Source organism: Chryseobacterium sp. SC28, assembly GCF_003932955.1.
Taxonomy (GTDB): Bacteria; Bacteroidota; Bacteroidia; order Flavobacteriales; family Weeksellaceae; genus Epilithonimonas.
In genome coordinates this window covers 55117-162181 of record NZ_QOVY01000004.1, presented here as the reverse complement: position 1 = coordinate 162181, position 107065 = coordinate 55117, and the positions used below count along the sequence as shown (strand labels likewise).

The 107065-nt window shown below is 40.1% G+C and carries 100 protein-coding genes, 1 tRNA gene and 1 riboswitch (1 of these 102 cut by a window edge); of the genes, 51 read left to right on the top strand and 50 right to left on the bottom strand.

Annotated elements, in window-relative coordinates; translation table 11 throughout:
- The first annotated feature begins 219 nt into the window (after positions 1-219).
- The 8 genes from DTW91_RS04300 to DTW91_RS04270 all read left to right on the top strand — a co-directional run bounded on the left by DTW91_RS04300 (position 220) and on the right by DTW91_RS04270 (position 10732).
- A complete protein-coding gene (locus tag DTW91_RS04300; protein WP_125202183.1) occupies positions 220-2487 on the top strand; it encodes a hypothetical protein in 2268 nt (755 codons plus the stop codon).
- 12 nt (positions 2488-2499) lie between these two features.
- Positions 2500-6096 carry a DUF6443 domain-containing protein gene (locus DTW91_RS04295; protein WP_125202182.1) on the top strand — a complete coding sequence of 1199 codons (3597 nt, stop codon included), beginning with the start codon at positions 2500-2502 and terminating at the stop codon, positions 6094-6096.
- 435 nt (positions 6097-6531) lie between these two features.
- Entirely contained in the window at positions 6532-7611 is a 1080-nt protein-coding gene (locus DTW91_RS04290; RefSeq protein WP_125202181.1) for a DUF3238 domain-containing protein, read from the top strand.
- A gap of 392 nt (positions 7612-8003) precedes the next feature.
- Positions 8004-9131, top strand: a complete 1128-nt coding sequence (locus DTW91_RS04285) for an RHS repeat domain-containing protein (RefSeq protein ID WP_125202180.1) — start codon at positions 8004-8006, stop codon at positions 9129-9131.
- Between the two features lie 2 nt (positions 9132-9133).
- The gene (locus DTW91_RS04280) at positions 9134-9517 is read left to right on the top strand and encodes a hypothetical protein (RefSeq protein ID WP_125202179.1); all 384 of its coding nucleotides are present in this window, start codon (positions 9134-9136) and stop codon (positions 9515-9517) included.
- 147 nt (positions 9518-9664) lie between these two features.
- On the top strand, positions 9665-9790 hold the full coding sequence (locus DTW91_RS13050) for a transposase (protein ID WP_410493722.1): 126 nt from the start codon (positions 9665-9667) through the stop codon (positions 9788-9790).
- A 6-nt stretch (positions 9791-9796) separates the two neighbouring features.
- Positions 9797-10321, top strand: coding sequence for a hypothetical protein (locus tag DTW91_RS04275; protein ID WP_125202178.1), 525 nt, complete (start codon positions 9797-9799; stop codon positions 10319-10321).
- A gap of 117 nt (positions 10322-10438) precedes the next feature.
- Positions 10439-10732 carry a GNAT family N-acetyltransferase gene (locus tag DTW91_RS04270; protein WP_125202177.1) on the top strand — a complete coding sequence of 98 codons (294 nt, stop codon included), beginning with the start codon at positions 10439-10441 and terminating at the stop codon, positions 10730-10732.
- A 154-nt stretch (positions 10733-10886) separates the two neighbouring features.
- On the opposite strand, the gene rho is transcribed toward DTW91_RS04270, so the two are convergent.
- Positions 10887-12644 (bottom strand): transcription termination factor Rho, encoded by a 1758-nt coding sequence (rho, locus tag DTW91_RS04265; protein WP_125202176.1) that lies wholly within the window; start codon positions 12642-12644, stop codon positions 10887-10889.
- Between the two features lie 174 nt (positions 12645-12818).
- On the opposite strand from rho, the gene DTW91_RS04260 reads away from it, so the two are divergent.
- The gene (locus DTW91_RS04260) at positions 12819-13208 is read left to right on the top strand and encodes a DUF4293 family protein (RefSeq protein WP_125202175.1); all 390 of its coding nucleotides are present in this window, start codon (positions 12819-12821) and stop codon (positions 13206-13208) included.
- A 216-nt stretch (positions 13209-13424) separates the two neighbouring features.
- Positions 13425-15263, top strand: a complete 1839-nt coding sequence (locus DTW91_RS04255) for an ABC transporter ATP-binding protein (protein WP_125202174.1) — start codon at positions 13425-13427, stop codon at positions 15261-15263.
- A gap of 172 nt (positions 15264-15435) precedes the next feature.
- On the opposite strand, the gene DTW91_RS04250 is transcribed toward DTW91_RS04255, so the two are convergent.
- The 6 genes from DTW91_RS04250 to DTW91_RS04225 all read right to left on the bottom strand — a co-directional run bounded on the left by DTW91_RS04250 (position 15436) and on the right by DTW91_RS04225 (position 21361).
- Positions 15436-16209 (bottom strand): succinate dehydrogenase/fumarate reductase iron-sulfur subunit, encoded by a 774-nt coding sequence (locus DTW91_RS04250; protein WP_125202173.1) that lies wholly within the window; start codon positions 16207-16209, stop codon positions 15436-15438.
- A gap of 28 nt (positions 16210-16237) precedes the next feature.
- Complete coding sequence (locus DTW91_RS04245; RefSeq protein ID WP_125202172.1) at positions 16238-16816, bottom strand: hypothetical protein; 579 nt, start codon at positions 16814-16816, stop codon at positions 16238-16240.
- Between the two features lies 1 nt (position 16817).
- On the bottom strand, positions 16818-18827 hold the full coding sequence (locus tag DTW91_RS04240) for a fumarate reductase/succinate dehydrogenase flavoprotein subunit (protein ID WP_410493721.1): 2010 nt from the start codon (positions 18825-18827) through the stop codon (positions 16818-16820).
- A 9-nt stretch (positions 18828-18836) separates the two neighbouring features.
- Positions 18837-19496 (bottom strand): succinate dehydrogenase cytochrome b subunit, encoded by a 660-nt coding sequence (locus DTW91_RS04235; protein ID WP_125202170.1) that lies wholly within the window; start codon positions 19494-19496, stop codon positions 18837-18839.
- A gap of 217 nt (positions 19497-19713) precedes the next feature.
- Positions 19714-20529: a 3-methyl-2-oxobutanoate hydroxymethyltransferase gene (gene panB, locus DTW91_RS04230; RefSeq protein ID WP_125202169.1), complete on the bottom strand. Its 816-nt coding sequence runs from the start codon at positions 20527-20529 to the stop codon at positions 19714-19716.
- Positions 20530-20647: 118 nt separating this feature from the next.
- Positions 20648-21361 (bottom strand): Crp/Fnr family transcriptional regulator, encoded by a 714-nt coding sequence (locus DTW91_RS04225; RefSeq protein WP_125202168.1) that lies wholly within the window; start codon positions 21359-21361, stop codon positions 20648-20650.
- 94 nt (positions 21362-21455) lie between these two features.
- On the opposite strand from DTW91_RS04225, the gene DTW91_RS04220 reads away from it, so the two are divergent.
- The 4 genes from DTW91_RS04220 to aroQ all read left to right on the top strand — a co-directional run bounded on the left by DTW91_RS04220 (position 21456) and on the right by aroQ (position 24825).
- A complete protein-coding gene (locus DTW91_RS04220) occupies positions 21456-23828 on the top strand; it encodes a heavy metal translocating P-type ATPase (RefSeq protein WP_125202167.1) in 2373 nt (790 codons plus the stop codon).
- A gap of 190 nt (positions 23829-24018) precedes the next feature.
- Positions 24019-24273 carry a 30S ribosomal protein S20 gene (gene rpsT / locus DTW91_RS04215; protein WP_125202166.1) on the top strand — a complete coding sequence of 85 codons (255 nt, stop codon included), beginning with the start codon at positions 24019-24021 and terminating at the stop codon, positions 24271-24273.
- 12 nt (positions 24274-24285) lie between these two features.
- A tRNA-Glu gene (locus DTW91_RS04210) sits at positions 24286-24357 on the top strand.
- 60 nt (positions 24358-24417) lie between these two features.
- Complete coding sequence (gene aroQ / locus DTW91_RS04205; RefSeq protein WP_125202165.1) at positions 24418-24825, top strand: type II 3-dehydroquinate dehydratase; 408 nt, start codon at positions 24418-24420, stop codon at positions 24823-24825.
- A gap of 28 nt (positions 24826-24853) precedes the next feature.
- Here the strand turns inward: aroQ and DTW91_RS04200 are convergent, their stop codons facing one another.
- The 4 genes from DTW91_RS04200 to DTW91_RS04185 all read right to left on the bottom strand — a co-directional run bounded on the left by DTW91_RS04200 (position 24854) and on the right by DTW91_RS04185 (position 27765).
- Positions 24854-25351, bottom strand: a complete 498-nt coding sequence (locus DTW91_RS04200) for a hypothetical protein (protein WP_125202164.1) — start codon at positions 25349-25351, stop codon at positions 24854-24856.
- Positions 25314-26699: a DUF4173 domain-containing protein gene (locus DTW91_RS04195; protein WP_125202163.1), complete on the bottom strand. Its 1386-nt coding sequence runs from the start codon at positions 26697-26699 to the stop codon at positions 25314-25316. The genes DTW91_RS04200 and DTW91_RS04195 overlap by 38 nt, the downstream gene beginning before the upstream one ends.
- Positions 26700-26781: 82 nt before the next feature.
- Positions 26782-27072, bottom strand: a complete 291-nt coding sequence (locus DTW91_RS04190; RefSeq protein WP_125202162.1) for a winged helix-turn-helix domain-containing protein — start codon at positions 27070-27072, stop codon at positions 26782-26784.
- A gap of 75 nt (positions 27073-27147) precedes the next feature.
- Positions 27148-27765, bottom strand: coding sequence for a hypothetical protein (locus DTW91_RS04185; protein ID WP_125202161.1), 618 nt, complete (start codon positions 27763-27765; stop codon positions 27148-27150).
- 91 nt (positions 27766-27856) lie between these two features.
- Between DTW91_RS04185 and DTW91_RS12675 the strand changes: the two genes are divergently transcribed.
- The gene (locus DTW91_RS12675) at positions 27857-28033 is read left to right on the top strand and encodes a hypothetical protein (RefSeq protein WP_185144738.1); all 177 of its coding nucleotides are present in this window, start codon (positions 27857-27859) and stop codon (positions 28031-28033) included.
- Between the two features lie 7 nt (positions 28034-28040).
- Here DTW91_RS12675 and DTW91_RS04180 read toward each other — a convergent pair whose 3' ends face one another.
- Together DTW91_RS04180 and DTW91_RS04175 are read right to left on the bottom strand one after the other, a co-directional pair.
- Entirely contained in the window at positions 28041-28454 is a 414-nt protein-coding gene (locus DTW91_RS04180; protein ID WP_125202160.1) for a PaaI family thioesterase, read from the bottom strand.
- Between the two features lie 71 nt (positions 28455-28525).
- A complete protein-coding gene (locus DTW91_RS04175; RefSeq protein ID WP_125202159.1) occupies positions 28526-29323 on the bottom strand; it encodes an enoyl-CoA hydratase/isomerase family protein in 798 nt (265 codons plus the stop codon).
- A 360-nt stretch (positions 29324-29683) separates the two neighbouring features.
- Between DTW91_RS04175 and clpB the strand changes: the two genes are divergently transcribed.
- From clpB to DTW91_RS04155, 4 genes are all read left to right on the top strand, one after another.
- On the top strand, positions 29684-32275 hold the full coding sequence (gene clpB, locus DTW91_RS04170; protein WP_125202158.1) for an ATP-dependent chaperone ClpB: 2592 nt from the start codon (positions 29684-29686) through the stop codon (positions 32273-32275).
- A 524-nt stretch (positions 32276-32799) separates the two neighbouring features.
- Positions 32800-35778, top strand: coding sequence for a SusC/RagA family TonB-linked outer membrane protein (locus DTW91_RS04165; protein WP_125202157.1), 2979 nt, complete (start codon positions 32800-32802; stop codon positions 35776-35778).
- Positions 35779-35826: 48 nt separating this feature from the next.
- Positions 35827-37239, top strand: coding sequence for a SusD/RagB family nutrient-binding outer membrane lipoprotein (locus DTW91_RS04160; RefSeq protein ID WP_228412645.1), 1413 nt, complete (start codon positions 35827-35829; stop codon positions 37237-37239).
- A 14-nt stretch (positions 37240-37253) separates the two neighbouring features.
- Positions 37254-38840: a calcineurin-like phosphoesterase C-terminal domain-containing protein gene (locus tag DTW91_RS04155; protein WP_125202155.1), complete on the top strand. Its 1587-nt coding sequence runs from the start codon at positions 37254-37256 to the stop codon at positions 38838-38840.
- 193 nt (positions 38841-39033) lie between these two features.
- Here DTW91_RS04155 and DTW91_RS04150 read toward each other — a convergent pair whose 3' ends face one another.
- Genes DTW91_RS04150 through DTW91_RS04135 form a run of 4 tightly spaced genes read right to left on the bottom strand, consistent with a single transcriptional unit; the run spans position 39034 to position 42093 of the window.
- Positions 39034-40458 carry a bifunctional metallophosphatase/5'-nucleotidase gene (locus DTW91_RS04150; protein ID WP_125202154.1) on the bottom strand — a complete coding sequence of 475 codons (1425 nt, stop codon included), beginning with the start codon at positions 40456-40458 and terminating at the stop codon, positions 39034-39036.
- A gap of 13 nt (positions 40459-40471) precedes the next feature.
- Positions 40472-40924, bottom strand: coding sequence for a DsrE family protein (locus tag DTW91_RS04145; RefSeq protein WP_125202153.1), 453 nt, complete (start codon positions 40922-40924; stop codon positions 40472-40474).
- Between the two features lie 3 nt (positions 40925-40927).
- On the bottom strand, positions 40928-41530 hold the full coding sequence (locus DTW91_RS04140; RefSeq protein ID WP_125202152.1) for a TlpA family protein disulfide reductase: 603 nt from the start codon (positions 41528-41530) through the stop codon (positions 40928-40930).
- Positions 41531-41544: 14 nt separating this feature from the next.
- Positions 41545-42093 (bottom strand): TlpA family protein disulfide reductase, encoded by a 549-nt coding sequence (locus DTW91_RS04135; RefSeq protein WP_185144737.1) that lies wholly within the window; start codon positions 42091-42093, stop codon positions 41545-41547.
- 258 nt (positions 42094-42351) lie between these two features.
- Here DTW91_RS04135 and DTW91_RS12670 point away from each other — a divergent pair, with 258 nt between their 5' ends.
- Entirely contained in the window at positions 42352-42618 is a 267-nt protein-coding gene (locus DTW91_RS12670) for a hypothetical protein (protein WP_125202150.1), read from the top strand.
- A 167-nt stretch (positions 42619-42785) separates the two neighbouring features.
- On the opposite strand, the gene DTW91_RS04125 is transcribed toward DTW91_RS12670, so the two are convergent.
- The 21 genes from DTW91_RS04125 to DTW91_RS04030 all read right to left on the bottom strand — a co-directional run bounded on the left by DTW91_RS04125 (position 42786) and on the right by DTW91_RS04030 (position 60328).
- Positions 42786-43964, bottom strand: coding sequence for a cation:proton antiporter (locus DTW91_RS04125; protein WP_125202149.1), 1179 nt, complete (start codon positions 43962-43964; stop codon positions 42786-42788).
- 60 nt (positions 43965-44024) lie between these two features.
- Positions 44025-44483, bottom strand: a complete 459-nt coding sequence (locus tag DTW91_RS04120; RefSeq protein ID WP_125202148.1) for an Hsp20/alpha crystallin family protein — start codon at positions 44481-44483, stop codon at positions 44025-44027.
- Positions 44484-44745: 262 nt separating this feature from the next.
- Entirely contained in the window at positions 44746-45042 is a 297-nt protein-coding gene (trxA, locus tag DTW91_RS04115) for a thioredoxin (protein WP_125202147.1), read from the bottom strand.
- A 6-nt stretch (positions 45043-45048) separates the two neighbouring features.
- Positions 45049-45282 carry a hypothetical protein gene (locus DTW91_RS04110; RefSeq protein WP_125202146.1) on the bottom strand — a complete coding sequence of 78 codons (234 nt, stop codon included), beginning with the start codon at positions 45280-45282 and terminating at the stop codon, positions 45049-45051.
- Between the two features lie 11 nt (positions 45283-45293).
- On the bottom strand, positions 45294-46685 hold the full coding sequence (locus tag DTW91_RS04105; protein ID WP_125202145.1) for an MBL fold metallo-hydrolase: 1392 nt from the start codon (positions 46683-46685) through the stop codon (positions 45294-45296).
- Between the two features lie 76 nt (positions 46686-46761).
- Positions 46762-47379: a class I SAM-dependent methyltransferase gene (locus DTW91_RS04100; RefSeq protein ID WP_125202144.1), complete on the bottom strand. Its 618-nt coding sequence runs from the start codon at positions 47377-47379 to the stop codon at positions 46762-46764.
- Positions 47380-47392: 13 nt separating this feature from the next.
- A complete protein-coding gene (locus tag DTW91_RS04095) occupies positions 47393-48193 on the bottom strand; it encodes a sulfite exporter TauE/SafE family protein (protein WP_125202185.1) in 801 nt (266 codons plus the stop codon).
- A 204-nt stretch (positions 48194-48397) separates the two neighbouring features.
- Positions 48398-48550 (bottom strand): hypothetical protein, encoded by a 153-nt coding sequence (locus DTW91_RS12665; protein ID WP_185144736.1) that lies wholly within the window; start codon positions 48548-48550, stop codon positions 48398-48400.
- Positions 48551-48578: 28 nt separating this feature from the next.
- A complete protein-coding gene (locus DTW91_RS04090; protein ID WP_125202143.1) occupies positions 48579-50039 on the bottom strand; it encodes an NAD(P)/FAD-dependent oxidoreductase in 1461 nt (486 codons plus the stop codon).
- Between the two features lie 80 nt (positions 50040-50119).
- Positions 50120-50464, bottom strand: coding sequence for a NifB/NifX family molybdenum-iron cluster-binding protein (locus tag DTW91_RS04085; RefSeq protein WP_125202142.1), 345 nt, complete (start codon positions 50462-50464; stop codon positions 50120-50122).
- A gap of 139 nt (positions 50465-50603) precedes the next feature.
- Positions 50604-51050 (bottom strand): cytochrome ubiquinol oxidase subunit I, encoded by a 447-nt coding sequence (locus DTW91_RS04080; RefSeq protein WP_125202141.1) that lies wholly within the window; start codon positions 51048-51050, stop codon positions 50604-50606.
- A 15-nt stretch (positions 51051-51065) separates the two neighbouring features.
- A complete protein-coding gene (locus DTW91_RS13045) occupies positions 51066-51314 on the bottom strand; it encodes a DUF4492 domain-containing protein (protein ID WP_125202140.1) in 249 nt (82 codons plus the stop codon).
- Between the two features lie 83 nt (positions 51315-51397).
- A complete protein-coding gene (locus tag DTW91_RS04070; RefSeq protein ID WP_125202139.1) occupies positions 51398-52273 on the bottom strand; it encodes an AraC family transcriptional regulator in 876 nt (291 codons plus the stop codon).
- Between the two features lie 78 nt (positions 52274-52351).
- The gene (locus DTW91_RS04065) at positions 52352-52558 is read right to left on the bottom strand and encodes a DUF2892 domain-containing protein (RefSeq protein WP_125202138.1); all 207 of its coding nucleotides are present in this window, start codon (positions 52556-52558) and stop codon (positions 52352-52354) included.
- 10 nt (positions 52559-52568) lie between these two features.
- Positions 52569-52868: a hypothetical protein gene (locus DTW91_RS04060; RefSeq protein ID WP_125202137.1), complete on the bottom strand. Its 300-nt coding sequence runs from the start codon at positions 52866-52868 to the stop codon at positions 52569-52571.
- A 28-nt stretch (positions 52869-52896) separates the two neighbouring features.
- Positions 52897-56127, bottom strand: coding sequence for an efflux RND transporter permease subunit (locus tag DTW91_RS04055; protein ID WP_125202136.1), 3231 nt, complete (start codon positions 56125-56127; stop codon positions 52897-52899).
- Positions 56128-56220: 93 nt separating this feature from the next.
- Positions 56221-57309: an efflux RND transporter periplasmic adaptor subunit gene (locus DTW91_RS04050; RefSeq protein ID WP_125202135.1), complete on the bottom strand. Its 1089-nt coding sequence runs from the start codon at positions 57307-57309 to the stop codon at positions 56221-56223.
- Positions 57310-57437: 128 nt separating this feature from the next.
- Complete coding sequence (locus DTW91_RS04045) at positions 57438-58745, bottom strand: TolC family protein (RefSeq protein ID WP_125202134.1); 1308 nt, start codon at positions 58743-58745, stop codon at positions 57438-57440.
- 156 nt (positions 58746-58901) lie between these two features.
- Positions 58902-59336, bottom strand: coding sequence for an OsmC family protein (locus DTW91_RS04040; protein ID WP_125202133.1), 435 nt, complete (start codon positions 59334-59336; stop codon positions 58902-58904).
- 4 nt (positions 59337-59340) lie between these two features.
- Positions 59341-59652, bottom strand: coding sequence for a rhodanese-like domain-containing protein (locus DTW91_RS04035; protein WP_125202132.1), 312 nt, complete (start codon positions 59650-59652; stop codon positions 59341-59343).
- A 67-nt stretch (positions 59653-59719) separates the two neighbouring features.
- On the bottom strand, positions 59720-60328 hold the full coding sequence (locus DTW91_RS04030) for a Crp/Fnr family transcriptional regulator (RefSeq protein ID WP_125202131.1): 609 nt from the start codon (positions 60326-60328) through the stop codon (positions 59720-59722).
- Between the two features lie 203 nt (positions 60329-60531).
- Here DTW91_RS04030 and DTW91_RS04025 point away from each other — a divergent pair, with 203 nt between their 5' ends.
- The gene (locus DTW91_RS04025) at positions 60532-62679 is read left to right on the top strand and encodes an endonuclease MutS2 (RefSeq protein ID WP_125202130.1); all 2148 of its coding nucleotides are present in this window, start codon (positions 60532-60534) and stop codon (positions 62677-62679) included.
- Positions 62680-62715: 36 nt separating this feature from the next.
- On the opposite strand, the gene DTW91_RS04020 is transcribed toward DTW91_RS04025, so the two are convergent.
- The 3 genes from DTW91_RS04020 to DTW91_RS04010 form a co-directional block, all read right to left on the bottom strand.
- Positions 62716-63093: a hypothetical protein gene (locus DTW91_RS04020; protein WP_125202129.1), complete on the bottom strand. Its 378-nt coding sequence runs from the start codon at positions 63091-63093 to the stop codon at positions 62716-62718.
- 72 nt (positions 63094-63165) lie between these two features.
- Positions 63166-63864: an SAM-dependent methyltransferase gene (locus DTW91_RS04015; protein WP_125202128.1), complete on the bottom strand. Its 699-nt coding sequence runs from the start codon at positions 63862-63864 to the stop codon at positions 63166-63168.
- A gap of 61 nt (positions 63865-63925) precedes the next feature.
- Complete coding sequence (locus DTW91_RS04010; RefSeq protein WP_125202127.1) at positions 63926-65203, bottom strand: dicarboxylate/amino acid:cation symporter; 1278 nt, start codon at positions 65201-65203, stop codon at positions 63926-63928.
- Between the two features lie 296 nt (positions 65204-65499).
- On the opposite strand from DTW91_RS04010, the gene DTW91_RS04005 reads away from it, so the two are divergent.
- Genes DTW91_RS04005 through arsB form a run of 5 tightly spaced genes read left to right on the top strand, consistent with a single transcriptional unit; the run spans position 65500 to position 68636 of the window.
- Positions 65500-65823 carry an ArsR/SmtB family transcription factor gene (locus tag DTW91_RS04005; RefSeq protein WP_125202126.1) on the top strand — a complete coding sequence of 108 codons (324 nt, stop codon included), beginning with the start codon at positions 65500-65502 and terminating at the stop codon, positions 65821-65823.
- 38 nt (positions 65824-65861) lie between these two features.
- Positions 65862-66335, top strand: a complete 474-nt coding sequence (locus tag DTW91_RS04000; protein WP_125202125.1) for a DUF6428 family protein — start codon at positions 65862-65864, stop codon at positions 66333-66335.
- A gap of 13 nt (positions 66336-66348) precedes the next feature.
- Positions 66349-66969, top strand: coding sequence for a class I SAM-dependent methyltransferase (locus tag DTW91_RS03995; protein ID WP_125202124.1), 621 nt, complete (start codon positions 66349-66351; stop codon positions 66967-66969).
- Positions 66970-66979: 10 nt separating this feature from the next.
- Positions 66980-67591 (top strand): protein-tyrosine-phosphatase, encoded by a 612-nt coding sequence (locus tag DTW91_RS03990; RefSeq protein ID WP_125202123.1) that lies wholly within the window; start codon positions 66980-66982, stop codon positions 67589-67591.
- A gap of 4 nt (positions 67592-67595) precedes the next feature.
- On the top strand, positions 67596-68636 hold the full coding sequence (arsB, locus tag DTW91_RS03985) for an ACR3 family arsenite efflux transporter (RefSeq protein WP_125202122.1): 1041 nt from the start codon (positions 67596-67598) through the stop codon (positions 68634-68636).
- 77 nt (positions 68637-68713) lie between these two features.
- Here the strand turns inward: arsB and dnaA are convergent, their stop codons facing one another.
- Positions 68714-70168, bottom strand: a complete 1455-nt coding sequence (gene dnaA, locus DTW91_RS03980) for a chromosomal replication initiator protein DnaA (protein ID WP_125202121.1) — start codon at positions 70166-70168, stop codon at positions 68714-68716.
- Between the two features lie 135 nt (positions 70169-70303).
- Here dnaA and DTW91_RS03975 point away from each other — a divergent pair, with 135 nt between their 5' ends.
- The 13 genes from DTW91_RS03975 to DTW91_RS03915 all read left to right on the top strand — a co-directional run bounded on the left by DTW91_RS03975 (position 70304) and on the right by DTW91_RS03915 (position 83602).
- The gene (locus DTW91_RS03975; RefSeq protein WP_125202120.1) at positions 70304-70720 is read left to right on the top strand and encodes an acyl-CoA thioesterase; all 417 of its coding nucleotides are present in this window, start codon (positions 70304-70306) and stop codon (positions 70718-70720) included.
- Positions 70721-70781: 61 nt separating this feature from the next.
- A complete protein-coding gene (locus tag DTW91_RS03970; RefSeq protein WP_125202119.1) occupies positions 70782-71300 on the top strand; it encodes a hypothetical protein in 519 nt (172 codons plus the stop codon).
- 10 nt (positions 71301-71310) lie between these two features.
- Entirely contained in the window at positions 71311-73071 is a 1761-nt protein-coding gene (locus DTW91_RS03965; RefSeq protein WP_125202118.1) for a discoidin domain-containing protein, read from the top strand.
- Between the two features lie 230 nt (positions 73072-73301).
- The gene (locus DTW91_RS03960; protein WP_125202117.1) at positions 73302-74426 is read left to right on the top strand and encodes an alpha/beta hydrolase; all 1125 of its coding nucleotides are present in this window, start codon (positions 73302-73304) and stop codon (positions 74424-74426) included.
- 87 nt (positions 74427-74513) lie between these two features.
- Entirely contained in the window at positions 74514-74693 is a 180-nt protein-coding gene (locus DTW91_RS03955) for a hypothetical protein (protein ID WP_125202116.1), read from the top strand.
- Between the two features lie 122 nt (positions 74694-74815).
- On the top strand, positions 74816-76222 hold the full coding sequence (locus tag DTW91_RS03950; protein ID WP_125202115.1) for a leucyl aminopeptidase family protein: 1407 nt from the start codon (positions 74816-74818) through the stop codon (positions 76220-76222).
- Positions 76223-76328: 106 nt separating this feature from the next.
- Positions 76329-77534: an acetyl-CoA carboxylase biotin carboxylase subunit family protein gene (locus DTW91_RS03945; protein WP_125202114.1), complete on the top strand. Its 1206-nt coding sequence runs from the start codon at positions 76329-76331 to the stop codon at positions 77532-77534.
- A gap of 65 nt (positions 77535-77599) precedes the next feature.
- Entirely contained in the window at positions 77600-78313 is a 714-nt protein-coding gene (locus DTW91_RS03940) for an alpha/beta fold hydrolase (protein ID WP_125202113.1), read from the top strand.
- Between the two features lie 113 nt (positions 78314-78426).
- Entirely contained in the window at positions 78427-79377 is a 951-nt protein-coding gene (locus DTW91_RS03935) for a RimK family alpha-L-glutamate ligase (protein WP_125202112.1), read from the top strand.
- Positions 79378-79464: 87 nt separating this feature from the next.
- Positions 79465-80568 carry a carboxylate-amine ligase gene (locus DTW91_RS03930; protein ID WP_125202111.1) on the top strand — a complete coding sequence of 368 codons (1104 nt, stop codon included), beginning with the start codon at positions 79465-79467 and terminating at the stop codon, positions 80566-80568.
- A 65-nt stretch (positions 80569-80633) separates the two neighbouring features.
- Positions 80634-81476: a type 1 glutamine amidotransferase gene (locus DTW91_RS03925; protein ID WP_228412644.1), complete on the top strand. Its 843-nt coding sequence runs from the start codon at positions 80634-80636 to the stop codon at positions 81474-81476.
- Between the two features lie 63 nt (positions 81477-81539).
- Positions 81540-82721 carry a hypothetical protein gene (locus tag DTW91_RS03920; protein ID WP_125202110.1) on the top strand — a complete coding sequence of 394 codons (1182 nt, stop codon included), beginning with the start codon at positions 81540-81542 and terminating at the stop codon, positions 82719-82721.
- A gap of 176 nt (positions 82722-82897) precedes the next feature.
- On the top strand, positions 82898-83602 hold the full coding sequence (locus DTW91_RS03915; protein ID WP_125202109.1) for a DUF421 domain-containing protein: 705 nt from the start codon (positions 82898-82900) through the stop codon (positions 83600-83602).
- Here the strand turns inward: DTW91_RS03915 and DTW91_RS03910 are convergent.
- On the bottom strand, positions 83599-84252 hold the full coding sequence (locus DTW91_RS03910; RefSeq protein WP_125202108.1) for an HAD family hydrolase: 654 nt from the start codon (positions 84250-84252) through the stop codon (positions 83599-83601). The two genes, DTW91_RS03915 and DTW91_RS03910, sit on opposite strands and share 4 nt — an antisense overlap.
- Positions 84253-84419: 167 nt before the next feature.
- Positions 84420-85433: a WD40/YVTN/BNR-like repeat-containing protein gene (locus tag DTW91_RS03905; protein ID WP_125202107.1), complete on the bottom strand. Its 1014-nt coding sequence runs from the start codon at positions 85431-85433 to the stop codon at positions 84420-84422.
- A gap of 235 nt (positions 85434-85668) precedes the next feature.
- Here DTW91_RS03905 and rpoN point away from each other — a divergent pair, with 235 nt between their 5' ends.
- From rpoN to DTW91_RS03885, 4 genes are all read left to right on the top strand, one after another.
- Positions 85669-87135, top strand: a complete 1467-nt coding sequence (rpoN, locus tag DTW91_RS03900) for an RNA polymerase factor sigma-54 (protein ID WP_125202106.1) — start codon at positions 85669-85671, stop codon at positions 87133-87135.
- A 180-nt stretch (positions 87136-87315) separates the two neighbouring features.
- Positions 87316-88008, top strand: a complete 693-nt coding sequence (locus DTW91_RS03895) for an RluA family pseudouridine synthase (protein WP_125202105.1) — start codon at positions 87316-87318, stop codon at positions 88006-88008.
- A gap of 226 nt (positions 88009-88234) precedes the next feature.
- A complete protein-coding gene (locus DTW91_RS03890; protein WP_228412643.1) occupies positions 88235-88786 on the top strand; it encodes an RNA polymerase sigma factor in 552 nt (183 codons plus the stop codon).
- 13 nt (positions 88787-88799) lie between these two features.
- Positions 88800-89171 carry a hypothetical protein gene (locus DTW91_RS03885; protein WP_125202103.1) on the top strand — a complete coding sequence of 124 codons (372 nt, stop codon included), beginning with the start codon at positions 88800-88802 and terminating at the stop codon, positions 89169-89171.
- Positions 89172-89296: 125 nt separating this feature from the next.
- On the opposite strand, the gene DTW91_RS03880 is transcribed toward DTW91_RS03885, so the two are convergent.
- Positions 89297-91567, bottom strand: coding sequence for an aconitate hydratase (locus tag DTW91_RS03880; protein WP_125202102.1), 2271 nt, complete (start codon positions 91565-91567; stop codon positions 89297-89299).
- Positions 91568-92051: 484 nt separating this feature from the next.
- On the opposite strand from DTW91_RS03880, the gene DTW91_RS03875 reads away from it, so the two are divergent.
- The 8 genes from DTW91_RS03875 (at position 92052) to DTW91_RS03840 (ending at position 99920) form a co-directional block, all read left to right on the top strand.
- The gene (locus DTW91_RS03875) at positions 92052-92474 is read left to right on the top strand and encodes a DUF2752 domain-containing protein (protein ID WP_125202101.1); all 423 of its coding nucleotides are present in this window, start codon (positions 92052-92054) and stop codon (positions 92472-92474) included.
- An 11-nt stretch (positions 92475-92485) separates the two neighbouring features.
- The gene (locus DTW91_RS03870) at positions 92486-93154 is read left to right on the top strand and encodes a WG repeat-containing protein (RefSeq protein WP_185144734.1); all 669 of its coding nucleotides are present in this window, start codon (positions 92486-92488) and stop codon (positions 93152-93154) included.
- Positions 93155-93180: 26 nt separating this feature from the next.
- Positions 93181-93271: riboswitch (TPP riboswitch) on the top strand.
- 96 nt (positions 93272-93367) lie between these two features.
- On the top strand, positions 93368-95470 hold the full coding sequence (locus DTW91_RS03865) for a TonB-dependent receptor (protein ID WP_125202099.1): 2103 nt from the start codon (positions 93368-93370) through the stop codon (positions 95468-95470).
- A 161-nt stretch (positions 95471-95631) separates the two neighbouring features.
- Positions 95632-96300, top strand: coding sequence for a T9SS type A sorting domain-containing protein (locus tag DTW91_RS03860; protein ID WP_125202098.1), 669 nt, complete (start codon positions 95632-95634; stop codon positions 96298-96300).
- A 93-nt stretch (positions 96301-96393) separates the two neighbouring features.
- Positions 96394-97068, top strand: a complete 675-nt coding sequence (locus DTW91_RS03855) for a hypothetical protein (RefSeq protein ID WP_125202097.1) — start codon at positions 96394-96396, stop codon at positions 97066-97068.
- Positions 97043-97561, top strand: a complete 519-nt coding sequence (locus tag DTW91_RS03850) for an acyl-CoA thioesterase (protein WP_125202096.1) — start codon at positions 97043-97045, stop codon at positions 97559-97561. The genes DTW91_RS03855 and DTW91_RS03850 overlap by 26 nt, the downstream gene beginning before the upstream one ends.
- Positions 97562-97628: 67 nt before the next feature.
- Positions 97629-98576: a 2-hydroxyacid dehydrogenase gene (locus DTW91_RS03845; protein WP_125202095.1), complete on the top strand. Its 948-nt coding sequence runs from the start codon at positions 97629-97631 to the stop codon at positions 98574-98576.
- A 90-nt stretch (positions 98577-98666) separates the two neighbouring features.
- Positions 98667-99920 carry a serine hydrolase domain-containing protein gene (locus tag DTW91_RS03840; protein ID WP_125202094.1) on the top strand — a complete coding sequence of 418 codons (1254 nt, stop codon included), beginning with the start codon at positions 98667-98669 and terminating at the stop codon, positions 99918-99920.
- A 62-nt stretch (positions 99921-99982) separates the two neighbouring features.
- Here the strand turns inward: DTW91_RS03840 and DTW91_RS03835 are convergent, their stop codons facing one another.
- From DTW91_RS03835 to DTW91_RS03815, 5 genes are all read right to left on the bottom strand, one after another.
- Positions 99983-100438: a YciI family protein gene (locus DTW91_RS03835; protein ID WP_125202093.1), complete on the bottom strand. Its 456-nt coding sequence runs from the start codon at positions 100436-100438 to the stop codon at positions 99983-99985.
- A gap of 59 nt (positions 100439-100497) precedes the next feature.
- Complete coding sequence (locus tag DTW91_RS03830) at positions 100498-101703, bottom strand: NAD(P)/FAD-dependent oxidoreductase (protein ID WP_125202092.1); 1206 nt, start codon at positions 101701-101703, stop codon at positions 100498-100500.
- Between the two features lie 74 nt (positions 101704-101777).
- Complete coding sequence (locus DTW91_RS03825) at positions 101778-102392, bottom strand: hypothetical protein (RefSeq protein WP_185144733.1); 615 nt, start codon at positions 102390-102392, stop codon at positions 101778-101780.
- A gap of 242 nt (positions 102393-102634) precedes the next feature.
- On the bottom strand, positions 102635-105982 hold the full coding sequence (locus DTW91_RS03820; RefSeq protein WP_125202091.1) for a methylmalonyl-CoA mutase family protein: 3348 nt from the start codon (positions 105980-105982) through the stop codon (positions 102635-102637).
- 109 nt (positions 105983-106091) lie between these two features.
- Positions 106092-107065, bottom strand: partial view of a T9SS type A sorting domain-containing protein gene (locus tag DTW91_RS03815; RefSeq protein ID WP_125202090.1) — the 3' portion only. It continues 664 nt past the right edge of the window; only the last 974 of its 1638 coding nucleotides appear in the window; its start codon lies off the right edge, out of view; the stop codon is at positions 106092-106094.

The window sequence follows — 107065 nt, the reverse complement described above, 5'->3', positions numbered from 1 at the left end:
TTACCTCCAAAATCACATCTTTTACAATGATTCAATATCTCAATTTCTTTGTTTTCAAAAGAAGTTTGAACAAAATTAAAATGAATTTATTCTAAATGCACAACAGGTTATAATAATATAATTAGCAAAAAAGTTATATTTAATTATGATTACTATCAATCTATAAATAAGGGATCTAACACTTACTCAGAATCCATTAAAAGACCATTCTTATCTAAATTGGAATTTGAAGATGTAAATGATTCGATCATAAATGATTACAGGTTTGAGTATTATAATCCTGATCAAATGCCACATCGTTTATCATTCTCTCAGGATCTTTTAGGATACTACAACGGTTCAAACAATTCAAATTTTATATTCAATTCATTAAAAGATTATAATATTTTGCCGGATTATACTACAGTAAAACAGACGCCTGAAGAATTTAATAATTTTATACATAGTGTAACTGGAAATAGAAGACCCAACATTAATTATGCTACTAATGGATCGCTAAAGAAAATCATTTATCCAACAAAGGGCTATACATTATTTGAGTATGACGGAAATAGAACAGATATGAGAGAGACTGTTTATCCACCATATGACACAAGTTTAAGTATTCAGATTTTACCTGATATAAATAGTGCAATGAATCCTGTAACATACGTTAATAATGTAACTGTTCCTTTCGACCAGAATTTTTATATAACAGGTTATAATAATAGTAAAGAAAATATTGATCCTGATTCAGAAATTTGTCAACTAGATGCAATACATGATAAAAGTGCTATTAGTATAAATGAAGGCAGTCAACCTCTAACTATTTATACTGTTTCTGATATTGGAAATATATCCGAAAGTACCGGTAAGACATTCGCAATAGGAAACGAATATTTCTTTAATACAAATTCTCAGGTAAGAATGTATGCAAAACTTCAGGCTAATAAATCATATAACATCCGGTTGTCCAACAGAAAATGTATGACCAGTATTGTGAATTTTGCCTATTATAATAGTTTGCCATATGCAGGTGATTATATAGAAGCTGGAGGACTGAGAGTTAAAACTATCATAAACAAAGATTCTAATGACAATCAGATCAGTAAGAAAAGTTATGATTATGTAGATGGCTCTTATATTAATGGTAAACCATTATCAGTGCTTGACAAAAAGGATATTGAAGTGCAGATGTTGAGTGAGTCTGGTCTCAGCGTAGCGGATGTCGCATATACAAAAGACTATACGATGACTTCCGGAACACGAAATAGCCTTAAAAATTCATTAGGCGAATTCTATGCATACAGTAAAGTGAATGAATATGATTATGACAATAACAATGTAAGCAAAGGGAGAACAGAACACTTTTTTGATATTTATCAAATAGCCCCGCCCATCGCGATTCAGAATTATGATACATCATCAGGGAATTTTATAGAAATGGTTTCTAGTATTAATGAATCCAAGACAGTTTTCTTTAATAATCTAGATAAAATTAAGTCAATTTCCTACAATTATGGCTTAAACCAAAATTATTTAAATGAAAGGCACAATGCTTTTACTGCAAAAAAGACGCTTGAGATAAGATGTACCTCTTACGGAAGTTTTAACAACTCGACAGCATGTGGGGAAGGCGATGGTACTGGAGGAATTCATATCCCAGCAGATGATCGATGGTGGTCAATAATGAAGTCTTACAAAGGTGAAATTTGGGAAACATTAAATTCAAAATCTACGATAGATTATATGAGTGGCGTTCCCTTAACCACCACGACAGAATATTTCTACACCAACCCAGCACATTATCAATTAACAAGTCAGAAAACCACTTTTCCAGACAGCAGCGATCAGACAACAGATTACAGTTATGCCCACGAAAAGGGAAAGCAATTAATGATTGCTGCTAATATGGTAGGTATCCCATTAGTAACCGAAACCAAGAAAAACGGTAAGACCATTTCCAAAACAGAAACCATTTATCCCGATGTTTTACCCGATACCCAGACAGGAAATCTCTTAGTTCCAAAATCCGTATCATCGCTTGATCTGGTCACAGGAAACCTCTCTATTGAGGTTACTTACAATCAATACGACACCAAAGGCAACCTCCAGCAATACACCACCAAGTCAGGCGTTCCGACAGCAATCATCTGGGGCTACAACCAGACCCAGCCGATAGCTAAAATTGAAGGCGCAACTTACGCACAAGTCAGTTCCTTAGCAACAGCAACAACAGATATTATTACAGCCTCCGACTCCGATGCCTCAGCAGGAGTAAACAATGATGAGAGCACTTTTCTGGCCGTTTTGGATACATTCAGAAATGCATTATCTGGCTATCAGGTGACAACTTTCACTTATGATCCATTGATTGGTGTTAGAAGCATCACCCCACCATCAGGAATCCGTGAGGTCTATATTTATGATACAGCCAACAGGCTGCAAGAAATAAGGGACGTCAACGGAAACATCCTAAAATCCTACGAATACCACTATAAACCATAAAAACACAAATAAATGAGAAAACACATACTACCCATCGGTTTACTGTGTATAGCGGTAAACGGTTTTTCACAAACCATTCCAAGCTCTACGGAGAATTATGTATATACCAAAACCTATCTTGCTAAAGGTTCAGATACTATTCAAAAACCCGCTATGGAAACCATACAGTATTTCGATGGATTGGGAAGACCAAAACAGGTTTTGAATGTCAAAGCATCTCCTTTAGGCAATGATGTCGTTACTCCAATTATCTATGATGGATTTGGAAGACAAGTTCAGGATTATGTTCCTTTGCCACAATCCGGAAGTTCCAATGGGGCAATCTATCAGCAGAATCCCCAATCTGATCCTCCGGTTTCCAATCCCATATATCCCACTTTGTATCCATCGGAGACTATATTTTACTCAAAAAAAGTTTTGGAAGCATCTCCATTGGACAGAATCCAGCAACAGGTACAAGTGGGGAATGCCTGGAGCAGCAAGCCTGTAACCTTCGGCTATGAAACCAATACCGCCATAGAAGTCAAAAAATTTGTGACTACAACCACTTGGCCTAATAACGCCACCAGTTCTGTGCTCTCACAGACCACAAACTACGGCGCTGCCCAGCTCTACAAGAACACAGTGACCGATGAAGATGGCAATACTAGCATTGAGTTCAAAAACGGAGAAGGACAAACCCTTTTGGTAAAAAAAAATGACGGCACAAAAGATTCTGATACTTATTATGTGTACAATGAATACAATCAGTTAGCATTTGTAATCCAGCCGGAGGCTGCTGCAAAAACAATACTTTCCCAAACAGATTTGGACGAATTATGCTACCAATACCGATACGATGGACGAAATAGGTTGGTAGAGAAAAAAATCCCCGGCAAAGGCTGGGAGTATATGGTCTATGATAAAGCAGACCGATTAATCCTTTCCCAGGATGCCAACCTGAGGTTGCAGGACAAATGGCTCTTCACTAAATACGACACCTTCGGGAGAGTCATCTATACCGGAACCATCCCCGGCGGCGACAGGCTTAGTATGCAGAATCAGATCAATAATCTGGTGATTACGGAATCTCCAGACAGCACGGGCTTTGGAAAAAGCGGGATTACCGTTTATTATACCAATGGTTATTTCACTTCTATAGACAGCATCCTGTCTGTCAATTATTATGATACCTACCCCACAGGCACACCGCCAATCCCTGCAAGCATCCTTTCGCAGCCGGTATTGGCGCAAACGGGAAACCTCAGCACAAAAAGCCTTCCTACGGCTTCCTTTGTAAAGAATATAGAGGATGACAAATGGACGAAGAACTACACCTTCTACGATCAGAAAGGAAGACCCATAGGCGCGTATAGCTATAACCATCTGGGAGGCTTCACAAAAAGTGAAAGCCTGCTGGACTTTACAGGCGTTCCCCAAAAAACAATGACCTACCACAGCAGGAATAATCCAAATGTTATTACCGCTACCATTGAGGAAAACTTCACTTATGACAATCAAAACCGCCTTACAAAGCATACGCACAAAGTAAACACCGATGCCCCCGTGACACTTGCCAAAAATAAGTACAACGAGATCGGACAACTTACAGAAAAAGAAGTGGGAGGTGATCAGAATGGCAATAATCCGTTGCAGATAGTTAATTACAAGTACAACATCCGGGGCTGGCTGACGGGCATCAACAGCGGAGATATAGCCTACAATGCAGCAGACGAATCTTATGTTCTGAACAACGGAAAGCTGTTCGGGTATAATATCCGCTACAACGATCCCGAAAACCCTTCCCTGGGCGCTGCAAGATACAACGGCAATATTGCGGAAACAGACTGGATCTCAAGAGATGTGTCCCTGAAACGATACGGATATCAATATGACAGGCTGAACAGATTACTAAGAGGTAACTATCAAGATCCCGGAACCACATTGCCGGAAAGCCATCTCAATGATGAAATATTAACTTATGACCTCAACGGAAATATCAAAACCCTCAATCGCTTTACCAAAGGAAAAGTTACTGCCAACCAAATAGACGGACTTGTGTACCATTATGCCAATTCTGATGGCAGCAACCGTTTGATTTCGATTGACGATACGAAAAACAATATTTCCGGCTACGAAGGCGGCGGACAAGAGATGACCTACGATGCAAACGGTAACACCACAGCAATGCCGGATAAGAAAATCTCTGCGATTACTTACAATTTCCTGAACCTGCCAAAGCAAATCAACCAGAATGCCAACGTTACGAATTACTATTACAGGGCAGACGGTGTGAAAGTTAAAAAGAAATTTGTACTCACCAACTCATCAGGAACAAAAATCATCAATACCGAGTATCTGGACGGCTTCCAGTACTCCACGCCTAACACGGAACCGATAAGGAGTTCATTGGAAGAGCCGGATGACACCACAATAGCAGTAGCCAGTGCAGGCGAGCAAGAAGCCTTCTCAGCGGATATGGATAGAGCGATTATAGTAGCTCCGGGAGATACGCAAGCAGACAATATGATCCTTTCATTCTTCCCGACGGCAGAAGGTTTTTATGATTATGAAAATAAACGGTATATTTACCAGTACAAAGACCACCTTGGAAATGTTCGGGTATCTTATGTAAAAAGCAGCGCAGGCGATCTTGAAATAAGGGACAGAAATGATTACTATCCTTTTGGGATGAGTTTTCTGAAGAATGACGGCAATGTTTCTGTGTACGACCCGATGGCGATTCCTTATAATTACAAGTACAACGGTAAGGAGTTGCAGGAAACAGGGATGTATGATTATGGGGCGAGATTTTATATGCCGGATATCGGGAGATGGAATACAATTGACAAGTTAAGTGAGAAATATTTTTCTACTAGTACTTATACTTATGTTCTTAACCGTCCTACAGTTGCAGTTGACCCTGATGGAAAAAGAGTTTATTTTATTGGAGGTGCAGGAAACGATCAGGACGGTTGGAATTATATCAACCGTTGGGCAATAGCTTTTGCACAAAATGGCATAACCGATTTTTGGAGAGTGAATGCTTCCGCAGGAAAAAATGCCGATGTTGCGTTTACTGCAAATTTTAGAAATACAGGTTACGAGCAAGTAATGAGATCTCCAAATTCTGGTTATATGATTGGAGGATTGGCTCCTTCTATGGTTGCTACCAATGAGCAACGTCCTGTTCAGGATGATATGATTGATGCTACTGTTAGTATGTATCAACAACAATTAAAAGACAATCCTTTAAAAGAAGGAGAGCAATTTAATTTAGTTGGCTATTCTTACGGAAGTGTTTTACAGGCACAATCGGCATTAAGATTGGCAGATTCGGGACAGGTTATTGATAATTTGGTCTTAATAGGAAGTCCGATTTCTGACAAGTCTGATTTAATGAAGCAGTTGCAGGGAAACAAGAATATTAAAAATGTTACCCGTTATGATTTAAAAGGAGATTTGATTAGTAATCCAAAAGATATTTTACAATTTCTTAAAGGTGGTAAAGATGCAATTGTGCAAGGAGATGACGCACACCATTTTGATGCGGCAAGACCTGGAAACCAAGCCGATAAATTAATGCAAACAATAGTACAATGGCTACAACAACAAGGAGTAAAAAATTAAAAACACTCAATATAATAGTCTTTATACTGTGTTTGTTTCCCATAATATTAGTTAATACAATATCACGGGGGAACTTTATAGCAGGTCCAGTTTCTACATTTTTATTCGCTATTTTACTTTTTATTCAAGTGATTTTAATTTTAGTATCTATGAATAAAAGTGTCAGATTTATGACAATAGTTTTGTGTATAAATTTAGCAATATTGATTTTTATGTATTGGATACTTTATGGCTACATTTTTAATATGACATAAATATTTAAGGTATCCCCCTACTGGCGCGAGCGTCTCGCTCGTGCCGGTAGATAAAAAGAATCCGTCTCACAACTGAGGCGGATTTTATTTGGATATTAATGCAGGAATTTGTATATTTATATCTGATAATCAGATAGTTGTGTAATCCAAGGCAGGCGAGCAAGAAGCCTTCTCAGCGGATATGGATAGAGCGATTATAGTAGCTCCGGGAGATACGCAAGCAGACAATATGATTCTTTCTTTCTTCCCGACGGCAGAAGGATTTTATGATTATGAGAATAAATGTTATATTTACCAGTACAAAGACCACCTTGGAAATGTTCGGGTATCTTATGTAAAAAGCAGCGCAGGCGATCTTAAAATAAGGGACAGAAATGATTACTATCCTTTTGGGATGAGCTTTCTGACAAATAATGGCAATGTTTCTGTGTACGACCCGATGGCGATCCCTTACAACTACAAGTATCAGTCACAGGAATTGCAGGAGACGGGCTTCTACTCCTTCAAATGGAGAAATTATATGCCCGATGTAGGAAGGTTCTTTAATGTTGATCCGCTCAGTGAAAAATACAACACTTGGACTCCTTATGCTTTTAGTGGAAATAGAGTTATTGATGCAAGGGAGTTAGAAGGTTTAGAACCTTATATTGTTACAGGACGTGCTTTCATTCCACAAAAAACTCTTTCTAATCCAAAACCATTTACAGATACTAAATCTTTTGCAGGGGATAATAGAAACTCTTACAATGTAAATTCAACTTCTTATAGAACCGAACAAAAAGTCAGAGTTGATTTTGACAATAACAAAGTTACTCTTTTAAATAATAAAGCAAGTAGTTCTACTGGTTTTGACAAAAACGGCAAAGCAATAGAACACTCCGAATCAGCAAAAGCAGGACCAACTCCAACTTATACTCCTGGAACAATAAAAGACGGCTCAACGAGAATCCATATGGAAGTTGATGCATCTAATAAATTAGTTAGTGGAGCTCCTGCTATAAACTATGATGTAAATGTTACTATAACTCAACAGGAAAATGGTTCGCTTAATTACAGTATTGAGGGTAAAACTGATGGATTTCCTGCGTATGAATTTTTTATTACAGACGAAAAGACAAATAACTCCTATTTGATTTATGGCAGTAGTCCTACTGTAACAGGAGATAGCCCAACAGCTTTATTCCCACCAATGGAGAAAACCGTAGATAAAGCAGGCAATAGTGCATTTATGAAACCAACCGATGAAAAAAAATTCAAATAAATAATGAAGAAGAATTTAATATTAAAAGTTTTAGGATTATTCTACTTTGCAGTCGGAATGGTTTTACACATAAATATGATGTTAGAGAAATCTTGGCCAACTTATTTTTTCATTCTAATTTGCGTATTAGGAGTATTGTTAATAATAATATCTTTTCTTGCAAAAAATTTATCTTGGAAAATACAAGGAATTATAGGTTTACTATCTATCTTTATATTTTTACTCTTATTGTTTATTTAAACAAATCAAATAAATTACAAGGAATCCGTCTCACAACTGAGGCGGATTTTATTTGGTTATTAGAAATTCGCATATTTATATCTGATAATCACATAGTTGTGTAATCCAAGGTAGGCGAGCAAGAAGCCTTCTCAGCGAATTTGGATAGAGCGATGATAGTAGCTCCGGGAGATACACAAGCAGACAATATTTTTCTTTCATTCTTCCCGACGGCAGAAGGCTATTACGATTACGAAAACATGCGCTATATTTACCAGTACAAAGACCACCTTGGAAATGTTCGGGTATCTTATGTAAGTAACAGCGCAGGCGCTCTTGAAATAAGGGACAGAAACGATTATTATCCTTTCGGGATGAGTTTTTTAAAGAGTAATCAGGTAACATTGTATGATCCGATGGCGATCCCGTATAATTATAAGTACAACGGCAAGGAATTGCAGGAGACGGGAATGTATGACTTTGGAGCGAGATTTTATATGCCGGATATTGGAAGATGGGGAGTAGTGGATCCAGCCGCAGAATATTTCCCATATATTACACCTTATTCTTACGTTGTTAATGACCCAATCGGATATGTTGATAATGATGGAGAAATGCCTGGACCTGTAGGAGCTATAATAGGTATTTTCTCTGATTATATAATGCAGGTTGGTGTCAACTATTTTTTAGATGGAAAAGATTTCAGAACCTCTTTAACAGATGTTAGCGGTTGGTCACTAGCTGTTTCTGGTGTTTCAGGTTTTGCAACAGGAGGAATAAGCGCATTAACCAAAGCTGCTACAAGCGGTATAGGAAAACAAGCCTTAGTAAAAACTATAGATTTTGGTGTAGATGTTTTAGTAAGTACCGTTGAAAGTGCTGCTACGAATCAATTGGAAACAGGAGAATTTGACATTTGGAAATCATTTACTGGTGGTTTGCTTGAAGCTGGTATAGGTAAATTTATACCATTAAAATATGTAGATAAGCTTGAGAGTAAACTCGCTCGGAAGATGAATATTAGCGCAGAGAAGATGACCCGTTATAAAAATAGAATGCAGAATGATGCCAATAGAAGCCGAAGCACAAGAGCTAGAAATAACAGGAAATATGCTGAAAACAAAAAAGCCTATGAAAATTACACAAAAGCTCATGCTGGTGTAAAAATTGTAAATGATGCATATAAATCTGGAGGAGCTGAAGCCTTACAGAATATTGATTTATTCAAAAAAACGCCAGAAGAAACTAAAAAACCAACAGTTACAGTCGGTGAATTAAAAGGAGAAACAATAAGAGAATAATTATGTATAAGAATCAATATATTATAACAATTTGTGCAGTATTAGGTTTTTTGTATACTTTGTTTTTCTATTATCAAGACTCAAAATTAGAAAATCCCAGTATGCTGAAATCACATACAATTATTGAGCAAGGATGTAGAAATTCTAAGGGTAGTTCTTCAGTTCATATTAAATATAATAAGAAAATATATTATATAAGATTGGCAAATAAAGAATGTTTAAAATATCCTATAGGAACCGAAATACAACTTAGCTACAACGAACAATTTGATTATTTTTATAAGCCGGATGGATTAAAAAGAGATAAAAGAAGGCTTTTAATAATCGGTGTAATTTTTATTTTATCTATTATTCCTTGGAAAAAGATTATAAAAATAAAATCCTGATAGGGTTGTAAACACAAAAACCTCGCAAAATGCGAGGTTTTTGTGTTTTATAGTGTGGCTACATTTTTATTAAAGTATAGCGATTTACTTGTGTAATCTTCCCCAAAAACAGGAACGAAAATAAATATAGTTTTTAAATTTGGGAATATGAAAAACAGCAAGTTTACAGAAGTTCAGATTATCAGGATTTTGTCTGAACAGAATCAGGGAAAAACAGTGAACGAGATTTGCCGGGAATGTAATCTTCCCTCACTTATGCACATTCAAAAGTAGAGTTTTTTGTTAATAATTGATTGTTGTTGTTGTAAAAATTTTGTTGGAGTTTGGGTCGCAGCATACAATTACTTTTACAGGGCAGACGGCGTAAAAGTTAAAAAGAAATTCGTCCTCAGCAACGCCTCGGGTACGACCACCATCAATACCGAATATCTGGACGGCTTCCAGTATTCTACCCCGAACACAGATCCGATACGCCAAGCTCTGGAAGAGCCGGATGATGAAACAATGTCCGCATCCAAGGCAGGCGAGGAAGAAGCCTTCTCTTGGGATGAGGATAGGGAAATCGCCCTTGTCGATACAGGAAACCCGCCTTTGGAAGACAATATAATCCTTTCCTTCTTCCCGACCGCAGAAGGTTATTACGATTATGAGAATTTTCGTTACATTTACCAGTACAAAGACCACTTGGGAAACGTGAGAGTAAGTTATGTAAAGAACAGCGCAGGCGCTCTTGAAATAAAGGACAGAAACGATTATTATCCTTTCGGGATGAGCTTTTTGAAACCTTTTGGGCAGGTTTTGTAATCTTCCCATTCTTAGTAACACTCAAAAGCAGAAGTTTTTATAAAAAAAAATCCTTACGAATAATTTGAAAGTTGGAATAATTTTAGCTATAAATTCTTTTATAAAAACAAGCTCATTATGGATCTTTGCTTTGAAAATCACAAGTCCGGAAACGGCGGCTACATCTCTTTGAAAAATGAGGTGGAGGAAATTGGACGGCTTACTTACACCATTGTTCCTGAACTGAAAAAATTGATTGTAAGTTACGTGATGGTTTTCCCTAAGTTTGAAGGGAAGGGTTTCGGAAAAAAGCTCGTGGAGAAATCGGTAGAGTTCGCACGGAAAAACGGATGGACAATCAAAGCACGCTGCTCCTACGCCCATTCTGTCCTCAGCAGAAAAAAAGATGTTGAAGATGTATTTGTTTCTTAAGTCTGCAAAAACGTAATAAGTACAATGTACAGAGTACGATGTACAATATAAATGTCATTACCAAAAAAATTCCGAATCATTCGCGATTCGGAATTTTTATATTTTAAAGTAAATTGTACTCTTTACATTATACATTGTACATTTTACATTGCATTTACCTATTCATAGACATCAGGAATTCCTCATTGTTTCGGGTGCCTTGGATTTGTTTCTGTACAAATTCCATCGCTTCCAGCGGATTCATATCCGACAGATATTTTCTCATAATCCACATCCGCTGCATCGTAGCCTCGTCCAACAGAAGATCGTCTCTTCGTGTGCTGGATGAAACCAAATCGATTGCGGGATAAATACGTTTGTTGGCAATTTTTCTGTCCAATTGCAATTCCATATTTCCCGTTCCCTTGAATTCTTCAAAAATAACTTCGTCCATTTTGGAACCTGTATCGATCAACGCGGTTGCGATGATGGTGAGCGATCCGCCATTTTCGATTTTTCTGGCCGCTCCGAAGAATCGTTTCGGTTTGTGAAGCGCATTGGCATCCACACCGCCGGAAAGGATTTTCCCGGATGCCGGTGTCACGGTGTTATAAGCTCTTGCCAATCGGGTGATGGAGTCCAAAAGAATCACAACATCGTGACCGCATTCTACCATCCGTTGTGCTTTGGAGAGTACCAGATTGGCGACTTTCACGTGCTTATCGGCGGCTTCGTCAAAGGTGGAGGCAATGACTTCTGCATTGACACTTCGCTGCATATCCGTCACTTCCTCCGGACGTTCGTCTATGAGAAGTACCATCATATAAGCTTCCGGATGGTTGGCGGAGATCGCGTTGGCAATATCTTTGAGCAAAATTGTTTTACCCGTTTTTGGTTGAGCCACGATCATCGCTCTTTGGCCTTTCCCGATTGGTGCAAAAAGATCGACAATTCTGGTAGAAAGTGTGGAACCTTTCCCTGCGAGATTAAATTTTTCCTGAGGAAATAGCGGCGTCAAGTATTCGAAAGCTACGCGATCTTTGATAAAAGCCAAATCCCGACCGTTAACCTCCGTTGGTTTCAATAGAGAGAAATATTTTTCCCCTTCTTTTGGCAATCGTACGGAACCTTTCACGGTGTCGCCGGTTTTCAAACCATAATTTCTGATCTGGTTGGTAGAGACGTACACATCATCCGGAGAAGAGATATAACTGAAATCCGAAGAACGCAGGAATCCGTAATTGTCGGGCAGGATTTCCAAAACGCCTTCTATGGTAATCAATCCATCAAAGTTGAATTCCTTTTTTGGGGAATTGTCCTGTTGGCTTTCGGATATTTCTTTTTGATTGTTTTGTTGGGAAGCGTTTGGGTTTTGTGTTTTTTGCTGACCTCTGTTGTTGGTCTTTTGCTGCTGACGGTTGTTGTGCTGCTGTCTTTGCTGGGGGATTGGTTCCGCCGGTTTGTCGTCAGCTGTGGGAGCGGGTTCTGGCGTGGCTGCCGTTTCCGTAATGGTATTGGCGAGCACGGTTTCCTGATTTTCGGAGGCCGTAGATCTTGCTCTTTTCGGCTTTCTCTTTGGCTGCGGCAGATTGGTGTTTGTGGCGTTCTCGGTTGCCGCTGTATCGGCCGCCGCGGGGAGTGCTTCTGAGGCCGGGAGCTCCGCTTCTTGCCGAGGTTTTTCTGCCGGTTTTCTGCCTCGTTTTTTAGCAGGTACAGCTTTTTCCTCAGAATTTTCTTCTATTGTGTTATTCATATTTTCCTGATTGGCGTTTAGATAATCTTTAATGATTTTTGGGTTGGAAGCCTGATAGTCCAGAATGGCGAAAACCGTTTCTTCCGGGGAGCTTTTCTTTGCCAAATTGACGCCTAAATCTTTAGAAAGTTTGGTCAATTCCTCATCGGATTTGGACCGTAGCGTTTCAATATTAAACATATAATGCGTAAAAAAGTAAATTTATTTTGTAAAAGATAAGAATGAAAACCAGGCGGTTATCATTTTTAATAGGTAATTACAATGCAAATCTACATTAATTTTTGAATTGAGCAAAAATTATTTTATTTTTGCAGACAATTTGTTCCCTTTCTAAGAAAGAGATTAATCGAAAAAATGTTACAAAGAATACAGACAATCTGGATGTTGTTGGCAGTTTTGGGTGCGTTGTTCCTCAATCTTAGCGCTCAGGATTTTGATATTATAGGAGGAAAAGTGACGATTAATATTGCGACCGTCTTGTTAATCATTTTAGGATTGCTAAGTATTTTCAGTTTCAAAAACCGCAAAAGGCAGATTTTGCTGAATAACATCGGCATATTTATAAACGCTTTGTTGATTGGTTTTTTGATTTTTTGGCTACAAAATTTATCCGGAGGAATCAGATTTCCTGAGAAGGGTATTGAGCCGGTTTTCTCGGTAATCGCGATGATATGTTTGCTGTTGGCAAATGTGTATATCAAGAAAGATGAGAGGCTCGTAAAATCTGTGGACAGACTTCGATAAAACCTTCGACGATTTTTTTGAGTAAGAACAGCTTCTTTATAGAGGCTGTTTTTTTTTGGAAATGTATCGGAAATTAATCTATCAAAGGAATCGAAATATCCATAATTTTTATGAGTTGGAGGTCATCAAATATTGCGCTCCGGTAATTTTCAATTCTAATCGTTTTCACAAGGGACTATTTTATTTTTCTGTAATTTTGCAGTTCAATTTTTTTTAATGAAACCATTTCACCGAATTCTAAGATTAGCCCAGCCTCATCAGAAATATCTTTGGGGAAGCATGCTTTTCAACATCCTTTATTCTCTTTTGCAGATATTTTCTATCGGAACATTGTTGCCCATTCTCAGCGTAATGTTCGGAACCGTCGAACGAGTGGATACTTCAAAAATCCCTGTCTGGAATGGCAGAATTGCAGATTATTTCGGATTTGTAAAGGACTGGGCTTATTACAAGATTCAGATCAATATAGACGAGTACGGTGGCGTGCAAGTTTTGGCTGTTCTGTGTGGCATTACGGCTTTCGCTTTTTTGCTCAGAAATATTTTCAGATATGTTGGTTCTTATTTTTTGGTCAATTATAGAGTTGGGATTACGAAAGATCTTCGCACAGCGATGTACGATAAATTCCTAAAGTTGCCCGTTGCCTTTTTCACAGAACAGCGAAAAGGCGATATGATGTCTCGGATTTCCAATGATATTGGCGCGGTAGAAAGCGGCATTATGGGATCCTTGGTCGATATTGTCAATTCGCCGTTTATGATAATCTCCTCCATCACGGCCTTATTTTTATTATCACCAAAACTCACCTTGTTCTCACTAATCGTTTTTCCCATTATGGGATGGGTGATTTCTTGGATCGGAAAAAGCCTCCGAAGACAGGCAAAATTCGCTCAGGAAGAATTGGGAAACCTCTTCTCCTTGGTAGACGAGACTTTGAAATCTGCAAAGGTCATCAAGATTTTCAATGCCGATAGAATATTGAAAAACAGATTCAATGAAACCACCAATAAGTGGCAACATCACACCATTTCCATGAGCCGGCGGCGGGAACTCGCCTCTCCGATGAGTGAATTTCTCGGATCTGTGACGATGCTGCTCATCACTTGGTACGCAGGCACAGAAATCCTAGACGGCACCAACAAAGATCCCGCTACTTTTCTCGCGTTTATCGCCGTATTTTTTCAGGTGCTGGATCCCGCAAAGCGCCTTTCAAACGCCGTCTCGGCGATTCAAGGAGGTATGGCAAGTTTGGAAAGAGTCTCGGAAGTTTTGGATTATGATTTAAAAGTGGAAGAAGTGGCCAATCCCACAAGAATTTCGGAACTGAAAGATAAAATCGAATTTAAAAATATTGGGTTCTATTACGACAAAACCAATCTGATTCTCAAAAAATTCTCGATCATAATACCAAAAGGAAAAACCGTCGCATTAGTAGGACAATCGGGAAGCGGAAAGACCACAATTGCCAATCTGCTAGCCCGCTTCTACGACGTATCCGAAGGCGAAATCCTAATTGACGGTCACAATATCAAAAACCTAAAACTGACGGATTACCGCAAGCTTCTCGGGATGGTGACTCAGGAATCTGTCTTGTTCAATGATACTGTTTACAACAATATTTTGATGGGAAATCCGGATGCAACGGACGAACAAATCGTAGAAGCTGCCAAGATTGCGAACGCCCACGAATTTATTATTCAGTTGCCGGAAGGTTACCACACCAACATCGGTGACGACGGCAACAAACTTTCCGGCGGCCAAAAACAAAGAGTTTCCATCGCACGAGCTGTTCTGAAAAATCCACCAATTATGATCTTAGACGAAGCTACTTCTGCATTGGATACGGAGTCTGAACGATACGTTCAAGATGCCTTGGAAAAAATGATGGAAAACCGCACCTCACTGATCATCGCCCACAGGTTATCGACGATCCAGAAAGCAGATCACATTGTGGTAATGGAAAAAGGGGATATCATAGAGCAGGGTACACACCAAGAACTGATGGAGCGCAACGGAACGTACAGAAAATTGGTTGAACTGCAGAATTTCGATTAGTGATTAAATAGTTAAAAAAAACTTGAGCGATAGCGAAATACAAAAAAAGTTTATTGAAATCAACTTCAATAAACTTTCTTTATCTTTAATTATATCGGCCTTCCAAAGATTTTACCAGCTATTTTTGACTATTAAAACCTGAATGGTCTGTTTCGGAGAAATTTCTTATTACTTATGGATTTGCAGTCTTGAGAACGGCAGCAGCATACTCTCTATTCATTCTGGCAATGTTTTCCAAAGAGATTCCTTTAGGACATTCGACCTCGCATGCGCCCGTGTTGGAGCAGTTTCCGAAGCCTTCTTCATCCATCGCTTTTACCATATTCAGTACCCTTCTGGTGGCCTCCACACGGCCTTGTGGCAACAAAGCAAATTGCGAAACCTTGGCACCTACGAATAACATTGCAGATCCGTTTTTGCAGGTCGCAACACATGCGCCGCAACTGATGCACGCAGCGGCGTCCATCGCTTTGTCTGCATCTTCTTTTGGAATCGGTATCGCATTGGCATCCAACGTATTTCCCGAAGTATTGACAGAGACAAATCCGCCTGCAGCCATAATTCTGTCGAATGCAGATCTATCGACCACCAAATCTTTGATGACGGGGAAGGCGGCGCTTCTCCACGGTTCGATATGGATGGTTTCGCCATCTTTGAAATGACGCATGTGCAGTTGGCAGGTGGTGATCCCAGTATCCGGGCCGTGCGCTCTGCCGTTGATGTAGAGCGAGCACATGCCGCAGATTCCTTCGCGGCAATCGTGATCGAAGGCCACGGGATCCTTGCCGTCGTTGATCAACTGCTCGTTCAGGACATCCAACATCTCTAGGAAAGAAGAATCCGTAGAAACATCAGATATTTTATAAGTTTCGAATTGGCCTTTCGTTTTGTTGTTTTTTTGTCTCCAAATTTTCAGCGTAAGATTTATGCCTTTTTTTGCACTCATTATGTATATATTTTTGAATGGAGATTATCTAATTTTTTGCTGGTTTATCTGCATTTTGGAACTTCATATCTGCTGTCAAAACTTTTATCTTCTTAGAATTAGAAGTTTTTAAAGATTGATATTTTTCCAAGCCACTTTTAATATTTTCTGTTTTATCATCGGTAGCAGGTACGTAGATTTGTTTTTTTGCTCCTTTTACTACTTGGTAGAAGGTTCTCTTATCTCGAAATTCGTTTGGATTCAGAGGATTAAGACTCACTTGCGCAATAAAAGCACCCATCTGTCCTTCGGCGTTCAAGACATAAACCGCATTGGGTTCTAAGTTGGCCTCTACAAAGTCTCTGTTTTCAGAAGTTGCCCAAAAAACATGAGCACCAGGATCACATTCATAAACCATATATTTAAAGCCAGAAAGCGCTCCTAAAAATCTATCCTTGTCGTAGATTCTAAAATTCAACAGCGGGCCTGCACCAGTTCTCAAGATGTAAACCAAAGATTTACCATCTCTTGGTTTGTCAATTTCTTGTGTTGTGATTTTCTGCGAATAAGCGGTCGAAAAATTAAACATCAAGACCAGTAATAGAAATAATTTATTTGATATTTTCATTTTATTTGTAGCTTCTTGCTTTTAGTTCAATATTTTCATACACAAGATCTTCTTTGTGTACCACCGACTGGTTGATGTCTTGCCCTTTGTATTCCCACGCAGCCACGTATTTGTAATTCACATCGTCGCGAGCTGCTTCGCCTTCCGGCGTTGCGTGATCTTCACGGAAATGGCCGCCGCAGGATTCATTCCTCTCCAAAGCATCGATGGCAATCAGCTGTCCTAATTCCAAGAAATCTGCGACTCGGAAAGCTTTTTCCAATTCGGGGTTCATATTGTCTGCCTCGCCGGGAACCCGCACGTCTTTCCAGAAGTTATTTCTTACTTCCTCGATTTCTTTGATGGCTTCTCTCAGGCCTTCCGGCGTTCTTCCCATCCCAACTTTGTTCCACATAATATGTCCCAATTGTTTATGAAAATGATCGACACTGTGCGTTCCTTTGTTGGTCAAGAAGAAATTGATCTTGCCTTTAATCTCTTTCTCGGCTTCATTGAATTCCTTAGTATCGGTAGGGATTTTTCCGGTTCTGATATCTTCTGATAAATAGTCGGCAATCGTGTAGGGTAAAACGAAATATCCGTCTGCCAAGCCTTGCATTAAAGCAGAAGCCCCAAGTCTGTTGGCACCGTGATCGGAGAAGTTGGCTTCGCCAATGACGAAACATCCCGGGATGGTGGATTGAAGGTTATAATCTACCCAAACACCACCCATCGTGTAGTGAACAGCGGGATAAATTTTCATCGGCGTTTTATAAGGATCATCAGCGGTAATTTTTTCGTACATTACGAATAAGTTTCCGTATTTTTCTTCGATCCAAGCTTTCCCAAGATCATAGATCTGCTGATCGGTAGGGTTGTGAATGTGTTTTTCCAATGCGGCTTCTTTTCCTTTTTTTATGATTTCTGTAGAGAAATCCAGGAAAACACCTTCTTTCGTATCGTTATTTTCGATGCCGTATCCTGCGTCGCAGCGCTCTTTGGCCGCTCTGGAAGCAACGTCACGCGGGACTAAGTTTCCGAACGCCGGGTATCGTCTTTCCAGATAGTAGTCTCTGTCCTCTTCTTTTATATTTTCCGGCTTCAATCGACCTTCTCTGATGGCCACGGCATCTTCAATTTTTTTCGGAACCCAGATTCTTCCCGAGTTTCTAAGGGATTCCGACATCAATGTTAATTTAGATTGCTGTGTGCCGTGAACCGGAATGCAAGTTGGGTGGATTTGCACGAAACAAGGGTTTGCGAAATAGGCTCCTTTTTTATGAATCTTCCACGCGGCAGAAACGTTGGATCCCATAGCGTTGGTGGAAAGGAAATAGACATTCCCGTAGCCTCCCGAAGCGATGACCACTGCGTGAGCAGAATGTTTTTCGATTTCTCCGGTTACGAGATTTCTGGCAATGATTCCGCGCGCTTTTCCATCGACGATGACGAGATCCATCATCTCGTGACGGTTGTGCATTTTGATTCTGCCTTTGCCGATTTGGCGGCTCATGGCAGAGTAGGCGCCTAACAGCAATTGCTGGCCGGTTTGCCCCTTAGCGTAAAACGTTCGCTTTACCTGAACACCGCCAAATGAACGGTTATCCAGTTGGCCGCCGTATTCTCTTCCGAATGGTACGCCTTGCGCCACACATTGGTCGATGATATTAGAAGAAACTTCTGCCAATCTATAAACGTTGGCTTCTCTGGCGCGGTAGTCTCCTCCTTTTATCGTATCATAAAACAGTCTGTAAACGGAATCGCCATCGCCCTGATAATTCTTTGCTGCATTGATGCCGCCTTGCGCCGCAATGGAGTGTGCTCTTCTGGGAGAATCTTGGTAGCAGAATGCCTTCACGTTATAACCTTGTTCTGCGAGAGTGGCTGCAGCAGAACCGCCTGCCAACCCCGTTCCTACTATGATGATATCTATTTTGTCGCGGTTGTTTGGCGCCACCAAGTTGAGGTGATCTTTATGATTTTTCCATTTGTCCTTGAGTGGACCGGCAGGAATTTTTGAATCTAAACCCATAATTTATTTTTATTGCGTAACGAAATGATAAATTGCGATGATGATAAATCCTAACGGAATAAGCACAGAATACCAGTTTCCAAATGCTTTGATAAACGGCGTGTACTTGGGGTGTCTTGCACCAACAGACTGGAAAGACGACTGAAACCCGTGTGCCAAATGCAGACCCAAAAGTATAAAAGCAATGATGTATAGGACAACTCTCCATATATCGTGGAATTTATAATGCATCTCTTCCCAATATCGTAATTCGTCGGGATTATTTCCCTGAATATACTTGTAGCCAATCTCCGGAAGCCAAAAGTCGTAAAAATGCAGGGCGAGAAATGCTAAAACTACTGCACCGGAAATAATCATATTTCTAGACATCCAAGTGGAGTTGGCAGAACCTTTATTCATAGCATATTTCACGGGTCTGGCATTGTTGTTTCTAATTTCTAAGACAAATCCCATTACAAAATGGAAGACGACCGCAAAGATCAAAATCGGCTGCATCAGAAACTGAACCGCCGGATTGTAGCCCATAAAATGTGAAGCCGAATTGAAATTGTCTTCACTGAAGATTGAGAGCAAATTGGTGGACAAATGAATCACCAAAAAAATCAGCAAAAACATTGCTGAAAGTGCCATAGCATATTTTCTGCCTATTGAAGACGTAGTCCCTGCCATAATTCTGTTGTTATTTGAATTTTCACAAATTTAGAAAATAGTTGACCGAATTGACCTTGAGAAATATCAGAAAATTACAGTTTGTAATCTTTCTAAATAATAACACTTTTTCTTCAAACCAAATCGGATTCCTAAAGCTGAAAAATTTGATTTTAAAAGGAATCGTAAAAATAGCCCCGCCGTGGTTCAGAAACGGTCAGTGGTTTTTCGATTAAGCTTAATAACTTTCCTGATCATTGGGGAAATCGGCACTTTTCACATCTTTTACATACCGAGAAACCGCGCCGGTGATTTCTGTATAAAGATCCAAATATCTTCTCAGGAATTTGGGAGAGAATCCTTGATTCATCCCCACCATATCGTGATAAACGAGGACTTGGCCGTCACAATGCTGCCCGGCACCGATCCCAATCGTGGGTATCGAGATACTTTCCGAAGCTTTCTTTGCAAGGGCTGCCGGAATCTTTTCCAAAACGACTGCGAAACAGCCGAGTTCTTCCAAAAGTTTGCAATCCGACATCAGTTTTTCGGCTTCGGCATCTTCTTTCGCGCGCACTTTGTAGGTTCCAAATTGATAAATGCTCTGAGGCGTCAACCCAAGATGTCCGCACACGGGGATTCCCGCATTCACGATTTTCCTAATAGACTCCTCAATTTCCTTTCCACCTTCGATTTTCACCGCATGTGCGCCGCCTTCTTTCATCATCCTCACGGCAGATTCCAAGGCTTTCTCGGGATTGCTTTGATAAGTTCCGAATGGCAAATCTGCAACCACCAAAGCCCTTTCTACACCCCGAACGACGCATTGCGTATGATAGATCATCTGATCCAGCGTAATGGGCAAAGTCGTTTCAAAACCAGCCATCACATTGGCCGCCGAATCGCCAACCAAAATGGAATCGACGCCGCCGGCATCCACCATTTTAGCCGTTGTAAAATCGTAAGCCGTGAGCATTGTGATTTTTTCCTTATCGAATTTCATATTTCGTAAGGTTTCCGTCGTGATTTTTTTTATTTCGTAGTGTACAGACATGATTATATATAAATGATAAATTATAAATTATAAGTGATAAATGATTAAAAATATGAAAATGATTGATGAAAATCTTAAACGATGAATTGATCATCAATTATCATTCATCGACTCTCATTTATATAACGACGTGACCAAGTTTGATCAATTTGTCGCGGTTGAGGATTTTGAAATTTCTGCCTTCCACAGCAATCAGCTTATCTTGTTTGAATTCCGAAATCAGCCTGATGGCGCTTTCGGTGGCGGTGCCAATAAGATTAGCGATTTCTTCTCTGGTCAAAGATATTTTGATAAAGCCCTCGGGATCTGTTCCCAGTTTTTGTTCCAATAGAATAAGAATTTCTGCGAGTCTTTCTCTCACCGTTTTTTGGGCAAGAATAGTAACTGTATTGGCAGATTCGCCGAGTTCGTAAGCGATTTTCTGAAGCATTGCGTAAGACAATTTGGGATCTACCTCCAAAAGCCTCAAGAAAACATCTGAGGGTAAAAACTGAATTTTCATAGGAGTCATCGCTTCTGCATTGGCCTGGAAATTCTCTCCGCAGAGTAGGGAACGATAGCCGAGTAAATCGTTTTCTTTGCAGAATCTCAAGATTTGATCTTTGCCGTAAACGCCTGACTTGAATAGTTTTGCAGTTCCTTTTTCAATGAAATATACACCTTTGGGAAATTCTCCGTCTTCAAAAATAACGTCGCCTTTTGCGAATTCCAAAACTTTGAGTGTTTTTTCGTACATTTTAAAATCTTCCGAACTGAGACTTTGGCGTAAGGATTCTTTATTGAAAGCTTTGGTGAAATTTTTTTCTATAATCAATTGTTGTTCAAGAGACATGCTTATGATATTTGTCAGCAAAAATAAGACTTTTAAACACTATATACCAAAAAAATTGACGTAATTTTGCCCTCCCAAACAGTTGAGTAATTTAATGGCCGAACAATGTTTTCACTGCGGGCAAAACATCGACAAGGAGCGCATTCTTTTTGATGAAAAATTATTTTGCTGCAGCGGATGCCAGGCGGTTTATGAGATCCTGAACGTTCATAATCTCGATAATTTTTACAATATCAACCAACGCTCGGGTATCAAACCCAATACGGAGAATAATTCTCAATTCGATTATCTCGACACGCCGGAAGTCTCTTCCAAAGTCGTCGATTTTTCCGAAGGCGGCACCACGCTGGTGACTTTCAAGATCCCTGTTATCCATTGTTCTTCGTGTATTTGGCTTCTCGAAAGTCTTCATACCATCAATAAGAGCATCAATTATTCTCAGGTCAATTTTACAAGAAAAACGGTTCAGATTTCTTACAAAGAAGAGGAACTAAAGCTGAGCGAATTGGCGAAATTCCTCACCAATCTGGGCTACAAACCCGTCATCAATCTAGAAACCGCCGAAAAAAAGCACGATACGCTGGACAAGACGCTGCTCATCAAGATAGCCATTGCAGGTTTTGCATTTGGGAACGGGATGTTTTTCAGCTTTCCCGAGTATGTTTCCGGAAACGACTTCTGGCTACAATCGTACAAGAATTTGTTCAGATTCATTATGTTTTTGCTGGCCACTCCGGTCGTATTCTATTGTGCCTCAGATTATTATAAATCGGCGTGGTACGGATTGAAAAATAAAATTGTCAACATCGATGTACCCATTGTTTTGGGAATCTTCGTGCTATATTTCCGAAGCATCTACGAAGTCGTCACAGATTATGGTCCCGGCTATTTCGACACGCTTTGCGGCTTGGTTTTTTTTATGCTGCTGGGTAAGATGTTTCAGAAAAGAACCTATAACGCCCTATCCTACGACCGAGATTACAAATCCTTCTATCCCATTGCCGTCACAAAAATAGATTTTGATGGCAAGCAGGAGAATATTTTGCTTTCGGAACTGGCGGTTGGCGATCGGATTATGGTCAGGAATCAGGAGATCATTCCGGTAGATTCTATTTTGATTAAAGGCGAAGGCAACATCGATAACAGCTTTATCACAGGAGAATCGGCGCACGTATCCAAAAAACCAGGCGACAAGATTTTTGCCGGTGGCAGGCAATCGGGTTCTGTTCTTGAGCTGGAGGTGATCAAAAATGTGGATCAAAGCTATCTGACGCAACTGTGGAATAAGGAGGCTTTCAAAAAATTTGAAACCGGACTGGATACTTTGACCAATAAAATCAGTAAATATTTTACCTTCATCATTTTAGGAATTACGCTTCTGGCGGGGTTATATTGGGCAAGAATCGATACCGACAAAATGTTCCAAGTGGTCTCGGCCATTTTGATTGTGGCCTGCCCGTGCGCCCTTGCTTTGTCGGCACCGTTTACTTTCGGGCATGTGATGAGAATCTTGGGTCGCAATCATTTCTATGTCAAAGATACCTTGACCATCGAAAGACTCGCCAAAATAGATACGCTGGTCTTTGACAAAACAGGAACAATTACGGACAACAAGAAGTCAAACATCGTGTATTGCGGAACGGATATCTCGGATTTTGATTTGAAAAATATAAAATCGCTTCTTAAAAACTCCAATCATCCGCTTTCTAAGTCGCTTTATAATCATTTGGAAGTGAATGACGACTATTTTGAGGTAGATGATTTTGAAGAAATCTCCGGCAAGGGTTACTCCGGAAAAGTACGCGGAACCACTTATAAAATAGGTTCGGCAAACTTCGTGGGAGAACAATCGCAGGATCTGGAAACGGCTGTTTATATCAAAAAAGAAGGCGCTTTCCTCGGGAAATTTACTTTTAAAAACGAATACCGCAGTGGTCTTTCCGAACTGTTCAGAAAACTAAAAAACTACACGGTTTATATTCTCAGCGGCGACAATCCTTCGGAAAAACCAATTCTTGAAAAACTCATTCCCAATGTTTCGGAGATGAAATTCAATCAGAATCCCGAAAATAAACTCGATTTCATCAAAGAACTTCAAGATCAGGGCCTCAAAGTAGCTATGCTTGGCGACGGGTTGAATGATGCCGGCGCGCTGAAACAAAGCAATGTCGGGATTGCCATCTCCGACGACAGCAACTCCTTTACCCCGGCATCCGACGTCATTATGAATGGCGAAAAAATCCCGGAACTGGATAAATTTCTGGCCTTGTCGAAAGATGCTATGACGATTGTAAAACTTACCTTTCTTATTAGCTTGTGCTATAATGTCATCGGGATAGGATTTGCATTTTCAGGGCTTATGCATCCTCTTTTTGCGGCTATTTTTATGCCGCTGAGTTCTGTCACTGTTGTCACGTTTACAACCATTTCCACGTGGTGGAGAAGTACCAAATATTTTAAAATTTAGTGTAGCAAACAGTACATAAAAATATCGCCCAAGCTATGAAGGTAAATCAGTTTGATAGAAGAAAAGTCTGCCAAGGGTAGCTGCTGGTTCCAATACGATGGTCGTGCAGCGCTACAAAATATTTTATTTTTTTATAAAAAGTTTGCAAATTAAAATTTAGTTTTTATCTTTGCACCCACATTTGAACGTTATGGCAAATCATAAATCCTCACTTAAAAGAATCAGACAAAACGAAGCAAAAAGGCTTCGCAACAGATACGCTCACAAGACCGCAAGAACCGCTTTGAAATCTCTGAGAACAGAGGAAAACAAAGCAGTAGCAGTAGAGCAATTGCCAAGAGTAATCTCTTTACTGGACAAACTGGCCAAGAAAAATATCATTCATAAGAACAAAGCTGCCAATCTAAAAAGCAAATTGACCAAACACGTCAACAGCTTAGCTTAATCATAAAGTCCGGGCCCGTTCGTCTATCGGTTAGGACCTCAGGTTTTCATCCTGGTAAGAGGGGTTCGACTCCCCTACGGGCTACAAAAAAAATCCTTAGAATTTCTAAGGATTTTTTACTTTTACACAAATTATCAAAATCTTATGAAAATCCTGATCGTCAACGGTCCCAACCTCAACTTGCTCGGCACCCGCGAACCAGAAGTCTATGGCTCGGTTTCTATGGAAGATTGTCTGTCGGAATTGAAAAAAGAATTCGCCGAAGATGATCTTTTATATTATCAATCCAATGTAGAAGGCGAGCTCATCAACCGCTTGCAGGAAGACGATTTCGACGCGGTGGTCATCAATCCCGGTGCTTTCACACATTATTCCTACGCCATTTCGGACTGTCTCAAGAACATCAAGAAGCCTAAAGTGGAAGTTCACATCAGCAATATTTATAAACGGGAAGAATTTCGCAAAAAATCGGTGACCGCAGAAAATTGCGACGCCGTCATTTCAGGATTTGGGATGAAAGGCTATCGGCTGGCGATTCAAAGCTTGAAATAAAAAAGATCTCACATCGAGATCTGATAGGCTATTCAATTTTTATAAAGAATTTCCCGACCGGCTCGCCATCTGCCATATTATTCTTGGCAAGAATCAACCAATATTCGCCTTTCTGCTTCGTGTCATATTCAATGGTTTGCCCAAATGGCCCGTCAAAAGTATTGTCTGGCATCCGGATTTGGTTGAATCTTATATTCATCGGTTTTTCCGTTTTAAGATAGCCTCTGAGCTTCGGCTGATTGAAGTTTTTTAATTTTAAAATTACTTGTTCATCCAGATTTTTGATTTCGAGATTCAGCCGGATGGGCATTTGCGAAGCATCGACGGTAATGATATTCTGATTGGATTCTTTTTCCGTTTTCACAATTGCTGAGAGAGAATCAACTGGCTTTTCTACCATTGCCACGGTATCCACTTTTGCATCTTTTACTTCCGGTTCTTTTTTGCAAGCGACTAAAAATATTGGAATTAATGACAGATATTTCAGATTATTTAAGGTCTGTTTTGTCGATATTAATGCTTTCATAATATAAAATTTTGGAGAGGAAGCTTTCCTTCTGATAAGATTCAATTCTTTGCGAAATCTGTTTTTTCATCGCTAAATTATCGGTTTTCCCGGCATAATCCAGCAAAACTTTCTCGTTATAATTGATGCAGTTCCGATGAAAATTTAGGTCAAAATCCTTTCTTTCGATGTTGTTTTGCGTGATGATTTCGCCCCAATTGATATAACTGCAAACCAAAATCAAGCCATACGCCGCCCAAAACATTTTGTTGAACAGGAAGGCATTGGTCTTTCTTTTCTGAATTTTGATGAAGGTAAAAATCAAACCTATCAGAGCCATTGCAAGAAATGCGTAAACACCCAAACGCTTGTAAGTAAGACCAAAATTAATAATATATTCAGAATTTTTGAGACTGGCAGACACGAGCAAAAGTGCATTGAGAATCATCCAAATCTGGACAGAGACTTTCAAAGTTTTTGCTTGGCGATCGAAATTAAATCTATTTTTGAAATAAAAAAGAATCACGAGAATGGCCATCGCGATGGAGACTATCACGGCGTTTACGCGCTCGTGGGTTTCCGCGCTCAGGCTGCTTGCCGATTTCGAAACCTCGAAAAATTGTTCGTAATTATAAGTCACAAGGAAAATTGAAAGCAAAATATTGAGCGCAGAAAAGGTAATCAGACCGCTCATTCGCTCGGAATCCACATCCAAAAATCCGAATGTCGGTTTTGTAAGATTGATCTCGCCGGAAAAGTCGTCTTCCAAGCATTGATTTTGCCGGAAAATGAATTGATGTACTTTGAAATTCCAGAAAATGAAAGCAAAATATAATCCAATAATCGCAATAACGATGAAAGTAAGCGGTTGAAAATCAACATTATTAAATAAATTGGCAAAATGCTCGCTGCCGTGTGCATAGATAAAAAAGAAAACTACGGTAAATAATCCCGGGATCAGAACAAAAGTGAGCAGTTTTTTGACAATTTTTTTTTCTTTGGATCCCTCATACCATTGATCGATTTTGAAAACACTTCCGACAAACGTAAAAAGGTTGATTAAGAGGATCTCGAGGTATAGAAGCGGTTTCAATTCCGGATAAGTTCCCCGGAATCTCAATAAAAAAACAGAACTGAAAACTGCGACAAAAGACACGGCATCGCCAAACCAAGCGAATGCAAATGATGAAAAAAGGGACGTGACAAACAGTAGCAAAAATGGCCTATCACGCAATTTTTTATCGGTTTGTGAATAGGTCAAAATACTCAGAAAAATACCTAAAATTCCGAGGTTGAGGGCAATGTATTCTCGGTAAAAAAGAATGACAAATGCCAAAACTGTGACGAAGATGAGATGTTGTTTTTTCATAATCTTTAATGAATTAGTGGATATAGATTTAGTTTGTGATTTATAAAGTACTTTGCGTTTCAAAGTTATTATTTAAAAAAATTTAGCTTTTTAGCAGCTTCTCCAGATTGTTGATATGTTCTGTAAAAGCATCGCGTCCCTTTTTTGTCACGCGGTAGGAAGTCTTGGGTTTTTTCCCCACGAATTCCTTTTTTATTTCGATGTATCCTGCCTTTTCCAAAGCAGCGCTATGACTTGCCAAGTTGCCGTCGGTAGCGCTCAGCAGGTTTTTCATTTCGGTAAAATCAACCCAATCGTTGACCATAAGAACGGACATAATGCCCAATCTTACACGGCTTTCGAATTCTTTGTTGAGTTGATTGATGTCTAACATATTTTTTGTTTTGATAATTGATGCAGTTATCGTTTGGTCAATTTTCGGGTTGACTATTTTGATTTCTTCGATTAATTAATCATACTTTCGATACATCCAAATCCCGTAGAAAATATGAAGAAATCCGAAGCCGATCGTCCAAAATATCAATCCCCAACCGAGGAAGAATAAACAGATGATTCCCAGAATCACTTCGCAAATACCCAGATATTTGATGTCACTCAGGGTATATCTTTCTGCATTGATCAAGGCCAAGCCGTAGAAAATGAGCATCACGGGCGGGATTAAACTGAAATTCTGATGAAACCAAAGCGCCAGACAAAACAAACCACCAGCCACTAATGGAACGGCGAAACTGAACAGAAATCTTTTCGTGACCGAGTCCCAGATTTTCAAGTTTTCCTGTTTGCTTTTCCTTGCCGTGAAAAAATATCCGCCCGCAATGGCGAAAATCAAAACTAACAAGGCAACAAAAAATAATTCCTGAGCCAACTCGGGTTCATAAATATTTCGTGCGACATTCAAATAATCGAGACCTTCTCTTTGGAAAACGAAATAAACATAGGCGGAACCCAGCAAGGCGACAATTCCTGCTACCACGCCGGAAAGACCGCTCAACGAAATAAATATCGAGCTGCGCTCCATCAGCCGGCGGATGTGCGCCAACTCCTCCTGATAATTTTTTGATTCCATAAAAAGAACTTTGAATTGCAAAGTTATAAGTTATTTTTAGACCACAAAATTATTTTGAAGTTTTTTTGAAATTATTCAATTACCGAATCTAATGAACTCATTGTCAGCGAAAAACTTTGGGAAAAACAAAAATGGGATGACGAAACCCTTAGCCCCGATTGCAGTGGAAATCCTTTTTCTTTTTTTTGGAAAAAGAAAAAGATTGCAACGGAAAGCGGGAAATAGCTCCAAAATAAAATTGAAAACCGGCCGAGTGGTTTTGTTTTAAGATCATTCTACAATTCGGTCACTTCCTTGCCAATTTTATAAACGGTTCCTCGGAAACCGGCGATCAGCGCAGCATCCTGATTTTTGATGCTGATATCGTAGACTGCCGTTTTTCTGGTGTCCGAGAGCAAAATACTTTCGGCAATCAATACATCTCCATTTCGGGCGGCTTTTGTAAAATTGATGTAGCAATTGAGTGCTACCGCGGCTTCGCCCGTGTTGTTGGACGAAAATGCCAGCGCAGAATCTGCAAACGCGAAGGTGACGCCGCCGTGTACGGTTCCCAATCCATTGATCATTTCGGGCTTCACAGGCATCTGGATGAGGCAGTAATTTTCCTTGATATCTAGGAGTTCGATGGAGAGCCATTGCGAAAATAAGTCTTTCGACAAAAGATATTCGGCGGTTTCTTTCGGAGTCATTTTTAAATTTTATAAAGTATAATCTGCAAAGTCTGAACTACTGCAATAGCATTTGCTGCTTGTAATAATATCTATTTCCCTTTGTAGATTGGTAAGCGCTTCTCGATAAATGCAGCCACACCTTCTCGGAAATCGGCGGTTTCGGCGGCATCTTGCTGAATGATGGACTCGTAATCCAACTGCTCTTTGAGCGTGAAATCATAGGATTTGTTGAAGGCTTTTTTGGTGAGATACAGGGCTGTGGTTGCAGAATGCGCGAGCTGCGAAAGAACTTCCATCGAGCGTTCTACGAATTCGGAATCCGGGAAAACGTCGGCCACCAATCCCATTTTCTTAGCCTCTGCTGCAGGAACTTTTTTGCCTGTGAAAGCCAGATAATGAGCCAATTGCCGGCCAACCAATTTCGGCAAATAATAAGTTCCGGCGGTATCGGGAATCAAACCGATGTTTGCAAATGCGAAAGAAAAATAAGCGCTTTCTACCGCCAAAGTGAAATCGCAAATGCTCGCCAGCATAGCGCCTGCGCCTACGGCAGCGCCGTTTACCAAAGCAATCACGGGTTTTTTGCACTTCACGATTTCCAGAACCAGAGGATTGTAATATTCGATCACAAAACGCTGAATAGCGCGATCTTCCGGATCGTCCAGATGCAGTGCTTCTTTCAAATTTTGACCGGCGCAAAATGCTTTTCCGTTCCCGGCAAGAGCCACGCAGCGCACATTTTCACCTTCGCTAAATTTGTGAACGGCAGCGCGCAATTCTGTGAGCATCACCTTTGTCAAACTGTTGTAGCTCTCGGGCTGATTGAGATAGATGATTTGGAGTTTGCCGTCAAATTGGGCATCTATTTCTATTTGTTTGTAAGTCATTTGGCGTACATATTGGTTGATGCAATTTAACATATTTTAATGAAATCGCAGGATAAAATTATATTCTTAAAATAGCAAACAACGTCGATTGTGAATCGATTATTCTATTTAAAAGTTTATTTCCGGAAATTTTGTCTTTCATAAAACAACAAACATTCAATTATTCGGAAATTTTGTCCTAATATTTTAATAAGTTATCAAAAGAATAATTTTTGAGATAAGGTCTTCGAACCAACTATCACTGAAGAGGTCAAGAAAGATGTCTCCATTTAAAATAAATTGAAACAAAAATCATAGTTCAAACTACTGAAATTGAACAGATTTTGATTGCAATGTATCGAAAAACCTGAACTTATTAATATGAATCTAAATCAATATACCACAAAATCACAAGAAGCCATCCAAAAAGCGCAACAGATCGCGATGGAATTTGGCAATCAAAGCATTGAACCTCAACATTTATTGGAAGGAATTCTTCAGATAGATGAAAATATTTCTGCTTTTTTGATGAAAAAATCAGAAGCGGATCTCGGTCTTATCAGAGAAAGAAACCGCGAAGCCTTGGAAAAATTACCAAAAGTTTCGGGCGGCGAAATTTATCTTTCCCAATCTGCCAACAAAGTGCTACTGGAAGCGCCCAACATCGCCAAAAAAATGGGTGACGAATATGTGACTATTGAGCATCTTTGGCTCGCCTTGTTAGAAATCAATTCCGAAGTTTCTAAAATTTTGAAAGATTTCGGCGTTACCAAAAAATCTCTAGAGATGGCAATCCAAGAACTCCGAAAAGGTAGCAAAGCAACGTCTGCAAGCTCGGAAGAAACCTACCAGGCTCTGAATAAATATGCCAAAAACTTCAACGAGCTCGCGGCAGAAGGAAAACTAGACCCAGTCATCGGTCGGGATGAAGAAATCCGAAGAGTTTTACAAATTTTATCGAGAAGAACCAAAAACAACCCTATTCTGATTGGTGAACCGGGCGTGGGTAAAACCGCGATCGCTGAAGGAATTGCACACCGAATTATCAATGGCGACGTTCCGGAAAATTTGCAAGATAAAACATTGTTTGCACTGGATATGGGCGCATTGATCGCAGGCGCCAAATACAAAGGTGAGTTCGAAGAACGTTTGAAATCGGTGGTGAACGAAGTCATCAAATCAGACGGACAAATCATTCTTTTCATCGATGAAATCCACACTTTGGTGGGAGCCGGTGGTGGCGAAGGTGCGATGGACGCCGCCAATATCCTGAAACCTGCCTTGGCAAGAGGAGAATTGAGAGCTATCGGCGCTACTACTTTGAATGAATATCAAAAATATTTTGAAAAAGATAAAGCGCTGGAAAGACGTTTCCAAAAAGTGATGGTGGAAGAACCCGACACCGAATCTGCAATCTCGATTCTGCGGGGAATCAAAGATAAATATGAAGCGCACCACAAAGTACGAATCAAAGACGAGGCGATTATCGCCGCGGTAGAAATGTCTCAAAGGTATATTTCAGACCGATTTTTGCCAGACAAAGCCATTGATTTGATTGATGAGGCTTCGGCAAAATTGAGAATGGAAATCAATTCAAAACCTGAAGAGCTGGACGTTCTCGACAGAAGACTGATGCAGTTGGAAATAGAATTGGCAGCGATTTCTCGGGAAGGAAATCAGATAAAAATAGACCATCTCAAAGAAGATATTGCCAAACTCCAAGAACAAAGAAACGAAATCCACGCCAAATGGCTGGCCGAAAAACAAAAATCTGAGGATTTGACTTCCATTAAAAAAGAAATTGAAAGTTTAAAATTAGAAGCAGAAAGAGCTTCCAGAGTAGGTGATTATGCCAAAGTAGCGGAAATACAGTACGGAAAATTGCGTGAGAAAGAAGAGGATCTGAAAAAACTGGAGTTGGAAATGCAAAATAAGCAGAACGAATTGATCAAAGAAGAAGTAACGGCCGAAAATATTTCTGAAATTATTGCAAAATGGACAGGCATTCCGGTAACGAAACTGCTTCAATCTGAAAGAGAAAAATTATTGAATCTGGAAACTGAGCTTCATCACAGAATTGTGGGTCAGGAAGAAGCAATCTCTGCGGTTGCCAATGCCATCCGAAGAAACAGAGCGGGCCTGAGCGACGAGAAAAAACCTATTGGAAGTTTTCTGTTTTTGGGAACAACCGGCGTGGGTAAAACAGAGTTGGCAAAAGCCTTAGCCGAATTTTTGTTCGATGATGAAAACAATATGACGAGAATTGATATGAGCGAATACCAAGAAAGACACTCCGTTTCTCGATTGGTGGGCGCGCCTCCAGGATATGTGGGCTATGATGAAGGTGGACAATTGACCGAAGCCGTGAGAAGAAGACCTTATTCCGTGGTGCTTTTGGACGAAATCGAAAAAGCGCATCCAGATGTTTTCAATACACTTCTGCAAGTTTTGGATGATGGAAGATTGACGGATAACAAAGGCAGAGTGGTAAATTTCAAGAATACGATTATCATTATGACTTCCAATCTCGGTTCACACATTATCCAAGAAAACTTTGAAAACATCAATGATTACAATGTAGATGAAATTGTAGAAAAGACAAAAGAAGAAGTTTTCGGATTATTAAGACAGTCCTTGAGGCCAGAGTTTTTGAACAGAATAGACGAGGTCGTTTTGTTCCAACCATTGAGTAAATCTCAGATTAGCAAAATTGTGAATTTCCAATTGAGAAGTTTCAATCATTTGCTCGAAAAACGAAACATCATTCTCACAGCCACAGAAGACGCCATAAAATATCTGAGCGACAAAGGCTATGACCCGACTTACGGCGCCCGACCTTTGAAAAGAGTGCTTCAACAGGAAGTTTTGAATCAATTATCAAAAGAAATTTTGGCCGGAAAAGTAAACGATGGGGATAGAATTACCTTAGATTATTTTGAAGAAACCGGTTTGGTTTTTCGGCCTGTGGAATAAAAATTATCTTTAAAATACCACATCATACCAAAACCTCAGCTCATTATTATGGGTTGAGGTTTTTGTGTTTTTTAATGATAACTCCCGTGAGGCTAAGTTTCTTTGTAGGGGATGGAAGAGGCGGGAATGGTTGATTGATATAATGCAATGTTAAAATATTCGTAACGGATCAATGATTTTTGCAGGGGATGTTACGCAGATAATTTTTCAACCGTCAATGCAATCAATTGTAAATATCTGTCAATCTCCCAAAGCCAAAGATTGGCGAAATGATAGTCTTTGAGATGCGATTTATCTGTCGCCATCCTTAATTAACGCGTTTTCGGGTATTTAAAAAAAGGGAACAACTGCAATTTTTATTGGGTTCCCGTTTAAAATTTAAAAAAACGCAGGTTGCAATTAACATTTCCGTCATATCTCGTTAGTTTTCCGTTAAGTTTTAATTGTTAGACAATTGAAAAAATGTTAATAGTTTGTTAAAATTCTTAAGAAAACAATGAGGCTATTTTTGAAAAAAATAAAATATGCAAAAAAGAACACATTCGATTATCTATTTAATAGCTCTTGGATTTGCGGTTGGGGTGCCGCTGCAAGCTCAAACCAAACAGATAAAAAAAGATACTGTCAAGAGTATAGATGAAGTGGTGGTCACTGCATTGGGAATCAAGAGACAAGATAAATCTTTGGGATATGTTGCAGAGAAAGTGGGCTCGGATGAGTTTCAAAAGACGCAGAACAACAATTGGGCTCAGGCTTTGGAAGGAAAAGTGGCAGGCTTAAAGATTCAAACAGCCGGCGCCGGTCCGCTCGCAAGTGCTAAAATAACTTTAAGAGGTAGTATCTCGATGAATTTGGATAATAACGCAGCTCTTATTGTAGTAGACGGCGTTCCATTGGGGGGAACCAATACCGGAACTGGAAATGCGGCATATGGTGCTGGGACGGGAGGTGATTTGCCGGTAGATTTCGGCAATAATTTTAATAGTATTAATCCAGATGATATAGAATCTGTCACGGTTTTGAAAGGTGCCAGTGCTTCTGCATTATATGGTTCCCGAGGCGCCAACGGGGCGATTATGATTACTACAAAATCCGGGAAATCAAAGACCGGGAAAGTGGGCGTAACGTTTAACTCTTCTACAAGTTTCGACACAGTTTTGAAATGGCCAGATTGGCAGTACGAATACGGACAAGGAACCTTAGCGAAAAATTCGGCAGGACAATTTTATTATTCTTATGGGGCGTCACCAGACGGCGTCAACACGGGTAGCACGAGTAGTGCATTTGGACCTAAGTTTAATGGGCAGTATTTTTTTCAATATGATCCGACTGTGGAGGGGCAAAGTCTAACTAGGCAATTGTGGCGACCTTATAAAAACAATATCAAAGATTTTTGGGAAGTAGGCAGCACTTATTCTAACACTTTGGGCATAGAAAGTTCCACCGAAAAAACGGCTTTTCGAAGTTCTTTGTCGTATGTTAAAAATAATTGGATGATGCCGAACACTGGATTTGACAGATTTAATTATGCATTATCCTTTGACCACAAACTGAGTTCTAGACTTCGCGTTCTTGCCAAGTTTGCGTACAATTACACCAAGAGTGATAATTTGCCCGCCACAGGTTACAATAACCAATCGATATCCTATTTTATGATTTTTCAGAATCCAAACGTGGATTTGGCATGGTACAAGCCTATTTGGAAGAAAGATAAGTACAAAATTGACCAGATACATCCTTTCAGTTCGTATATTGATAATCCCTATCTTATTGCCTATGAAATGCTGAATGGATTAGATAAGAAATTCCTGACAGGAAATATTACTGCAACATACAATTTTAATAGAAAGTTCGAGATAATGCTTAGATCCGGGATCGAAATTACCAATGAAGAACGAACAACTAAGAGACCCTACAGCTCAGCTAACTATTTGCAAGGCTATTACCGCGAACAATACATTAAAAACACAGAATTCAATACTGATTTACTTTTTACCTTTAAAAATAATTATGGAAAATTTAATATAAGTGCTTCTGCCGGTGGAAATATTAGAGCTAATGAATATATTTTGAACGATTACATAGCAACAGGTCTCAAAGTGCCGGATCTATATCAGTTGACCAATGCCATCTCATTAAATTCCAGAATTGCACAACCAAAAGATAAAGAAACCAACAGTCTCTATGGTTTGGCCACATTTAGTTATGATAATCTTTGGTTTGTAGATGTCACTGCACGAAATGATTGGAGCAGCACACTCCCAGAGGAAAACCGATCTTATTTTTACCCATCGGTCTCTACCTCAGTAATCCTTTCGGATATTTTGAAAATTGAATCAAATAAATTTAATTTTTGGAAACTCAGAGCATCTTGGTCCCAAGTGGGAAATGACACAGATCCTTACAGCTTAGTTCAGTTCTACAATGCCAGCAATTTTACTGGTTCTGCCGAAATTTTTTCCAACTATCAAAATCCTAATCTAAAACCCGAAATGAATTCTAATATCGAAGCCGGGATGGATTTTGCGTTCTTTAAAAACAGATTAACGTACAATGTAACGGTTTATCAAAACAACACCAAAGATCAGATTATTGATGTGCCATCACTCATTGAAACTGGTTATAGCACCCGAACCATAAATGCAGGAGAAGTAAGAAACAGAGGCATAGAAATGACGCTAAATGCTTTTCCGATTAAGAACCCAAATTTCTCTTGGAACCTATCGGCCAATTGGTCTCTGAACAAAAATAAGATCTTATCCCTTCCTGCGGAGTTTATGGGAGAACCTTACACCATGGCCAGCGTCGGTGGTGTGGTCTTCTTTAATGCTGTGGTTGGAGGTTCATTAGGAGATATGTATGGTTATAAATTGCAATATGCACCCGACGGTCAAGTAATTTATGGTTCTGATGGTCTCACGGCAAAATCCACTGAAATCGAATACATAGGAAACGCCTATGCTAAATGGAGAGCAGGATTGCAAAATACTTTTAAATACAAGAATTTCTCTGTAAGTTTCTCAATTGATGGACAATACGGAGGAACGGCGTATTCTCAATCTCATCACAAAATGTCCGAACAAGGAAAACTGACCCACACTTTGATGGGAAGAGATGATCCTAATGGAACGATTATCGGTCAGGGTGTAGTTCAAAACGCCGACGGTAGTTTTTCGCCTAATACCAAACCCGTTTCACTGACATCTTATTACGGTGACTATTACAGAAGAGCCAATGTGGAAACCAATTCTTTCGACGCTTCCTACATCAAGTTAAGAGAAGCCAACATCACTTATTACTTCCCCAAACCTATGGTTCAAGCTCTCAAGATGACTGATCTAAGTATTGCATTATTTGGTAGGAATCTATGGATGTGGACTGATTTTCCGCTATTTGATCCGGAGGCTGCCACACTCAATGATGCTTCTATTACTCCAGGAATAGAAATGGGGCAACTTCCTACTGCCCGAACTGTAGGAATTCAATTAAATGCTAAATTCTAAAATGTGATTATGAAAAATAAATTTTTAACAATTTTAAATTCATTGGTAATGTTTCTTGTTATTTCTTCGTGTGATAGAACCTTTGAAGAAATTAATACAGATACCAGTAAAATTATAGAACCTACGCCGGGTAGTTTACTTGCGCCGGCACAGTATAATATGGGTGCCAATGCCTATATGAGAGCCAATGATTTCACATTTGATATTATGCAAGTTTCGGCAGATTTTCCGAGTGAAGGCAATAATATAAGCCGATATTACATTACCGAAAGTACAGGGAATTCTTATTGGAATACATCATACAAATGGCTGAAGCAGGTAAAGCAAATGTACGATTTGGCAGTGCAGCAAGATAACAAAAATTACCAAGCGATTGCTTTGGTAATGAATGCTTGGATGTATGCCAATTTAACCGATACCTACGGAGACATTCCTTTTTCCGAAGCATCTAGAATAGAAGAAGGTATTACCCAGCCAAAGTTCGATAAGCAAAAAGATATTTACATAAAACTTTTAAATGATTTAAAAACTGCCAACTCATTATTTGTAACCAATTCTCCACTATCAGACCAAGATTTGTTTTACAATGCCCATAATGATGCAAATGGAGTTCTGAATTGGAAGAAATTTTGCAATACTCTTTCACTAAGATTATTAACGAGAATTCTGAAAAAAAATGGAGAAGTAGATGTATATTCCAGAATTCAAGAGATCGTAAACAATCCTACGGTTTATCCCATTTTTCAGAGCAATGCTGAAGGTGCAGTTCTGAGCATCTCAGGAGTAGCACCTCTTTTGACACCTATCGCCAGACCACAGGATTTTACAACTGGTAGAGCCGCAGGCGAATTCTTTGTAGAAACTCTGAAAGCCAATAATGATCCAAGACAATCTCTCTTTTTTTCGCAAGCAAAAAATTTGAGCAATAATCAAAATATTGGTTACAAGGGTGTTCCCGTAGGATATGCACCAGGAACAACTTTTACCTATCAGCCATCAAATATGAATCAAAATTTGGCCAAGGCACCCTTGAAAATTTTGATTTTACCTTATGCGGAGTTACAATTTATCCTCTCAGAATTAGCTTTTAGAGGAATTATAAATGGCAATGCACAGTCTTATTACGAAAACGGAGTGAAAGCTGCTATAGAACAATGGAATTCTACCGTCCCGGCCAATTACTTCTCCAATGCAAATGTTGCTTATAACGGCACTTTGCAAAGAATAATGCTTCAGAAATATGTCGCGCTTTTCTTTGTAGATCAGCAACAATGGTATGAACAAAGAAGAACCGGATTTCCTGTATTGCCAAACAATGGAGGCTTACTAAATGATGGTAAAATGCCTCAAAGATTAATGTATCCCACACAACCAAAAATTTTAAACGCTGAAAACTATCAAGCAGCAGTACAATCAATGGGTGGAGACAATATCAATGTAATTAACTGGTGGAATCAATAACTAAATTTATTTAAATGAAAAAACAACTTTTAATATTTGGCCTATTATCAAGTTTTTCTTTTGCTCAGCAAACCGCAACTGGTTTTGTTTTTGAAGACAATAATAATAATGGAATTAAAGACAAAAAAGAAAAAGGAATAGCTCAGGTTTCAGTATCTAACGGAGTAGAAGTGGTGCAAACAGATGCAAAAGGAAAATATACGCTGCCCGTGAAAGATGATAATATCATTTTCGTGATAAAGCCTTCCCAATATATGACGCCGAAAAGCGCTGCGCAGCTACCGCAGTTTTTCTATAATTATAAACCAAATGGTGCTCCTAAAGATTTTAAATATGCCGGACTAAAACCCACGGGTGAACTTCCAAAAGAAATTAACTTTGCGCTGTATCCACAAAATGAAGACAAAAATTTTCAAATTTTAGTGTTTGGCGATCCTCAACCTTATGATATGAAAGAAATGGATTATTTCCAGCGTGGCATCATAAATGAAGTAAAACACAATAAAAAAAATGCTGTTTTCGGTATTAGTTTAGGAGATTTAGTAGGGGACGATCTAAGTTTACATCCAGTTTACATCAATGCCATCAAAGAATTGGAATTGCCATGGTATAATGTGATGGGAAACCACGATATGAATTACGAAGCCAAAGATGATAAACTTTCGGACGAAACATTCGAAGCTAACTTTGGACCTAACAATTATGCCTTCAATTATGGAAATGTGCATTTTATTATTTTAGATGATATTCTATATCCAGATCCCAGAGATGGAAAAAGTTATTGGGGAGGTTTCAGAAAAGAACAGTTAGATTTTGTGGAAAATGACCTTAAAAATGTAAATCCAAATCAACTGGTTGTTTTTTCCTTTCATATCCAATTAACGCCAGAAAACCCAAATGATGAGCATTTTAGAATGGATGACAGACAAAGACTGTTTCAAATTTTAAAACCATTCAAAAATATTTTAATGATGTCTGCTCATACCCATAAGCAAAGCCAGTTTTTCTACGGCAAAAAAGAAGGCTGGGATGGTATGAAGCTTATTCACGAATTTAATGCCGGCACTACTTCTGGAGATTGGTATTCGGGTACCGCAGATGAAATAGGGGTTCCAAAATCCGTCATGAGAGATGGTACATATAGGGGATATTCTTTCATCAATTTTAAAGACAATGATTATGAAATTAATTATAAAGTTGCTGGCAAGCCAGAAGATTATCAAATTAATCTATGGGTACCCAAAGTAATTCCCTTTAAATCTAAAAATTCCGCAAGAATTGTGGCCAATTTTTTCATGGGAAGCCAGAACGATGAACTAGAATACAGAATAGACAGCGGCGAATGGAAAAAAATGAATTATACAGAATCTATAGATCCTGAGTTTACTGATAGCGTTTTGAAATGGGACACTACCAAAGAATTACTTGTGGGAAGGAGGCCTAATAATCCTGAAAACTCAAAGCATATTTGGACAGCGCCATTCTCAAGAAATTTAGATTTAGGGAAACACGCAGTTGAGGTAAAAGCAAAAGACCGTTATGGAAAAATACATACTGCAAAATCTACCTTTGAAGTAAAAGAGGCTAAAACTATTCAGTAGACATCTCAATCCCGAACAAAAGAAAAGCCAGACAACACACAAAAGTCTGTATGATTTCTATTCTGGTATGGTGATTTGAGTCAGGATTTTTTACCACTTATTCATTATATAAACTGTTTTTGGAATTCCAATGGCAGTTTTTTCAAGTATTTATAATTAATGACTTCTCCATACCAGAGTAGGTAGATACCATCTAAACCAGAAGAAAAGAAGCCGGTGCTTTTTCGATTTTTGGGTGCGCTTCCAGATAAAGCAGCATTGCATCGACAGCCGTAATAGCGGTTTCAGTTCTGTTTTTGCCATATTTTTTTGGCACGCCCTGCTCTGTAAGAAAGGCAACTTTGTAACTTCTGTCTTTTTCTAAAAGCTGATTTTGAAAATAGATTTCCTGAATCCGGAATCCGGGCGGATTTTCTATTCTCATTAGAATGCGAAGTCCACTGCAACGCTTCACGTAGCCACCCATTTGGTGCATTGGTTCGGCGGAAAACGTGCGTTCCAAATTTTCCTCCAGCATTTCGAAAATCTCGTGACCGCTAAGCTCTGTTGTGGTAATAGGCGGGTTCATAGGCACCATTTGGTACAAATTCCAAAGCGTCACATTTCCTTTGTCTATCGGTGCGCCATATCGCCAACCGTTGGAAAAGGAAATTTCAGTCGCCGTGGCAAAATTCACCGCAGTCAGCAGAAAATCGTCCATCGAGGAAGACAAGCCGGAGTACCGGTGCAATATCTGCTCGGAAGTGCCTACTATTTTCTCTTTCATTTCTTCGTAAGGTGAGAGAACATCGGCCACCAGAGCCTTCAAAGTTGCTTCTTCTGCAAAGGAATCATCTGCGGTAATCAATTCATAACTGTAATTTTGGACCGCATCATTTTCCACTTGCAGTTGCAAATGTCCCACGAAAGAGCCGTGGCAGCCGCATTGTATAATCACAGTTCCGTTTACTTCTGCCGCTTCGTACATCCGGTTGTGCGTATGCGCACTGAGGCAGACATCGATTCCGGAAACATTTTTTAGTAATTCTACGTCCTGCGGAAAGCCATTATGGGACAAAAGAATGATGAGTCCGACGCTTTTTTCCTGTAGTTCGGCCACGCATTTCCGAGTTTCTTCGATACCATCAGTCACGGTGATGCCTTCACTGAATTTTTCAGGCATTGTTTTGTCGATAATATTGCAACAAATACCAATGATGCCTATTTTAATTTGCTCAATTTCTAAGATTTGATAAGGCGATAGAAAAGGTTTTCCGTTCTCATCATAGACATTGCAGCCCAAAATGGGATAATGGAGCCGGCTTCCCAACTCCAGAAGGTGCTTTGGCGTGTAGGCAAAATCCCAATGGCCGACCATTGCGCTTAACTCCAATGCATTAAGAATGGGAATAAGCACCTCGCCTTTTGACTTTACCACCGGAAGCATGCCGTGGAAGGTGTCGCCGCCGTCGAAAAACAAGCTATTTGGATTTTCGGATTTGATTTTTTGAAAAATGGATTTAATTCGGGCGTAGCCTCCCGCTTGGGCGATATATTCTTTTTGATTGTCGTAAAAAAGCTCGGGATGCGGCTCCAGATACCCGTGAACATCGTTGATAAAAGCGATCGATAATTTCATTTTTGGTTTGTTTTTAAGGTTTGACAACGGCCCAATGTTCATATTCTCTCAAGATGATTTCGCCGTTTCCGCTTGGCGTATAATTCACAAAATCAAAGAGTTCCGATTTGTTGATTTTCCTTTCCCACAACGTATTTTCGCATTGCACCATCACGACGCCTTTATCTATTAATCCGGACAAAAGTTTCTCGTAAGGATTGGTCTTTTTGTACATTTCGACACCGGCGCCAAAGGCCAGCAGCTCGACTTTCAGTTTACCTTTCAGTCTCGGGTCTTCCAAGGCATTATTGATATTGCGAATGGTCATTTTGATTTTTTCATCTTGCGCTTCATCGATGACGTATAATGCTTTGTATTGCTTTTCGACAGCTTTCGCGGGCTCATAGTGCAGCGTTGTTTTTTGCCCGAAAGTGCTGGCGCCGATCAAAAGTGTCGATAGTGTGATGATTTTAAATAGAAGTTTCATTATTTATTCTTTTAATAATTGATTAATCTCTTCATAGAACGATTCCTTGCTGTAATCTGCCATTCCGGCGTGGTGCATTCGGATTTTTCCGGCTTTGTCCAAAACCACGGTGGTCGGGAGCGAGCCGCTGAAAAATTCATTAGGAATGTTGCCATTGGGAAGAACAAAAGGAATGCTGAACTTTTCTTTCTCCAGATACATCTTGCCTGCAGACGCATCATCATCTAAGTTGACACCCAGGAAAATCAAATCTTTTTGATCCTTATATTTGTCGTAAAAAGTCTGAATCGAGGGGAACTCGGCGCGACACGGCGGACACCACGAGGCCCAAAAATTGATGAATACCACTTTGCCCTTCAGTTCAGACGTGTTGATGATGTTTCCCTTGTCGTCTGCAACGCTTAAATTTGGTAAAACAGTCGTGGTCTCTTCTGCTTGCGGTGGTTCTGTTGTTTTCTCTTCGATATTTGAGTTGAAGAGGCCTGTAGAAGCCAACTGGCGCATCAGCCAAGCTTTGGCATCGGGATTCACCAGCAGTACTGCGAAAATCGCTACCAGAAGTGTAGTGCTCCAGTTTTTTCGGAGCCATATTTTTAATTTTTCCATTTCTTTTTATAGTTTTAAATTGCTTGTTCTGTTAAAGTTTTCAATGCTTTATAAATCTCGGGGCGGTCAAAATCTCTTGCACCTTGCGCTTGTACTTCCAGCTCGCCTTTTTTGTTGAAAATTAAAGTCGTGGGAATTGCTCCTTGAAAGTACTTTGAGGGAATCTTGTCTGCTGCGACATAAACCGGGAGATCATAATTTTTGTCTTTCATAAATTTCTTGCCCTTTTCCATATCGGCTTCTACATTCAGAAGGACAAATACAATATTGTCATTTCCTTCGAACTTTTTTTTGAGTCTGTTGATGGCCGGCATTTCCTCCACGCAAGGTTGGCACCAGGTGGCCCACATATTCACGATTACCACTTTCCCTTTCAGGTCGCTAAGGTGGATTTTTTTCCCGTTTTCATCAATTAAGATGATGTCGTCATCGTTCGGTATTAATTTTTTAACATTTGATTGGTTTTCACTTTCCTGATGAGGTTGCCTTGCATTGGCATTCAAAGAAAACAGCATTATTGAAAGCAGACATATGCTTCTTTTAGTAATTATAATCGGGTTCATTATTTTATATTTTTTGGTTGAGGTATTATGATGCAGATTGCGGTCATCAATCCAAGGAAATAGGCTGATGAAAATTTTATTATCATTTTTTTGATAAAACACTGGCAGAATCCTTCCGCTAAGGATTAATAAAAATTTTAAAACCATCGGAGTCTCTTAAAAATAAAAGACCCAAGAAATTTTAAATCAAATGATAAGTTTGCGGTATCGTATAAAAATGGGAACAGAATTTCCTATTTTGGAAGAACTGTATTGGGGATGTTTCCTAATGTTGACAGAAAGAAAAGCGCCAAGAAAAAGAATAAAAGTAACGGCAGCGAACTCGCCAAAATCCGAGACAGAAAATGGGGTGTCGCTTTTGGCAATCATCTCTTTTTCCTTACAGAAAATACATTGAGGGGAAGAACTGGAGGTGATGAATTTGTCCTTGGCAACGGGCGAATGACTGGCGGCGGAAGTTGGCTGCACATCGAATATGTTTTTGATGCCATACTTCACAGCACAGGAAGAAATCAAAATACATAAAATGAAGAACACGCCGATGATGCCCTTTAATTTATACATATTATGTAGTTTTTGATAATTCATTCACAACAAAAATACGAGATTTTAATTCGCCTGTCAAAAATATTCTCATAATTTTATTATAAACATTTTTTCATTTTATAAATCGAATCAAACAAAACTAATTATCATTTTCCGATAAGTTGTAATGGTAATGGTTTTTCCAAAAGTTTTTTGAGCACCGCAATCCATATCGTGGAGAGCAGAAGGGTAAGACAGGTAATGGCAAGGCCGGCTTTGTACAGTTCGTACTCGATGATGTGATCTTTGTACGCAATGGCTAAAGCGAGAATCCCGAATTCTCCCGTCTGAGACAACAATGCGCCACCATACCAACTGTTTTTTTTGCCGAATTTCAAAAAGCGGAAAACAAGAGCAGATATCAGACTGTTGCTTATCAAAACAAAAAAAGTACCTGCCAAGATGATTTCTGAATGGCTCAGAAAATAGGACAGATCCAAGCGCAAGCCGATGGAGACAAAGAATAGGGCGACAAAGAAAACCTTAAAAGAAGACAGCGTATGCTCCAGCCAAGCGAATCCTCGAAGTCTTCCGACAAGGACGCCGGCGATAAAACTGCCCAAGGCACTGCTGAGACCAACGGCATCTGCCAGCAATCCAAAACCCAAACATATCAGCAGCCCGGTGAAAAGCTGAAGGTCGTGATCGTCGGCTATCTTATTGAGAAACCTCGGAAGTCTGATTTCCTGCACATTCCTTATGGTTTTGAAAAGCAAGATGATGGCGATGCAGCCCACCAGCGGAAGAATAATCTGGGCAACGCTGAAGGGTTTGCCGCCGCCCCAAATATTCAGAAGTGTCAGCACGGGTGCCAAAAGGACATCCTGCAGAAGCAGTATATTGAAGATAGTGCTCCCAAACGCGGTATTAAAAATCTGGTACTTTTTTAGAAACTCCGTCACTACGGCGGTGCTGTTGAAAAAGAAAAGGATAGCTATTAAAGTAATACTTTTAAAATCGAGGTTCAAATAGAATCCTATCAAGAATGCGAAAGCAAAGCCCAGCAAGACTTTCATGCTTTGGGCAATGAGCGGTTTGATAATAAGATAGCGTTTATTGGGAATATTGATTTCCAACCCCAAGAAAAACATCAGGAGAAGTATGCCCAGCTCCCCAACCAGTTCTATCTCCTTGGTATCCGAGAATATCCCGATCAAATCGGGGCCCAGCAAAACGCCTGCTACAATGTAAGCAATCAAATAGGGCTGGCTAAAATGTTTCAGTATAAAGCCTAAAATCAATATCGTGAGAGACAGCACACAGATAGACCACAGCAACTCATTCATACCTCGGCAAAACAATTAAAAAAAAGGTTTTCCATATTTCAGGAAAACCTTTTTGCAAAATTATTTAATTTCAATTAGTCTCGGCGATTGCATTTTGGCTCCCTCTTTTTTAGGAATGATAAGTCTTAAAACGCCATTTTCGTATTTAGCTTCGATGTGCTCATCGTCCACCACCTCGGTCTCCAAAGTGAAGCTTCGTTGGAAAGATTGATAGCTGAATTCTCTTTGAGTGTAGTTTTCATTTTTTTCTTCCTCTCTTTCCTCTTTTTCAGACGAAATGGTAAGAACACCTCGGTCAAGCGTAATCTTGAAATCTTCTTTCTGCATACCTGGTGCAGCTACTTCTACTTCGAAGACATCATCTTTCTCTTTGATGTTTACGGATGGAAGCGTTGTACGAGAAGCAGAAAAATTGCTATTGCCCCAATTAAATAGATCGCGAGTGAAAAAATCGTCGAATAGTGCGCGTGGGCTGGTAGGGAGCAAGCTACCATTGTTTCTTTTAACGATTGTTGTCATAACAAAACTAATTTAAAGGTTAAACAATATTTTTTAAAGTTCTCATATTCCCAATCAACAAAAGATATACCACTCCCAGAATGCGAAAATTTGACTTAAACACACTGAAATTTTGTCCCAAAATTGTCATTTTTACTTCCTTTTTCAGATGAAAAATTGTCATTCTTTTAGCTCCATACAAGCTTGGAATTTTTTATTAAAAAAATCTTGGGAAAATGACGACTCGGCTAAAATATAAACCACAAAAAATACCGCTTTTCTCTCAGCGGTTTTGATTGATTAATCTTTCCAATTCATCTGCCTGGACAACTCCGGACTGCTTCCACTTGACTTCGCCGTTTTTAAAAATCATCAAGGTCGGGATGTTGCGAATCCCGAACTGCGAGGCCACAGCCTGATTTTTATCGACGTCGATTTTGATAATATTGGCAGCATCGCCCACTTTCTTTTTCAGATCCTTCAGGATAGGAGCCTGCACCTTGCAAGGACCGCACCATTCGGCAAAGAAATCTACCAAGACGGGTTTATCTTGGCTGATTATTTCCTTGAATTTGTTCATCTCTTTTTATTTTAATTCTTGATATTCGGTTTCCTCATCAGCTCTGAATTTTTTTGGCTGAACCGCGCAATTTCCGCTGGCGCAACAGCCGATATTCAGTACAGGCATTGCAACAAAAATCGCTCCAACCGCAACTAAGAGCCACATCCCGGATCTCGCGGCCTCCACGACAAGGAGAATTCCCATTGCCAAACGCAAAATCCGCATCAAGTTCCAGTTTTTCAAAATATTTTGTATCATTTATTTTAAATTTATTGCGTGACAAAATTTCCTTTTTCCAGCCATTCCTTCATTCCGCCAGAATAATTCTTGACATTCTCAAAACCGTTTTTCTTCAACAAAGAATAGGCAATCGCTGCTCTGTCGCCGCTTTGGCAATGGATTACGACTTGCCCCTCGCGGGAGATTTTATCAAGGTTATCTTCTATGGTTCCCACGAAAACATTTTTGGCATTTTCAATATGGGCAGCTTTATATTCGGATTGATTGCGTACATCGACTATCTGAATATCTTCTCTGTCCAGATAGGTTTTGAATTCTTCGATATCGATGACATCGGCTGTTTCCAAATCCAATCCGAGATTTTCGACAGCGTCGATGTAGCCCATCATTTGATCCATCCCGATTCTCATCAATTTGCGTGTAAGATCTTCCATTTGATCGTCCTCGGCAACCAGAATAAACGGCTCCGAATAATCTACCAGCCAACCCATCCAAGTGGAAAACGAATTATTGCCCTGAATATTGATGCTATTCGGGATGAAACCCTTCGCGAAGTCCACTTTATTTCTTGTGTCTATTACTTTAACGCCGCTGTTGTAAGCCTTCAAAAACTCGTCCTTCGACAGTTTTTGATGTTTTGGAACGTCTGGCAACAATGGTCTTTCCACTTTATTGAGCTGCTTCATCATCGCGAAATATTTCGGCGGTTCTGGTTGCCCATCCAACAGGTATTCTACAAAACCTTCCTCATCATCTTCGTACTGAAAAGCCCAGTTTCTGATTTTTTCGTAACCCACCGTCGAATTGGGAACTGCTCCCAGAGATTTCCCACAGGCCGACCCTGCGCCGTGACCCGGCCAAACTTGAATATAATCTTGTAACTTACTGAAATTCTTAACGGAATGGAACATTTCTCGAGCTCCTTTTTCCTGCGTACCAACGATTCCGGCTGCTTTTTCCAGCAAATCTGGTCGTCCGATGTCTCCCACGAAGACAAAATCTCCTGTAAAAATCATCACCGGAGCATCCGTTGCAGGATGATCGGTCAGCAAGAAGCTGATGCTCTCGGGCGTGTGTCCGGGCGTGTGAATGACTTTCAGCGTTAGATTTCCGACGGTTATCACATCGCCATTTTTCAATCCGATGTGTGGGAATTGATATTGCCAATCTGCGCCACCTTCGTCCGAAAGATACATTTTTGCACCCGTAACAGCGGCGAGCTCGCGCGAGCCAGCCAAGAAATCGGCGTGAATATGGGTTTCGGCGATGTGCGTAATTTTTAGATTATTTTCATTGGCGATCTGAAGGTAGGTATCGATATCCCTTTTGGCATCGATCACGATGGCTTCGCCTTTTGCTTGGCAGCCGATCAAGTAGCTGGCCTGCGCAAGGGTCTTATCATAAATATGATGAAAATACATAAATTAATTTTTTATAATGTACAAAATTATAATCTATTTCTTAATTTTTACGTAATCTTGGTCACATAGTACAAATTTACCTTTTAACGGCAAAAATCCTCACGACAGAAGCTTGACCTTTGTGTTGATTTCCTTCATTGAGTGTGATGGTTTTGACAACGGCTTCTTGGAAGTCGAAGTTTTCGAAATCCTTCATCAATTCTTCAAGAGAATATAGCATTTCGGCATTCTGCGGTCCTCCAGATTGCGGGTTGGATTTTTGATATTCTACTTGAAGTTTGGAAAAACCTTCTAAAATAAGAATGCCACCGGGCTTAAGAAATGCTGATAGGGTCTGATGAAATTTTCTTCTCAGATTTGGGGGAAAATGGACAAATATAAGTGCCAAAGCATCAAAAGAATGATCTGGATATTTTATATGTTCTGCATCTGCGATGGTATAGGAAATTTGGGTATGGTTTTTTCGAGCTAGTGCAAGTGCTTTTTTCTTTCCTGCTTCGGCCTGGTCAAATGCTTCCACCTTCCATCCTTGTGTGGCTGCATAAACCGTATTCCTGCCTTCTCCTTCTGCCGGGAAAAGTATTTTGCCAGGTTTTACTACTTGCAATTTTTCTTTCAGATATTCATTGGGGGCGGTCCCGTAAATATAATCGTTTTGGCTATATCGATCGTTCCAAAAATCTTTTTGAGGCATTATTTGAGGGTTTTTATAAAATTAATTCTTTTGCAAGGATATACATTCCCATTACTAAAACGAACCATCCGAAAAAGGTTTTCAGTTTTTTGGCTGATAATTTAGATGAGAAAAAGATCCCGATAAAAATCCCGATGATAGACATTGCGGTAAATTTAATAAGCATATTCCAGTCTATTGCGGAATGTTCGCTTTTAAGAAATCCTGTGAAGCCGATCAGGGAATTGATGGTAATGATAAACAACGATGTTGCCACAGCTTTCTTCATCGGCATCTTTGCGAAAAAAACCAGAGCGGGAATAATAAGAAATCCGCCTCCTGCTCCTACCAGACCTGTTATAATGCCGACCAGTGCCCCTGTTAGAAGTATCATTATGTGATTGTGCTCTGCTTTGGGACTGTCTATATTTTCTTTGCCGTCTTTACTAGGGCGTATCATTGATACCGACGCAGCCACCATTACTACGGCAAAAAGTATCATCAAAAAAATAGATTTGGTAAGTTGAAAATTTCCTGTTTTCAGAATAATTTCTGGGATAACTGGAACAATAAGTGCTCTAGTGAGGTAAACGGTAACAACGGAAGGGATTCCGAAAAGTAAAATTGCTTTAAACTGTAAGCCTTGGTTATAAAAACTTCTGATTCCTCCAGCAAAAGAAGTTACCCCAACAACAAATAAAGAATAGCCAGTTGCTAAAACGGGGTCAATATTCAAAATATAAACCATAATAGGAACGGTAAGGATAGACCCTCCACTCCCTATCAATCCGAGGGAAATCCCTACTAAAAGAGCTAAAATGTATCCTGCTAACATTGGGTCATATTTTTCAAAAGACAAAATTATAATCGGTGGATACAAAATAGTCAGTGATATATACTGATCGTTTTTCTATGTTTTTGCTAACAGTTTTGTAGGCATTTTTAGTTTTAAGATACAGAAAACGCAAAACAAAAACAAAAAATATAGTCATTAAATACTAATAATCAGTAAGTTAATAATATTTCTGAGAGCAACTAATTACTTTTTATTTAGATATTCATCATCTCTTGTTCCGCCGTGTCCTTTGGCAACCACATTCATAATTTTGATATTAAGAAAAATAAATTTAAAAAACTGCAGGAAGGGATTATGCATTTTAAATTTTTCGTATTTGGATATTCTTTCAGACATTATTTTTTATTATTTTTTTGTTGATATGTTATTCAGGAATCAGCCACCAAAATGGCTTCATTTTGGCTTTCCAGATAAACCCGATATGCAGCGCATATTTTACCCAATGTCCTGCCAATCCTATCTCTCCAAATGTTTTATGAATGTCTCGTCCTCCAGTTTTCGAATATTTTACATAATCGGGCACAATAGGACAAGTAGTTATACTTACTGCCGAACCTTTCGTCAAACCGAAACCGGCCGAAGCTATGCAAGCCGCACCCATATTTCCCAAAGAACCTTTATGAATATGCGGATTCTGACCATTTTTAATTTGTTCGATGATATTATCCGCCACTAGCTTTGCCGTAATTCCCGAAGGCATTCCTGTTCTTGGAGGCGCCGGAAAAATTGGATTACCGTTTTTGCTGATATGAGGTTTGGATATCGAATGCGGTGGTGCAAATGCAATACCAGGTGCAAAAATATTGGGGAAACTTGGATTTGTGTAGGTTTCTGGCCAGTCCTGTACTTTCCATTCTTCATAAGGTTTTTCGGTATAATCTGCATCTACGATCATAAATCCTCTGAAAAGCTTTGAAGTGATGTCTTCGCCATTTTTACCAAAAGCCTTGAACGGATGACCGGCAAAAGCAGGGATCAGCATTGCGAAATCGTAATCTTCCGTTTTATAATTTCCCTCCAAAGTTTCGTAATGCACTTTCCCTGGTTCTACCTTATAAACACCTGCTCGGGTAATCCATTTGATTCCACGGTCTTCAAAAACCATTTCCACCATTTCCGAAGATTTCATCCGTATTCCTTTATATGCGAGCAACATCCCGTCCATCCCGAAATCTCCCAATTCATATTCGTTGGAAATCCACGTAATTTCGACATTGTCACGCAGCCCTTTTCTGCGGAGTTCGTTTTCGACATTCAAAATATATTCAAACGCAGCACCCTGGCAAGTAGCTTTGGGATGCCCTGTACCGATGAGCACTTTGAGTTTCTTACTTGTTTTTTTGATTTTTTTCTCTAGCTCTTTCAAGCCTTGCGCAGCGTGCTCGGCGTGTCCGTATGTACAAACGGAGTACATCTCATTTTCTCCCGGGTTTAGCCCTTCTGTCTGGTCAAAAGCCAGTCTGGGACCGGTAGCGTTGATAAGGTAGTCATAGGTGATTTTTTCCTGCTGTCCTATGTTTTCTCCGGCCACATATTCTGCCACAATGTAGGGCTTGCTTGCCTCTTGGTCACCTTCTGGATAGAAACTTAGCGCTTTTGCCTGTTTGTAGCCAATTCCTTTTTTTTTGTATAAAGGCTTCAAGGGAAATACGACTTCTTTTGTCTGCATTCTTCCGACCCCCACCCAAATATTGGAGGGAACCCATTGGTAATTGCTGTTGGGCGAAACTACCAGAACTTCGTGCTCTTTACCGAGTTTTCTTCTCAAATGAGCCGCAGCAGTATGACCAGCTATCCCTGCGCCCAAGATCACTATTTTTGACATAATAATTTTTTTTAAAATTATCACCTTAGAAATCAGTACACTGTGACGTTCATCACATACGGCATGTATATTTTGGTAATCTATATTTCTTTTGCAAATTGTTTTATAATTTCAGTCAAATACAGGGAGTTCACCTTTTGGTAAGGCAGGCTGTTTTGATCTAATAATTTCTTGAGGTTTTTGCCCATTGCATAATACATGATTTGATCTGCGTCGGCAAAAAGTCTGATTAATTCCTGATGTCCGCAGTCCACACCAGATTTCTTTGTGGCGCCTTTGCGATCAGGTTGAGAATGATTGCGTTTCGCAAACTCCAAGGCAATTATATTTCTTTTATCTAATGTATAAATTGCAAGCTCAAGGCACCTACCTATGTGAATGGCAATTGTTTCCCGATCATTGGTTGGAATTATAATTTTTGTCATATCACTTCAGTTTTTCTTCATTTTCCAGTTTTTGAAACAACCAAAAAATGAGTTTGTAGGAAAGGTAAATCATTATAGGAAGTGTAATGATTTGGAGTATTTCTTTTATTTGCATTGCTTTATTTTTTTTGAATAAGAATTAATAGGTGTGATTTTCAGAGTTTTCGAACTCGGATGAAGAAATTTTTCGAGAATCAATTTTGCGCCAAACCATTGCAATGTAGCCCACCACAAAGGGAATCATAAGCGATACGTAGCTCATCGTTCTTAAAGTAAACTCGCTGGAGGAGGCATTGGAAATCGTGAGAGAACTTTGCAGGTCATAAGTTGACGGATAACATGCTGTATTATTGAATCCTACTGATATCAAAAGCATCCAAATGGTAAAGTTGATTCCGAATAACTTCATCCAGAATTTGGTAATCTCTTTCCACTTTTCGTCTTGTGTTTTCACATATATGGTTTCCATAATGGCAATCATAAATGTTGTTCCCAATGTAAGCGGAACAAACATCCAGTGATACATTGCGGTAAGAGCAAATTGTGCTCTGGACCAATTGACAAGTTCCCAGTCTATATGGTTCATAATATTGTAATTTTTCTATTTTTTGATTTCTGTAAAATTTTTCCGAAGATATTCCATTCTTTGCTGGTCGTTTTCAAATTCTGTTTTTAAAAAGTCTTTAAAAAAAAATATTTTTAGAATACCGAACATTATCAAGAGCTTAAGAGCTGCGATCACCCAGAGCGTACGGCTTTCTTTGGACATAATACTAAAGCCATATTGGTAAAGCTTAATAAGTTCCTGAAATGGATATAATAATAATCTGAATACCGAATGAACTGTCATAATTGCAAGAGTATTTTATAAAGCAAAAGTACCCGCAAATGCTTTCTAAACTGTGGCAGAAAAACAGGTAAAAATGGTAATTTTTATCTATTAATCGATTTTCTAAACTCTGCTGGTGTAACGCCCGAATGGGATTTAAAGAACTTGGTGAAATACGAATTGTCTTCAAAATACAATTCGTAAGCGATTTGGGAAATGGTATATTCGGAATTGACTAAAAAACGTTTGGCTTCTAGAACAATTCTGTTTCTAATGATCTCTCCGACTGTTTTTCCGCTTATCTTTTTGCAAACTGTATTGAGATAATTGGGCGTAACGGAAAGATGATCTGCATAAAATTTTGGATAATGGGCTTCCATAAAGTGATTCTCCAGAAGTTTCTCAAATTTTACAAAAAGATAATTGTTGTTGAGGCTTTCTTTTTCTGGATTTTCATCTTCGGTCTTAAGAGAAATCATCAGCAGAACCTCAAGAATAAGGGTCTGGATCATTGATTTTGAATAGATTGATTTTGATGTGGCGAGATCAGATATCTTAGAGAAAGCTGATTCTATCTCATTTTTACAAGCTTCCACTTTTCTGAAACAGGATTTGCCGTTTTTGCGGAATAGGGGAAGCGATGTGATAAAATCCTTTTGCGAAAGAAAATCGTTGAAGAATTCTGCGCGGAAATTGATCATTATGCCTTTTGGACTTCCGGAGGTAAATCTTATGTCGTGCACCTGAGCGGGGCTAAGAAAGAAAATCGTATTATCTGCTATTTCCCATTCCTGAAAATCGATGTAATGAATTCCGCTACCACTATTCACATACAAAATCTGAAAAAATGAATGTTTGTGTGGAATCTTCGGGATGTACAAGTCTTCGTCCCAAAGCTGGCTGAGATCGTGGATCACGAAGGATTCTTTGTGATTTTCTCTTTCCGGAATATCGCAGGATTTGATGATAGGAATGCTCATCGTTTTATGGAAATGGAATATGAAAATAAAAAACCCTTCCACAAATATAATGAAAGGGTAAATGACTCTAAACCAATCTTATCTGGAACAAGTTCTTCCCTCGTCCTTAACTCCTAATTTCTGAAGTATAGAATACATTAAACACCAGTTGGTAAATGAACTTTGTAACAGATTGAGGCCTACAAATCCGGTCAGCCAAAACCAGTTTTCATTGACTTTGATTCCTAATAAGAGACTGCAGAGAATTAAAATTCCTGCAACTGCGTGTACGATTCTTGTTTGCATATTTTTGTTATTAAATTGATTTTTCTAAACTTATTATTGCGATATGAACTTGCGAAACTATTTCTTGTTTGGAATTAAAATCCTCTACACTTTTGTATATTTCGTCCACAATGTCATCTATTACAAATACCGTAAATAGTAAAGAATCAATTGACACGTAATCTTTAGGAAACCAGTTTTCTAACTCGTCTCCATTGTTTTTGTATCCTTTTACGGATTGATAGGAAAAGGCTTTCACGCCGGAATGTTTCAAAATGGTTTTCACGTCTTTTTCGAATTCCTCTACTGCTGTTATTAATAATAGTTTCATTTGTTCTGTATTTTTTAAAACTTTACATTCAAAATTTTCGGTCTTCAGATGCTTTGTTTTCAGCCTCTTTTTTATCTTCCCATTTCTTCCTTTCTGTAATGTAGTACATCAACGGAACGACTATTAGGGTAAGAACGGTGGAAACGATGGCGCCAAACACTAAGGAAATAGCCAATCCCTGAAAAATCGGATCGAAAAGAATGATCACCGCTCCGATGACTACCGCCCCTGTGGTCAATAGAATTGGCATCGTTCGCACCGCTCCCGCTTCTATGATGGATTGCTTAAGAGGAATGCCCTCGTTTAATCGAATTTCTATAAAGTCAATCAGTAAGACCGAATTCCTGACCATTACACCCGCCAAAGCAATCATCCCGATAAATGAAGTTGCGGTAAAAAATGCACCAAGAAGCCAGTGTCCCAAAACAATTCCAATGAGCGAAAGCGGAATGGCAATCATCATCACAATTGGTGTTTTGAAATTCTGGAACCACCCTACAATCAGCATATAAATAATTATTATCACAACGGCAAACGCAGTTCCCAAATCCCGGAATACCTCCAAGGTAATCTGCCATTCTCCGTCCCATTTCACGGTATAATTGTCATCATTTTCTGGTTGTTTCATGTACAGTTCGTTCAGCGAATATCCTTTCGGAAGCTGTATTTTTTTCAGCTTATCTTCCATTCCCAAAATCGCATAAACCGGGCTTTCCAGGTCGCCAGCCATATCGGCCAATACATAAACCACTCTTTTCTGGTCTTTTCTATAAATGGATTTTTGCAATGTATCGCGTTCTACTTTTACCAGATCGCTCACGGGAACCATTCCACTTTGCCCTTTTACCTTGAGATTGGTAACGTCTTGAATGGTAGATTTGTCTCCGTCGTTGAGCGTCATTACGATATCTACGGCATCGTTTGATCTTTCATCGTACAAATTTCCTATAGAATGTTCGCCCATCAAATAAGTGAGATTACCAACAATCTGCTGCGGTGCAACACCGTTCAGCATTGCTTTTTCTTTGTCCGGAATGAGTTTGAACTCCGTTTGTGGTGCTTCAACCATCCAATCGACATCCACTACATCTTCCGTTTTCTGCAGGATTTCTTCCACTTTTTTGGCCACTTTTATCTGCTCATCATAATCGGGACCGTACACTTCTGCAACGATGGTCGATAAAACCGGAGGTCCCGGAGGCACTTCCACAACTTTTACATTGGCACCGTATTTTGCCGCAATTTTCTGAATGGAGGGTCGTATTTTTTTGGCAACATCGTGACTCTGATCACTACGATCTTCTTTGTGCAAAAGATTTACCTGGATGTCTGCGGTATTGCTGGCACCTCTCATATCATAGTGGCGTACCAAACCATTAAAGGTCATCGGTGCAGAAGAACCTACATAGTTCTGGTAATTCACCACTTCCGGAACTGTTTTCAGGTATTGCGCAATGTCTTTCGTAGCAGCGGCTGTTCTTTCCAGAGTGCTTCCTTCCGGCATATCAATCACCAGTTGGATTTCGTTTTTATTATCAAAAGGGAGCATTTTCACGGCGATCCATTTCGTAAAAAATGCCAACACCGAAATTAATAATAGCACAAAGGTAACGCCCATCATCGTCCATCTTTTGGATTTGTTGTCGAGCAGCGGTTGTTCTATTCTTTTATAAATCCTATAGATTCTTCCTGTTTCCAAGCCTTCTTCCTCTTTATGCTCTTCTTTTTCTTTTACTTTTAATAAATGAAAAGCCAAATATGGTGTTATCGTCAAAGCCACAAACAAAGAAAGCAACATCGCGATCGAAGCTCCAATCGGCATTGGCGACATATATGGCCCCATCATTCCGGAAACGAAGGCCATTGGCAAAATCGCAGCTATAACTGTAAAAGTGGCTAAAATAGTTGGATTCCCGACTTCATTGATGGCATAAATTGCTGCTTGCTTGAAGGGTAATTTCTTGAGATGAAAATGCCTGTGCATATTTTCTGCAATGATAATGCTGTCATCCACCACAATTCCTACCACGAAGACAAGAGCAAATAGCGTGATCCTGTTTAACGTATAACCCAACATATAGTAGCTGAAGAGTGTTAATGCAAACGTAAGCGGAACGGAGAAAAACACAACCAATCCGCCCCGCCACCCCATGGCTGCCATGACAAGAAAAGTAACTGCCAAAATTGCAACTCCCAAATGCATCAGTAATTCCGAAACTTTGTGTGATGCAGTTTCGCCATAGTTTCTGGTGACTTCTACGTGAACATCTTCTGGAATTAAATTCTTTTTGAGTTCCTGAACTTTGGCCAGAATCTGTTCCGAAATTTTCATCGCATCGGCTCCTTTTACTTTGGAAACCGAAAGCGTGACGGCAGGATACTCCGATTTAAATTTTTTTCCGCTTTCTAAAGCGTTTCCGTATCCGAAACTGACGTAGTTGGCAGGAGAAGCCGCTCCGTCTTCTATTTTGGCAACTTGTTTTAGATACACGGGCATATTCTGCGACGTTCCTATCACGAGATTTTCCACATCCTCCGACGAATTTAGAAATTGGCCCGTCGTCAAGAGATATTCTTCATCATTGGAATCAAAACTTCCGGATTGTGAACTTGCATTATTCGCCCGAATCATTTGCATTACCGAAAGCGCATCCACGTTCAACTCGGCCATTTTGTCTTTATCAACAATGATTTTCAATTGTCGGTTTCTTCCGCCAATCACATTGGTCAGAGAAACGTCTTTTATTTTTTTGATTTCGGAAGACAATTCCTCGCCCATCTGCCGAAGTTCATAATCGTTGTATTTTTCGCTCCACAGCGTTAGCCCAAGTATCGGAACATCGTCTATGGATCGCGTTTTCACGATCGGTTCGTAAACTCCTTTTGGGAAGATATTTTTATTTTTTATCAATTCGTCATACAACTTCACATAGGAACGTTCTGTATCTTCTCCTACATAGAACTGCACAACGATCATTGCTTTCCCGTTCATCGCGGTCGAGTGGATGTGTTCTACACCTTTGATATTAGAAATAATTTTTTCCAAAGGTTTTACCACGCGATTTTCCACTTCTTTTGGGGAAGCTCCCGGATAGCCCACCATCACATCTGCCATTGGTACAATGATCTGCGGCTCCTCTTCTCTTGGTATTAATGTCGAACTGTACACCCCGATAATCATTAAAGCAACCATCAGCAAAATGGTCAGTTTTGAATTGATGAAAAACTCGGCGATACGCCCTGCGAACCCTTTTTCCATAAAAAAATATTTTTTTAATGTGAAAATGTATCAATGTAACAATTACAAACTTTGTTCGTAAATCAGTAATTGCTGCATTGGTAAATTGTTACATTATTTAATTTGAATTTTTGCTCCATTATACAATTTTCCGTTAGCAGAGACGATGTACGGTTCTTTTGAGTTCAAACCTGAAATGACTTCTGCCTGATCTCCCAAGATTTTTCCGATTTTTATCCATCGTAGAACGGCGGTATTTTGAGAACTCACGACGTACACACCCGTTAGTTGACCTTTTTCCACCAAAGCAGATTTCGGAATTATTATCATTTCCTGAAAATCTTGATTCTTCTTCCCCGAGTTTTTGAAAGGGAACTGCACATTGACGAACATCCCCGGTAGCAAGTCCCTCGAGGCTGCAATATTGATTTTTACCAAATATTGTCCGCCGGTATTTGCAGCTGATTTGCTGATTTCCGAAACCATTCCGGAAATGGTTTTATTAATAGATTTCAAGGTCACCAGCACCTGCATTCCTTGGTGAATAAGGGTAATGTTCTCTTCGGAAACCAAAACCTGCGCCTGCAAAGCTCCGGAAGATTCTATCGTCAAAAGTGGACTTCCCGGACTTGCCATATCGCCTTGCTCTGCAAATTTCGCAGTAATTGTACCGGAAATCGGAGCAGTAATGTTGGTATATTTATATTGAGAGTTGACTTCATTTTTCATCTGCTGCGCTGCTTGCAGACCTGCCAGAGCTATTTCGTAGCGCGCTCTCATATCGTCTAATTCTTTTTGGGATGCGCTTTGATTTTTGTATAAATTCTGAAATCTTTCATAATCTTTTTTAGCACTGTTGAAATTCGCCTGGGCTTGCAAAATCTGCGCATTGGCTTGCCCTCCCTTTGCTTGAATATCGGTAGAGTTGATGTGTACCAAGGCTTGTCCCGCTGTAACGTTTTGGCCCACCTCTGCTTTCATTGATGTGATGTAGCCCATCATTTTTGTAGAAACATTCACAGAGTTTCTGGCAACCAATTTTCCACTAACGGTGGCTGATGCGCCTGAGGAATTCGTTGATGACTTGCTGAGCTGCACCAAAATGGGTGAATCGGTATTTTGGACAGATGTTTTATCGTCTGAAGAGCAACTGCTGAACAATGTGGCAGACCATAAAAGCGTAGAGTAGATGTATGTTTTCATAAGGGATGGTATTATTTTTTTATAAACCTTGACTATTTTATAGCAAACCCCAACAAGGCTGATCGGGCAGGAGACTATCAGCTGCAGGATGGACTACGGAAGATACTGTTCGATTGTCTATTAAATGATTAGTTTCTTAAAAATTTATAATATTCTATAGTCGTATTATAATCGAAAATGGCTTGGATATGTTCTAACTCTTTTTGTGACATTTGGGTTTCGGAAGTCAGCAGATCCGCCGACTTTTCCAAACCTTGGTCGTAGCGATTCTTACGGATCCGATAGGCTTCTTGGCTTTGCTCGAAAGCGAGTTTCGTAAGGGTCACTTTATTCTCGGCATCTTGCGCCTGCCGGGCGGTTTTCTGAAGTTCCAGCTGGCTCTGCTTCTGATATTGTAGTATTTCTGTTTCGGCTTTGCTGAGTTCTGATTTATATTTTTGCTGTTCGCTTTTGGCTTTGAGGCCATCAAAGAGATTCCAAGAAAGCTGGATTCCTGCTAAATATCCGTTGGCATCAAACTGTGCAATTTTGTTGTCGTAGATCTCGAAACTTCCGAAGGCATTGAGTTTCGGCAGAAATTTGGCTCTGGAAGATTTGATCATCCAGTCGTAGGCTTGCAAAGATTTTTGGTAGGCTTGCAAGTCTTTTCTGTTAATATTCAAAGCGGGATTACTTTCTACCATATTTTCTTGATATTCTAAAGATTCCGTAGGTTTCAGAACTTTATTCCGATCATTCTCGTCCAACAAAAAAAAGAGGTAATCGGAAGCATTTTTGACGTTGGATTGGGCATATTGTATTTGATTTTCTATCTCTTTCAAACGTACATCCATATATAAAACCTCTGATTTCTGAATGAGTCCGTTTTTGTAATACCCATCCACCACTTTTTTGTTGGCGATTGTGGTTTTCTCTGCATTTTCCAGGGTTTCTACCATTTTGTAAGCCATCTGCAACATCATATATGCTTTTTTGAGCTCGAAGCGCACGTACTCTTTCGTACGTTCGGTTTTGATTTTTAGGACTTCAGATTTTATTTCTCCTGCTTTTTTTTGATAGATTGCATCCATATTAATAATGGGCTGCTGGATTTCTAATTTGGTGGCAAAATTGGAAATGCTTTTTGGAGAATTTAGACTGTTGGGATCGAAATCCATCATTCTAATCCTTTCCTGATTGAGCTTTGAACCAAAGGCATACAGAGGATTGTTGGTACTGGAATAGGTATAAGAAGCGCTGACATTGGGAAGATACATCGATCTTGTTCCCAACAGTTCGGCATCGGCAACTTCGGCTTCTTTTTGCGCCAATTTTACTTGGAGATTGTTGTCCAGAATTTTCTGTTCTATCTCGGCTGCTGAAATCCGGATGGTTTCTTGGGAAAATAGGTGTTGAAATCCGGCCACCGATAAAATAAATACCCAGACTTTCTGCATAATCTATAATTTTTGACAAAAATACATTGACGAAAACTATGGTACAGTAACCTTTATCACATAAGAAGATTTGCTACAAAAAACACTTGGCAATAGATAGAATTATATAAGAAAGCTACCTCCGAAAGGCGGCTACACTTAGTAAGTATGGGAATGTTAGGACACGACGATCTTAGACATTATTGTAATCTTAGCTTTTACAGAGTTTGAAATCAAACAATTGGACTCCGATTTTTGCAGCACTTTTTCCGCCTTTTCACGATCCGCTTCCTGACTAATTGTTACAATGGGTTCCAAAATGACCTCCGTCATTAGGTATCGGCCTTCAACCTGCTCCAGCTTCCCCTTGGACTGACATTCGAAACTTTCAAATTCCAGTTTCGAATTTTCTGCAATCGCTAAAAAGGTTGTCATCAAACAACTACTGACAGCCGCAGTAAACAAATGCTCCGGAGACCAAATGCCTTCTATCCCTTTGGGAAATGGCGGAGGTGTTGCAACTTCTATGCTTTGTGAAAGCTCTGGGGAAAACATCTCGCCCAAACGGGTATTTTTCCAAGAAATATGGACGTTATAATAATGCGCTTCCATCAGGTTACAGTTTATTGTTTAGACTTATCCATCCTCCACCATTGTGTACATTTTTGTAGCCGTTGTTCTGCAAAATACTTTTCGCCGATGCACTTCTCATCCCCGACGCACAACAAGTAATAATGGGTTGATCTTTGTTTTTTAATTTTGAAAGGTTATTCTGAAGTTCATTGACGGGGATATTAATGGCATTTTTGATATGCCCACTAGTATATTCGCTTTTACTTCTAACATCCAGAATGACAGCTCCTTGTTTTACGAGCGCTGCGTAATCGGTTTTATCCATCCCAAAAAGACCTTTTATTGCATCAAACATTGTCTTGCTTTTTTCTGATTTATGATACAAAGTTACGCCCCACAGATAAGCCCATCAGTGATGTAAGTTACAATAGGGTGATTTTGTTTCGGGAAAGTCTTATTTTGCCATCAGTTTCTATCTGTTTCAGCACGCGGCTTACCGCTTCTCTGGTGATTCCAAGCTCGTCTGCAAGTTGCTGATGGGTAACGGAAAGCTCTTTAGATTTATATAATTTTGATTTTTGATCCAAAAGATATAAAATTCTTGCATCTGCCTTTTGAAAAGCAATAGAATTAACCATATTGACCAAATCTTCAAACCTTTTTTGATACAATTCAAAAACAAATGCCGACCATTCCGGATATTTTGTAAGCCATTCTTTGGCTTTAGGGAGGGACAGCATCAGAATTTCGGCATCTTCCTCTACTACCGCTTTCACTTTGGAAGTACCCTGAGTAAGCCCCGAAAGTATAGAGGAAATACAACTTTCCCCCGGCGTGAGATAATACAAAAGAATCTCTCTGCCATCTTCTTCGGTCCGTACAACCTTTACACTGCCCGACATCACCAGAGGAATGTAATTAACATACGAGTTAATCTCCAAAATAACCGCGCCTGCCGGGAAGCGTTTTAGATCACGGCTGTCGGCTATCTCTTTTTTAAGTTCCGGATTTAATATTTCATAAATATTCATACTCAAATATACATATAATAATAAAAAGAATGACGCTTAATATAAACATGCAAATTAACATTCCTATTCTCCCGATCAAACTTTTTCCTTGCCTTCATCAAGCTTCGTAATCTATTGTTTTAGCAAAATTCGGCCTTCGCAAGAGCCGATTTTTCTAAATCTACAATAAGCACAACATTATTTCAAATTCGTAAATTTGCATTGTGAAAATCCATCAGACCGATCTCAACGAACTTGAATTCCCCGAACTGCTTTCGGAGATTGCCCCTTTCGCATTCTCGCCAAAAACGGCGGACAAAATCATGAACCTTCGGCCAATGCCAATAGACGAAGCCGAAATTGCTTTAAAAAAAACCTCAGAATTCCTCTCCAGTTTTGAAAGTGCCACCGCAATCCCATTCGACGAGTACGAGGATATCGAAGAAGAATTGAAACTGATGATGATCGAGAATTTTCGGCTGGACAACAAATCTTTTGTCAAAATCAAAAACATGACCGAGCAGGTCGGGAAATTGCAACGGTTTTTTCCGCAGTTTTCGGAGCTCTTCCCAACGCTATTGGAAGAAATAAAACACCTGGAATACCGCAAAGAAATCGTGGAAAAGATCGATAAAGTATTCAACCGTTTTGGAGAAGTGAAATCCGAAGCCTCGCCCATCTTGAAGGCGCTGCGCGCAGAAATCCAACAAGCCAGAAAGACAATTGACGAGAATTTTAACCGCGCTTTGTTCAATTGCGGCCAGAGCGATTTCTTGGATGATATTAAAGAAAGTATCATTGAGGATCAACGTGTTTTGGCCGTGAAATCGGGATTTAAAAAGAGAGTGCCGGGTCGGGTTTTGGGCATTTCCAAAACGGGATCCATCACTTTTGTACAGCCCGAAAGCGTCGTCAAACATTACTTCAAACTCAAAGAAAATCAGGAAGAAGAGAAAAAAGAAATCGATAAAATCCTGAGAAAACTCACTTCCGAAATCGCCGAATTCCAGCCGCAATTGGCAGATTATCAGAATTATATTTTTGATTTGGATTTAATTCGGGCGAAAGCAAAATTTGCAGAATTAGTCAATGGAATTTTACCAAAAATCAATCGTCATCAGACTTTGAGATTAAGAGAAGCCTTTCATCCCTTGCTCTGGCTGCGCAACAAAGCGGAGAACAAAGCCATCTTTTCGCAAACGATTTCTTTGACAGAGCACAACCGCATCGTCTGCATCTCAGGACCAAACGCCGGTGGAAAATCTATCACACTGAAAACCGTCGGATTATTACAATTGATGATTCAAAGCGGCATCTTGGTGCCTTGTCATCCCAAATCCGAAATGTTCTTTTTCGAGAAAATAATGACGGACATTGGCGATAATCAATCGATAGAAAATCACCTTTCCACTTACTCTTCCCGGTTGAAAAAAATGGCCGGGATGATCAAAGAAGCTGATGGAAAATCGCTGTTATTGATTGACGAATTTGGAACCGGATCCGATCCCGAATTGGGCGGCGCCTTGGCCGAAAGTTTTCTGGAATTTTTCTACGAAAAAAAGAGTTTCGCTATCATTACCACGCATTATACCAACATCAAACTAATTGTGGAAAGTCTTCCTGCGGCCACAAATGCGGCAATGCTCTTTGACGAAAATTCTTTGGAACCGCTTTATAAATTAGAAGTGGGGCAGGCCGGGAGTTCTTTTACTTTTGAAGTGGCGGAGAAAAATAGAATTCCAAGATTCATCATCAACTCTGCCAAGAAAAAAGTGGAGCACGATCTCGTAAATCTCGATAAAACGATTGTAAAACTTCAACAGGAAAAATTCGAGGTTGAAAAAATAAAATCCGACCTTTCTGAAAAACGAGATTCTGTAGAAGACAAAAGGGACAATCTCCAAAAACTGAACGAGCAGCTTCAACAAAAACTTCATAATTTCCAGAAATTATATGAAGACGAGCACCGCAAACTGCAGTTTGGCAATAAAATAGAAAGTTTCATCGATAGTTATGTGAAAGGGAAATCCCGAAAAGAGGTTGTAAAAGATTTTGTTAAAATCTTAGAACAGGAGAAATATCGAAAATTGGGTGCTGACAAAGACGAAAGCAAACGTCTGCAAGTGATCAAACGAAAAATAACGCAGCAGCTGAAAAAAGAAGATGTTCAGGAAAAAATAGCAGAAACCAACGAAAAACTGGAAGAAAAACGCGCTGCAGAACGAGCGGTTTGGATGAAAATCGGTCAGCGCGTCCGCATCAAAGGGAGCACGAGCGTTGGTACGATTGACGAAATCAAGAAAAATAAAGTGACCGTGAACTACGGAACTTTCAAAACTACAATAGACTCCGGGGAATTGGAGCGGATTTAAAACGACAAAAAAAGCGACCAAAATGATCGCTCTTTTTTATGATTGAAAGTGGGATTTCACTTCTTCCAGAACTTGCTCTTCGCTCATTTGCTGAGCCGTGCCAAGTTTGATATTCAGATTTTTGTATTGTGGCGTTTCCAGCAGATGATTTTTCAGTTCTTCCTGCGACGTTCCGGGACCGGTGATGTAGAGCTCCGTACTGTTGGTGATCAGTTTTTCGATCTCTTTGTAGAATTTCAGCTTGTTGGATTGCTCCGCATTGTTTGCTGCATTTTCACTTGAATTGCCGTGCTGAATTTCTGCTTTTACTGTATCAACCACTGCAAATTCTGTCACATCTTGAGAATCGTGATTGGTCACCACAATTGCTTTTGTACCGTCTATCCAAAGCCCGGCTACTTTTTTATCTGTCATATTTTTTTGATTTGAACAATAAGTTTCAAGCATCGTGCTAAGACGCTGTTAAAGGAAGTTAAAGTTCAATATTTATCGGCCGATCAAAAAAACAGCCGGAATCTTGTGCAATTCGGGTTTGCTTTTTTTCCATTCGGCGATGGTTTTCGTCTGAATCATTTCACTTTCCGGATCGTTGATATTGGCTGCGATGCACAGTTTTGTATTGGGATGGAGAAACTTGGTCAGATCGTCGAAAAGTGGATTGTTGCGGTAAGGCGTCTCCATAAAAATCTGCGTAAATCCCGTTTTCTCGACAATATTTTCCAGATTTTGAATTTCCTTCTTCTTTTTGTCTTTTTCAATGGGCAAATAGCCGTTGAACGTGAATTGCTGACCATTGAAACCGCTGGCGATCAAAGCCAGAACGAAGGAACTTGGTCCATTTACCGGAACGACTTTCACATTATTTTGGTGAGACCACGCGACGATAATATTTCCAGGATCGCCGATGCAAGGCAAGCCCGCTTCGGACAACAAGCCGAAATCTACGCTCGATTTCATCAATTTCTTTGCTTCTTTTAAATCGGCAGTTTGGGAATATTTATCAAGAAGAAATAATTTTAAATCCGGTTGTTTCTTTTCAGGAGCAAAAAACTTGATGACTTTTCTCGCGGTCTTTTCATTTTCCACAAAATAATGATCGACATTCATAATGATGTCTTTGATCATTGGGGCAAAATAATCTATTGGAGAATTCTCGGAAAGGTAAGCGGGCAAGAGGTAAAGCATTTGTTTTTTTGTAAAAAGTATAATGTCCAATGTATAAAGTATTTGAATCAAATCCAATTATTTAATTCAAAACTTCTTTCAGCCTCTCCTTATCCAAGCGATTTTCCCAATTGGAAACCACCACGGTAGCCACGGCATTTCCGATGACGTTGGTCAACGCGCGGCATTCCGACATAAATTTGTCGATCCCGAGAATCAAAGTCATCCCGGCAATCGGAACTTCGGGAACGACCGCCAAAGTCGCTGCCAGCGTGATAAACCCTGCTCCAGCAACGCCTGCTGCACCTTTGGAACTCAACATCGCGACCAAAAGCAATCCAAGCTGGTGCTCCAAAGTGAGATCGATATTGCAGGCCTGAGCGATGAAAAGTGCCGCCAAAGTCATATAAATATTGGTACCATCGAGGTTGAAGGAATAACCGGTGGGAACTACCAAACCGACCACACTCTTTTCGCAACCGGCATTTTCGAGTTTTTTCATCAGTCCCGGAAGCGCGGGTTCGGAAGAGCTGGTGCCTAAAACCAACAGGATTTCGTCTTTCAAATATCTCAGAAATTTGAAAATATTGAACCCGTTGTACCAAGCAACGCTTCCTAAAATCAAAATGACAAATAAGGCCGACGTGAGATAAAAAGTGCCAACAAGCAAGGCGAGATTCCTAAGCGACTCTACGCCGTACTTCCCAATCGTGAATGCCATCGCGCCGAAAGCGCCAATGGGCGCAAGTTTCATAAGAATTTCCACAATTTTGAAAACAGGAATGGTCAACGTGTGCAGGAAATCATAAACGGGAAAACTCTTCTCCGAAGTGATGGCCAAGGCAACGCCAAACAAAATGGCAACCAGCAAAACCTGCAAAATGTTGTCGCCCGTCAAAGGACTAAGAAGCGTATCGGGAATGATATTGAAGATAAAATTGACCAAAGAATTGTCGTGTGCTGCTTTGACATATTTGGCCACTTCGGCGCCATTCAGAGTATGCGGATCGATGTTGAGCCCTTTTCCCGGCTGGACGACGTGGCTGACAACCAAACCGATAATCAAAGCCAGCGTGGAAAATGTCAAGAAGTAAATAAACGCTTTTCCGGCAACTCTTCCGACTTTTTTGAGATCGCTCATTCCGGCAATTCCTGTAGAAACGGTGAGGAAAATCACGGGCGCGATAATCATCTTCACCAATTTTATAAATCCATCGCCCAAAGGTTTCATTTTCTCCCCAAGATCGGGATAAAAATAGCCTAAAGATACGCCCAAGATGATCGCAAACAAGACTTGGATGTAGAGATGTTGATAATATTTTTTGGGCTTGACGGGTTTTTGTTCAATATCAAAATTCATTAAAATGACTTATCTTACAAATTTAGAATTGTTTGCGAATTATATTGTATGGTTCTGAATTTTTTTAGCAATTAATTCGCAACATTCGTTAGAAACTTAAAATTTCTCATCTCTCACCAAAACAAAAAATATTGCCATTTCCAAATATTGCTTTTACCGATTTGGCTTCTTGCCAATTTTAAAGAAGCAGCTTCAATTCTTCTGATCCATTAAGCGTTTTGGATGTTAAAAATAAATTGTAAAAATATTTTTAGTCTCAGATTATTATCGTAATATTGCAATATTAAATTAAAATAATGGGAGCAACTAAAACAGAACATTTCACAGACCGTCAAAATCAGATTGCCACCATCGCCAAAGCGCTGGGACATCCTGCCCGAATTGCGATAATAGAATATTTGATGCAAGTGAATGCGTGCATCTGTGGCGATATCGTGAACGAACTTCCATTGGCACAGCCCACTGTTTCTCAGCATCTCAAAGAGCTGAAAAATGCAGGTCTCATCAAAGGAAATATCGAAGGCAATGCCATCTGCTACTGCATCGACGAACATACTTTTGATATTCTGACCAATTATTTTTCAAATGTTATTTCCGTAACTAAAGGAAAATGCTGCTGACATTATTAGCTTAAATTAAACAAATTAAAAAATTAAATATGAAACTTTCAGAAGTCAAAAAAATCTTACCAACATTAGACAATGTTGAATTCCAGTTGGAAAACGGAACTTTCGTGCCGGAACATTTTCACGTGACAGAAGTGGGACAGGTTATTAAACATTTCATCGACTGCGGCGGCGTCATTCGCCACGAAAAAGCGGTCAACTTCCAGCTTTGGAACGCAGATGATTTCGAACACCGCTTGAAACCCGGCAAACTGCTGAGCATCATCCAGCTTTCCGAAGAAAGATTGGGCATCGAAGATGCCGAAATAGAGGTCGAATATCAAAGTGATACCATCGGGAAATATGATTTGGAATTCAACGGAAAAACCTTTGTTTTGAAAAGCAAAACGACGGCTTGCCTTGCGCAGGACGCCTGCGGAATCCCCTCAGAAAAACAAAAACTAAAGCTCTCAGAATTATCGACTAACGCCGGCAACTCCTGTGCTCCGGGAAGCGGATGTTGCTAAAGATCACCGATCGATGGAAGAATTCAACCGAAAAAATCACTGGGAAAATATTTATCAAACCAAATCGGAAAAAGAAATGAGTTGGTACCAAGCCAAACCCGAAATTTCTTTAGATTTTGTCGGTAAATTTAATCTTCCTAAAACGGCTCAAATCATAGACATCGGCGGGGGCGACAGCCTTTTTGTAGACCATTTGCTGGATCTTGGTTTCCATCACATTACAGTTTTGGACATTTCAAAAACCGCCATCAACAGAGCAAAAGAACGTCTGGGGCACAAAGCAAAGTTAATCAACTGGATTATTCAAGACATTACTGAGTTTCAGCCGACTGACCAATATGATTTTTGGCACGACAGAGCCACTTTTCATTTTTTAACGGCGGCAAAAGATATTGAAACTTATGTTCGATTGGTCTCAAACCATTTAAAAAAAGACGGAAAATTGGTGTTGGGGACTTTCTCAGAAATCGGTCCGAAGAAGTGCAGTGGCATAGAGATTAAGCAATATTCAGAAGATCATTTAAAAAAGCTTTTCACGCCATATTTCGAAAAAATACAATGTCTAAATATCAACCACAAGACACCATTCGATACCACACAAAATTTCGTGTTTTGCAGTTTCACCAAAAAATAAAAATGCAAATATGTTTTCAACCATAAAAAACCGATGCGAAATTCTTAGCAAAAATTTCAAAGAAATTGGCGCTGAAAGAAAAGCTTTATTAGAAAAATTGGCTTCTTATATTCAGGAAAAAATCGATCAAAACCAAGCCGTCCAGCTGGTTTACGTCTGCACGCACAACTCCCGCAGAAGTCATCTGGGGCAGGTTTGGGCCAAAGTGGCTGCTGATTTTTACGGGTTTGATGTTCAAACTTTTTCGGCCGGGACAGAAGCTACGGCTTTCAATCAAAACGCCATCAATGCCTTGACAAATGCCGGTTTCGAAGTAAAAAAATTGGACGAAACTGCCAATCCAAAATACGAAGTGCGCTTCGGCGAAGAAAAAGCGAATCTCTGTTTTTCCAAAACAATTGATGACGACAGTTTGCCCAAAGAGAACTTTGCCGCCGTGATGACTTGCGGCGATGCCGACGAAAACTGCCCCTTCATCCCCGGCTGCGACTTGCGGATCGGCACCACGTATTTTGACCCGAAAGCCTACGACAATTCTCCGCTTCAGGACGAAAAGTATTCTGAAAGAAGCAATCAAATTGCGATGGAATGTCTGTATGTTTTTTCATTAATCAAAAAATAATCGAATGCAAGCAAAACTTAAGTTTCTAGATCGCTATTTGACGCTTTGGATTTTCCTTGCGATGGCTGTTGGCGTTGGTTTGGGTTATTTGTTTCCCAATATTTCCATCATTACCAACTCATTTTCTATCGGAAACACCAATATTCTGTTGGCAATTGGTCTCATACTGATGATGTTTCCGCCGCTTGCCCGCGTGGATTATTCGCTGTTGCCGAAGGCATTTCAGGACAAGAAAATCTTGTCGATTTCTTTGCTGCTCAACTGGGTTGTGGGTCCCACTTTAATGTTTACTTTGGCCGTTATTTTCCTCCGAGATGAGCCCGATTATATGGTTGGATTGATCCTGATTGGGTTGGCACGGTGCATTGCGATGGTCATCGTCTGGAACGATTTGGCAAAGGGAAACCGCGAGTATGCGGCACTTTTGGTGGCTTTGAACAGTATTTTTCAGATCTTTTTCTACAGTTTTTTTGTTTGGCTTTTCATCAATGTTTTGCCTCAAAAATTAGGCTTAGGTCATTTCAGCGTTTCCGTACCGATGCGCGATGTGACAGAAAGTGTTTTGATTTACCTCGGGATTCCGTTCTTAGCCGGATTTTTGTGCAGATATTTTTTGGTGAAAGCAAAAGGAATCGAGTGGTACAACCGGAAATTTATACCGAAAATTTCGCCCATCACTTTGTATGCATTACTTTTTACCATTGTATTGATGTTCAGTTTGAAAGGCGACAAGATAGTGGAACTCCCGATGGACGTTGTCAAAGTAGCGGTTCCTCTGATCATTTATTTTGTGCTTATGTTTTTTATGAGTTTTTTCATCAACAAATCGCTGAAAGTTCCGTACGACAAGAATGCGGCGATTGCTTTTACTGCGACAGGGAATAATTTCGAGCTGGCCATTGCGGTTGCCATTTCGGTTTTTGGCATTCATTCTGCGCAGGCTTTCGTGGGGGTTATCGGGCCTTTGGTGGAAGTTCCGGTATTGATTCTGCTCGTGAAAGCGAGTCTGTGGCTCAAGAAAAAATATGATGTTAAACTTAATTAAAACCTGAAAATTAGCAAACGAAATTGCTGCCAATTCTAAAAAAAATGTCCGAATTGCGATTCAGACATTTTTGTGTTTTATTGACCGATCTTTTCTTTAAGATCCTTGATATATTTCTTCAGTTCCTTATCGATTTTCGAAACATCGCGGATCGTGTCGCAGGCGTACATCACCGTTGAGTGGTCTTTGCCGCCCATTTCTTCCCCGATTTTTGTGAAAGTCGCATTGGTATATTCTTTTGCAAAATACATTGCCAACTGTCTGGGCAATGCGATTTCTCTCTTTCTGGTTTTAGAAAGCAATTGTTCTCTTTGAATGCCAAAATAATCGCAAACAATCTCCTGAATATAAGGAATATTGATGGTTTTCTTCTGGGTAGTCGCCAGTTTGCTGATGGTTTCCCTCAAGAGATCAAGGCTAAAATCCGATTTGTAAACGGTAGAATAGGCAATGACTGCGTTTACAACGCCAATGAGTTCTCTCACGCCGTTGGTTTTGACTTCCGAGGCCAGATAATCCAGCATATCGTCGGTCAATTCTATGCCGTCACGGCTCAGTTTGTCAACGATGATTTTTCTTCTGGTTTCAAAATTGGGCGATTTGATTTCCGCCGAAAGTCCCCATTTGAATCGGGAAATGATGCGTTCCTGAGTGTCCAGAATGTCTGCCGGCGCTTTGTCTGAAGTCAAAATGATTTGTTTCCCGTTTTGATGCAGAAAATCAAAAATATGGAAGAAACTGTCTTGCGTCGCTGCTTTGCCGGACAGGAATTGGATATCGTCGATAATCAAAACGTCGATCATCTGATAATAATGCTGAAAATCGGTCTTGTTCTGCGACTTGGCCGCCTTCACAAAGTCCTGAATAAACTTCTCCGAAGACTGGTACAAAACCACTTTCTCCGGAAACGAAGACTTCACTTCCAAACCGATAGCTTGTGCCAAATGCGTTTTCCCGACGCCATAACCTCCGTAAATAAATAAGGGGTTGAAAGCGGTAGAGCCCGGCCTTTTGGCGATGGATTTGGCAACGGTTGCAGCGAATTTGTTGCTTTCTCCCTCGATGAAGTTGTCAAAAGACTGATCGGCTTTGAGGTTTGAATCTATATTTACTTTTTTGATGCCCGGAACCACAAACGGATTGACGTTATTATCTTTCAAAATCGGTCTTGCTTCCTGTATTTTCGGCTGCTGTGTAGAGGTTCCTTTGACATTCATCGTAATGGCCTTCTCCTTGCCGGATGGTTTATTTTCCATCACCGAATACCACAACTTCACCCCTTTACCAATATTTTTCTTAAGCGCAGCAGACAGCAAAGACAGGTAATTGTCCTCGATATATTCTTTGTAAAAATCACTTGGGACGAGCAGTGTCAGATTGTTGTTGACCAAAGAAATCGGCCGGACTTTGTCGAATAACAAGTCGAAAGAGTTCTCGAGTTTTTTGAGATCTGTATTGTCTTCTGCTGCGTTTAGATTGTCTCTCATAAATTGGAGACATCTATCCCAGATTAATACTAAATTTTCATTCATGTTCTGCTGCGGTTACCGTTTAGATTTTTAGTTTTTTAAGAAGACAACAAATATCTAATTATTAATTTTCATAAAAAAATTTTTTCGCTATTGATTATTAAAAAATATATTTGTATGAATTTTTAAAGACTTCTAATGATACTTGCAAAAACCTCGATACGAGTGCGTTACGGCGAAACAGACCCGATGAAATATGTCTATTATGGCAATTATGCAGAGTACTTGGAGGTGGCAAGAGTCGAGCTATTCCGAAGTCTTGGCTTGTCCTACGATGCCATAGAACGAAGAGGCATTTTCCTTCCCGTTTCGGAGTATAAAATCAAGTATTTGAAGCCGGCACTTTATGATCAAATATTGGAAATCCGGACTTACATCAGACAAATCCCCGGCGTGAGAATCGTCTTCGATTATGAAATTTATAATGAAGAAAATGTCAAGATTACAGAAGCCTCCACAACGCTCTTCTTCCTAGATTCTCAAACCAATAAAATCGTAAAATGTCCGGATTATCTGCTCGATTTGATAAATAAAAAGTGGAATACCACAATTTAATTTCCCAAGCGTAACCTTATTTTCATCTTTTTTTATCAAATTTGGAAATAATTCTTTTCTTATGAAAGTCTATCCTTATTTTTTGGTGACACTTGGTCTGGTCTCCTGCATCCGAAGTGATATGGACGTCAAAACGTTGCAAAGCATCATCGTAAAAAACAGCTTTACCAATAAGTTGAATATCAATAACGACATGAAATATTACCGGCCAGACGGCGTAGAAGACACGGAATTTGAGGATTTTCTCGATAAAAACAATGTGACAACCATAGATCAGGGTGATTTCAACCAAGATGGTGAAGAAGATTACATCGCCAATGTCGTCAATAATTTTAACCGGAGCACGGTGGCGCCGTCCGAATTCTTCCCCATCGTCATTACTTTGAAAAGCGGAAAATATTTCATCTATAAACTAGACAAATTTTATAATGCCAAATCCGCCGGAAAAAAACTGACGATAGACGGTAAAGATTACATCCTGTTCTTTCATCGCGATCGGGCAGACGGAATGAAAATCAAGCAAGATACCTTCCGATTCGTTAATAATATCTTAGAACAATACAGCAAAATCCCGGAATAAAAATCTAAAAATGAAATCAAGAAAAATCTTAGTCGCGGTCTTTACACTTTTTTTAGCTTGGATCTCTGCGCAACAAAAAACCTATTGCAATCCCATCAATATCGACTATGGCTACACCCCTTTCGAAGTATTTGCCAAACAAGGTAAGCACCGCGCCACTGCCGATCCCGTGATTGTGAATTTTCAGAAAAAACTGTTTCTCTTTTCTACCAATCAAGAAGGTTATTGGTATTCCGATGACATGCTGAAGTGGAATTTTGTCCATAGAAAATTTCTGCGAGACAACAAATATATCCACGATCTCAATGCGCCCGCCGTCTGGGCAATGAAGGACACCTTGTATGTTTTCGGATCCACTTGGGAGCAGGATTTCCCGATCTGGAAAAGTACAAATCCAATAAAAGACGAGTGGCAAATCGCCGTCGATACCCTGAAAGTCGGTGCTTGGGATCCGGCATTTCATTACGATGAGGACAAGAATAAACTCTACCTCTATTGGGGATCCAGCAATGAATGGCCACTTTTAGGAACCGAAGTGAAAGTGAAAACCTTGCAATCCGAAGGTTTTGTAAAACCGGTTTTGAAACTGAAACCGGAAGAGCACGGCTGGGAAAGATTCGGCGAGTACAACGACAATGTTTTCCTGCAACCCTTTGTAGAAGGAGCCTGGATGACGAAGCATAACAACAAATATTACTTGCAATATGGCGCGCCTGCAACCGAATTCAGTGGATATTCCGATGGCGTCTATGTTTCCAAAAATCCGTTGGAAGGCTTCGCCTATCAGCAGCACAACCCTTTTTCCTACAAACCGGGCGGTTTCGCAAGAGGCGCTGGTCACGGCGCGACTTTTCAGGACAATTTCGGCAACTGGTGGCACGTTTCCACGATTTTCATCTCCACAAAGAATAATTTTGAAAGACGCCTAGGAATTTGGCCTGCCGGATTTGACAAAGATGATGTGATGTACGCCAACACGGCATACGGCGACTATCCCACGCTGCTTCCGCAATATGCACAAGGAAAGGATTTTACCAAAGGTCTCTTTGCCAATTGGATGCTGCTCAATTACAACAAACCGGTTCAGGTTTCATCAACGTTGGGCGGTTATCAACCGAATTTCGCGGTGGATGAGGATATCAAAACTTATTGGAGTGCCAAAACCGGAAATTCCGGCGAATGGTTCCAAACCGATCTGGGTGAAGTTTCAACGATTAACGCTATTCAAATCAATTACGCAGACCAAGATGCGGAATTTATGGGAAAAACGCTGGGCAAAATGCATCAGTATAAAATTTATGGTTCTGATGACGGCAAAAAATGGCGCATCATCGTTGATAAATCCAAAAACCAAACCGACGTTCCTCACGATTATGTAGAACTGGAAACGCCTGCCAAAGCACGCTTCTTGAAAATGGAAAACCTGAAAATGCCAACAGGGAAATTTGCACTCAGCGGCTTCCGGGTATTTGGAAAAGGTGCCGGCAAGAAACCTGCGAAAGTCGAAAACTTCGTTCCATTGCGGTCAGATCCCAAAAAATATGGCGAAAGAAGAAGCATCTGGTTCAAATGGCAACAGAATCCCGATGCCGATGGCTATGTGATTTATTGGGGCAAATCACCCGACAAATTGTATGGCAGCATCATGGTCTATGGCAAAAACGAATATTTTTTCACAGGCGCCGATCGCACGGACGCCTACTATTTTCAGATCGAAGCATTCAATGCCAACGGAATTTCGGAAAAAACCGAAGTTGTAAAATCTGAATAATTTCTTAATTTTTTTAAATAAAACTGCAAGCTTTTGAAGATTTATTCAAAGGCTTTTTTGTTTTTCCTTCATATTTTTTTGAATAAGCAAATTTTTGTTAATTCAAACAATCTTAATTTTAAGTTAATATTCATTAACAAAGTTCTTTTTTTGAAGAAAACTATTCAAGCCTACTGTAATAATTGAAATAATTTTATAAATTTATAATTCAATAGACAATCTAAAAAAGAATGGAGTTTTTTCTGAAGTCAGAAGACAATGATGACCGACCGATTTTCATCACGGGAAATTTCAATAAATGGAATCCCAAAGATCCAAAATTCGAACTGGAAAAGTTGGGCGAGGGCAATTATTATATCAATATTCCGGATGAATGGCTGAAGGACGAAATCGAATTCAAATTCACCAAAGGCGGTTGGGAAAACGTAGAAATCGACCGGCACGACAACATTACCCCGAACCGAAAGGTGAAAAAAGGGGCAAAAAAAGTTCAAGTAATTGTAGAAAAATGGCGTGTGAATTGGGGTCCTTTCAAAAAAGAATTTTTCCCCAAAGTAGAATTGATTGACGAGGCATTTTACATCCCTCAGCTCGACAAAACCAGGAAGGTGTGGGCACTATTGCCCTTCGATTATTATGATTCTGATCAGAGCTATCCGGTGCTTTACCTGCAGGATGCGCAAAATCTTTTCAATGAAGGCTCAGCCTATGGAAATTGGGAAATCGATAAAAAACTGGCACTTCTAGCAGAATACGGACGAGGCGAATTGATTGTTATTGCCATCGAACATGGCGACGACGACAGAATAAAAGAATATATTTTTGACCACAATGCACTGGCAGAAGAGGCGGAAGGCAAAAAATATCTGCGATTCGTTACAGATACCTTGAAGCCCTTGGTCGATCAGAAATACCGAACGAAAAAGGATCGTGAAAACACAGGCATAGGCGGGAGTTCTCTGGGCGCATTAATCAGTATTTACGGCGGCTTTCTTTATCCCGAAGTCTACTCCAAACTGCTGATATTTTCACCATCACTTTGGGTAGAGCCTAATAATAACTTCCCGATGATGAGCTTCAGCAAACCGTTCAAAATCAAAGTTTATCTGTACGGCGGCAGAAAAGAGGGCTCCAAAATGGTGAGCAGAATCAAACTGTTTGAAAAAACTTTGAAAAAATTGAGCGCACAGAAATTGTATGATTTCGAAGTTAAAACGAGTATCAATGACCAAGGGACACATCAGGAATTTTTTTGGTCTCAAGAGTTCCCCAGAGCCGTAGAATGGCTTTACATCGATAGTCTGGAAAGTCCCGTAAAAGCCAAAAATGAATTGGAAAACGATATTAGAAATTAAAAACAAGTCCCATCGGGACGATTGATATACCAACATAGGAATTTATTCCTATGGAAAAAAGTAGCAAGTCCCATCGGGACGATTGATATGGAAAAAAAGAAGGAAGTCCCATCGGGACGATTGATACCCAGCATAGGAATTTATTCCTATGGAAAAAAAGAAGGAAGTCCCGTCGGGACGATTGATATGGAAAAAAAGAAGGAAGTCCCATCGGGACGATTGATACCCAGCATAGGAATTTATTTTATTCCTATGGAAAAAAAGTAGCAAGTCCCATCGGGACGAATAATATACCCACATAGGAATTTATTCCTATCAAAGTAGCAAGTCCCATCGGGACGATTGATATACCCAACATAGGAATATATTCCTATGGAAAAAATGAAATTATGATTAAAATCAGCAACAAAAAAGAATCCACGACGCAAAAAATATTTCTGTTCGCCGAAGACGATTGGCAGCAGGAAAAATCGGATTATCCCAATATGAACCATTTTTTTAATGGAAAAACAAACGAAGTATTCGTAAAAACAGATGCTTCCCAAATCCAATTTTTTCTCGGAATCGGCAAAGAGCCCAAGGGCTACGAAATCCAAGGTATCGCGAGCAAATTTTCTAATGATTATAAAAAAAACCTGCAAGCCTTGCCAACCTCTGTCCATTCTAAGTTAGGATTGGACGCAACGGAAGATTTTATTAAAGGCCTATTTTTGGGTACTTATTGCTACCCGTTTGAAAAATCGCATCCATTTTGGCAAGAGAATTTCGAACTCAATTTTGAAAACATCTCTGAAGAGGAAGCCCAAAATTTAGCATTGAAAACAGAAGCTCTTTGCAACGGTCAATTTGCCGGAATGGAATGGCTGAACAAGCCTGCGAACCACAAAAAAGTGGCTCAAATTTCAGAATTTCTGAAAACGACAGCGGAAAAATATGATTTAGATTACAAAGTTCTAAGCCGTGAAGAATCTGCGAAAGAAGGCTTGGGGGCGTTTGTGGCAGTCAATCAAGGAAGTTCTCAGGAAGCTGCATTCACGATTTTGCAATATAAATCTGGGAAGGAAAATGCGAAAACCATTGGTCTTGTTGGAAAATGCGTTTTGTTCGATACAGGCGGAATCTCCATCAAACCTGCTTCTAATCTGCATTATATGAAAAGCGATTTGGGCGGTGCCTGTGCAGTCATTGGCGCTTTGATAACAGCTTCAGAGCTTAAATTACCCGTAAATATCGTCGCAATCCTCCCGATTACCGATAATGCAGTTTCCGAAAAAGCCTATTTGCCGAGCGACGTGGTCACCGCCTACAACGGGAAAACTATAGAAGTTCTGAACACCGATGCAGAAGGCAGGATGACACTCGCAGACGGCCTTTCGTACCTGTCTAAGAATTATGAAACAGATGTTTTGATCGACTTGGCCACCTTGACGGGGAGCGCAGTGCGGATGTTCGGTTACACTTGTGGCGCTTATTTTTCCAACAACGAAAATTTAAAAGGGAAATTGGAAAAGTCGGCGGACAAAACCAATCAACGGCTTTGGAACTTGCCGCTTTGGGATGTTTGGAAAGACGATTTTGCATCGGACGTTGCAGATTTTAAAAACATTTCTATGAAGCCTTTTGGCGACTGCATCGTTGCGGCCAAATTTTTGGAGCAGTTTATAGAAGGACATCAAAACTGGGCACATTTGGATATCGCCGGCGTTGCTTTTGGAGATGTGGCCTATGCCAAAGATAAAGCAGCAACCGGCTATGGCGTGCAGCTGTTATTGGATTTTATGGAAAATTATCAGTAAGATTGGGATTGATTCTTTTTCGCAATAGCTTTAAAGAGAACTAATTCATAAATATAAATCTCAGAGTCGGTCAACCGTATCTGATTTAGCAACAAACAAAATGAATATGGAAAAAACAGTGGTCTGCATCTCTTGTTATTATAAAGGTTACGATTTTATGGATGAATGCAAAAAGCTTGGAAACAAGGTCATTCTCATTACTTCCGAAAATCTCAAGGATAAGTCGTGGCCGTGGCACGCCATCGACGAAATTTATTATATGCCGGAGTTAGCACCTTCCGTTTGGAATCTCGATCATCTCGTGCAAGGATTTGCTTATCTTATGAAAAACCATCAGATTGATGCAGTCATTGCTTTGGACGATTACGATGTGGAAAAAGCCGCAATGATCCGCGAAACTTACCGCATTCCCGGGATGGGACAAACCACGCAGCGCTATTTTCGGGACAAATTGGCGATGCGCCAGCAAGCGAAAGATTGCGGCATCTCGGTACCGGAGTTTTCGTCGATTTTCAATGATGCAAAGCTGCATCAGTTCACTCAAGACGTACCAGCACCTTGGGTTCTGAAACCACGTTCCGAAGCTTCGGCCACCGGAATCAAAAAAATAAACTCTGCCGACGAGCTTTGGACGGCTGTGGAACATCTGGGCAACGACCGGTATAAATATCTCTTAGAATCCTTCAAACCCGGCGATGTCTATCACGTAGATTGCTTGGTTTACAATAAGGAAATTGTGTTTTCCTGTTTCTCAAAATACCTTGCGCCGCCGATGAAAGTATCGCACGAAGGTGGTGTTTTCCGCACAAAGACTTTAGATAAAAAATCGGAGGAAGCAATGGGTTTGGAGAAAATTAACCGAGAAGTTTTGGCCAAATTTGGCATACGCAATGGCGCAACGCACAGCGAATATATCCGCGGAACCGACGGGCAATACTACTTTCTCGAAACCTCTTCCCGTGGTGGTGGCGCGCACATCCCCGATATGGTGGAAGCTGCGACCGGTGTCAACATCTGGAGAGAATGGGCGAAACTTGAAAATGCTTTGTTAGACGGGAAAAAATACACCGTTGAAGAATCTCGAAAACTCTTCGCAGGATTGATTGTAGCACTTGCCAAGGAAAAACATCCCGACACGTCCCAACTGAAGAACGAAGATGTGGAAAAGTTTCTATCCATCGACTATCACATCGGAATCGTTTATAAAGCTACCACATCGGAAAAAGTGCAACAAAGATTGGACGAAGCGGCCGCGATTATCATCGAGAAAATCTTAAACATTTTGCCACCGAAAGACAAACCAACAAGCTAATTATTAATATTAATGATAAATGATAACCTATCACTGAGAACCATCAAACTGACAACTAAATAATTATGCCGCAAATCATACATACAGATTATTATTCACATATCCTTGGGATGAGCATCAAAGTGGAAGTGACGGGACACTTTGGTTACCCAATGATTATGTTTCCGACATCGCAGGGTTCCTATACTCAGAACACAGACTTTCACCTCAACGACAGTATTTCTTGGTTTACAGACAATGGGAGACTGAAACTTTTTAATCTGCAAACCATAGACAATCTCAGCTTTTACAATAATAATATCTCTGCATACGACCGGATCAGGAATTACGAACTCTATGTTCAATTCTTGGTGCAAGAGTTCATTCCATATATCCAAAGAACGCATAATACGCATCGTGTAGCGGTTGCAGGAGCGAGTTTCGGAGGATATCATGCTTCTAACTTTGCTTTTAGATTCCCGGATTTGGTCTCGCACCTTTTTTGTCTCTCAGGCGCTTTTTCGATCAGAAATTTTATGGACGGCCTTCAGGACGACCTGGTATATTTCAACTGTCCTCAGGAATTTGTGAGAAATGACGAAGCCTGGAAATACAAACACATGCATATTGTCCTCAGCACTTCCGACCGAGACATTTGCTTGGAACCCACAAGACGAATGTCCGGTATTCTGGCGGCAAAGGGAATTGACCATTGGTATGACGAGCAGAAATGGATCGACCACGATTGGCCGCTTTGGAGAATGGTTTTCCCGAAATTCGTTGGACGATTTTTTGGGTAAAAGAAGGGAAAAATAGAGGAGGAAGGAAAAGCTAAACATTTTCAAAAATTAATATAAATAACATTATCAACTTTGGGACTTCCGATATCGGACTTCCGACAAAAACAAAAATTATGGCAAAAAAAATTGGAATTTTATTCGGAATGGAAGATACTTTTCCGTGGGCATTCATCGATAAAGTGAATGAAAAGGGCAAAGGCGAATATGTCGCGGAACCGGTCCAGATTGACAAACTGGAACAAGGTGCAGATTACGGATATGCCGTCATTATCGACAGGATCTCGCAGGACGTTCCTTTTTATAGAGCTTACCTGAAAAATGCCGCCTTAAATGGAACCTACGTCATCAACAACCCGTTTTGGTGGAGCGCCGATGAGAAATTCTTCAACAATGCCTTGATGTCCAAACTGGGAATACCCTTGCCGAAAACCGTGCTGCTCCCTTCCTACGAAAGGCCAAGCAACACCTCGGAAACGTCCTTCAGAAATCTCAAATTTCCGCACGATTGGGAATATATTTTTAATTATGTAGGATTCCCGGCGTATATGAAGCCACACGATGGCGGCGGCTGGAGAAACGTTTACCGAGTGGAAGGCCCCGAGGAGATGTGGGCAAAACATGCCGAAACAGGGCAATTGGTAATGATGGTGCAGGAAGAAATTCTTTTCGAAGATTACTACAGGGTATATTGCCTCGGCAGAAAATACGTTCACATTATGCCCTACGAACCTCGGAATCCTCATCATTTGAGATACGCGACAACGCACAAAACCGAAGGCGAAGCCAGAGAAAAACTGCTGAAAACCATTACCGACTACACCCTGAAAATGAATGAAGCCTTGGGCTACGATTTCAATACAGTGGAGTTTGCGGTGCGAGATGGGATACCTTATGCCATCGACTTTTGTAATCCCGCACCGGATGCCGACCGAAATTCTGTAGGAGAAGAAAACTTCGAGTGGATCGTAGAGCACGCCGCAACACTCGCTCTCGAAAAAGCCAAGGATTACAAGCCGGGAAAGGTAAATATCGAATGGGGAACATTTGTGACCAATAAACTTTAAAAAAATCATCTCAAACCTTCAAGGTTTCGAAAACCTTGAAGGTTTAATAAAAAACTTAGCTAACTTTAACATTAAAACACAACTATTATGCACAGATTTACGATAGGTGTGGAAGAAGAATATCAAATCATCGATGCGGAAACCCGGGATCTCGTCTCCCATGTTTCCAAAATCATTGAAGGCGGAAAAGCCGTTCTAAGCGAGCACCTGAAACATGAGATGCACGAATCTGTGGTCGAAATGGAAACCGGCATCTGCGAAAACATCCAGCAGGTAAGACAAGAACTTACCGATCTCCGAAGACAACTCGTCAAAATTGCTCACGAGCAGGGTTTACGGGTGTCCGGCGGTGGTACACATCCATTTTCTCATTGGAAAGACAATGTCATTACAAAAGATGCCCGGTACGACAAGATCGTCAGCGATATGGGCGATGTCGCCCGATCCAACTTGATTTTCGGACTGCACGTGCATATCGCGATTCCGGATCGCGAAGAAGGTATCAGAATTCAAAACGTGATGCGCTATTTCTTGCCACACGTTTACGCCCTGTCCACCAATTCGCCATTCTGGGTAGGTAGAATGACGGGGTTCAAGTCATACAGACAGGAAGTTTTTGCCAAATTCCCCAGAACCGGACTGCCGAGTTATTTCAGTAGCGTTGCAGAATTTGATGCGTACGTGAATCTGATGATTAAAACCGGAACGATAGATAACGCCAAAAAAATATGGTGGGATCTCCGCGTGCATCCTTTCTATCCTACGCTGGAATTCAGAATCTGCGATATGCCGATGACCATCGACGAAACGGTATGCCTCGCAGCCATTATGCAGTCACTCGTTGCTAAGGTCTACAAAATGCACCAGCAAAACACCAGCTACAGAATCTACAGAAGACTGCTCCTTACCGAAAATAAATGGCGGGCATCCAAAGACGGCATCGACGCGCATCTCATCGACTTCGGCAAAGAAGCAAGCGTGCCTTACCGCGATCTTTTGGAAGAATTGCTGACTTTCATCGATGATGTGGTAGACGACCTGGGCTGCCGAAAAGAAGTGGAATACGCAAGGGAAATATGCAAAATAGGAACCGGCGCAGACCGGCAGTTGAAGGTGTACAAAGAAACAGGTGGCGACTTAAAAAAAGTAGTGGATTATATGATCTGTGAAACCGAAAAGGGAATCCTTTGATCGTTAAATTTGAGTTGAAACCACCTCTATTTTAAAATTCTTAAATTTGTTTAAATTTTATGAATATGAGTAAAAATGATGTAAGAATTGCGCTTTTGGATATGAACAACAACCATCCTAACCAAGGAATGCGTAATATCAAGGAATTGTCTAAGGCTTTCCAAGAGCAATCTGCCGATAATGTTTCCATAGAAATCTTCGATGTGCGCTACAAGAACGAGATGCCCAACATTGCAGATTTCGATATATTTTTATCCTCCGGCGGACCCGGCAATCCGCATCGCGAAGGGTACGAATGGGAAAATAAATATGCAGACTTCCTCAACCAAATATGGCAACACAATCGCGAAAACGAACAGAAAAAATATGCTTTCCTCATTTGTCATTCTTTCCAAATCGCTGTGATCCATTTCAGAATCGCCAATGTTTGCAAAAGAAAATCGTACTCTTTTGGGGTAATGCCAATTCACAAATCTGAAGACGGCGAGAAAGAATATCTGTTCAAAAACCTGCCCGAGCCTTTCTACGCGGTCGATTCGCGCGCATATCAATGTATAGAACCGAATCAGGAATTGATAGATAAGCTGGGCATGAAAATAGTGGCTTTGGAAAAAATACGCCCTGCGGTGCGTCTGGAAAGAGCCTTGATGGCCGTTCGCTTTTCCGACGAAATCTTCGGAACTCAGTTCCATCCGGAAGCAGATCCCGAAGGATTTATCAAAAACCTCGAAGACGAAAAGAATAAAACGGCGATGATAGAAACCTTCGGGATGGAAAAATATCTCGAAACCATCGACAGAATGAACGATGAGGACAAAATCATCCTGACGAGGAACGAAATCATTCCCAGATTTTTGAAATTTGCAGCTCGGCAGATTACAAAAAAACAGGTCGCGATTGATGCTTAGCACTTGATCTTTCTCGCCATTAAAAATAGAACCCGGCACCATCGGCCAACAACCAACGTCAGCATGATCCCCCAATACAGAAAACAATTCAACGAGGAATTTTCTCAAGAGAAATATGAGAAAATCCACCAGCTCATCAAAGAGAAATGTGGCGAAGACACCGATTTTAGGATTTCCGAAAGTCCTATTTTCCTGACCAAAGATTTTTGGAACAAGCTCGATGACGCTTCGCAGTCCATTATTTCGCAAATCAAACGGATGTCCCACGAGGAACTTAGCAAAGCGGTGCCTACCAATTGTAAGGTTCCTAACGACACGCAGAACCCCCACTTTCTTACAATCGATTTTGGAATTTGCCAAGATCAAAACGGCGAGATCATTCCACAATTGATAGAGTTGCAGGCATTCCCAAGTTTGTTTGCATTCCAGAAATTGTTCGAGGAAGTGATTACGCAAGTCTATCCTTTTCTTAACGATTTGAAAAAATCGGTCTCTCACCAAGAATATGTTGATAAATTAAAAGCAGTGATCGTTGGCGAGGAGAATCCTGAAAATGTGATCTTGCTGGAGATCTACCCTGAAAAGCAAAAAACCGCCGTTGATTTTGTGATGACCGAAAAATTGTTGGGAATCAAAACAGTTTGTCTGACAAAAATCAAGAAGGAAGGCAGAAAATTATTTTACGAAAAGGAGGGAAAATTAATTCCCGTCAACCGTATTTACAACCGCATAATTTTTGACGAACTCGACAAAATTGAAGGCTTGAAAACAGAGTTTGATTTCCGGGAAGAGGTGGATGTGGAATGGATCACGCATCCGAATTGGTTCTTCAAAATCTCGAAATATATTCTGCCAAAACTAAAGCACGCCTTTGTTCCTAAGAGTTATTTTTTATCCGATTTTCCTGATACTGAAACACTTGAAAACTTTGTTTTGAAACCTCTTTTTTCTTTCGCAGGAAGCGGTGTGAACCTGAATCCGACTCAGGAAATCATCGATCAAATTGATGATAAGGAAAATTACATCCTCCAAAGAAAAGTGACTTACGCGCCGCTCTTTGAAGACATCAACGGCGAATTTTCCAAAGCCGAAATCCGTTTACTTTTTGTTTGGGATCCCAAAAAAGAAGCCCCGGAATTATTGGTCAATCTTGTGCGGATGACGAAAGCATCGATGGTGAATGTGGACTTCAACAAGAAAGATGCAATTTGGATTGGCAGTTCTATAGCTTTTTTTGAGGATTAATTATTAAGGCAATGAAAAAGATAATTTTAGTCTTCGTCATAAAATCAGAAACGGTCGCATTAGTTCGGTAAGTTAATTCTTAATTCAATTTTGATATGACCAAATGATACGATATCATTAAATTCTTTCCGTTTTTTCCTCTGGCGTATTTTTTGACATAGCTTCTCCAAAAAACTATGCTTCTCACCAGCGATTCTATCGATCTCAAACAAATTCTGCTCGGCTCCGAAGAATGGAATTTCCTTTTGGAAACGGTTCTTAGAACGGCTATAATGTTCTTCATTATCATCTTTGGACTGCGGCTTTTAGGGAAAAGGGGCGTCAAACAATTGTCTGTTTTTGAACTCGTCGTGATTATCGGTCTTGGTTCGGCAGCGGGCGATCCGATGTTTTACAAAGATGTGGGGATTATGCCCGCGTTGGTGGTTTTCACGATGATCATTAGTCTTTACAGCGTCATTACCTACATCATCGGTAAAAGTAAAAAGTTTGAAAAACTGGTCGAAGGAAAACCTATTTGCCTGATTGATCAAGGCGTTTTTTGTATAAAAAATTTTAAAAAAGAATCCTTGGGCGAAGATGAATTTTTCGCAGAATTGAGATTAAAAGGTGTGTCACATCTTGGTCAAATCGAGAAAGCGATTGAGGAGATTTCCGGCGAAATCAGTGTGTTTTATTTTGAAGACAAAGACATCAAATATGGTCTTCCGATAATGCCTGATTCATTAGACCAAGCAATCAGGATTTTTCCACGGAAAACGCATTATTCCTGTACATTTTGTGGTCATACAGAGGAATTTGACATTTCCGAAAAGAGTCAGTGCAAAGTTTGCGGAAAAGATGAGTGGGTGAAATCTTCCAATAAAAAGAGAATATCCTAAAGCATTTTCAGTTTTTCAACATCCAATTCGTCAAAATGATGGATGACCAAATCAGCCAATTCGTAATGCTGGTTTTTGCTGTGAACACTTTGATAACCGATGCAGAATATCTCTGCGCCCCGTGCCGCCAAGATGCCGTTGGTGCTGTCTTCTATGATGATACAATTGGATTTGTCGTTGCCCGAAAGTCTTTGTGCTTCTACGAAAATCGCCGGATTCGGTTTTGATTCGGGGAAGTCTTCTCCGCTGAGCAGATGCGAGAAAAAAGGAAATAAATTGAAACGCTTAAAAACCCGATCAATTGTAGATTTTGCAGCGGAAGATGCCAACATCAACTGAAAATTATGAGAGTGAAGATTGTAGATCAAAGCTTCTACGCCGTCTAATAATCTGAGAGCCGGATCGGTATCAAAAAAGTCGTAAAAAATGCTTCTTTTTCTTTGGATTAATTCCTCTAAATCTGTTTCGATTCCGAAAATTTCTTTGATTATTTGATAGACGTTTCGGGTAGATTTGCCAATAAATTTTGAAAACAAATTGGCATCGACATCGATATTCAGTTCCGCAAAATGCTGGTAATAAGCTTTTGTGTGAAGCGGTTCTGTATCTACGATCACGCCGTCCATATCAAAAATAACCGTATTCTTCATCTTCAAATTCTCTTTTCTATTTCATTTAATTCTGTGCAAAAGTAGGGATTCTCATTTTAAAGTATAGATTTCTGAACGCAAGTCCGATAAGATTTTTTCATCTTATTGAAAATATTTTTAAGGTTCGCAAAGGCGCTTGGCTCAGCAAAATATTGTGAGGCAATTTCTTATTTATCTGAAAATTTCAGTCGGATGATTTTATCTTTTCCGGCTAAAATCAAAGTGTTATTGTCTGCCCATTCGCAAGCATAGAGATTTTTTTCATCAGAGATTTTCGTCCAGGTTTTTCCGTAATCGGAGGAGAAGCTGATGTGCTGGTCGCCAACCGCTGCGATTTCTTTCCCTTTGGTTTTCGGGCGGAATTTCACGCAGGTCATATAACCCGCATTTTGTCCGCTGGCTTGGATTTCCCAAGTCCTTCCGCCATCGCTGGTGGTAGCGATGTTGTTGCTATTATCGGCTTGTTTGGTGTAATCTCCACCGACTGCGATTCCGAAATTTTCGTCGTAGAAATCAATAGAATAGATGCCTTGCGACGTTGTTCCTTGAATGAATGGAGTTTCGAAAGCATCCCATTGATAGGGATTGCCCCAATTAAATTTAAAAATTCTGGCTTTTGCTCCGCCCGTTGCAATCCAAACTTCATCTTTATATGTTGCAACATTGGTATTGCTTGCTGCAAAATGTGCTTCTCCCTTGTCATACTTTGGATAATTCAAAACTTCATAATTTTTATTGTTATTGAAATTAAAAAATCTTGGAAAACCATCTTCGCTGGGATCGCTTATAGCAATTCCCAAATTTTTTGATTGAATAACAAATGAATCGTAAAATGCAGTTTTTGCAGAGTCAGTATAAAATATTTCTGACCCTAAAGTTTTTTTATTAATTTTAAAGAAGTAAGCCGGACTTTCTATATTAATTGTATAAAAATAATTTTTGTTTTGAGCCAAAGTTCTAAATTCCAGCTTCTTTTCTGAAATAATAATTTGCTTCTTATCAGATTTATCTTTCATATTTACAAAACCAAATTTGGAATCTGTCCCGGCATACCAGACTTTTCCATTCCAAATTTGAATGGCTCGAATGCTTATTTTGTCGGTCAATAAAGTATCGATTTTGACTTTTTGTGAATAAAAGAATGTTGAGAGTAGCAGGGAAAGGAAACAGAGTTTTTTCATTTTATAAATATAGAAAAAGTTCGGAAGATTTTTCTGAAATGTTCGGGCAAAACAGCAAAGGTCAGGATTTTAAAAAAATCGGAAACTTGAATTGATGCAAATCAAAAAAACCTTCAGGAGTTTTCCGAAGGTTTATTTTGAAAGGCAATCATCAAAAATCGTGCTAAACTTGTTGTATTTTTGGTAATATTTTTTTATCTTCGTCCAGTTGATTAATCATTGACATTCTGAAATTATGCTAAAGCAAAATCTACAACTAAAACTAGGACAAAAACTCGCCCCGCAACAGATCCAGCTCATGAAGCTGATACAACTTCATACTTTAGAGTTCGAAGAAGAACTGGAAAGAGAGCTGGAGGAAAATCCCGCTTTAGAAAAAGTAAACGAAGAAGAAAGCAAGGAAGACGACTATGCCGCAGCCGAGGAAGCTTATGAAAACGAAGGTGCCGAAAGTATAGAAACAGATTTCGACGTCAATGATTACCTCTACGACGACGAGCCGAGCTACAAGACGGCCAACAGCAATTACTCTGCTGACGACGAAGAATTTGACAACCAATCCCTTCTCACAGAAGGTCAAACCCTGTACGACTATCTTTTGGAGCAAATCCGCCTCTCGAGCATCGATGAAGATGATCTTCAAATCTGCGAATACGTCATAGGAAATCTCGATACAGACGGCTATCTCAGGAGAGACATCAAGTCTATTGTCGATGATTTGGCGTTTTCTCAAGGCATCTATACCACGGTAGAAAAGGTGACGGATATTCTGGAAAATTATGTTCAGAAATTGGATCCACCCGGAGTTGGCGCCAGAGATCTGCGAGAATGTCTGCTACTGCAGATCGAGAAAAAAGTAAGTTCCAATCCGGCGGTGATATTGGCGGGAAATATTTTGAGAAATCAATTCGATGCACTGGCCAACAAGCACTACAACAAGATTCTTCAAAAATATGACATCGAGGAAGAGGATCTGAAAGAGGCTTTGGAGGAGATCGCAAAGCTATCGCCCAAAGTAGGTGGAAATTTCGACACACAAACGATTACCATCAACCAAGAGATCATTCCGGATTTTGTGCTTCAAGTGAAAGACAACCAAGTTATCCCGACATTGAATAACAAAAACGCGCCATCCTTGCGGGTTTCAGACGAGTATAAAGAAATCTTGGCCACCTATTCTCACGACAAGAAATCGCCGGAACATAAGCAAGCCGCACTTTTCATCAAGCAAAAACTGGACGCCGCAAAATGGTACATCGATGCTATTAACCAAAGACAAAATACACTGATGCAGACCATTACGGCGATTGTAAAACTTCAGAAAGAATACTTTCTTACCGGGGACGAGAAAAAAATACGGCCAATGATCCTTAAAGATGTTGCCGATATTACCGGTTTCGATATCTCCACAATCTCGAGAGTGGTAAAAAGCAAATATGCCGACACGCCCAACGGGATTGTTTACCTGAAAAACCTGTTCTCAGATTCATTGACCAATGACGACGGCGAAGAAGTTTCTACTAAAGAAATCAAACAACACCTGCAGGAAGCCATCGACAAAGAAAACAAAAGAAAACCTTGCACCGATGATGCACTCGTCGGCATCCTGAAAGAAAAAGGCTACAACATTGCCCGAAGAACCATCGCCAAATACCGCGAGCAGCTCAACATTCCGGTTGCGAGATTGAGAAAGGAATTATGATGAAAGCCATCTCCATCGATCGTTTTGTTTTCAGGAAATCGGCAAATTTATCTTTTTTCTAAAATGCATTTTTTGAAACTCACTTGTTTTTAGGCAGTTCAGTTTTGAGATTTAATTTTAAAGAATTGCACCCGTTAGGAAATAATTTTTATTGGATAATAAATGCCAAATATCTTCTAAATGTCTCAAGAATTTTCGGCTTCGCAAATCGTTTATGAAGACAACCATCTTCTAATCATCAACAAAAAAGCCGGACAACTCGTTCAAGGTGATAAAACTGGTGATATGTCTTTGTTGGAATTAATCAAAGATTTTATCAAAAAAAGAGACGAGAAACCGGGCAATGTTTTCTTGGGCTTGGTCCATCGGATCGATCGGCCGACTTCAGGCTTGGTCATCTATGCGAAAACCTCCAAAGCTTTGACGAGACTGACACAAATGGTAAAAAACCGCGAACTGCGAAAAACTTATTGGGCCATCACGGCGAGGGAAATGATCCCTCATTCTCAACGGTTGGTTCATTATCTTCAGAAAAACGAAAAAACCAATAAAGCCACAGTTTTTTCAAAGCCGACCGCGGCCGCAAAAGAATCGATCTTGACTTATACGGTAATCAAAACGCTGGAAAACTATCAACTGCTGGAAATCGATTTGGAAACCGGCAGGCATCATCAGATTAGAGCCCAGCTTTCCAAAATAGGCATTCCGATCAAAGGCGATCTCAAATATGGCGCACCACGATCCAATGCGGACGGAAGCATTTCTTTGCACGCCAGAGAACTAAAATTCGTCCATCCTGTTACAAAAGAAAACCTCATAATCGTCGCGCCTCTTCCTCAGAACGATGCTTTGTGGGCAGCGTGCAAAGAATAAAAACAGCAAAAAATGCCTGTTTTATGGATCGCTATGGATTGAATTACAGAATTATATCAGAATAGCAAAAGCGCAATGTTCGTAAAAAAAAAATAAAAGACAAAAGGACACCGTAGGCTTTCAATATTTAGAATAACTTAATGGTGCCAATAAATTATTTGAACAAACTTTAAAGTAAAAAACTGACGATTATCGTCCTATTCGTATGGATGCGCTATCTTTGCAAATGACCGAAACACGATCTGCTTCTATCACAGAGCTTGTAAAAAAATACGGCTCTCAACTCTTGCGCTTTATCAATTCAAAGGTGTCAAAGGCAGAAGACGCAGAAGATATTCTTCAAGAGGTTTGGTATCAGACCAGCCGATTGACAAATCTTAACGAGCTGGAAAATGTCGGCGCCTGGCTTTACTCTGTTACCCGAAATAAAATCGTCGACAACTATCGCAAGAAGAAAACCGAATCGCTGGAAGACTTTTTCTATCAGGACGAGGATGGCGAATTGAATTTCAAAGATATTCTGCCTGCAGACGACAGCCACCACCCGGAGGTCGGGATGTTTCAAGATTTGTTTTGGGAAGAATTGATGAAAGCTCTGGACGAACTGCCCGAAAAACAAAAGCGCGTGTATATTCAAAACGAGTTGGAAGACAAGACTTTGCAGAGCATTGCAAATGACGAAAACGAAAACATCAAAACCATTATCAGCAGAAAGTCTTATGCCGTAAAGCACTTGCGCAAGAAGATGCGCCGCCTATATAACGATTTGGAAAATTAAATTTTTAAAAAAGATGAACAGTCATAAAAAGAAATCTTGGATAGCGATTGCGTGTGTAATTGTCGCTATCGGATTGTTTGTTTGGTTTTTCCAATGGCTTTGGAACATTCTGCTGCCCGATATTTTGGGAGTCAAATCCATCAATTATTGGCAGTCGCTGGGAATTTTATTGTTGTCGAAAATTTTGTTTGGGGGCTTTGGAGATAAGACCAAATGCAGAAATCGAACCGCTGCTGATGGCGAAAGAAAGGACATTTGGAGACAGAAATCCCTATCCGGATTTTGCGGAACCGACGAGGAACACGAAAGGGAAAAACAGATTTGGAAACAGAAATTCGAGGCCAAATTTTACAAGCCCGAATCTAATCCTGAAAAGGAATCATAACAAATTCATCGAAGAATTGCCGTGTTTTTGTCTTTTGAGTCTGCTGCTCTTCAATCTGCTTCAAGAAAATAAAAAAACCGTCTCCATTTTTTGGGGGCGGTTTTTGTAGAGTAAATATTTTTGTTTTAGTTCTGCTTTTCCATCAATTTGATAAGATTAAGCGCTGATCCTGCTTTGAACCAGCCTATTTGTCCAGCGTTGTAACTGTGGTTGGCGAGGATGATATCCGTGGTTCCGTCTGAATGCACAAACTCCAGCGACAATTGTTTCCCCGGAGCAAATTGATCCAAGTCCAAAAAGTTTATGGTATCGTCCTCCTGGATTTTATCATAGTCGTCTTTGTTTGCAAAGGTGAGTGCCAACATTCCTTGTTTTTTAAGGTTGGTTTCGTGGATTCTGGCAAATGATTTCACCAAAACTGCCCGTACACCAAGATGTCTCGGTTCCATCGCTGCGTGCTCTCTGGAAGAACCTTCACCGTAGTTCTCATCGCCCACCACGATGGTTGGGATGCCGGCTGCTTTATATTGTCTTGCAGAGTCGGGAACGGCCTTGTATTGCCCGTCTAATTGGTTTTTAACTTTATTGGTTTCCATATTGAAAGCGTTTACCGCACCGATCAACATATTATTGGAAATATTATCTAGATGTCCGCGGTATTTCAACCAAGGACCTGCCATAGAAATGTGGTCGGTGGTACACTTGCCGTATGCTTTGATGAGGAGTTTAGCGCCGGTGATATTCTTGCCGTCCCAAGGTTCGAAAGGCTCCAGCAATTGTAGTCTGTCCGATGTTGGAGAGACTATTACTTCTACCGTAGATCCATCTTCGGCCGGGGCAACATAGCCGGGATCATCCACATCGAACCCCAATTTTGGCAACTCATCGCCGTTGGGTTCATCGAGGAGCACCATTTCGCCATTTTTGTTCCGAAGTTTATCGGTCAACGGGTTAAAAGTTAAATCTCCGGCAATCGCCATAGCAGTTACCAATTCCGGCGAACCTACGAACGCGTAAGTGTTGGGATTTCCGTCTGCTCTTTTGGAGAAGTTTCTGTTGAAGGAGTGAACGATGGTGTTTTTCTCTTGTTTCTCAGCTCCTTCTCGCGCCCATTGCCCGATACAGGGCCCGCAAGCATTAGCGAAGACTTTGCCACCGATTTCTTCAAAAGTTTTCAAAAAGCCATCTCTTTCTACCGTGAATCTCACTTGTTCGGATCCCGGTGTTATGGTATATTCTGCCTTTACTTCCAGATTTTTTTCTTTTGCTTGCTTGGCCACCGATGCTGCTCTTGCGATATCTTCATAAGACGAGTTGGTACACGACCCTATCAGTCCAACTTCGATTTTTGTTGGCCACCCGTTTTTCTCGGCAATTTCTTTCATCTGCGAGATCGGCGTTGCCAAATCGGGGGTGAAAGGTCCGTTGAGATAAGGCTCCAAGGTATCAAGATTGATTTCAATGATTTCGTCGTAATATTTTTCAGGTTCTGCCAGAACTTCGGGATCTGCTTTCAGCACGTGGGCAATAGCATCGGCGGCATCTGCAAGATCTTCCCGGTCTGTAGAGCGTAGATATTTGCTCATATTGTGGTCATAGGCGAAGATGGAAGTGGTGGCGCCAACTTCGGCGCCCATATTGCAGATGGTGCCTTTGCCGGTGCAAGAGATCGATTCTGCACCATCGCCGAAATACTCTACAATAGCGCCAGTTCCGCCTTTCACGGTAAGTATTCCTGCTACTTTTAGGATGACGTCTTTTGCGGCGGTCCAGCCGTTGAGTCTTCCGGTCAGTTTTACGCCGATCATCTTAGGAAATTTGAGTTCCCAAGGCATTCCCGCCATAACATCGACGGCGTCTGCGCCGCCCACACCGATGGCGACCATCCCCAATCCACCTGCATTGACTGTGTGAGAATCGGTGCCGATCATCATTCCGCCAGGGAAGGCGTAGTTTTCCAGCACCACTTGGTGGATAATTCCGGCTCCTGCTTTCCAAAATCCGATGCCGTATTTGTTGGATACGGACTGAAGAAATTGATAAACCTCGTTGTTTTTATTTTCAGCTTCGATAAGATCTTTTGCTGCACCCACTCTCGCCTGAATCAGGTGATCTGCGTGAACTGTGGATGGAACCGCCACCCGCTTCTTGCCCGCTTGCATAAACTGTAAAAGCGCCATCTGCGCCGTTGCATCCTGCATGGCAACTCGGTCCGGTGCAAAATCTACGTAAGATTCGCCTCGTTTGAAAGCCTCTTTCGGTTGCGAAGGATAAAGGTGCGCACAAAGAATTTTTTCGGAATAAGTAAGAGGTCTTCCCATAAAAGTTCTTGCCTCGTTTACTCTGGTTTCGAAATCAGAATAAACTTTTTTGATCATATCAAAGTCAAAAGTCATGTCTCGATTTTATTTTTTTGTTGTTTTTATACTATTTTATTTAGGTTTTTCCTTAATTTTAAACGGTCAAACGCACGCTCGGCTATATGGATTAATCAAATATTTCCGTCGTACGGCTTGAGTTTTAGGCTTAAAATAAAGCCAATGAGCCCTCTGTATTTTTCAACTGTCAAGTTACGAAAAAAAAACAAGATGTCACTTTTAAATTTAGTTAAAATCGTTTTTTAAACGCAATATGGAAAGATTCTAAAAATAAAAATAGTCCCGATAGATTTATAAAGTCGACCCTGAAAATCTCTATCAATCTGCGTTGTCCTCGTATTTTCTGCATTATTTTCGTTCCCTTCAAAATTTGAACAAAGCTACAAAAATATGCGCTTTGACGCGATTGGGATTCATTTAGATTAAAAATAAATTAAATTTAATTTTTCTATATGAAGGCTTTTTCTTTCTTTGTAATGCTTTTTTAATACTAACTTTAATTATGGATTTGCTTGCGCACACATTTAGGAAACATAAAAATCAAATAATTTTTTTGGTATTTTTTGTGCTTTTAGCCGGTCTTTACTTTTTGGTTGATCCTTCGGAAAGCTCATATTTTCCACAATGTCCTCTGAAAGTGATGACCGGATACGAATGCGCGGGATGCGGCGTTCAACGATCTTTTCACGAGTTGCTGCATTTCAGATTTTTAGAGGCTTTCAAATTCAATCCGCTTTTTGTTTTTGCCATAACAGTTTTCCTAATGATTTTTGCTATTCAATTTTCTAAAAAAGAAAAACTAAAACTGCGCATCGATCGTTTCATCGGTGGTAAAGCATTTATTTTCGGTCTTCTAATAATAGTTTTTGTATTTTCGTGGCTGAAAAACACAGACTTTTACAAAGATTTTATTTTAAATCTCTAATGGCACATCCGTTGAAAAAAATATTTAGCATTATTCTCACAATTTGCTGTCTCGCAGTGGTTGCGCAGGCTAAGGAAAATCCCGTTCCGTCCTTCATTCCAAAAAAAATTCAGCAAAAATTTGGTTACGTCAATCGGCAAGGCAAAACGGTCATTTTACCGGAATACGATATTGCCATGTTCTTTTCAGAAGATTGCAACCTTCTTAATTCCCCGAACAAAAAGGTCAGGATTTTCGGTTCGGCTCAGTATGCAACGGTGGAAAAAGACAGCACTGCGTACCGAATCGATAAAAAGGGAACGCGCGTCTATCGATACAGAAATGCGGATATGGGCATTTGTTCTCAGTCATACGAAATGCCAAGATACAAAGCTTTTGCGCTCAATGGGATGTACGGCTTGGTGAGCAAAGACAGCATCGATCTAGGCGGCTACAAAGATTTCGACATCTATCCGCAATACCAGATGATGATGGTGCTGGAGAGCGATCGCGAAAATCCAATGATCATCGCCGTAAGGAACAACAAGTTTGGGATTGTGGATAAGCATAATAAAATTATTCTACCCTTCGTGTACTCAGATATTAAAATGAATCTCTCCTGGATAACGGCTCATCTTTTTGAGGTTTCGTACGACGGGAAAAATTATTTCTATGTAGACGAGAAAAATAAAGCCTACTAACTCAAAAATAATTGTAATTTTGCAATAAGAAATTTAAGGGGTGCCGTAAAAAGCTGAGATTATACCCAATGAACCTGGAACGGGTAATGCCGTTTAGGGATTAATGAAAAAGATTTTATAGAAGTCTGCTTTTTCATTATTAAATCTTCATTGACAATTCTTTATCGCCCCTTTTATTCTAAAATAGATTTTTACCACAAAATTTTTTTAAGAATGAAAGGTTTACTTTTTTTAGGAGTCTTCGTCACTCCGTTTTATTTTTCGCAAACTACAGATTCTGCGAAAGTTACAAACATCAAAGCGGTAGAATTTACCCAAAGGTCGCCCGTGGCGAAATCCATTATCAACGTAGAAAAAGATCTTGCCGATAAGAATTTGGGTCAGGATTTGCCGATTCTGTTGAAAAACCAAATGTCCGTTGTTTCTACCTCCGATGCAGGAAATGGCGTGGGCTACACGGGATTCAGAATTCGGGGTTCCGCCGGGACAAGCATCAACGTGATGATGAATGGCGTCCCCTACAACGATTCGGAGTCGCAAGGTACCTTTTTCGTAGATGTGCCGGATCTTGCAAGCTCGGCTTCGCAGATCGTCATTCAGCGTGGGGTAGGGAGTTCGTCCAACGGGGTTTCGGCGTTTGGCGCAAGCGTGAATATCATTTCCAAAAACCCTTCCGAGACATTTTCTGTACGTACGGATGATTCCTACGGCTCCTTTGATACTTACAAATATTCGGCTGAAATCAATTCGGGGAAATTCTGGAAAAACCGATTATCCGCGATGGGAAGATACACCTATATCCACTCCGACGGCTATATCGACCGGGCTTTTTCCAAGTTGCACTCCTATCATTTTTCGACCTTGTTTCAGGAGAAAAACACGGAGATACGGCTTTTGGCCTTCGGGGGCAAGGAAAAAACCTATCAGGCCTGGAACGGCATCGATAAAGCGACTTGGGAGACGAATCCCACATTCAATTATTCCGGAGCAATCTACGACGAGAATTGGGAAAATATTATCGATTTTTATGATAATGAAACCGATAATTACCGGCAAAACCATTATCAACTTTTATGGAACCAGCGGTTTTCGGAACAATGGAAACTTGAAACCACGGCGCACTACACGAAAGGGAAAGGTTATTACGAAAATTATAGGCAAGGCGATCCGTTTGCAAAATATAATCTGCCCAACCCGATAATAAACGGCGCTGAAGAAGAATATTCAGACTTTATCCGAAAAAAATGGCTGAATAATGATTTTTATGGTGTGATCTCCACTTTGTACGGCAGCTTGGGATCTCTTGATCTTAATATCGGTGCTGTGACCAATCAATATTATGGGAGACATTACGGCAACGTAACCGGGGTTTTCTTGCCGGAAATTGATGAACACGAATATTACAGAAACCGATCGGTAAAAAATGAAGTGTCGGGTTTTGCAAAAGGCATTTATAAATTAGGACGATTTGAAATCTTCGGAGATCTGCAATTAAGAAATATTGATTATGACACCAAAATACTTTTGGAAGGCGATTCCGAAGGTGCAGATTTGGATAGAAAATGGACATTTTTCAATCCAAAAGCGGGCGTCAGTTATAATTTGGGTAAGGGTAAAATTTTTCTTTCTTATGCCAATGCGCATCGCGAACCCAACCGCGACGATCTTCTCTCGAATCCCAATACAAAGGCAGAAACGCTGCACGATTTCGAAGCCGGATTTGAAAGACAGTTTGGAAAAATTGCTTTTACCGCAAACGCCTATTATATGTATTATGAAAATCAGCTGGTCTTGAACGGGCAAATCAATAATGTAGGAGAATTCATCCGAACCAACAGCGGGCAAAGCTATAGAATGGGGATAGAAGTGGGATTAGTGGCCAAGATATCCAACACGTTGCAATTATCCGGCAATGCAACTTTGAGCTCAAATAAAAACAAAGAATTCATCGCAGAAACGGAGGAAGGTCTTGTAAACTACGGAAAAACAGATATTTCTTTTTCGCCAAGTGTGATGGCCAACGGAAATATCACTTATTCGCCGCTCAAAAATTTGAACCTTGGCATTACAGCACAATATGTGGGCAAACAATTTCTGGATAATTCCGGAAGCACTGTCAATCAGTTGGATGATTATCTGGTTCCGGATTTCACCGCTTCGTACAAACTGCCATTCGTGAAAAATGAAGTTATCCTAAGATTTTTATTAAATAATTTCACCGATACGAAGTATGTCAACAATGGTTTTAGTGGACCTTATTACTTCGCTCAGGCAGGAATTAACTTCCTTTTTGGCCTTTCGATCCGCGTAAAATAAATTTTTTCTCATTGATTATCAATATATTAAAGTAAATCATTAGAAATATTTTATAATTTTATTTGATGGTTTGAAATTAATTTTAAATTTACGATAAGTTATTATGCCTATGTGAGGTGCATTTATGACTTAAATAATAAAGACCTTAAAAATTTACAATTATGAGAAAATTTTATTTTCTGGGACTTGCTTTATTAGCGAGTGTCAGTGCTTTCGGGCAACTTACCTACACCGTCAACAATGGTGTTTTCAAATTGACTTACGGGAAAACCGGCGATTGGAGTTTCTACAATCCTCAAAGTGCTCCCACGTTCTATGTACACGTCTGGTCCTCGCAGACAGACGGCGATAACAACAGCGGCAACTACGATGACAATTGGGGTAATTCTAACACAACCATGAATTGGGATGCAACAGAAAATGCTTATGTCGGCACGATCGATCTGAACACAAAACTTTTCACCAATTCTAACAACATTATGCCCCAAGGAACGATTGTGCAACGGATTGGTATTGTGTTCAAAAATCAACAGAATGGGGCTACTGCACAATCTGGAGACCAAGATTTGGAAGGTCCGACCACGCTTTCAACTTTGGGCGTCTCCGACGTCAATGCCAAAACGAAATCTCAAGTGGCTGCAGGCAAATTATTTACCTCCGTTAAAGGAAGTATAGACCTTACGGTGTACGATTTTGGAGGCAAAGTCATTAAAACAATTAAGGTGAATGCCAATGGCACTCCGATCGATCTTAACATGTCTCAAAAGGGATTATTCTTACTTCAGATTTCTGGAAATAATGTTTCAGAAGTGGTAAAATTTACCAATTAGACCTTAATTTTTCATATCAAATTCAAAAGCTTGCCGTAAATAGCAGGCTTTTATATTTTCTGAAAGCCCGAAAAATATGTAGTTTTGTGGCAAATGAATTTTGAGTATCACATCTATCACTATCTTTTGAAGCATGGCCGGACAGAGGTTCCGGATTTTGGCGTTTTTGAGATTTCCAAAGAGCCTGCTAAAATAGATGCCGAAAACGCTGTGATTATGCCACCCAAGGAACTCATCACATTTCGATATCAGCCGTCTGTTTTTGATAACCATTTGGCAAAATATATCGCAGAAGAGACAGATACCAACCTTTTCACCATTCAGATGGAGCTGAAAGATGAGGTTGCGAAGTGGATTAAACAGTTGCACGCCGAGAAAATTCTTTATCTGCAGAATCTTGGTCTCTTTTTATGGGACGAACAGAACAGCATTGTGAAGACAAATGATTCCGATGATGCATTCGGGTTAGAGGCCATCAAACTTCAAAATCTAAATAAAACTTATCCGGTTAAGAAAAGTTCTGAATCCGAAGATTATGCTTTGAACAAGGCGGTTATTTGGACTTTTCTGTTACTCCTTATTTTAGGCACAGTCTCACTTTTCCTCTTTGGCGATCGGGAATTGATATTTGGGAAATCGTCTCAAATTCCTTCAAAAAAAATCGTCTCAAAAACCGAAGTTCGAGAAGCCTGGTCAGCCCCAAAACAAACTCCAATCAAAGACAGTACAAAAACGATAAAAAATGCTAAAGTCCAAAAAATCAAGTGATAGCCTTACCGTAATGACCAACATTGTCTTACCCAATGAGACCAATTCGTTAAAAAATCTGTTTGGTGGCGAGCTGCTGTCCAAGATGGATCGTGCCGCATCCATCTCCGCCGCAAGACATAGCGAAACGAAGGTGGTTACCGCGTCTGTGAATCACGTTTCCTTCGACCTCCCGATTCCCGAAGGCGGAATTGTGGTTTTGGAATCCAAAGTTTCCCGTGCCTTCTCCACATCGATGGAGATCTATGTTGATGTTTGGCTGGATGATCCCATTAAGCAAAAAAAAGTACACACCAACTCGGGCATTTACACTTTTGTAGCAATAGACGACGACGGAAAGCCTGCGAAAGTGCCGGAAATTATCCCCGAAACTGAGTTGGAAATCGAGCGATTTGCAGGAGCCAAGCGAAGAAAAGAACTGTCATTAATCCTTTCGGGGAGGATGAAACCAACCGATTCTGAGGAGCTTAAAAAATTATTCTTAGGCGAGTAATTATAAATATAAGCGGGCTTTTTAGCTCGTTTTTCTTATCTAACTTCTAATTTCTAAAGTCTAATTAATGAAAATCCTTCAACTCGATCAAAACCATCCGCTGATTTCGGAACAATTGACTGCCAAAGGTTTTGTGGTAGAAGAAGATTATTCTTCGGACTATGACGAGATCTTGGAGAAAGTTGCTGATTATCAAGGAATTATTATCAGAAGTAGAATCCCATTGGATCAAAATTTCCTGACTAAAGCTTCTCACCTCAAATTCATTGCAAGAGTAGGCGCCGGAATGGAAAATATTGATGTCGAAACCGCAACAAAATTGGGCATCAAACTGATCAATTCGCCCGAGGGAAACCGAGATTCTGTTGCAGAGCACGTTGTTGGGATGTTATTGATTTTGATGAACAGATTATTCATTGCTTCCAATGAAGTGAAAAATGGAATCTGGAAACGGGAAGAAAATCGTGGTGACGAATTACTGGGCAAAACTTTCGGGATTATCGGTTACGGGAATATGGGAAAGGCCGTTGCAAAAAGGCTTTCGGGCTTTGGCGTTGAGGTTATTTTCTACGATATTCTGCCCGATCTTTCAGATGAATTGGCAACGCAGGTTTCACTGAAAGAACTTCAAAGAAGATCAGATGTTTTGAGTCTTCATATTCCTTTGACTTCCGAAACACATTATTTGATTGATGAATATTTTATTTCCAAAATAAATAAGAATTTTTATTTCATTAATACGGCGAGAGGGAAAAATGTGAAGACAAAAGCGTTGGTAGAAGCCATCAAATCTGGAAAAATTTTGGGTGCTTGCCTGGATGTTTTGGAATATGAAAAGTCATCATTTGAAAACCTCGATACTTCGACTTCGCTCAGCACAGGAGAAAATCAGGATTTGCAATTTCTTTTGGATTCTGAAAAAGTGATTGTTACACCGCATATTGCTGGTTGGACGTACCAGAGTAAGACCAAGTTGGCGCAAGTGATCGTTGACAAAATATTAACCGATTTTTAAGTTTATTTTTAACAAATCTTAAGACAATTCCGCTCGGTCAAAATTTCATTTTATGTTAACTTGCGTGCCTCAACGAAGTTTGGAATCCTAATGAATTTTAGAAAAATTATAGTTCCCGTTTTTACCGTGTTAGCCGTTTTCGCCTGCAAAAAAGAAAAAGAATCTGCAGCATCGTACACCTCCAAACTTCCCAACTACGGCAACGTAGATCTGAACAAAGTTTTTGAGGCAAAGGATTTGACCCTGCCCAATCAAACTTCCATTTTGCCACAGATTAATAATTATTATCAAAAAGTATGGGTAGAAGGAGATCTCAGCGGTGGTCTGCTCGTTGCCAAAGGAAATAGAATTATCTTCGAAAAATACCGCGGATTTGGCAGAGAAAACGGTGGAATGCCAATCGATGCGAAGACACCACTTCACGTGGCATCCGTCAGCAAAACAATGACGGCAATGGCAGTTTTAAAATTGGTGGAAGCCGGAAAACTGAAACTCGAAGATAACGTCACTAAATTTTTCCCAGAATTTCCTTATCCTGAAATTACCGTTTTTAGTTTGTTATCACAAAGAAGCGGACTTCCAAAATACGAGCATTTTGATCAAAGCATAAAGCCGGCTCCGGAAGAATTGAAGAAGGAATTTCTCAGCAACCAAGATGTTGTGGATATGCTCATCAAGTACAAGCCGGATCTGGCAAGACCGTCCAACACTGGATTTATGTACTGCAATACCAATTTTGCACTTCTCGCTTTGATCGTAGAAAAAGTGACGGCAACGCCATTCCCCGAGGCAATGCAGGAAATCCTTTTCAAACCTTTGAAGATGGCTCATACTTTCATTTTCCAAAAGAAAGATATCCCCACTGCTTCACAATCATTTTTTAGCGGTTATAGACTTTATCCGTTGGATAATCTCGATTTGATCTACGGCGACAAAAACGTTTACACCACGCCAAGAGATTTGCTTAATTTTTCGGTCGCATTATATTCCAAAGATTTCCTGAAACCGCAACTGAAAGCTAAGATTTTCGAACCTTACAGCAATGAGAAGCAAGGGATCAACAATTATGGTTTGGGATTTAGGATGAAGAATTTCGACAATGGCGAAAAACTCACTTATCACAACGGCTGGTGGCACGGCACCAATTCGGTTTTTGCACATCTTTTGAAATCCAAGGTTACGATCATTGCTATTGGAAACAAATATTCGGGGAAAGTATATTCTGCTTTGGCGCTATCGGGATTGTTTGAAGATTTCCCGTTCGAGATGGAAAAATTCAACAGCACGATGAACCTAAATGTTGCTGCTGAAACAGATTCTGCAAATATTAATTCTGGAGATTAATCAACGAAGGCACAAAGAAAAATCCATTGAAGTTAAATGTCGAAGACACTATTTTTTGGTTTTTAAAAACTGTTTTTGGTAATCTTATCGTGCGACTTTAGATAGAGCGGGAGCGCCGCCGAGCCGTACCATTTATAAAGTTCTGCGGCAAAAATTCCGGATTTTACAGAAGGATCTGTCAGCACCAAACTTTCTGCTTCTGCTTTAGTTTTCGCGTCCAGAATGAAGATGCCGTTGTAATGATTTTCATTTTCTTCAAACATTGGACCCGCGACGATCAGTTTTCCATCTTTAGCCAATTTTCGGATGTTGTCCATATGCCCTCTCATCAATTCAGATTTTTTGCTCTTGTCGGTCATCTCGGTTTTCCCTTTTTTGAGAATTACGAGGTAATAGACTTTCATTCCGTACTGGTCCGCACCGAGAGAATCTGCAAGTTTATGGTCAAAATTTTTATTCTGAGCGTTCGCAGAAGAGGAAAATATGATTAAAGAAAGTATTGTGAAAAGTGATTTCATATCAGTTAAGTTTTTATCAAAGTTAAATATTAAAATGATAGGCTATATTTTCTCATCAATTATCTTCTGAATCTGAAATATTGCGATAATTCGTGCTTTTGACCTTTCAAAAACTGAGAAGCCATTTCCATCCCAATCACCGAAAAGGTAATCCCATTGCCACCAAATCCCAAGACAAAATAAGCACTCGGAAAATCGGGATGCGCGCCGATGTAGGGCAAGCCGTCGTCGGTCTCTCCAAAAGTTCCGGCCCAAACAAAATCGGTTCGGAAATCATTTTTTGGTAAATATTTATCTAATTTCTTGACGAGTTTTTGCTCCTTTTCCTGAAGCAAAGAATCCCGTTTTTCAGCATTCACGAACTCTTCATCTTCACCACCAATCAGGATTCTGTTATCATCGGTTGTCCGCATATAGATGTAAGGTTTGGCTGTATTCCAGACCAAAAGATCATTCAGTTCTTTGTGATTTTTTTCATTTTGTTCGCCCACGATGGCGTACGTGGAAAGGAGTTTTACAAAATTGTCTTTGATGATTTCTGTACTTTCGAAACCGTTACAGAATATCACTTTTTTTGCTTTTATTTTGTTTCCAAATTCTGTGGTTGCTATGACGCCATTTTTTTTATAATCGAATTTGATAACATCGGTTTTGTCGAAAATCTGCAAACTTTTTTTATAATTGTAATGAAGAATATCGTGCGCCAGACAAAATGCGTCGATGCTTCCGCCTTGTTCCGATAGAATGCCGCCAAAGGTATTTTCGATTTTAAATGTCTTGCCAATTTCGTCTGCTGAAAGCCATTTTACAGGAAACTTCGCTGCGTTTCTGGCTTCAAATTCCTTTTTCAAATCCGGAACATCTTTTTTGAAAGCCGCAAAATAAAGTGATTCCTTTTTCTTGAAACCGCATTCGGACTTTATCTGTTTTGAAATCTTTCCTAAAGTATCAATAGAATCGTAACACGCCCAATACGCTTTTTCCGCGCCTTCTTTCCCGATCATTTCTGAGAGTCGGAAAAGCGGAACATCAATTTCGTACTGCAGCATTGATGTTGTGGCGCTCGTACTTCCGTTCCCGATTTCTCTCCGATCCACCAAAACAGTTTTAAAACCATCTTTGATCATTTGATGCGCCAGAAGAGAACCCGTGATTCCGCCACCGATGATGAGGATTTCGGTTTGGATGTCTGCTCTAAGGGAAGGATAAGAATGTTTAAAGCCGTCTTTGACGAGCCAGAACGGTTCGGGAGATTTGAGTTTCATAAATTGTCTTGTACTTGAATACAAATCAAAAATGAAACCAGATCAAATTAAGGAAAACCGTTGGAACTTTGATGTTAAAACTCAATAATGAGGTCTATGATGTCCTCATAATCTTTTGGTTCTGAATGATATAGTTTAAATTCTTCTTGGTTTTTAAAAAGTTCTGTTACAAATTTCCGATTCAATTTTGTTGGTTTATGTGAGATGATACTTCCATAAGAACTCCAAGGATAATCCCAAATTTGTTGCGTAAAACTATGTTTTACCGGATTGAAATGAATATAATGGATGAGCTTTTTAAAATAATCTATAGAATGAACTTCTTTTCTTTCAAAGTTTTTTTCAAATAAACTTCCCGTTCTGTTGTACCGTTTGTTAATTGCTTTTGCATAAGAATTGAAAAAATGTCCAAATTGCAAATGGATATCTATTTTTTTAGGAAATTCGGTGGCGGTATATTCTAGTTTGTCGAGATTTATCTCTTCGAAAGGTTTCACATAAACCAAAATATGAAAATGATTTTTTAATAAGACCCAAGCAATTGTATCACAAAAAGGGGAAAGGTATTGGTCATACCTATTCAGGAAAAAGGTGTAATTTTTGATGTCAAAAAAAATATCCTGACCATTATTTCCTCTGTTGTAAATGTGATAATATTTACCCGCTTCAAGAAGAGGTTTGTTGTTCATTTTTCAATTATTTTTTTATTAAACCTTCAAGGTTTCAAAAACCTTGAAGGTTTGAATTTTCGACCGTTTGCTGTGTGTTTCGTTTAATTAAACCTTCAAGGTTTCAAAAACCTTGAAGGTTTGAAATCGTTTGCTGTGTGTTTTGTTTTCAATTAAACCTTCAAGGTTTCAAAAACCTTGAAGGTTTGAATTTTCGACCGTTTGCTATCAAGGTTTCAAAACCTTGAAGGTTTGAATATACCCTACATGTTCCTTCTATACTTCCCACCCACTTCGAACAAAGCATTGGTGATCTGCCCAAGCGAACAGTATTTCACGGCATCCATCATCACATTGAACAGATTCTGCTGATTGATGGCAGCGTGTTGCAAGGTTTTCAGAGCGGCTTCAGATTTGTCTTCATTAGCTTCTTGGAAGTTGTGAAGCGTTTTGATTTGAACCTGCTTTTCTTCCTCAGTCGAACGGATCACTTCTCCCGGACGAACCGTGGGCGACCCATCTTTTCCCAGGAAAGTATTCACGCCGATGATCGGATATTCTCCGGTGTGCTTCAACCACTCGTAATGCATCGATTCTTCCTGAATTTTTGAACGTTGATACATCGTTTCCATCGCACCCAAAACGCCACCTCTTTCTGTGATTCTGTCGAATTCTGCGTAAACCGCTTCTTCCACCAAATCCGTCAATTCCTCAATAATAAATGAACCTTGAAGCGGATTTTCATTTTTCGCTAAACCCAATTCTTTATTGATAATTAATTGGATTGCCATCGCTCTTCGTACGGATTGCTCAGTCGGCGTCGTAATCGCTTCGTCATAAGCATTCGTGTGGAGTGAATTACAATTGTCATAGATGGCATAAAGCGCCTGAAGCGTTGTCCGGATATCATTAAAATCAATTTCCTGAGCGTGAAGCGAGCGGCCGGAAGTTTGAATGTGGTATTTCAGCATCTGGCTTCTTTCGTCTGCGCCATATTTGAATTTCATAGCTTTGGCCCAGATTTTCCTCGCCACGCGGCCGATTACCGAATATTCGGGGTCGATTCCGTTGGAAAAGAAAAATGATAAATTGGGGGCAAAATCGTTGATGTCCATTCCTCTGGACAGATAATATTCAACGTAAGTGAAACCATTTGCGAGCGTAAAAGCCAACTGAGAAACCGGATTGGCACCCGCTTCCGCAATGTGATAACCGGAAATCGAAACCGAGTAGAAGTTTCGGACTTTTTCTTGGATAAAATATTCCTGAACGTCGCCCATCAATCTCAAGGCAAATTCTGTGGAAAAAATACAAGTATTCTGAGCCTGATCTTCTTTTAAAATATCCGCCTGAACGGTACCTCGAACGGTCGCGATGGTTTTATCTTTAATTTTTGCGTACGCTTCCGCCGGAATGACTTCGTCTCCGGTCAGTCCCAATAATTTTAAACCCAAGCCGTTGTTCGTCGGCGGTAATTCGCCGTTATATTTTGGTCTTTCCAAACCTTTGTCATCGAATTTCGCTTTTAAAGCTTTCTCAACATTCGCTTCAAGCTTGTGTTCAGCAATATATTTTTCAACATTTTGGTCGATGGCCACATTCATAAAAAAAGCCAGCAGCATTGGCGCAGGTCCGTTGATGGTCATCGAAACCGACGTCATTGGATTCACCAAATCAAATCCGGAATACAGTTTTTTGGCATCATCCAAAGTGGCGATAGAAACTCCCGCATTCCCGATTTTACCATAAATATCGGGTGGCAGAGCGGGATCTTGACCGTATAAAGTGACAGAATCAAAAGCTGTCGAAAGCCGTTTTGCCTCCATTTCCGCAGAAACATAGTGGAATCTTCTGTTGGTTCTTTCCGGGCCGCCTTCCCCAGCAAACATTCGCGTTGGGTCTTCTCCGGTTCTTTTGAACGGATAAATTCCGGCGGTGTAAGGAAATCCGCCCGGAAGATTTTCCTGACCCTTCCACTTAATCAAATCGCCCCAATCGGTATATTTTGGTAAAGCGATTTTCGGGATTTTTAAATGAGATAAAGATTCCGTTGAGGTTTCGACTTTGATTTCTTTTCCACGAACGAAATAAGAATAAAATTCTTTATGGAAAGCCTGTTTCGTATCATCCCAAGTTTTCAGGAAGTCGATATTGTCTTGATGAAGTTCTTTTTCAGCCTTTTGATATTCGGCATCCAACGTTTCACTGGAAAGGAATTTTTTCACTCCTTCTATGTGATACATTTTTCTGGCTAACTCAGCCTGTTTTTCAACATTGGCGTCGTATTGTTTGTTGTTTTCAACAATTTCAGAAAGGTAACGAACTCTTTTTGGAGGAATGATGGTTACTTCTTCGGTAATTTCCTGTTCCACAAAAGCTCGCAAATTTAAATCAGAATATTTCTCATTAACTTTCTCAACTAATCGATTGTATAACTCAGTGGTACCGTGGTCATTGAACTGAGAAGCTTTTGTTGCATAAACGGGCATATCGTCCAACGGACTTTCCCACAACAGGTGGTTTCGTTGGAACTGTTTTTTCACGGCCTGAAGCGCATCCAGAGCGCCGCGCTTGTCGGATTTATTTAATGCAACCAAATCTGCATAGTCCAGCATATCGATTTTTTCCAACTGAGTCGATGCGCCGTATTCTGGCGTCATCACGTACATAGAAATATCCGCAAAATCCGAAACTTCCGAGCCGGATTGTCCGATTCCAGAAGTTTCCAAAATGATAATATCAGGGTCAGCCAATTTCAACACATTTAATGCTGAATGAATAAAAGGCGAAACCGAAACGTTGTTTTCTCGCGTCGCCATTGAGCGCATATAAACTCGTGGATCGTTGATGGCGTTCATACGGATTCTGTCTCCCAAAAGCGCCCCTCCGGTTTTCTTTTTCGAAGGATCGATAGAGATAATGGCCATTTTTTTATCGGGATTGGATCGCAAGAATCGTCTTACCAATTCATCGATCAAAGAAGATTTTCCGGCACCGCCAGTTCCCGTGATCCCGACAATTGGAATATTGGAATTTTTTGATTTTTCGTCGATTGCTTTTACTAAATCCGGTTTTTCTTCGGAGAAGTTTTCTACTGCAGAAATGATTTTGGCAATGCTTGAAGGATTTTCAAAACTGATGGTATCCAAATCCGCTACGGCAACTTCCTTGCCCGTGGGGAAATCAGATTTTTTCACCAAATCGTTGATCATCCCTTGCAATCCGAGCTCGCGCCCATCGTCCGGAGAATAGATTCTATCGATTCCGTAACGCATCAGATCGTCGATTTCTTCCGGAAGAATGACGCCGCCGCCGCCTCCGAAAATCCTTATTTGCGGCGCGTTTTTCTCTCTCAGGAGATCATAGATGTATTTGAAATATTCGTTGTGTCCGCCTTGATAGGAAGTCAGTGCAATCGCGTTGGCATCTTCTTGGATGGCTGTGTTCACTACTTCTTCAGCAGATTTGTCGTGTCCCAGGTGGATGACTTCGCAACCTGTTGCTTGGATCACGCGGCGCATAATGTTGATGGCAGCATCGTGACCGTCGAATAATGCGGCTGCGGTTACGATTCTTACTTTGTTTTTTGGAGTATATGGTTGGGTTTCCATTTCTTATTATCGATTGTTTCCAAAGATAATATTTTTTGGGAAATGGAATCGGGTGAATTAAAAAAGGGAAAAAATACAATGCATAATTCAGATATCAGTCCACTGATTTTTACTGCTTTATAAATTTGAAACTTTTTACACCGGAGTCGGTTTTCAAAGATAATAAGTAAACTCCCGACGGCAATTTGGAAACGTTGATTTTTGCGCTGTTTTCAGTGAGCATCTGCTTACCGCTAAGATCGTAAATGACGATTTTTTCGATTTTGGTTTTTACATTTATAATATTAATGAACTCCTTTGTCGGGTTGGGGTAGATGCTGATTCCTTTTAGCTCGGGATTTTCTGATGTTGATAAAGCATCTGTCAAAGTAATCGGTTCGCGGAAAAGAGAGAGCTCCAACAAAATATTATTGCCCAGCACGCCATAAGAGTAGGCTTCTGCGGTGTAGGTGGCAAAATCCGGGTTTTCTACACTATTGAAGCTGAGGTGTTCTGCGCTGGTATTGAGTTTTTGATCCAAGTTTTTGAACCAACTAAAGCTGTAATCTCCCGAAAGCGACTGCTCCAGTTTTGCGGACTGACCAACGATGGCTAAAACAGTTTTGATGTCATCATAACGCTGTGGCGAATAATCGAAATCGGTCTGCTCGGCAAAGTCTGTGATATAATTTGACAAATCGGTTTTGGAAAATCGGTTGTTGCTCAGGTGCGTAATCGGAGGCAGCTGATCGGGCAATTCGCCTGAAAGTTGATTGCTATTCAAATTGACCATCAGTAGTTTTGGCATTCCTAATAATAGCGAAGGAAAATTTCCCTCAATCAAATTGTTGTGGAGAAACAGCTGCTGCAGATTGGGCAATGCTGCAACGACGGCGAGATTCCCGCTGATTTTATTTCGGCCGAGGTTCAGATTCTGCAAATTTTTAAGCTGAGCAATTTGCGCTGGAACCTCAGCAAGTTGATTGCTTTCCAAAGACAGCCACTCCAGATTGATGAGCGAAGCGAGCCCGGCGGCATTTTGCTCTGTCAAATGATTATTACTAAGGTCGAGACTCGTGAGTTGTGTCAGTTGCGAAACCTGCG

What these genes read in the sequence shown, in the direction of transcription:
- DTW91_RS04295 (WP_125202182.1), top strand. Translation starts at nt 2,500, where the DNA reads ATGAGAAAACACATACTACCCATCGGTTTACTGTGTATAGCGGTAAAC.
- DTW91_RS04290 (WP_125202181.1), top strand. Translation starts at nt 6,532, where the DNA reads ATGGATAGAGCGATTATAGTAGCTCCGGGAGATACGCAAGCAGACAAT.
- DTW91_RS04285 (WP_125202180.1), top strand. Translation starts at nt 8,004, where the DNA reads ATGATAGTAGCTCCGGGAGATACACAAGCAGACAATATTTTTCTTTCA.
- DTW91_RS04280 (WP_125202179.1), top strand. Translation starts at nt 9,134, where the DNA reads ATGTATAAGAATCAATATATTATAACAATTTGTGCAGTATTAGGTTTT.
- DTW91_RS13050 (WP_410493722.1), top strand. Translation starts at nt 9,665, where the DNA reads ATGAAAAACAGCAAGTTTACAGAAGTTCAGATTATCAGGATTTTGTCT.
- DTW91_RS04270 (WP_125202177.1), top strand. Translation starts at nt 10,439, where the DNA reads ATGGATCTTTGCTTTGAAAATCACAAGTCCGGAAACGGCGGCTACATC.
- rho (WP_125202176.1), bottom strand. Translation starts at nt 12,644, where the DNA reads ATGTTTAATATTGAAACGCTACGGTCCAAATCCGATGAGGAATTGACC.
- DTW91_RS04260 (WP_125202175.1), top strand. Translation starts at nt 12,819, where the DNA reads ATGTTACAAAGAATACAGACAATCTGGATGTTGTTGGCAGTTTTGGGT.
- DTW91_RS04255 (WP_125202174.1), top strand. Translation starts at nt 13,425, where the DNA reads ATGAAACCATTTCACCGAATTCTAAGATTAGCCCAGCCTCATCAGAAA.
- DTW91_RS04250 (WP_125202173.1), bottom strand. Translation starts at nt 16,209, where the DNA reads ATGAGTGCAAAAAAAGGCATAAATCTTACGCTGAAAATTTGGAGACAA.
- DTW91_RS04245 (WP_125202172.1), bottom strand. Translation starts at nt 16,816, where the DNA reads ATGAAAATATCAAATAAATTATTTCTATTACTGGTCTTGATGTTTAAT.
- DTW91_RS04240 (WP_410493721.1), bottom strand. Translation starts at nt 18,827, where the DNA reads ATGGGTTTAGATTCAAAAATTCCTGCCGGTCCACTCAAGGACAAATGG.
- DTW91_RS04235 (WP_125202170.1), bottom strand. Translation starts at nt 19,496, where the DNA reads ATGGCAGGGACTACGTCTTCAATAGGCAGAAAATATGCTATGGCACTT.
- panB (WP_125202169.1), bottom strand. Translation starts at nt 20,529, where the DNA reads ATGTCTGTACACTACGAAATAAAAAAAATCACGACGGAAACCTTACGA.
- DTW91_RS04225 (WP_125202168.1), bottom strand. Translation starts at nt 21,361, where the DNA reads ATGTCTCTTGAACAACAATTGATTATAGAAAAAAATTTCACCAAAGCT.
- DTW91_RS04220 (WP_125202167.1), top strand. Translation starts at nt 21,456, where the DNA reads ATGGCCGAACAATGTTTTCACTGCGGGCAAAACATCGACAAGGAGCGC.
- rpsT (WP_125202166.1), top strand. Translation starts at nt 24,019, where the DNA reads ATGGCAAATCATAAATCCTCACTTAAAAGAATCAGACAAAACGAAGCA.
- aroQ (WP_125202165.1), top strand. Translation starts at nt 24,418, where the DNA reads ATGAAAATCCTGATCGTCAACGGTCCCAACCTCAACTTGCTCGGCACC.
- DTW91_RS04200 (WP_125202164.1), bottom strand. Translation starts at nt 25,351, where the DNA reads ATGAAAGCATTAATATCGACAAAACAGACCTTAAATAATCTGAAATAT.
- DTW91_RS04195 (WP_125202163.1), bottom strand. Translation starts at nt 26,699, where the DNA reads ATGAAAAAACAACATCTCATCTTCGTCACAGTTTTGGCATTTGTCATT.
- DTW91_RS04190 (WP_125202162.1), bottom strand. Translation starts at nt 27,072, where the DNA reads ATGTTAGACATCAATCAACTCAACAAAGAATTCGAAAGCCGTGTAAGA.
- DTW91_RS04185 (WP_125202161.1), bottom strand. Translation starts at nt 27,765, where the DNA reads ATGGAATCAAAAAATTATCAGGAGGAGTTGGCGCACATCCGCCGGCTG.
- DTW91_RS12675 (WP_185144738.1), top strand. Translation starts at nt 27,857, where the DNA reads ATGAACTCATTGTCAGCGAAAAACTTTGGGAAAAACAAAAATGGGATG.
- DTW91_RS04180 (WP_125202160.1), bottom strand. Translation starts at nt 28,454, where the DNA reads ATGACTCCGAAAGAAACCGCCGAATATCTTTTGTCGAAAGACTTATTT.
- DTW91_RS04175 (WP_125202159.1), bottom strand. Translation starts at nt 29,323, where the DNA reads ATGACTTACAAACAAATAGAAATAGATGCCCAATTTGACGGCAAACTC.
- clpB (WP_125202158.1), top strand. Translation starts at nt 29,684, where the DNA reads ATGAATCTAAATCAATATACCACAAAATCACAAGAAGCCATCCAAAAA.
- DTW91_RS04165 (WP_125202157.1), top strand. Translation starts at nt 32,800, where the DNA reads ATGCAAAAAAGAACACATTCGATTATCTATTTAATAGCTCTTGGATTT.
- DTW91_RS04160 (WP_228412645.1), top strand. Translation starts at nt 35,827, where the DNA reads ATGTTTCTTGTTATTTCTTCGTGTGATAGAACCTTTGAAGAAATTAAT.
- DTW91_RS04155 (WP_125202155.1), top strand. Translation starts at nt 37,254, where the DNA reads ATGAAAAAACAACTTTTAATATTTGGCCTATTATCAAGTTTTTCTTTT.
- DTW91_RS04150 (WP_125202154.1), bottom strand. Translation starts at nt 40,458, where the DNA reads ATGAAATTATCGATCGCTTTTATCAACGATGTTCACGGGTATCTGGAG.
- DTW91_RS04145 (WP_125202153.1), bottom strand. Translation starts at nt 40,924, where the DNA reads ATGAAACTTCTATTTAAAATCATCACACTATCGACACTTTTGATCGGC.
- DTW91_RS04140 (WP_125202152.1), bottom strand. Translation starts at nt 41,530, where the DNA reads ATGGAAAAATTAAAAATATGGCTCCGAAAAAACTGGAGCACTACACTT.
- DTW91_RS04135 (WP_185144737.1), bottom strand. Translation starts at nt 42,093, where the DNA reads ATGAACCCGATTATAATTACTAAAAGAAGCATATGTCTGCTTTCAATA.
- DTW91_RS12670 (WP_125202150.1), top strand. Translation starts at nt 42,352, where the DNA reads ATGTTTCCTAATGTTGACAGAAAGAAAAGCGCCAAGAAAAAGAATAAA.
- DTW91_RS04125 (WP_125202149.1), bottom strand. Translation starts at nt 43,964, where the DNA reads ATGAATGAGTTGCTGTGGTCTATCTGTGTGCTGTCTCTCACGATATTG.
- DTW91_RS04120 (WP_125202148.1), bottom strand. Translation starts at nt 44,483, where the DNA reads ATGACAACAATCGTTAAAAGAAACAATGGTAGCTTGCTCCCTACCAGC.
- trxA (WP_125202147.1), bottom strand. Translation starts at nt 45,042, where the DNA reads ATGAACAAATTCAAGGAAATAATCAGCCAAGATAAACCCGTCTTGGTA.
- DTW91_RS04110 (WP_125202146.1), bottom strand. Translation starts at nt 45,282, where the DNA reads ATGATACAAAATATTTTGAAAAACTGGAACTTGATGCGGATTTTGCGT.
- DTW91_RS04105 (WP_125202145.1), bottom strand. Translation starts at nt 46,685, where the DNA reads ATGTATTTTCATCATATTTATGATAAGACCCTTGCGCAGGCCAGCTAC.
- DTW91_RS04100 (WP_125202144.1), bottom strand. Translation starts at nt 47,379, where the DNA reads ATGCCTCAAAAAGATTTTTGGAACGATCGATATAGCCAAAACGATTAT.
- DTW91_RS04095 (WP_125202185.1), bottom strand. Translation starts at nt 48,193, where the DNA reads ATGTTAGCAGGATACATTTTAGCTCTTTTAGTAGGGATTTCCCTCGGA.
- DTW91_RS12665 (WP_185144736.1), bottom strand. Translation starts at nt 48,550, where the DNA reads ATGTCTGAAAGAATATCCAAATACGAAAAATTTAAAATGCATAATCCC.
- DTW91_RS04090 (WP_125202143.1), bottom strand. Translation starts at nt 50,039, where the DNA reads ATGTCAAAAATAGTGATCTTGGGCGCAGGGATAGCTGGTCATACTGCT.
- DTW91_RS04085 (WP_125202142.1), bottom strand. Translation starts at nt 50,464, where the DNA reads ATGACAAAAATTATAATTCCAACCAATGATCGGGAAACAATTGCCATT.
- DTW91_RS04080 (WP_125202141.1), bottom strand. Translation starts at nt 51,050, where the DNA reads ATGAACCATATAGACTGGGAACTTGTCAATTGGTCCAGAGCACAATTT.
- DTW91_RS13045 (WP_125202140.1), bottom strand. Translation starts at nt 51,314, where the DNA reads ATGACAGTTCATTCGGTATTCAGATTATTATTATATCCATTTCAGGAA.
- DTW91_RS04070 (WP_125202139.1), bottom strand. Translation starts at nt 52,273, where the DNA reads ATGAGCATTCCTATCATCAAATCCTGCGATATTCCGGAAAGAGAAAAT.
- DTW91_RS04065 (WP_125202138.1), bottom strand. Translation starts at nt 52,558, where the DNA reads ATGCAAACAAGAATCGTACACGCAGTTGCAGGAATTTTAATTCTCTGC.
- DTW91_RS04060 (WP_125202137.1), bottom strand. Translation starts at nt 52,868, where the DNA reads ATGAAACTATTATTAATAACAGCAGTAGAGGAATTCGAAAAAGACGTG.
- DTW91_RS04055 (WP_125202136.1), bottom strand. Translation starts at nt 56,127, where the DNA reads ATGGAAAAAGGGTTCGCAGGGCGTATCGCCGAGTTTTTCATCAATTCA.
- DTW91_RS04050 (WP_125202135.1), bottom strand. Translation starts at nt 57,309, where the DNA reads ATGAAAACATACATCTACTCTACGCTTTTATGGTCTGCCACATTGTTC.
- DTW91_RS04045 (WP_125202134.1), bottom strand. Translation starts at nt 58,745, where the DNA reads ATGCAGAAAGTCTGGGTATTTATTTTATCGGTGGCCGGATTTCAACAC.
- DTW91_RS04040 (WP_125202133.1), bottom strand. Translation starts at nt 59,336, where the DNA reads ATGGAAGCGCATTATTATAACGTCCATATTTCTTGGAAAAATACCCGT.
- DTW91_RS04035 (WP_125202132.1), bottom strand. Translation starts at nt 59,652, where the DNA reads ATGTTTGATGCAATAAAAGGTCTTTTTGGGATGGATAAAACCGATTAC.
- DTW91_RS04030 (WP_125202131.1), bottom strand. Translation starts at nt 60,328, where the DNA reads ATGAATATTTATGAAATATTAAATCCGGAACTTAAAAAAGAGATAGCC.
- DTW91_RS04020 (WP_125202129.1), bottom strand. Translation starts at nt 63,093, where the DNA reads ATGACAGATAAAAAAGTAGCCGGGCTTTGGATAGACGGTACAAAAGCA.
- DTW91_RS04015 (WP_125202128.1), bottom strand. Translation starts at nt 63,864, where the DNA reads ATGCTTTACCTCTTGCCCGCTTACCTTTCCGAGAATTCTCCAATAGAT.
- DTW91_RS04010 (WP_125202127.1), bottom strand. Translation starts at nt 65,203, where the DNA reads ATGAATTTTGATATTGAACAAAAACCCGTCAAGCCCAAAAAATATTAT.
- DTW91_RS04005 (WP_125202126.1), top strand. Translation starts at nt 65,500, where the DNA reads ATGGGAGCAACTAAAACAGAACATTTCACAGACCGTCAAAATCAGATT.
- DTW91_RS04000 (WP_125202125.1), top strand. Translation starts at nt 65,862, where the DNA reads ATGAAACTTTCAGAAGTCAAAAAAATCTTACCAACATTAGACAATGTT.
- DTW91_RS03995 (WP_125202124.1), top strand. Translation starts at nt 66,349, where the DNA reads ATGGAAGAATTCAACCGAAAAAATCACTGGGAAAATATTTATCAAACC.
- DTW91_RS03990 (WP_125202123.1), top strand. Translation starts at nt 66,980, where the DNA reads ATGTTTTCAACCATAAAAAACCGATGCGAAATTCTTAGCAAAAATTTC.
- arsB (WP_125202122.1), top strand. Translation starts at nt 67,596, where the DNA reads ATGCAAGCAAAACTTAAGTTTCTAGATCGCTATTTGACGCTTTGGATT.
- dnaA (WP_125202121.1), bottom strand. Translation starts at nt 70,168, where the DNA reads ATGAATGAAAATTTAGTATTAATCTGGGATAGATGTCTCCAATTTATG.
- DTW91_RS03975 (WP_125202120.1), top strand. Translation starts at nt 70,304, where the DNA reads ATGATACTTGCAAAAACCTCGATACGAGTGCGTTACGGCGAAACAGAC.
- DTW91_RS03970 (WP_125202119.1), top strand. Translation starts at nt 70,782, where the DNA reads ATGAAAGTCTATCCTTATTTTTTGGTGACACTTGGTCTGGTCTCCTGC.
- DTW91_RS03965 (WP_125202118.1), top strand. Translation starts at nt 71,311, where the DNA reads ATGAAATCAAGAAAAATCTTAGTCGCGGTCTTTACACTTTTTTTAGCT.
- DTW91_RS03960 (WP_125202117.1), top strand. Translation starts at nt 73,302, where the DNA reads ATGGAGTTTTTTCTGAAGTCAGAAGACAATGATGACCGACCGATTTTC.
- DTW91_RS03955 (WP_125202116.1), top strand. Translation starts at nt 74,514, where the DNA reads ATGGAAAAAAAGAAGGAAGTCCCATCGGGACGATTGATACCCAGCATA.
- DTW91_RS03950 (WP_125202115.1), top strand. Translation starts at nt 74,816, where the DNA reads ATGATTAAAATCAGCAACAAAAAAGAATCCACGACGCAAAAAATATTT.
- DTW91_RS03945 (WP_125202114.1), top strand. Translation starts at nt 76,329, where the DNA reads ATGGAAAAAACAGTGGTCTGCATCTCTTGTTATTATAAAGGTTACGAT.
- DTW91_RS03940 (WP_125202113.1), top strand. Translation starts at nt 77,600, where the DNA reads ATGCCGCAAATCATACATACAGATTATTATTCACATATCCTTGGGATG.
- DTW91_RS03935 (WP_125202112.1), top strand. Translation starts at nt 78,427, where the DNA reads ATGGCAAAAAAAATTGGAATTTTATTCGGAATGGAAGATACTTTTCCG.
- DTW91_RS03930 (WP_125202111.1), top strand. Translation starts at nt 79,465, where the DNA reads ATGCACAGATTTACGATAGGTGTGGAAGAAGAATATCAAATCATCGAT.
- DTW91_RS03925 (WP_228412644.1), top strand. Translation starts at nt 80,634, where the DNA reads ATGAGTAAAAATGATGTAAGAATTGCGCTTTTGGATATGAACAACAAC.
- DTW91_RS03920 (WP_125202110.1), top strand. Translation starts at nt 81,540, where the DNA reads ATGATCCCCCAATACAGAAAACAATTCAACGAGGAATTTTCTCAAGAG.
- DTW91_RS03915 (WP_125202109.1), top strand. Translation starts at nt 82,898, where the DNA reads ATGCTTCTCACCAGCGATTCTATCGATCTCAAACAAATTCTGCTCGGC.
- DTW91_RS03910 (WP_125202108.1), bottom strand. Translation starts at nt 84,252, where the DNA reads ATGAAGAATACGGTTATTTTTGATATGGACGGCGTGATCGTAGATACA.
- DTW91_RS03905 (WP_125202107.1), bottom strand. Translation starts at nt 85,433, where the DNA reads ATGAAAAAACTCTGTTTCCTTTCCCTGCTACTCTCAACATTCTTTTAT.
- rpoN (WP_125202106.1), top strand. Translation starts at nt 85,669, where the DNA reads ATGCTAAAGCAAAATCTACAACTAAAACTAGGACAAAAACTCGCCCCG.
- DTW91_RS03895 (WP_125202105.1), top strand. Translation starts at nt 87,316, where the DNA reads ATGTCTCAAGAATTTTCGGCTTCGCAAATCGTTTATGAAGACAACCAT.
- DTW91_RS03890 (WP_228412643.1), top strand. Translation starts at nt 88,235, where the DNA reads ATGACCGAAACACGATCTGCTTCTATCACAGAGCTTGTAAAAAAATAC.
- DTW91_RS03885 (WP_125202103.1), top strand. Translation starts at nt 88,800, where the DNA reads ATGAACAGTCATAAAAAGAAATCTTGGATAGCGATTGCGTGTGTAATT.
- DTW91_RS03880 (WP_125202102.1), bottom strand. Translation starts at nt 91,567, where the DNA reads ATGACTTTTGACTTTGATATGATCAAAAAAGTTTATTCTGATTTCGAA.
- DTW91_RS03875 (WP_125202101.1), top strand. Translation starts at nt 92,052, where the DNA reads ATGGATTTGCTTGCGCACACATTTAGGAAACATAAAAATCAAATAATT.
- DTW91_RS03865 (WP_125202099.1), top strand. Translation starts at nt 93,368, where the DNA reads ATGAAAGGTTTACTTTTTTTAGGAGTCTTCGTCACTCCGTTTTATTTT.
- DTW91_RS03860 (WP_125202098.1), top strand. Translation starts at nt 95,632, where the DNA reads ATGAGAAAATTTTATTTTCTGGGACTTGCTTTATTAGCGAGTGTCAGT.
- DTW91_RS03855 (WP_125202097.1), top strand. Translation starts at nt 96,394, where the DNA reads ATGAATTTTGAGTATCACATCTATCACTATCTTTTGAAGCATGGCCGG.
- DTW91_RS03850 (WP_125202096.1), top strand. Translation starts at nt 97,043, where the DNA reads ATGCTAAAGTCCAAAAAATCAAGTGATAGCCTTACCGTAATGACCAAC.
- DTW91_RS03845 (WP_125202095.1), top strand. Translation starts at nt 97,629, where the DNA reads ATGAAAATCCTTCAACTCGATCAAAACCATCCGCTGATTTCGGAACAA.
- DTW91_RS03840 (WP_125202094.1), top strand. Translation starts at nt 98,667, where the DNA reads ATGAATTTTAGAAAAATTATAGTTCCCGTTTTTACCGTGTTAGCCGTT.
- DTW91_RS03835 (WP_125202093.1), bottom strand. Translation starts at nt 100,438, where the DNA reads ATGAAATCACTTTTCACAATACTTTCTTTAATCATATTTTCCTCTTCT.
- DTW91_RS03830 (WP_125202092.1), bottom strand. Translation starts at nt 101,703, where the DNA reads ATGAAACTCAAATCTCCCGAACCGTTCTGGCTCGTCAAAGACGGCTTT.
- DTW91_RS03825 (WP_185144733.1), bottom strand. Translation starts at nt 102,392, where the DNA reads ATGAACAACAAACCTCTTCTTGAAGCGGGTAAATATTATCACATTTAC.
- DTW91_RS03820 (WP_125202091.1), bottom strand. Translation starts at nt 105,982, where the DNA reads ATGGAAACCCAACCATATACTCCAAAAAACAAAGTAAGAATCGTAACC.